General features: G+C 42.1%; 89 protein-coding genes. 1 reads left to right on the forward strand and 88 read right to left on the reverse strand.

The window, feature by feature from the left end; translation table 11 throughout:
• Positions 1-168 precede the first annotated feature (168 nt).
• From V7201_RS01185 to V7201_RS01560, 76 genes are all read right to left on the reverse strand, one after another.
• Positions 169-957 carry a phosphatidate cytidylyltransferase gene (locus tag V7201_RS01185; protein ID WP_335374951.1) on the reverse strand — a complete coding sequence of 263 codons (789 nt, stop codon included), beginning with the start codon at positions 955-957 and terminating at the stop codon, positions 169-171.
• Between the two features lie 19 nt (positions 958-976).
• Positions 977-1,753: an isoprenyl transferase gene (locus tag V7201_RS01190; protein ID WP_335374952.1), complete on the reverse strand. Its 777-nt coding sequence runs from the start codon at positions 1,751-1,753 to the stop codon at positions 977-979.
• A 454-nt stretch (positions 1,754-2,207) separates the two neighbouring features.
• A complete protein-coding gene (gene frr / locus V7201_RS01195) occupies positions 2,208-2,765 on the reverse strand; it encodes a ribosome recycling factor (RefSeq protein WP_335374953.1) in 558 nt (185 codons plus the stop codon).
• Complete coding sequence (gene pyrH, locus V7201_RS01200) at positions 2,765-3,490, reverse strand: UMP kinase (RefSeq protein WP_335374954.1); 726 nt, start codon at positions 3,488-3,490, stop codon at positions 2,765-2,767. The genes frr and pyrH overlap by 1 nt, the downstream gene beginning before the upstream one ends.
• A gap of 86 nt (positions 3,491-3,576) precedes the next feature.
• Positions 3,577-4,461, reverse strand: a complete 885-nt coding sequence (gene tsf, locus V7201_RS01205; protein ID WP_335374955.1) for a translation elongation factor Ts — start codon at positions 4,459-4,461, stop codon at positions 3,577-3,579.
• Between the two features lie 184 nt (positions 4,462-4,645).
• Complete coding sequence (gene rpsB / locus V7201_RS01210) at positions 4,646-5,356, reverse strand: 30S ribosomal protein S2 (RefSeq protein ID WP_251482945.1); 711 nt, start codon at positions 5,354-5,356, stop codon at positions 4,646-4,648.
• A 150-nt stretch (positions 5,357-5,506) separates the two neighbouring features.
• Positions 5,507-6,064, reverse strand: coding sequence for a hypothetical protein (locus tag V7201_RS01215; RefSeq protein WP_335374956.1), 558 nt, complete (start codon positions 6,062-6,064; stop codon positions 5,507-5,509).
• A 9-nt stretch (positions 6,065-6,073) separates the two neighbouring features.
• Positions 6,074-6,388, reverse strand: coding sequence for a hypothetical protein (locus V7201_RS01220; RefSeq protein WP_335374957.1), 315 nt, complete (start codon positions 6,386-6,388; stop codon positions 6,074-6,076).
• A 12-nt stretch (positions 6,389-6,400) separates the two neighbouring features.
• A complete protein-coding gene (locus V7201_RS01225; protein WP_335374958.1) occupies positions 6,401-7,777 on the reverse strand; it encodes a DUF342 domain-containing protein in 1,377 nt (458 codons plus the stop codon).
• Between the two features lie 17 nt (positions 7,778-7,794).
• Positions 7,795-8,553 (reverse strand): FliA/WhiG family RNA polymerase sigma factor, encoded by a 759-nt coding sequence (locus tag V7201_RS01230; protein WP_438825002.1) that lies wholly within the window; start codon positions 8,551-8,553, stop codon positions 7,795-7,797.
• 285 nt (positions 8,554-8,838) lie between these two features.
• A complete protein-coding gene (locus V7201_RS01235) occupies positions 8,839-9,336 on the reverse strand; it encodes a chemotaxis protein CheD (RefSeq protein WP_335374960.1) in 498 nt (165 codons plus the stop codon).
• Entirely contained in the window at positions 9,329-9,970 is a 642-nt protein-coding gene (locus V7201_RS01240; RefSeq protein ID WP_335374961.1) for a chemotaxis protein CheC, read from the reverse strand. The genes V7201_RS01235 and V7201_RS01240 overlap by 8 nt, the downstream gene beginning before the upstream one ends.
• A 19-nt stretch (positions 9,971-9,989) precedes the next feature.
• Positions 9,990-10,445 carry a chemotaxis protein CheW gene (locus V7201_RS01245; RefSeq protein ID WP_335374962.1) on the reverse strand — a complete coding sequence of 152 codons (456 nt, stop codon included), beginning with the start codon at positions 10,443-10,445 and terminating at the stop codon, positions 9,990-9,992.
• Between the two features lie 55 nt (positions 10,446-10,500).
• Positions 10,501-12,549 (reverse strand): chemotaxis protein CheA, encoded by a 2,049-nt coding sequence (locus V7201_RS01250; RefSeq protein ID WP_335374963.1) that lies wholly within the window; start codon positions 12,547-12,549, stop codon positions 10,501-10,503.
• A gap of 19 nt (positions 12,550-12,568) precedes the next feature.
• Positions 12,569-13,669, reverse strand: a complete 1,101-nt coding sequence (locus V7201_RS01255) for a protein-glutamate methylesterase/protein-glutamine glutaminase (protein ID WP_335374964.1) — start codon at positions 13,667-13,669, stop codon at positions 12,569-12,571.
• 8 nt (positions 13,670-13,677) lie between these two features.
• Complete coding sequence (locus V7201_RS01260; protein ID WP_335374965.1) at positions 13,678-14,544, reverse strand: MinD/ParA family protein; 867 nt, start codon at positions 14,542-14,544, stop codon at positions 13,678-13,680.
• Complete coding sequence (flhF, locus tag V7201_RS01265) at positions 14,537-15,718, reverse strand: flagellar biosynthesis protein FlhF (RefSeq protein WP_335374966.1); 1,182 nt, start codon at positions 15,716-15,718, stop codon at positions 14,537-14,539. The genes V7201_RS01260 and flhF overlap by 8 nt, the downstream gene beginning before the upstream one ends.
• Positions 15,715-17,751, reverse strand: coding sequence for a flagellar biosynthesis protein FlhA (gene flhA / locus V7201_RS01270; RefSeq protein ID WP_335374967.1), 2,037 nt, complete (start codon positions 17,749-17,751; stop codon positions 15,715-15,717). The genes flhF and flhA overlap by 4 nt, the downstream gene beginning before the upstream one ends.
• A 34-nt stretch (positions 17,752-17,785) precedes the next feature.
• A complete protein-coding gene (gene flhB / locus V7201_RS01275) occupies positions 17,786-18,871 on the reverse strand; it encodes a flagellar biosynthesis protein FlhB (RefSeq protein WP_335374968.1) in 1,086 nt (361 codons plus the stop codon).
• On the reverse strand, positions 18,872-19,648 hold the full coding sequence (gene fliR / locus V7201_RS01280; protein WP_335374969.1) for a flagellar biosynthetic protein FliR: 777 nt from the start codon (positions 19,646-19,648) through the stop codon (positions 18,872-18,874).
• Between the two features lie 4 nt (positions 19,649-19,652).
• Positions 19,653-19,922, reverse strand: a complete 270-nt coding sequence (fliQ, locus tag V7201_RS01285) for a flagellar biosynthesis protein FliQ (RefSeq protein ID WP_335374970.1) — start codon at positions 19,920-19,922, stop codon at positions 19,653-19,655.
• Between the two features lie 15 nt (positions 19,923-19,937).
• Positions 19,938-20,603 carry a flagellar type III secretion system pore protein FliP gene (fliP, locus tag V7201_RS01290; protein ID WP_335374971.1) on the reverse strand — a complete coding sequence of 222 codons (666 nt, stop codon included), beginning with the start codon at positions 20,601-20,603 and terminating at the stop codon, positions 19,938-19,940.
• Positions 20,596-21,252: a flagellar biosynthetic protein FliO gene (locus V7201_RS01295; RefSeq protein ID WP_335374972.1), complete on the reverse strand. Its 657-nt coding sequence runs from the start codon at positions 21,250-21,252 to the stop codon at positions 20,596-20,598. The genes fliP and V7201_RS01295 overlap by 8 nt, the downstream gene beginning before the upstream one ends.
• Before the next feature lie 74 nt (positions 21,253-21,326).
• On the reverse strand, positions 21,327-21,689 hold the full coding sequence (locus V7201_RS01300; protein ID WP_335374973.1) for a response regulator: 363 nt from the start codon (positions 21,687-21,689) through the stop codon (positions 21,327-21,329).
• Between the two features lie 18 nt (positions 21,690-21,707).
• On the reverse strand, positions 21,708-22,943 hold the full coding sequence (gene fliY / locus V7201_RS01305) for a flagellar motor switch phosphatase FliY (protein WP_335375099.1): 1,236 nt from the start codon (positions 22,941-22,943) through the stop codon (positions 21,708-21,710).
• On the reverse strand, positions 22,930-23,931 hold the full coding sequence (gene fliM / locus V7201_RS01310; RefSeq protein WP_335374974.1) for a flagellar motor switch protein FliM: 1,002 nt from the start codon (positions 23,929-23,931) through the stop codon (positions 22,930-22,932). Before fliM ends, fliY begins: the two co-directional genes overlap by 14 nt.
• 42 nt (positions 23,932-23,973) lie before the next feature.
• Positions 23,974-24,402: a flagellar basal body-associated protein FliL gene (gene fliL, locus V7201_RS01315; RefSeq protein ID WP_335374975.1), complete on the reverse strand. Its 429-nt coding sequence runs from the start codon at positions 24,400-24,402 to the stop codon at positions 23,974-23,976.
• Complete coding sequence (locus tag V7201_RS01320) at positions 24,392-24,613, reverse strand: flagellar FlbD family protein (protein ID WP_335374976.1); 222 nt, start codon at positions 24,611-24,613, stop codon at positions 24,392-24,394. The genes fliL and V7201_RS01320 overlap by 11 nt, the downstream gene beginning before the upstream one ends.
• Positions 24,614-24,667: 54 nt before the next feature.
• Positions 24,668-25,858 (reverse strand): flagellar hook protein FlgE, encoded by a 1,191-nt coding sequence (locus V7201_RS01325; protein WP_335374977.1) that lies wholly within the window; start codon positions 25,856-25,858, stop codon positions 24,668-24,670.
• Between the two features lie 75 nt (positions 25,859-25,933).
• Positions 25,934-26,323: a TIGR02530 family flagellar biosynthesis protein gene (locus tag V7201_RS01330; RefSeq protein ID WP_335374978.1), complete on the reverse strand. Its 390-nt coding sequence runs from the start codon at positions 26,321-26,323 to the stop codon at positions 25,934-25,936.
• A 17-nt stretch (positions 26,324-26,340) separates the two neighbouring features.
• Complete coding sequence (gene flgD, locus V7201_RS01335) at positions 26,341-26,973, reverse strand: flagellar hook assembly protein FlgD (RefSeq protein WP_335374979.1); 633 nt, start codon at positions 26,971-26,973, stop codon at positions 26,341-26,343.
• Between the two features lie 12 nt (positions 26,974-26,985).
• A complete protein-coding gene (locus tag V7201_RS01340) occupies positions 26,986-28,212 on the reverse strand; it encodes a flagellar hook-length control protein FliK (RefSeq protein WP_335374980.1) in 1,227 nt (408 codons plus the stop codon).
• Between the two features lie 30 nt (positions 28,213-28,242).
• Complete coding sequence (locus V7201_RS01345; protein WP_335374981.1) at positions 28,243-28,848, reverse strand: MotE family protein; 606 nt, start codon at positions 28,846-28,848, stop codon at positions 28,243-28,245.
• 4 nt (positions 28,849-28,852) lie between these two features.
• On the reverse strand, positions 28,853-29,299 hold the full coding sequence (gene fliJ / locus V7201_RS01350) for a flagellar export protein FliJ (RefSeq protein WP_335374982.1): 447 nt from the start codon (positions 29,297-29,299) through the stop codon (positions 28,853-28,855).
• 8 nt (positions 29,300-29,307) lie between these two features.
• The gene (fliI, locus tag V7201_RS01355) at positions 29,308-30,621 is read right to left on the reverse strand and encodes a flagellar protein export ATPase FliI (protein WP_335374983.1); all 1,314 of its coding nucleotides are present in this window, start codon (positions 30,619-30,621) and stop codon (positions 29,308-29,310) included.
• Positions 30,618-31,388 (reverse strand): flagellar assembly protein FliH, encoded by a 771-nt coding sequence (gene fliH, locus V7201_RS01360; protein ID WP_335374984.1) that lies wholly within the window; start codon positions 31,386-31,388, stop codon positions 30,618-30,620. Before fliH ends, fliI begins: the two co-directional genes overlap by 4 nt.
• Positions 31,381-32,397, reverse strand: a complete 1,017-nt coding sequence (gene fliG, locus V7201_RS01365) for a flagellar motor switch protein FliG (RefSeq protein ID WP_335374985.1) — start codon at positions 32,395-32,397, stop codon at positions 31,381-31,383. The genes fliH and fliG overlap by 8 nt, the downstream gene beginning before the upstream one ends.
• An 11-nt stretch (positions 32,398-32,408) precedes the next feature.
• On the reverse strand, positions 32,409-34,004 hold the full coding sequence (gene fliF / locus V7201_RS01370) for a flagellar basal-body MS-ring/collar protein FliF (RefSeq protein ID WP_335374986.1): 1,596 nt from the start codon (positions 34,002-34,004) through the stop codon (positions 32,409-32,411).
• A 77-nt stretch (positions 34,005-34,081) separates the two neighbouring features.
• The gene (gene fliE / locus V7201_RS01375; protein ID WP_335375100.1) at positions 34,082-34,360 is read right to left on the reverse strand and encodes a flagellar hook-basal body complex protein FliE; all 279 of its coding nucleotides are present in this window, start codon (positions 34,358-34,360) and stop codon (positions 34,082-34,084) included.
• 48 nt (positions 34,361-34,408) lie between these two features.
• The gene (flgC, locus tag V7201_RS01380; protein WP_335374987.1) at positions 34,409-34,861 is read right to left on the reverse strand and encodes a flagellar basal body rod protein FlgC; all 453 of its coding nucleotides are present in this window, start codon (positions 34,859-34,861) and stop codon (positions 34,409-34,411) included.
• A 2-nt stretch (positions 34,862-34,863) separates the two neighbouring features.
• On the reverse strand, positions 34,864-35,259 hold the full coding sequence (gene flgB, locus V7201_RS01385) for a flagellar basal body rod protein FlgB (RefSeq protein WP_335374988.1): 396 nt from the start codon (positions 35,257-35,259) through the stop codon (positions 34,864-34,866).
• 453 nt (positions 35,260-35,712) lie between these two features.
• Entirely contained in the window at positions 35,713-36,492 is a 780-nt protein-coding gene (gene codY, locus V7201_RS01390; protein WP_335374989.1) for a GTP-sensing pleiotropic transcriptional regulator CodY, read from the reverse strand.
• 175 nt (positions 36,493-36,667) lie between these two features.
• Positions 36,668-38,071 (reverse strand): HslU--HslV peptidase ATPase subunit, encoded by a 1,404-nt coding sequence (gene hslU / locus V7201_RS01395; protein WP_335374990.1) that lies wholly within the window; start codon positions 38,069-38,071, stop codon positions 36,668-36,670.
• A gap of 19 nt (positions 38,072-38,090) precedes the next feature.
• Positions 38,091-38,633, reverse strand: a complete 543-nt coding sequence (gene hslV / locus V7201_RS01400; protein WP_335374991.1) for an ATP-dependent protease subunit HslV — start codon at positions 38,631-38,633, stop codon at positions 38,091-38,093.
• Positions 38,634-38,653: 20 nt separating this feature from the next.
• Entirely contained in the window at positions 38,654-39,553 is a 900-nt protein-coding gene (gene xerC / locus V7201_RS01405; protein ID WP_335374992.1) for a tyrosine recombinase XerC, read from the reverse strand.
• 60 nt (positions 39,554-39,613) lie between these two features.
• Positions 39,614-40,921, reverse strand: coding sequence for an FADH(2)-oxidizing methylenetetrahydrofolate--tRNA-(uracil(54)-C(5))-methyltransferase TrmFO (gene trmFO / locus V7201_RS01410; RefSeq protein ID WP_335374993.1), 1,308 nt, complete (start codon positions 40,919-40,921; stop codon positions 39,614-39,616).
• 257 nt (positions 40,922-41,178) lie between these two features.
• Positions 41,179-43,254 (reverse strand): type I DNA topoisomerase, encoded by a 2,076-nt coding sequence (topA, locus tag V7201_RS01415; protein ID WP_335374994.1) that lies wholly within the window; start codon positions 43,252-43,254, stop codon positions 41,179-41,181.
• A 251-nt stretch (positions 43,255-43,505) separates the two neighbouring features.
• Complete coding sequence (gene dprA, locus V7201_RS01420) at positions 43,506-44,366, reverse strand: DNA-processing protein DprA (RefSeq protein ID WP_335374995.1); 861 nt, start codon at positions 44,364-44,366, stop codon at positions 43,506-43,508.
• Between the two features lie 71 nt (positions 44,367-44,437).
• On the reverse strand, positions 44,438-45,340 hold the full coding sequence (gene sucD, locus V7201_RS01425; protein WP_335374996.1) for a succinate--CoA ligase subunit alpha: 903 nt from the start codon (positions 45,338-45,340) through the stop codon (positions 44,438-44,440).
• A gap of 22 nt (positions 45,341-45,362) precedes the next feature.
• A complete protein-coding gene (gene sucC / locus V7201_RS01430; protein ID WP_335374997.1) occupies positions 45,363-46,523 on the reverse strand; it encodes an ADP-forming succinate--CoA ligase subunit beta in 1,161 nt (386 codons plus the stop codon).
• Between the two features lie 527 nt (positions 46,524-47,050).
• Positions 47,051-47,335, reverse strand: a complete 285-nt coding sequence (locus tag V7201_RS01435; RefSeq protein ID WP_335374998.1) for an EscU/YscU/HrcU family type III secretion system export apparatus switch protein — start codon at positions 47,333-47,335, stop codon at positions 47,051-47,053.
• Positions 47,332-49,233 (reverse strand): hypothetical protein, encoded by a 1,902-nt coding sequence (locus V7201_RS01440; protein WP_335374999.1) that lies wholly within the window; start codon positions 49,231-49,233, stop codon positions 47,332-47,334. Before V7201_RS01440 ends, V7201_RS01435 begins: the two co-directional genes overlap by 4 nt.
• Positions 49,234-49,245: 12 nt before the next feature.
• Positions 49,246-50,028: a ribonuclease HII gene (locus tag V7201_RS01445; protein WP_335375000.1), complete on the reverse strand. Its 783-nt coding sequence runs from the start codon at positions 50,026-50,028 to the stop codon at positions 49,246-49,248.
• Positions 50,029-50,104: 76 nt separating this feature from the next.
• Entirely contained in the window at positions 50,105-50,989 is an 885-nt protein-coding gene (ylqF, locus tag V7201_RS01450; protein ID WP_335375001.1) for a ribosome biogenesis GTPase YlqF, read from the reverse strand.
• Positions 50,990-51,053: 64 nt separating this feature from the next.
• The gene (gene lepB / locus V7201_RS01455) at positions 51,054-51,608 is read right to left on the reverse strand and encodes a signal peptidase I (RefSeq protein ID WP_335375002.1); all 555 of its coding nucleotides are present in this window, start codon (positions 51,606-51,608) and stop codon (positions 51,054-51,056) included.
• 237 nt (positions 51,609-51,845) lie between these two features.
• On the reverse strand, positions 51,846-52,190 hold the full coding sequence (gene rplS, locus V7201_RS01460; RefSeq protein WP_041964491.1) for a 50S ribosomal protein L19: 345 nt from the start codon (positions 52,188-52,190) through the stop codon (positions 51,846-51,848).
• Positions 52,191-52,321: 131 nt separating this feature from the next.
• Entirely contained in the window at positions 52,322-53,062 is a 741-nt protein-coding gene (gene trmD / locus V7201_RS01465; RefSeq protein ID WP_438825003.1) for a tRNA (guanosine(37)-N1)-methyltransferase TrmD, read from the reverse strand.
• Complete coding sequence (gene rimM / locus V7201_RS01470; protein ID WP_335375004.1) at positions 53,062-53,580, reverse strand: ribosome maturation factor RimM; 519 nt, start codon at positions 53,578-53,580, stop codon at positions 53,062-53,064. The genes trmD and rimM overlap by 1 nt, the downstream gene beginning before the upstream one ends.
• A gap of 6 nt (positions 53,581-53,586) precedes the next feature.
• Entirely contained in the window at positions 53,587-53,979 is a 393-nt protein-coding gene (locus V7201_RS01475; RefSeq protein ID WP_335375005.1) for a YlqD family protein, read from the reverse strand.
• 434 nt (positions 53,980-54,413) lie between these two features.
• Positions 54,414-54,644, reverse strand: coding sequence for a KH domain-containing protein (locus tag V7201_RS01480; protein WP_125479141.1), 231 nt, complete (start codon positions 54,642-54,644; stop codon positions 54,414-54,416).
• Positions 54,645-54,658: 14 nt separating this feature from the next.
• Positions 54,659-54,931: a 30S ribosomal protein S16 gene (gene rpsP / locus V7201_RS01485; protein ID WP_335375006.1), complete on the reverse strand. Its 273-nt coding sequence runs from the start codon at positions 54,929-54,931 to the stop codon at positions 54,659-54,661.
• Between the two features lie 109 nt (positions 54,932-55,040).
• Positions 55,041-56,393 (reverse strand): signal recognition particle protein, encoded by a 1,353-nt coding sequence (gene ffh, locus V7201_RS01490; RefSeq protein ID WP_335375007.1) that lies wholly within the window; start codon positions 56,391-56,393, stop codon positions 55,041-55,043.
• Positions 56,394-56,406: 13 nt separating this feature from the next.
• Entirely contained in the window at positions 56,407-56,736 is a 330-nt protein-coding gene (locus V7201_RS01495; protein WP_335375008.1) for a putative DNA-binding protein, read from the reverse strand.
• A 108-nt stretch (positions 56,737-56,844) separates the two neighbouring features.
• Positions 56,845-57,840 (reverse strand): signal recognition particle-docking protein FtsY, encoded by a 996-nt coding sequence (gene ftsY, locus V7201_RS01500; RefSeq protein WP_335375009.1) that lies wholly within the window; start codon positions 57,838-57,840, stop codon positions 56,845-56,847.
• Between the two features lie 19 nt (positions 57,841-57,859).
• A complete protein-coding gene (gene smc / locus V7201_RS01505) occupies positions 57,860-61,426 on the reverse strand; it encodes a chromosome segregation protein SMC (RefSeq protein ID WP_335375010.1) in 3,567 nt (1,188 codons plus the stop codon).
• 79 nt (positions 61,427-61,505) lie between these two features.
• On the reverse strand, positions 61,506-62,273 hold the full coding sequence (rnc, locus tag V7201_RS01510) for a ribonuclease III (protein WP_335375011.1): 768 nt from the start codon (positions 62,271-62,273) through the stop codon (positions 61,506-61,508).
• Positions 62,274-62,598: 325 nt separating this feature from the next.
• Positions 62,599-62,832 carry an acyl carrier protein gene (locus V7201_RS01515; RefSeq protein WP_335375012.1) on the reverse strand — a complete coding sequence of 78 codons (234 nt, stop codon included), beginning with the start codon at positions 62,830-62,832 and terminating at the stop codon, positions 62,599-62,601.
• A gap of 167 nt (positions 62,833-62,999) precedes the next feature.
• Complete coding sequence (fabG, locus tag V7201_RS01520) at positions 63,000-63,743, reverse strand: 3-oxoacyl-[acyl-carrier-protein] reductase (RefSeq protein WP_335375013.1); 744 nt, start codon at positions 63,741-63,743, stop codon at positions 63,000-63,002.
• Complete coding sequence (gene fabD / locus V7201_RS01525; RefSeq protein ID WP_335375014.1) at positions 63,740-64,687, reverse strand: ACP S-malonyltransferase; 948 nt, start codon at positions 64,685-64,687, stop codon at positions 63,740-63,742. The genes fabG and fabD overlap by 4 nt, the downstream gene beginning before the upstream one ends.
• Positions 64,688-64,706: 19 nt before the next feature.
• Positions 64,707-65,705, reverse strand: a complete 999-nt coding sequence (gene plsX, locus V7201_RS01530) for a phosphate acyltransferase PlsX (RefSeq protein WP_335375015.1) — start codon at positions 65,703-65,705, stop codon at positions 64,707-64,709.
• A gap of 12 nt (positions 65,706-65,717) precedes the next feature.
• A complete protein-coding gene (gene fapR / locus V7201_RS01535; protein WP_335375016.1) occupies positions 65,718-66,287 on the reverse strand; it encodes a transcription factor FapR in 570 nt (189 codons plus the stop codon).
• A gap of 356 nt (positions 66,288-66,643) precedes the next feature.
• A complete protein-coding gene (gene recG / locus V7201_RS01540) occupies positions 66,644-68,692 on the reverse strand; it encodes an ATP-dependent DNA helicase RecG (protein WP_335375101.1) in 2,049 nt (682 codons plus the stop codon).
• On the reverse strand, positions 68,685-69,572 hold the full coding sequence (gene sdaAA / locus V7201_RS01545) for an L-serine ammonia-lyase, iron-sulfur-dependent, subunit alpha (RefSeq protein WP_335375017.1): 888 nt from the start codon (positions 69,570-69,572) through the stop codon (positions 68,685-68,687). Before sdaAA ends, recG begins: the two co-directional genes overlap by 8 nt.
• A 27-nt stretch (positions 69,573-69,599) precedes the next feature.
• Positions 69,600-70,262 (reverse strand): L-serine ammonia-lyase, iron-sulfur-dependent subunit beta, encoded by a 663-nt coding sequence (gene sdaAB, locus V7201_RS01550; protein ID WP_335375018.1) that lies wholly within the window; start codon positions 70,260-70,262, stop codon positions 69,600-69,602.
• A 169-nt stretch (positions 70,263-70,431) separates the two neighbouring features.
• Positions 70,432-72,102 carry a DAK2 domain-containing protein gene (locus V7201_RS01555; RefSeq protein WP_335375019.1) on the reverse strand — a complete coding sequence of 557 codons (1,671 nt, stop codon included), beginning with the start codon at positions 72,100-72,102 and terminating at the stop codon, positions 70,432-70,434.
• A gap of 16 nt (positions 72,103-72,118) precedes the next feature.
• A complete protein-coding gene (locus V7201_RS01560; RefSeq protein WP_023614933.1) occupies positions 72,119-72,481 on the reverse strand; it encodes an Asp23/Gls24 family envelope stress response protein in 363 nt (120 codons plus the stop codon).
• Positions 72,482-72,775: 294 nt separating this feature from the next.
• Between V7201_RS01560 and rpmB the strand changes: the two genes are divergently transcribed.
• Positions 72,776-72,964: a 50S ribosomal protein L28 gene (gene rpmB, locus V7201_RS01565; RefSeq protein ID WP_023614934.1), complete on the forward strand. Its 189-nt coding sequence runs from the start codon at positions 72,776-72,778 to the stop codon at positions 72,962-72,964.
• A 417-nt stretch (positions 72,965-73,381) separates the two neighbouring features.
• On the opposite strand, the gene spoVM is transcribed toward rpmB, so the two are convergent.
• From spoVM to coaBC, 12 genes are all read right to left on the reverse strand, one after another.
• Positions 73,382-73,462: a stage V sporulation protein SpoVM gene (spoVM, locus tag V7201_RS01570; protein WP_023614935.1), complete on the reverse strand. Its 81-nt coding sequence runs from the start codon at positions 73,460-73,462 to the stop codon at positions 73,382-73,384.
• A gap of 230 nt (positions 73,463-73,692) precedes the next feature.
• Complete coding sequence (locus tag V7201_RS01575; protein WP_335375020.1) at positions 73,693-74,340, reverse strand: thiamine diphosphokinase; 648 nt, start codon at positions 74,338-74,340, stop codon at positions 73,693-73,695.
• Positions 74,341-74,759: 419 nt separating this feature from the next.
• The gene (gene rpe / locus V7201_RS01580; RefSeq protein WP_335375021.1) at positions 74,760-75,404 is read right to left on the reverse strand and encodes a ribulose-phosphate 3-epimerase; all 645 of its coding nucleotides are present in this window, start codon (positions 75,402-75,404) and stop codon (positions 74,760-74,762) included.
• A 2-nt stretch (positions 75,405-75,406) separates the two neighbouring features.
• A complete protein-coding gene (rsgA, locus tag V7201_RS01585) occupies positions 75,407-76,288 on the reverse strand; it encodes a ribosome small subunit-dependent GTPase A (RefSeq protein ID WP_335375022.1) in 882 nt (293 codons plus the stop codon).
• 18 nt (positions 76,289-76,306) lie between these two features.
• Positions 76,307-78,259: a Stk1 family PASTA domain-containing Ser/Thr kinase gene (pknB, locus tag V7201_RS01590; RefSeq protein ID WP_335375023.1), complete on the reverse strand. Its 1,953-nt coding sequence runs from the start codon at positions 78,257-78,259 to the stop codon at positions 76,307-76,309.
• Positions 78,260-78,264: 5 nt separating this feature from the next.
• Positions 78,265-79,014, reverse strand: coding sequence for a Stp1/IreP family PP2C-type Ser/Thr phosphatase (locus V7201_RS01595; protein ID WP_335375024.1), 750 nt, complete (start codon positions 79,012-79,014; stop codon positions 78,265-78,267).
• A 4-nt stretch (positions 79,015-79,018) separates the two neighbouring features.
• The gene (gene rlmN, locus V7201_RS01600) at positions 79,019-80,110 is read right to left on the reverse strand and encodes a 23S rRNA (adenine(2503)-C(2))-methyltransferase RlmN (RefSeq protein WP_335375025.1); all 1,092 of its coding nucleotides are present in this window, start codon (positions 80,108-80,110) and stop codon (positions 79,019-79,021) included.
• Between the two features lies 1 nt (position 80,111).
• Positions 80,112-81,461, reverse strand: coding sequence for a 16S rRNA (cytosine(967)-C(5))-methyltransferase RsmB (gene rsmB / locus V7201_RS01605; protein ID WP_335375026.1), 1,350 nt, complete (start codon positions 81,459-81,461; stop codon positions 80,112-80,114).
• On the reverse strand, positions 81,454-82,407 hold the full coding sequence (gene fmt, locus V7201_RS01610) for a methionyl-tRNA formyltransferase (RefSeq protein WP_335375027.1): 954 nt from the start codon (positions 82,405-82,407) through the stop codon (positions 81,454-81,456). The genes rsmB and fmt overlap by 8 nt, the downstream gene beginning before the upstream one ends.
• Positions 82,404-82,889, reverse strand: a complete 486-nt coding sequence (gene def, locus V7201_RS01615) for a peptide deformylase (RefSeq protein WP_335375028.1) — start codon at positions 82,887-82,889, stop codon at positions 82,404-82,406. Before def ends, fmt begins: the two co-directional genes overlap by 4 nt.
• Positions 82,890-83,163: 274 nt before the next feature.
• Positions 83,164-85,578: a primosomal protein N' gene (gene priA / locus V7201_RS01620; RefSeq protein ID WP_335375029.1), complete on the reverse strand. Its 2,415-nt coding sequence runs from the start codon at positions 85,576-85,578 to the stop codon at positions 83,164-83,166.
• On the reverse strand, positions 85,575-86,786 hold the full coding sequence (gene coaBC, locus V7201_RS01625; protein ID WP_335375030.1) for a bifunctional phosphopantothenoylcysteine decarboxylase/phosphopantothenate--cysteine ligase CoaBC: 1,212 nt from the start codon (positions 86,784-86,786) through the stop codon (positions 85,575-85,577). The genes priA and coaBC overlap by 4 nt, the downstream gene beginning before the upstream one ends.
• Positions 86,787-86,967 lie beyond the last annotated feature (181 nt).

Here is an 86,967-nt window from a genome sequence, read left to right on the forward strand (position 1 = left end):
CTGCGGGGTCTCACCTGACCAGCTAAGCCTGCAGGAGTCTACGCGCCTTCCACTACAATCAACAGGTTTTAATAAACAACATCGGGCATTAACACAGCCATTTTTAAAAAATTCTGCTCTGTAATTGTCTCTTTGCACTGGTTGCTATCCAAATCGTTTACGATCAGCTTATAGCAAATGGAAAAGATGGATTAATGGCCATACAAAAAGCAAGCTGTCAAAACGGTCAAGCATTCCGCCGTGTCCTGGCAAAATATTGCCTGAATCCTTCACATTATAATGCCTTTTCATAGCTGACTCCACCAGGTCTCCGATTTGTCCAAAAACGGATAGGAACGCTGTCGCAGCAATCAGCAGAATAGCGGATACTTCCATGTCAGCGAAAACGCTGAACAATACTGCTATGATCAACGCGGATAGTACGCCGCCAAAAAAGCCTTCTGTCGTTTTATTCGGGCTGATTTCTGGCCATAGCTTATGTTTGCCAAACGCTCGGCCGATAAAATATGCTCCAGAATCGGTAGCCCATATCATAAATAGTGAATAGAACACGTATGTTAAACTCGCTTCTCTAGTTTCAATGAAATAGAAAAAGCCTAGTCCAACATATAAAACAGACAAAATCGAAAATGCTGCATCCTCAAATGTAAAACGGTTCTTCGTAATGACTGTGTATGTCAAAAATATAAGCAAACCAAGCATGAATAGCTCGGTTTTTGAATAATTCAAGCTATCAAAGATGCCCTGGTACTGCTCTGGAATCATGAAAACCCATAGTAGTAGTAATGATATAATTCCAGAAACGGAAAACAGCTTTAACTTCCTCATCTTTAGCGCTTCATATAAAGCAATGGAAGCGATAAGATATACCATTACTATAAATGGCAAACCCCCAAATATAACGATTGGAAGGAAAACTGCTGCTGCTGCGACTGCTGTAATGATTCTCTGCTTCATCTATTCATTCACACCTTTATTATACTCCTCCAAAACGCCTCTGGCGGCTCTGGAATGCTTCGATTGCTTCGACAAAATGCTCCTCGTTAAAATCAGGCCATAGAACATCGGTGAACCAGAATTCGGAATACGCAAGCTGCCATAGCATAAAATTGCTTAAACGGATTTCTCCGCTTGTCCTGATTAATAAGTCTGGATCATTTAGCTCTTTTGTCATTAAATAGGAAGAGAAAACTTCCTCGTTTAGTTCATCTTCATCCATTATACCACTTTGAACGTCAGCCAAGACCCTCTTGACACCATCAAGAATTTCTGCACGACTCCCATAGTTAAGTGCAAAATTGAGGGTAAGGCCAGTATTCCCCTTGGTATCCTCCATCGCCTTACTAACTGCCTTCCTGGTGTGCTCCGGAAGCTTATCGATATAGCCAATCATTTCAACCCGCACATTTTCTTCAATCAGTTCGGGCAGGAAAGTTCCTAGAAATTCTTCTGGCAGTTTCATAAGAAAATCAACTTCCATTTTTGGTCGTTTCCAGTTTTCAGTTGAAAAAGCATATACTGTTAGAGCTTTAACACCAAGTTCGTTTGCAAGCTTTGTTATTTTCCGAACAACCTTCATACCTTCATGATGGCCAGCGACTCGAGGCAAAGCACGCTTTTTGGCCCATCGTCCATTCCCGTCCATAATAATGGCTACATGGGAAGGTACATCATGGTCTTTAATTTGATGGATACGATCTCGGAGACTGGAAGAATTATTCTGGTTCTTCCATAGATTCATTTTATTTAACATTAGGACAGCTCCCCCAAAAAGATAATCTTTAGCTCCGATCAGAAAAGCGTAAACGCCTGAATGGAACATTTAAGATCAGGCGCTAAAGCTGGACAACTCTCGAAGAAAAACATTTAATGAAATTTCTTATAAATCTCTGCTTATTCCGCATGCCACTATCATACCAAAAAAGAAAAAAGATATCTCTATAAATGGATGGGATCAAGCAATTGTTTTAATCCGGCTTATCCCATTCTTTTTATGCAGAAAGAGCCTTATATAAAGATTATGTACATGTTATGTGATAAAGAATAAGAACCAGCATTATTATAGTCTATCTTTTATGCCGGAAGCTTAGTCGTTTTCTAGTGAATATATGTATAGAGAAAAAACCCCCTGGAAAACAGAGGGTTTTCGTAAATGATGCATAGTGTGGAAGCAGACTTACTAGAAGCCGGCTATATTCAAGCCAAAATTATACTTCCAATAGTTCTTTTTCTTTTTCTTTCGTAATCTGATCGATTTTAGCGATGTGTTCATCAGTCATTTTTTGAATGTCATCAGAGTAGCCGCGCAGATCATCTTCGGTGATTTCACCGTTCTTCTCAAGCTTTTTCAAGTCTTCATTGCCATCTCGGCGAATATTGCGGACTGCAATTTTTGCATCTTCTGCTTCCTTTTTCACAAGCTTCGCAAGCTCTTTACGGCGTTCTTCTGTAAGCTGAGGAATAGCAAGTCTGATGATCGAACCGTCATTTGACGGATTCAATCCTAAATCAGATTTTAAAATCGCTTTTTCAATTTCACCAAGAATTGTCTTGTCATAAGGCTGAATTACAAGCAGACGAGCCTCAGGTACGGAAATACCTGCAAGCTGGTTTACTGGAGTAGGTGCTCCGTAATAATCAACCTGGATTCTGTCAAGAAGAGAGGCGCTGGCTCTGCCCGCACGAATGCTGGCCAGTTCGCGAGTATATGCTTGAATCGCTTTTGTCATTCTTTCTTTTGCATTAGCAATTGCTTGTTTTGGCATTAGTTTTTCCCCCTCACAATAGTTCCGATTGTTTCTCCCATAACTGCCCTTTTGATATTACCTTTCTCCATGATCGAGAAAACAATTAATGGGATATCATTGTCCATGCATAATGATGAAGCTGTGGAATCCATTACAGCTAAACCTTCCTTTAAGACATCCAAATAAGATAGTTCATCATATTTAGTCGCATTCTTATCAACCCGTGGGTCTGCAGAATATACGCCATCAACATTATTTTTCGCCATCAGGATTACATCTGCTTCAATTTCGGCAGCGCGTAACGCAGCTGTTGTATCTGTTGAGAAGTATGGATTTCCTGTTCCTGCTGCGAATATGACAACACGAGTTTTCTCTAGATGCCTGATTGCTCTTCTTCTGATGTAAGGCTCAGCCACCTGGCGCATTTCAATGGAAGTTTGAACCCTTGTTTCGATCCCTGCTTGTTCCAGGCTGTCCTGTAAAGATAGGGAATTCATGACCGTTGCGAGCATGCCCATATAGTCTGCCGTCGCTCTGTCCATTCCCATTTCTTCACCGATTTTGCCTCGCCAGATATTTCCACCGCCTACAACAACGGCGACTTCAACACCAAGTTCTGCAATCTCTTTTATCTGGTCTGCAACATTTTTTATTACCGACGGATTGATGCCAAATCCTTGTTCTCCGGCTAAAGCTTCTCCACTTAACTTTAAAACAACTCTTTTGTATTTTGGGCTGGTCATAGGGTACCTCCATATGTAATTTCTAAAGCTATGTCCAAAAACAGGGAACACAAAGTGTTCCCTGCAATTACATAGGCTAGTAATAATTATTTCTTGTTAACTTGGTTCATTACTTCTTCAGCAAAGTTATCTTCACGCTTTTCGATGCCTTCGCCTACTTCATAACGAGTGAACTCACGTACTGTTGCGCCTTTTGATTCAACAAACTGACGTACCTTTTGATCTGGGTTCTTAACAAAAGTCTGGTCAAGTACACAAACATCTTCGAAATATTTGCTTAGACGGCCTTCAACCATTTTAGCAACGATGTTTTCTGGCTTGCCTTCGTTAAGAGCTTGTTGAGTAAGGATTTGGCGCTCGTGTTCAACTTCTTCTTGAGAGACTTCGTCACGAGATACATATTTAGGTCTTAATGCAGCGATATGCATAGAAACATCTTTAGCAGCTGCTTCGTCAGTAGTACCCTCAAGAACAGTTAGAACGCCAATGCGTCCGCCCATGTGAAGGTATGCACCAAAAGCATCATTGTCAGTTTTAGTCTTGATTTCAAAGCGGCGAAGTGAAAGCTTTTCACCAATTTTAGCGATAGCAGCGTTGATGTGGCTTTCAACTGTTGCACCGTTTTCCATTGTTTGAGCGTTTGCTTCTTCTGCAGATGCTGGCTTGTTTTTAAGAAGGTGTTCAGCAAGTTCTTTAACAAGTACTTGGAAGCCTTCGTTCTTTGCAACGAAATCTGTTTCAGAGTTCACTTCAAGGATTACAGCTTCATTACCTTCTGTAAGGATGTAAGTTGTTCCTTCAGCAGCAATACGGTCAGCTTTCTTAGCAGCTTTCGCGATTCCTTTTTCACGAAGGTAATCAATCGCTTTGTCCATATCACCATCTGTTTCAGTAAGTGCGTTTTTGCAGTCCATCATACCTGCGCCAGTTTTTTCACGTAGTTCTTTTACCATTTGTGCAGTAATTGCCATAATGAAATTCCTCCTAGAATCATGATTATGTAACTATACTTAATTTTTACTTCATTTAGCCATTATAAACCTTAACAGGAGTTATAAAGGATTAAATGACTTATGCTCAAATAAAAAAGCTTTTATAGAGCCAAGTCTTAAAAAAAGGTGATAAAGGGTGCTTCCCTATATCACCTTTTTCAAATTAAGCTTCTACAGCTTCTGTAGTTTCTTCGCCTTGCTTAGCTTCGATAATAGCGTCAGCCATTTTAGCAGTAAGCAATTTAACAGCGCGGATCGCGTCATCATTCGCAGGGATAACTACGTCGATTTCATCCGGATCACAGTTTGTATCAACAATTCCAACGATAGGAATGTTTAATTTGCGAGCTTCAGCAACAGCAATGCGTTCTTTGCGTGGGTCAATGATGAAAAGAGCATCTGGAAGGCCCTTCATGTCCTTGATTCCGCCCAAGAATTTTTCTAAACGCTCTTGCTCTTTCTTCAATTGAACTACTTCTTTCTTAGGAAGTACTTCAAAAGTTCCGTCTTCAGACATTCTTTCGATGTTCTTAAGACGAGAGATACGCTTTTGGATTGTTTCGAAGTTTGTTAAAGTACCACCCAACCAGCGTTGGTTAACATAGTACATACCAGAACGAGCTGCTTCTTCTTTAACAGAATCTTGAGCTTGTTTCTTAGTTCCTACAAAAAGAACAGTTCCGCCGTTACCAGCAAGTTCTTTCACGTAGTTGTAAGCTTCTTCTACCTTCTTAACTGTTTTTTGAAGGTCGATGATGTAGATGCCGTTACGCTCAGTGAAGATATACTTCTTCATCTTTGGGTTCCAACGGCGAGTCTGGTGACCGAAGTGTACACCAGCTTCAAGCAGTTGCTTCATAGAAATTACTGACATGTTGTTTCCTCCTAATGGTTTTGATTTCCTCCGCCCATGTCATCTTCAGCCAGCAACTGTCGAAACAGCACCAGATGGCCAAATCAATGAACGTGTGTATTAACACCATGAGATAATATAGCATATATAAAACTGACTTTCAAGTTATTCTTACGTTTTTTGACGAAATTTAAGCAAAAGCTCTATTTCTGTTCTTCCTTTATTAAGGTCCCGTGCAATCTCATCTACGGAGAAACCTTTATTTTTCAGGGAAATCACACGGTCTACAAAGCTTAATTGCTGTAATTCTGAGGAATCATCGATGATGAGCAGATCTTCCAAGTCGCTTTCTGCCTCGTCTTCCTTCAAAGTCGATTTATCGCTATTTTGCTTATAGGCTTTCTTTGCTGCATGATAGGAAACCCCTTTGCCAATTCTCGGTGGGAGTTCCTCCTTTTGTTCTTTGTCAGGACTATCGTTGGATTGGCTATCAAATTCGATACCGGTTTTTCTGACGTTATTCGCAGTCATTATATTATCGATGAATTTATCGTTTTCTTCCTTCATCTCCAGCAGGTACGAGGAAAATACTTCTTCAATTTCCCCAATGATTCTTTCCTGCTTTTTCTCTGCATCAACAAGCCTGTTTTGCCTTAGATATAAAAGGATAATTGCGAATATGGCTGCTGCGTTTAGTATGAGGCTAAGGAGTAGTAGAAAAGTGGTCATAACATCCCTCTATCCGCTGTAATCAATTACCTTTCCCTTATAGGGATGGTTTTGCTGTATGTGCTGTGTTTCGCTATTTTTCTTTTTGTCAGGATTCCTTTGTTCCTGATGATGATTTGAAGATCCATCATCTTTATTAAGACGTGCTTCTTGCTTTTGGTTGTTTTTGATCACTGTTTTGCGTTTTAATTCCTCTTCCTTTGTTACACTTTGTGCGGCATGTTGCTGAAGATGCTGCCCACGCTGCTGGAGTTGTTCCTGAATCTTGCCGGCATCCTGTGTCCTCGGAAGCGCAATCTGCATTTCGATTGCCTTGAGGCTCATCCTGTCACTTCCTTAATGGTTGACTTTTTCTGCTTCTGCTAATGGATGGATGCTGATTTCACTATTGTAAAGATTAAACCTAACCTGCTTGTAAACCTGATTTGTCACTTGGGCATACTTCCCAAAATACACCTTTGTATTCGGAAATACTCTGTCAAAAACCATTAACGTAGAATGTAATCGATCTTGTTTTTCAGCTTGCAGGACGTGTAGTTCATCACTTAATTCTAATAAGCTGCTCTCAATGCTTTGTCTTGTGGCTCGCTGCTTACTGATCATTCTTTGCTGCTCATCTGTAAGTTTACCTGTGTGTTTAACCATTTCAGTAATCTTCACTTCTATTTCAGTAAGCTTTTTGATGTTTGCTTTAGCTTTTTCGATAGACTTGATCGTTTCCAACTCTGATTTTTCCAGAGTCGGATCCCAACCTACTGCAAGCTCTGATTTTGTAAATAGTTCATTCCCTAAATCCTTAACGAAAATATTCCTGCCTGCAGAAATAGTGCCGCCAATCAACGTCCCTGTTCTGCAGTCAACGTTACCGCCAGCGATTATCCTGCTGTGGAGGATTGATGTTTTAACGATCACATCTTGCCCCGCTTTTACATTCGCCTGATTAAGGTAATTAACGAGTACATTTCCGCCTGCTGTTATACTTCCTTTCATTCCTCCGGCCACTCCGCCATGAATGATGATATTTCCAGCAGCTTGAAGTGATGATGCCTCCACCAGGCCATGAACCCATATGTCTCCACCAGCCTTGAGCTCGTATCCACTAGGTACATTTCCTCTAATCGTAATATTTCCAACAAAATCAAGATTACCCGTTTTTAAATCCAAATCACCCTTTACCTCAAAAACCGGGTTCACGGAGATGGATGTATTCGTAATACTGACCTTGCCGTCTATCATAGAATAAAACTTGCCTGATTTATTTAAAACATTGTTGCCTGCCTTGATTCTCAGAGGACGGCCATTCCTGCCACGAATCTGCCGCCCTGTTACATCAAGTCCATCTATCCCCTCGCCAGCTGGAATCTCGGTTGCAAGGAGCTGGCCTTTTGTAACTGACGGTATATGAAGGACCACCCGAAAATTGAATGCTTCCTTATCTGCATGAGTCATCTCTTTTAGTTCATTGCGTAAATATGCATCTGCTCCATTTACCGCAGGCTTTCCAGCCGCTACAGTAATTGGATATTGGACGGAGGAAGGATTGAGAGCGACTGACTCCAATACATCCTGCATGACTCCAACTGAGATGTGATTTTCCATTAACAGCTCTGAAAGACTGTTGACTGAGACCGAGTCGATCTTTTCATCTTTCCTTACATTCAGCACTGCTGTCAAACGGTCCTTTGTCAGCTCTACCTCATATGCTTTTACCATCTTTATCCCCTGCCCTATTACACTTTCTCTAGCCATTTCCTTAATTTGAAGATTGCTTTAGAGTGTATTTGAGAAATCCTGGATGTAGATAAATCCATAACCTGACCTATTTCTGTAAGTGTCAATTCTTCTTTATAAAATAAACTTAGAACAAGCTGTTCTTTATCATTCAATTGAGAAACCATTGCCGTCATTTCTTCAATCATTTCTGCTTTTATTAGCTTCTCCTCTGGAATTTCCGATTTTTCATCTTTAATGGAAAAGGATTGATTGTCACGGTCATCATGGTCATTAGGCTGCTCATCGATTGATAGAACATTCGCGAAAAAGTGTTCATTGATGGTGGTGCAAATTTCACCTTGATCCATATTTAATTCCTGGGCAATTTCCTCAACTGTTACATTTCGCATAAAACGCTGTTCCAGCTTTTCAATTGCAGCATCGATCTTTTTCGCTTTCTCCCTCGTACTCCTAGGGAGCCAATCTTCTTTCCTTAACCCATCTAAAATGGCTCCGCGAATGCGAAATGAAGAATATGTATCAAATTTCAAATCCCGTTTCGGATCAAATTTTTCAAGAGCATCATACAAGCCAATCATCCCTAGGCTTTTTAGATCATCCCTTGAAACGCTTTTTGGAAGATTTACCGATATTCGCTGCACATGATAGGATACAAGCGGCATATATTTTTTTATCAGTAAATTACCTGCATCCGGATCACGGGATTGCACCCATTTGTCCCATGTTATCTGATCTTCCGAAGTCGATCCCCGCACCATTGTAATCCTCCTCACGCGCATACCGCATTATTCTTGGTTGTTGGCTTTCGCATTTGCTTGCTGCAAGTTTGCGAAGTAAGCCTTGATGATTTCTTCTTTCAAAAAGTGCTTTGATCCAGCTTCAAGAATCAAGCTTTCTTAATAATTGGCTGTTTAGTTCGAAATTGATTCTTGGACATTATTTATTGGAGTGGAAAATTGCTCTTCCCAAGGAAAGCGAAGCACCTGGAACAGAAAACATCAGTTGATTTTTTAGCAAAGTAGCTTAGTAATTTAATAAATTTATATCTCACTATTACCCTTATTAACTGTCCTGATTTGCATCAAACCCGTTTTTGGGTCGAATTCTATCGTTCGCCCGCTGTTTCCCCCGACATCCTGGGCAACTACCGGAATTCTTAATACCTTTAATTCATGAAGGACTGCATCTACATTCCTTGGGCCAATTCGCATCAAATCGCTGCTGCCGGAAAATTGGAACATTTGAGCTCCGCCTGCAAGCTTGGCTTTCACCCAGGATGGCCTTGCTCCCAACTTCAACATCCTGGCGTAAAGCGCTTTAATTGCTGTATCAGCATATTTTGCTACATTTACAGGACCTGATTTTGACAGTGATGAATCCGGAAGCATTACATGGGCTAGTCCTGCTAATTCCCTGCCCTGGTCATACAAAACAACTCCTACACATGACCCCAGACCTGTTGTCTTGATTAAATAAGGCGATTTCACCGTGTTAAGATCAGCAATACCAACTTTTATGATTTCTGCAGTACTATACATCAACCAGTACTCCCAAAGCTTTGAAAATAGTATTAAAGGATTCAGGATCTGGCAGGAGAAAGAAATGTCCTTTTACACTTTCATCAGCCTGACCATCATCTTCATTTAATGCTGTATCAATCACAATTGCATAATCGCTGGCCTGCGATAGTTCAAGAAGGCCAAAACTTATGACAGCCCCAGCCATATCAATACTCAGAGCTGGAACTGACGGCATAAGATTTAACTGCGTAAAATCAGATAATGAGCTCAGGTAAGAACCTGACAGGATGTTTCCCATTTCTTGCAATGCAGACAACGCCAATTCATTAACTTCCGAATCTAAAAAAGAAAATGTCTGATCACCAATCAACAGGCGAATGAATTTCTCCGCTTGCTGTAATGGCAGGACAAAAAACATGCTTCCAGGAGCGTCTCCTTCAATTCGCAAGAATACGCTCGCTATGACACTTTCTGCTCCACCAGCCATTTCCATCATTTCATCAAAACTGACAACTCTGACATTGGGAACCTTCATATCAATCTTTTTATTTAATAATGTAGAAAGTGCTGTAGCTGCATGACCTGCTCCGATATTGCCAACTTCCTTTAATATATCAATATGCATATCAGATATTTTTATATGAAACGACATATTATGACCCCTTCAGCCTTTACAGATCTATTTCCCCTATAACTCCAAGAATATTTTCTAAATCAATCAAAATTAGCAGGCGTTTGTCTAGTTTGATTACTCCATTGATAAATTCAGCTGCTTCAGCACCTACGATTTCGGGAGGCGGTTCGACAATGCTTGAAGGAATATCGATTACATCGTTTGCTCCATCGACAATGAGGCCAACTTCAGCTTCCCCGACCGAGACAATAATCACCCTAGAGCTATCTGTATAACCCTGTTCCTCAATGCCAAAACGGACCCGCAGATCGATCAATGGTGTGACGACTCCTCTAAGATTCATGACACCTTTTACAAAAGGTGAAGTGTGGGGCACTCTTGTGAAATGCATGATTTTTTCAATTGATTTCACCTGGCCAACGGGAACAGCATATTCTTTTTCATTTAATTGGAAGACAATTACCTTTAAGTCTGATACCAACATTTCAGCCATTTTGTTCACTCCTATATTTTCAGCATGCACATAAAATCATAAACACAGTTTAGAATTATTTAATTAATGCATTGCAGTCTACGATTAATGCTACCTGACCATCTCCGAGGATTGTTGCACCAGAAATTGCAAACACATTTGTTAAATAGTTCCCCAGTGACTTCAGCACTACTTCCTGCTGGCCGATAAATGAGTCCACAACCAATCCTGCCATCTTATCACCCTTCCGGACAATGATCACAGAATGGAATTGGTCATCTTTTGGTTCAGAAGGAACTTCAAAAATGTCCTTCAAAAACAGAAGTGGAACTACCTTGCCTCTAAAATCAATAACCTTTTGGTTATGGGCTTTTAGAATATCTGTATCTTTGATTATTGCTGTTTCAATAATCGATGAAAGAGGAATCGCAAATTTTTCCTTCTGAATCTCAACTAGCATGACAGAAATTATTGATAATGTAAGCGGAAGCTGTATAGAGAAAATCGTTCCAGCGTTTTCTTTTGAATCAATTGAAATAGAGCCGCCTAACGATTCGATTGTATTTTTGACAACATCTAAGCCTACTCCCCGGCCAGAAATATCAGAGATTTTCTCAGCTGTTGAAAAACCGGAGGAAAGGATTAATTCATACACTTGCTTATCAGTCATTGCTGGCGCTGCTTGCTCAGATACAATCCCTTTGCTGACTGCCTTTTTCAATACTTTCTCTCTGCTGATCCCAGCTCCATCGTCTTCGATTTCTATGAATACATGGTTGCCGCTATGGAAGGCTCTTAAGACTACCGTTCCTTCCTCGCTCTTACCTTTCGCACGGCGCTCTTCAGGTGATTCTACTCCATGGTCAACAGAATTTCTCAGAAGGTGGACAAGCGGGTCACCAATTTCATCAATAACCGTACGGTCTAATTCCGTTTCCGCACCAACAATTTCCAGATTGATCTTTTTGTTCAGATCACGCGCGAGCTGGCGGATCATGCGAGGGAATCTATTAAAAACTGTTTCTACTTGAACCATACGCATATTTAAAATGATATTTTGCAAGTCTCCGGAAATCCTTGACATGCGCTCGACAGTTTCGGTGAGTTCAGTATTTTCGAGTTCCTTTGATATTTGTTCCAGCCTGCCTCTGTCTATGACCAGTTCTTCAAACAAATTCATCAGAATATCCAAACGCTCAATATTCACTCGGATCGTCTTGCTGCTGTTATTCTTGCTATTATTCTTCTTTTCTACTGCAGGAAGCACTTCCGCCTCAACTGAATGCTCACTCATGACCATTTCAGCAGTGGTTTCATTCTGCTCGATCACATGTGGTTCAAGTTCATTTGTCAAAGCTTTAAAGTCATCCAATTCAAGTGATCTTACATTCGTTTTGACCACTTCGGATACCTTCATGATTTTCCCTTTAATGTCATCCTGGTTTTCTTTAGACACAATCGTCACAGAAAATTCAGAATCAAATTGTTCCTCTTCCAGCTGCTCTACAGAAGGGTTCGCTTTAATTACTTCGCCAATCTGTTCCAATACCTCAAAAACCATATATACTCTGGCTGCTTTTAAAAGACAATCTTCCCGCAAGCCGATGGATACTTCATAAACGCCAAAACCTTGTTCCTTTGATTGCTTCAGCACAGTAAGTTCAAATTCATCATAGTTTGAAAGCAATGGAGCTTCCACAGTAATTGTAGCTGCTGCCTCTGCATTAGCTTGTGTTAGTGGATGCTCGCCCATCTCAATCAATTTCAATTTAGCGACAGCTTCAGAGACATCCATTTTCCCGTCTCCGCCTGTTGCAATCGATTGGACCATCTCTTCAAGGTGGTCAACTGCAAGGAAAATGACATCAAGCAATTCAGGACTCGTTTTCAGACGGCTGTTACGGATTGCATCCAGCACATTCTCCATTTGGTGAGTCAGGCTTGCCAAGTCTTCGTAACCCATTGTTGCTGACATCCCTTTTAAGGTATGAGCAGATCTGAATATCTCATTGATGATCGTCAAATCTTCAGGGTTCTTTTCAAGTTCTAATAATTGTTCATTACAGGCCTGCAAATGTTCTTTACTTTCTTCAATAAAAACTTCAAGATATTGATTTAATTCCATGTGCTCCGCACCCCCGGCCTTAAATATAATTCATGATTGATTCTGCTATATTTTCTACATTCACCACTTCATCCACCAAATTAGTTGCAATAGCGGATTTTGGCATCCCAAAAACAATAGAAGTTTCCTGTGATTCAGCAATGGCTTTTACATTCCCGTTTTTCTTCATTTCGATAAGACCCTTGGCTCCGTCCGATCCCATTCCCGTCATGATGACTGTTATTTTTGAAACATGCTTCAAACTGCTAACCGACTCAAACAGAACATCCACTGAGGGGCGATGGCCATTGCGTGGCGCAGATTGTCCAAGACTGACAGCGAGGCTCGTCCCAATACTTTTCACCTCAAGATGCAAACCACCTGGAGCGATATAGGCTGTTCCCTTTTGCAGCAGCTCTCCGTCTTCAGCTTCCTTTACTTTAATTTCACTTAAGGAATCAAGTCTGTTGGCAAGGGACTTTGTAAAGCCCGCAGGCATATGCTGTACCACCAGAATTGGTGAGCCAAAATCCTTTGGCAATGATGTTAAAACTTGCTGCAGAGCTCTTGGGCCACCCGTCGAAGTACCGATACAGACGACTTTTTTTGCACTGGCATCATGTCTGTTCCCTTTAATAGACTGTTTTTCCGACGCTTTTTTTTCTGAGGTGATAAACCTTTTTTTATTCTTTGAAGCGAAAAGGATATGATCTTGATGAATATCCGTTATTTTGGGCAGATTAGCTTTACTTGCGGAAAGAATCTTTTCAATCAGCTCCGCCTTAATTTTATGTAGGTCGATTGAAATGGAGCCTGAAGGTTTTGCTACAAAGTCCACTGCTCCTGCCTGAATTGCCTGAAGGGTGGTATCCGCACCTTCCTTTGTTGTGCTAGACAGCATGACGACAGGCATCGGCTGTTCCTCCATGACTACCTTTAAAACATCCAGACCATTCATGATTGGCATCTCGACGTCCAGAGTAATGACATCCGGACACAAGGCCCTCCATTTCTTTATTGCATCTTCTCCATTTCGTGCAGTGCCAATTACCTCAATCCTGGAATGTTCAGATAAAAAGTCGCTTATCAGCTTTCTCATAAAAGCCGAATCATCTACGATGAGAACCTTAATTTTTGCCAATTCGACCACTACCTTTCGAAAAGGAATTGCTTTAATCTTGCTGTAAAACTTCTGTTATCTCTCTTTTCGGCATTGTAGCTTACTTTTTCCATATATTTTTCCAAAATGGCGGCCATTCCCTTTGAAACTTGTGACCGTTCATTGAACATTACAAACGGAATTTGCCTTTTTACCGCTTCATGAACACTTTTGTCATCCGGAAGCATTCCAAGCTTAATCGTTGATCGGCCGAGAAACTTCTTTAAAACATCTTCCAGCCGAGAAAGCGTTTCATTACCTTCCTTAACTGTTCCAGCCCTGTTGACAACCAGGTAAAATGGTAAAGTTGAATCAGCCATATGGATATATTTCATGGTCGCATATGCATCCATTAGGGAAGTAGGTTCTGTTGTAGTAATCACAAAGATTTCATTGACTGATAGAAGGATTGACAGCGTTTCTTCGTTCAATCCTGCTCCCATATCAAATATAAGATAATCATATTTTTTCAGGACTTCTCCAAGGCTTGATGTGAAATAATCGACGGTATTACGATCCATTTTAATTAACTGGCTTAAGCCTGTACCACCAGAAATATATTCGATTCCTTCTGGTCCCTGAAAAATAATCTCTTCCAATGTAGACTTACCGGAAAGAAAGTCGGCGATTGATAGATGAGTGCTTCTTCCCATCAATATCTCAATATTCCCCATCCCGATATCAAGGTCAAATAACAACACCTTAAGTCCTTTCCTTGCTAAGGATATTGAGAAATTCAGTGAAAAGTTGGACTTGCCAACCCCTCCCTTTCCGCTTACTACAGCTAGCGTTTTCGCTTCCTTATTCAAGGTTGTTTGTTTTAGCCGTTCTCTTAGTTTCTCCGCCTGGTCACTCATAGCTGCTGACTCCAAGAATAGTATTTACAATGATTTCCGGATTTGCTTCTATCAAATCATCGGGCACATCCTGGCCATTCGTCAAATAAGCGATGCCCGTCGAGAACTTCTGTGAAATATTCAGCATTGCTCCATAAACGGATGTTTCATCTAATTTGGTAAAGATGAATTTGTCGATGGTGATGAGCGAAAATTGGTTTCGGATTTCTTCCATATCCTTTTGTTTCGAAGTTAAAGCAAGCACAAGGAAGGTTTCCATGTCATTATTAAAATCAATCACATTTTTCAAATCGCTGACATATTTTTGATTTCTAAAGTTCCTTCCGGCTGTATCGATAAAAACGACATCATAGTCCTTGAACTTTTTTGTCGCTGTCTGAAAGTCTTCGATGTTATAACAGACTTCAATCGGTACATCGAGAATTTTCGCATATGTTTTTAATTGTTCAATTGCAGCAATCCGATATGTATCAGTCGTGATAAACGCTGCCTTTTTATGATGCTTCAATACACATTCCGCTGCAATCTTTGCGAGAGTCGTGGTTTTCCCCACACCGGTCGGACCGATCACATTGACGAATTTCTTTTGAAAAGAAATACCTCCAAACGGTTGGCCAGCCAGCTTTTGAGTGATGGCTTCCGCACTCCATTTTCTGATTTCTTCATTGTTGGCAGATGCTCCACTTAAATACCATCTTTCTAGAAGAGCTGGTGCCAGCTCATCGATTAATCCTGTATCCATCTCCTGGGTTTTAAAGTACTGCAGCTGCCTGCTGACTGGCTCAGGCAAAGACATCGGTATATCAGGCTGTGAACCATTACTTTTCAGCAGTTCCTTTAACTGTGCAATTTCCCTTATCAACTCACTATTGCCATTTGAAACCTGAATTGCTGGAGTTGCCTGATGCAGAACAGGCTGATGCTCATTTGCTGTTAGAGATTTTTTAATCAAAGGGTCTTTCTGAAACTTCTCCTGCATTGCAGGTTTCATGCTTATTTCTGTATCAGGATCTATGGCGGCGATGACTTCTATATTATTTTTACGAAAAAAACCCATGAAACCGCCTGTCTGGATGACGCGTGAGTTTAATATCACCGCATCGCTTCCAAGCTCCGCTCTCACTTGTTTCATTGCTTCGGGCATGGATGAAGCTGTATACTTTTTTACTTTCATTCTACATTCACCACTCCGACACTTTGGACTTCAACATTTGCTTCTAATTCGTTATAAGACAATACAGGGATTTGAGCAAAATATCTTTCGGTCAATTGACGCACATACATTCTGACAGCTGGAGAGCAGAGAACGATGGGAGTTTGTTCCATAATACTCAATTGTTCCACCTGACTTGCTACCGATTCCAGTATCCCCTGGGAGACAGCCGGATCTAGTGATAGATAGTTACCATGCTCTGTTTGCTGAACACCTTCGGCAATCAATTTCTCGACTCGTCCTGAAAGTGTAATGACCTTCAATGTATCTCCCATCCTTGAATACTGATTCGTTATCTGTCTAGCAAGTGCCTGGCGAACATATTCTGCCAAAATCTCAGTATCAGTTGTCACCTTTCCATAATCAGCAAGTGTTTCGAAAATGATCGGCAAGTTTCTGATTGAAACATTTTCCCTAAGCAGTTTTCCCAGTACCTTTTGAATTTCTCCGACAGACAATGGATTTGGTGTCGCCTCCTCCACGAGGATTGGATAACTTTCCCGTAAATGGTCAATCAGTTGCTTCGTTTCCTGTCGGCCAAGCAGTTCATGCGCATTTGCTTTTATGACCTCGGTAATATGCGTAGAAACGACCGATGGCGGATCAACCACTGTATAGCCAAATATTTCAGCCTGTTCCTTCATTTCTTCGGTAATCCACTTTGCTGGGAGTCCGAAGCTTGGCTCGATAGTATCGATACCTTCCACAGATTCATCATCTATTCCCGGACTCATTGCCAGATAATGGTCTAGAAGCAATTCGCCTCTGGCCATTTCGTTCCCTTTGATTTTTAGCCTGTATTCATTCGGCTGGAGCTGGATATTGTCGCGAATCCTGACAACAGGAATAACAAGACCTAACTCAATCGCGAGCTGTCTCCTGATCATAACAATCCTATCGAGCAAGTCTCCTCCTTGATTTGTATCTGCCAGCGGAATCAAACCATAACCAAATTCAAATTCGATTGGATCAACATTCAGCAAGTTGACAACACTTTCCGGACTCTTCATTTCATCCATCTGGATATCTTCTTCCATGTCCTCAAGCTGTTGTTTATCAGGTTCAGGAACACGCGAGAATGTATAGCCTCCAACTGCTAACAATGCCGCAAGTGGAATCGTGAGTATATCCGTAATTGGAGTGAACAAACCGAGCAGGAATATTGTTCCTCCTGCAACATAAAGCATTTTTGGATAAGCCGTAAGCTGAGAGGTAATATCAAATCCGAGATTTCCATCTGACGCAGCGCGTGTGACGACAATACCAGTAGCAGTGGAAATCAATAGCGCAGGAATTTGGCTGACGATTCCATCCCCTACGGTCAGCAATGAATATCTTTGTGCCGCATCACCAATTGCTAATCCTTGTTGAGTCATTCCGATGACTATTCCAAAAATTAAATTGATCAGAACGATAATGATACCGGCAATTGCGTCACCCTTTACGAATTTGCTGGCCCCGTCCATCGCCCCGTAAAAATCTGCTTCACGGCTAACCTTTTCGCGCCGTTCACGGGCTTGCTGCTCTGAAATCATTCCAGCATTCAAATCCGCATCAATACTCATCTGCTTACCTGGCATCGCATCGAGCGTAAATCTTGCAGCAACCTCTGATACACGTTCAGAACCCTTTGTGATAACGATAAATTGAATAATGATCAGGATGAGGAAAACAACCATCCCTACCACTACATTGCCGCCGACTACGAACGAGCCGAAAACTTCAACTACTCCACCAGCTTCTCCATGCGAAAGGATGGAACGTGTTGTTGAGACGTTAAGGCCTAATCGGAATAATGTTAAAATTAACAGCAATGAAGGAAAAACAGAAAATTGCAGAGGTTCCGTCATATTCATTGTGTTCAAAAGCACCAGAAGCGCAATTGATATATTTATCATGATCAATACACTTAATAGCCATGATGGAAAAGGAATGATTAACATCGCCACTATTAAAATGACACCAAAGATGACGGATAAATCTCTTGCTGACATATTTCTTCTCTCCTAACACTGCATAACCTAAGAACTACAGTACTTTATTTTTTGTCTGGTAAACAAAAGCGAGTATTTCTGCTACCGCTTTGAAAAATTCCTCCGGAATGGCATCTCCGATTTCTGTCTGGCTGTACAATGCTCTTGCCAGCGGCCGGTTTTCAACAGTGGCAACCTCATTTTCCTTGGCAATTAATTTTATTTTTTGGGCAACGAAGTCTACTCCTTTTGCTACCACGATCGGTGCATCCGATTTCTGATCATCATATTTCAGGGCAATGGCAAAATGGGTTGGATTTGTTATCACCACATCAGCCTTGGGAACCTCTTGCATCATCCGCCGCATTGCCATCTCTCTCTGTCTTTGTTTGATTTTTGATTTGATGAGCGGATCTCCTTCGATGTTCTTATACTCATCCTTTAAGTCCTGTTTAGACATGCGGATACTTTTTTCAAAATCATATTTTTGGTATAGATAATCCAATAAGGATAAAAATAGCAATGCTCCGGAGGCAAAAAGTCCCATTTGAAGAGTCAGGCTGGCAATTGTGCCGAGTGCCGCCGCCAAACTCTTGCTCGATAGCAGTAAAACCTCATCCATCCTCGACCAAAGAATTGAGAAAGCAATCAGGCCAATAAAGCTGATTTTAAGGATGGACTTTATTAATTCCACAATCGCCCTCATCGAAAAGATCCGTTTAAATCCGCTGATCGGGTTAATCTTTTCTAATTTCATTTGAATGGCTTCTGTTGAAAACATGAAGCCAACCTGGGCATAGTTTGCAGCCACCCCGGCTATCAGGGCAACAATCATCACAGGACCAAGAAAAATCGCGAGCTCAGCAAGGATTTCAAACAATATCGATTCAATATTTTTTTCAGTGAGATCCATAAGCATATAATTTTGCAAGGCTTGTCGGAGGACGCCAATCATCCTCTCTGTCATCGTTTTTCCAAAGAACATTAAAAATAAAAAGACTGCTAGAAGAACAACTGCAGTGTTGACATCCTGACTTTTGGCAACCTGGCCTTTTTTTCTTGCATCCTGTTTCTTTTTAGGAGTGGCTTTCTCTGTTTTCTCACCAGCAAAGAACTGCAGATCCAATGTTAAAAAATCCATTTAAGCTCCTCCAATTAACTCCATCAAACCTCTCATACTTGCCAGTGTGGTAGAAAAAAGATCGGAAATGACCATCAGCAGCACACCCATAACTGCGATAAGAACTACAAAACTGACTCCTATTTTTACAGGCAGTCCGACCACAAATATGTTCAGCTGAGGTACGGTCCTTGCTACTATTCCCAGAGCGACGTCTACCAGGAACAGGCTGCCGACAACGGGAAGAGACATTTGGAATGCAATAATGAACATTTTATTGAATGCAAGAATGATATACTCGGCGATGTTTTGACTACCGAAAGGAATCATCACCTGATCCATAGGGACAAAATTATAGCTATAAAAAATGCCATCAAGCAGCAAGTGATGTCCGTTCACAGTCAGCAAAAATAACAGAGCGATTGTATATAAATATTGTCCCATCAAGGGGCTCTGGGCACCCGTCTGCGGGTCGATGACGTTAGCGATTGCAAAGCCCATTTGGAAGTCGATCAACCCACCGGCAATTTGTATTCCCGACATCATCAATGCGGCTATAAAACCGATGAGCAAGCCAACTAGGGCCTCTTTAATAATCAATAAGAAATAAGTACCGTCTATTACGATATCAGGAGCACCTACAGACGAAAACATAATAATAGAAAGGAAGAAACCCAGCCCGATTTTATGTGAAGCTGGAATCGTTCTGTACGAAAACAATGGCATCATCAAGAAGAATGACGTGACCCTGACGAAAATAAGCAGGAATGCCGGAAACGAAGGAATGAAATCAATCATGGCTTCATCCGACAAACCTGGTCAAATTTGAAAAAATCTCGCTGGCATATGAGAGCATATAGCTGAGCATCCACGGACCAAAAAAAACGATGCCTATCAATACGGCAACAATCTTTGGAACAAAAGCCAATGTCTGTTCCTGGATTTGTGTTGTTGCCTGAAAAATGCTGACAATCAAGCCCACTACCAGGGCAAGTGCGAGCAACGGGCCGGAAATCATCAGCACCGTATAGATTCCCCGCTCAGCAATTGAGATGACTGCTTCTGAAGTCATTATTTAATCACCTGCTTAGAAACTTTGTAATAAGGATTTCACGACTAAATACCATCCGTCTACCATTACAAATAAAAGGATCTTAAATGGAAGTGAAATCATTACCGGCGGAAGCATCATCATACCCATCGACATCAGGACACTGGCTACTACCATATCAATGACCAAAAAAGGGATAAAAATCATGAATCCTATTTGGAAAGCTGTTTTGATTTCACTAATCGCGAACGCGGGAACAAGTGAAGTCAAAGGTATATCTTCGACTGATTTAGGAGGTTCTGCTTTTGAATATTCGAGAAATAAGGCAAGATCCTTCTGTCTTGTATGAGCGCTCATGAATTCTTTAAATGGAATGGATGCTTTTTCATAAGCTTGCTCCAGATTAATCTCTTCGTTAAACAATGGTGTCAGCGCCTGTTTATTCACTTCCTGGAAGGTAGGGGCCATGATGAAGAAGGACAAGAATAAGGCTAACCCAACCAACACTTGGTTTGGCGGCATCTGCTGTGTTGCAAGCGCCGTTCTGACAAAGGAAAGAACGATTATGATCCTTGTAAAACTCGTCATTAAAATCAAGATGCTTGGCGCAAGAGAAAGTACTGTCAGAAGGAGCATCAGCTTTACTGAAGTTGATACATTCTCAGGAGCGCTGCTGTTGAAAAACTCCATAAACTCATTCATCTTTTTCTGACCCTCTCTTTTGAATCTCTTCAAGCATTTTCTTTCTTCCGCTTGCCATGTCACTCAGCTGATGTTTTAATACGGCGGAAAAAGAGGAACTTTCCTTGCTGCCATACTTATTCGTTCTTTTAAGGAACTTTGTCACAATATCGCTTGGCTGTACAAGCTGTTCCACTTTGTTGTTATATTCCTGGATGACTTGACTGTACTCTTCGGGATCTTCAATTTCCTTTAACAGTTGTATATTTTCACCAACACCAACAATGAGCAGCCTTTTGCCTGCTTTGACAATCTGTATTGACCTGTTAGCACCAAGACTTGTCCCCCCAAGATTTTCCACCAGCTGGGAGCTCTTGTATGACATGCTTTTTTTATTGATGAATTTAAGCAGGAAATATAACAGCCCTGCTACAAATGCGGTGGCAAGAATCATCCTAAGAAAATCTAAAAATGTAACCCCAATTTTTGTATCATTATTTTCTGTTTGATTCTTTGTTTTGCCGGCCTGGCCATTATCACAGGAATCAGGTTTTTCCAGACAATTCTTTACACTTGTATTTAGCTGCTCCGCATTTGCCATGCCGAGCGGGCTCAACAGAGCAGCTAATAGGAAAAGGATTGTTGAGGCAGTTCGCATAATCTTTAACAATTGCCGCACCCTCTAAGTAGGCTCTTTTCATAACCTTAAGATTTTTTGACCCTATTTAGGAACTTAATAGATGATTAGCTTAATGCTTTTGAGATCGCTTCAATCACTCGGTCTGCCTGGAACGGTTTAACAATAAAATCCTTCGCTCCCGCCTGAATCGCATCAATAACCATTGCTTGCTGACCCATAGCTGAACACATGATAACCTTTGCGTTAGGATTCACTTTTTTGATTTCCTTTAAAGAAGTGATTCCATCCATTTCCGGCATCGTAATATCCATCGTTACGAGGTCCGGCTGTAATTCCTTATATTTTTCAAGTGCCTGCATCCCATCAGCTGCTTCCGCTACAACCTCAAAACCATTCTTGGTTAAGATGTCTTTAATCATCATTCTCATAAAAGCCGCATCGTCCACGACTAAAATTCTCTTTGCCATTGAAGTTCCTCCTGTGTCTTATCTCAATTTTTTGATTCTGTCACTCTGGCTGATTATATCTGTTACACGAACTCCGAAATTCTCATCAATGACCACAACTTCTCCCTGGGCAATCAGGCGATTGTTGACGAGGATATCGACTGGCTCTCCAGCGAGCTTGTCCAATTCGATGATCGACCCTGAAGTTAGTTCCAGTATATCCTTGACGGACCGTTTGGTTCTTCCCAATTCAACCGTTACCTGTAAAGGAATATCCAAAAGCATATCAAGGTTTTTTGTTTCAGCTTGCTGCGGCTGAAATGTCTCAAAGCTTGAGAAAACCGCTGGCTGAACAGTTGGCTGAGCACCGGTCATCACGCTGCCAAAATGCTGTGGTCCAGTTGTTTGAGCAGGCTGCTGGTGGCTCCATGCTTCAGCAGGCATAGCTTGCTGTGCAGGCGGCTGATAATAAACCTGTTCAGGTTGTTGATACTGTACTTGCTGTTGCTGCTGGTTCGGCAGCTCTGGCTGTGAGTACATATTCGGATGTGAATCAGGCATCGTTTGCTGCGTAATCGTTTCTTGTGAAGAACCTGGGTTCAATAATTCATCTACAAGGCTTTTTGCGAATTTGACAGGCAGAAGCTGCATAATATTTGAGTCTATTAAACTTCCAATCTTTAAAGAAAAAGAAACCTTGACCAAAATATCATCTTCAGGAATTGTTTCAGTTCCTTCTCCTTCAACCACATTCAGCAGGTTGATATTAGGTGGTGAGATATCAACCCTTTTATTGAACACGGTCGACATTGACGTTGCCGCAGATCCCATCATTTGGTTCATCGCTTCCTGGACTGCGCTCAACTGGATTTCATCCAACAGGTCCTTTGGATTCAGGCCATCTCCACCCAGCATTAAATCGGCAATAATGGCTGCATCCTGTCGCTCTATTACAAGCATGTTGCTGCCAATAAACCCTTCCGTATAATGCACCTGAACAGCCACATATGGATCCGGGAATGCTTCTTCAAGCTTTGTTTTATGCACGACCGACACAGTTGGTGTATTAATTTCTACCTTTTGATTCAATAAAGTCGATAATGCCGTAGCAGAACTTCCAAAGGAGATATTTCCTATCTCTCCGAGTGCATCTCTTTCCATGAATGAAAAGTAATCATCCACGTTTATTGGTTCCTCTTTTTCATATGCATCATCAGATGTACCTCTTAAAAGCGCATCGATTTCATCTTGAGATAACATGTCATCGCTCACCATCATCGTCTCCTCCCTTCAAAGTATCCAATACTTGAATGGCTAATTTTTTGTTGATTTTTCCTGGCTGCCCGACGAACTTGGGTATATCGCCTATTTTAATCATCAAAGGCTTCTCAATCGGCTGATTAAGTTCGATTACATCCCCAATATCAAGCATCAGGAAATCTTGTATCGAGATTTCGGAAGAACCGATTTCTGCTGAAACAGGGACATCTGCTTTATGAATCTCTTTTTGCAGCATTTCATACTCAATTGGCAAACCTTCCTTTTTATCAGTCTGCATCCAATACTTAACTGACAGCTTTGGAATGATTGGCTCAAGAACAACATGTGGGATACACATGTTGATCATCCCGCTGGCTTCTCCAATGGTAGTATTCAGGGAAATGACTACAACCGTTTCATTAGGTGAAACCATTTGCAGAAACTGCGGGTTTACTTCAAATTCCGTCAGCTGTGGGTCTATGTCGGATATAGAGCCCCATGCCTCACGGAAATTCTCGAAGGCCTTTTCGAACATATTGGACATGATCTTCGTTTCTATTTCTGTCAAATTCTCAATTTTATTATGGCTGGTGCCGCGGCCGCCAAGCATTCTGTCCATCATTGCATAAGCGATATTGGGGTTCACCTCCATCAGCACTCTTCCTTCTAAAGGAGGAACATCAAACACATTCAGGATGGTCATTTTCGGAATGGATCTGATGAATTCTTCATAAGGAATCTGGTCTGCTGATGCAACGCTTATATGTACATATGTCCTTAGCTGCGCTGAAAAAAAAGTAGTAAGCAGCCTGGCAAAATTTTCATGTATTCTTGTGAGGCTGCGGATCTGGTCTTTTGAAAAACGCAACGCCCTTCTGAAATCGTAAACTTTGACTCTCTTTTCAACTTGCTCTTTCTTTAATTCATCTGCATCCATCTCCCCTGTTGACAATGCAGATAGAAGAGCATCAATTTCGCTTTGTGATAATACCTCTCCCGACATATCCTCACCTCCATTTTCATTATGTTATGTTAGTTATTGTTCTTATTGGAGGAGAGATCCAGTTATATATACATGCTTAATTTTGCCTTCTTGCATCAAGCTGTTTAATTTGGCTTTAAGGGTTTCTTCCAGATTCATCTTGCCTTCCTTCCCTTGAAGCTCCTCAGATTTCTTTTCAGACAGCTCATAAATAATGAGATTCCTTACTTGGAAGTCTCGCTTTTGCAATTCCTCTTTAGCTTTTTCACTATCTGTCTCAATTTTAAAAGATATTTTAATAAAATCATTTGAAGCCAGGTTTGTCGTCACTTCCGGAATATCAACTGATGCTTCTAACACCTCATCGATCGTTGGTTCTTTTTTTCCGTCATCGCCAGTCAGTTTCATTACAGCGACAACAGCAACCGTACCAACCAGCATGATCGCTACAAGCATGATCAGCATAATCATAACAAGCTTATTATTCTTCATCTTCATGTTCCTCCAAAGTACGCCTTCCAAGAAGGCCGACAATCTGAAAAAATTCCTTTATTAAAGCGCTGACCTGCGATTCGCTTTCCTTAACCACATATTTCCTGCCGTTTGTCAGCATGATCGTCGTATCAGGAAAGGATTCAACAGTCTCAATCAATAGAGGATTAATTCTAAACGTTTTCCCATTTAACTTCGTTACCTTTATCACTATAAATCACAGGGGCTAAAAGCATGATGCTCTCAGCCCTGCTCCTCTCTTAATCTATCGTTTAAGGTTCACTAACTCCTGCAGGATTTCATCAGAAGTAGTGATGATTCTTGTATTTGCCTGGAATCCACGCTGTGCAGTAATCATCTCGGTAAACTCCTCAGAAAGGTCAACGTTTGACATTTCAAGGGCACCTGCAGCGATTGTCCCGCGGCCCTCACCAGGAACATTAATATTCCTCTGTCCTGAGTTAACTGATTCCTGGAAAGTATTATTCCCTGCCTTGATAAGACCTGAAGGGTTGCTGAACTTAGCAAGCGCTAATTGGCCAATCGTCATGATTAACCCGTTTGAGTATACCCCGTTGATTTCCCCGCTTGACCCAATATTGAAGCTTTCCAGCAATCCTTGTGTATTTCCGTCCGGATATGCGTTTGCATCCATGCTGCCGCCGTCAATAGTCAAGTCTTCGAGTGAGATTTTTACAGGTACATTCTGACCCACTCCATTTCCGTTGTTTACTACCAGGTTGAATCCTAGAATTGGTGTATTGGTCGGTACAGTAATATTCTGGGTTTGGGTAGTTGCTGGCTCAATCGACTTATCCACAAAAGAAAGCTTCCACTGGCCTGTTCCAGGCGTTATTGGAGAAATCGTCATATCTATGACATGCTCGACTCCATCATTATCAACTACTTTAATTTGCTGCAAAGTTTCTGATTCACCTTTTGCATCCTTAGGCAGGTTTCCTTTCATTACCAGTTCAGTAGTCGTTTTAGCAGGCAAAAGCGCATTAACGTTTACTGTGACGTCTTCAAGAGCGCCTTTTTTATTTAACGATTGAACCTTCAATCCATCGCCTGTTACAAGCGTTCCATAGTCATCAAGATAGAAATTGCCAGCTCGTGTGTAAAATTCCTGTTGTCCTTGTTTGACAATGAAATAGCCATCGCCCGTGATCGCAAGGTCAAGAGCGCGTCCTGTCGTTTGCAAGCTAGCTTGTGTATCGACTGTATCAATGCTTGCCATTGTGGAACCTAGTCCTACTTGCATCGCATTTCTTCCGCCACGATTGTTTTGCACTGCACTAGCACCGGATACCATCTGGTTCATCGTATCTTTAAAAGTCACACGGCCTTTTTTAAAGCCGAAGGTATTTACATTTGCAATGTTATTTCCAATTACGTCAAGTTTTGTTTGAAAGTTTTTCATTCCGCTGATTCCTGAATACATTGAACGAAGCATTTTGTTGACTCCCTCCTAATTTGCGGGCTGTTTCTGTCGGTCCACAGCCCAGGCCTCCGTAAAGGTCCAGCCTATTTAATTTTCCAAAACTATTGTCCCGTTAATATTAGTGAAAATCTGTTCAGCAGCCTCCTGGCGCCCCATGGCTGTAATGACAGTATTGTTCTTTGCACTGACAATTAAAGCAGCGTCCTTCAAGAGCACAAGTGAATCATTTACACCCTTCGCCTTTGCCTGTCTCACTTTATCTTCAATCTTTGTCCAACGCTCCTGGTTGATTTCAATTCCTCGTTGTGCCAGCCGTTCCTTTGCATGCTTGCTTAAAGTGAGCCTGCTGTTACTTTGGATTGCAGACTGAAGCTGTACAGAAAATGGCGTCTGGGCAGACTGGTTGGTTTTAATTGGCTTTTGGTGGTTCCTGCTTACAGGCAGTGACTGGATTGGGAGAAACTGCGCCTTTTCCATAACATCACTTCCCAACATTATTGAATTTTTGTTATTTGTGAAGATACAATGCTTGTACCATTTTCATCATTCATTACATATGATGTTTTGCCGTTTTTAAATGAAACAGATTGCACCACGGCTGTTTGCTCTTGTTTATTGGTATCAAGGTACGTAACGGTTTTTCCGATCAGCATGCTTGCCTGCAGCAAATGATTCTCTTGGGAAAGCTCATTGATTTGCGAAATATTGCCTGGTTCCAATGTCGTTCCATCCTCTAGGATAAATAGTACATCGTTCTCTTTAAATTGTACGGAAGCTACCTTCCCTGTACCTTCTTTTACTATCTCCTGGCCATTCTGCTCTTCAATCTTATGCCAGGTAATTTCTTTGCCAGCAAACTGGCTGTATGAAATCATTCTATTTTGCTCTTCGGCCTGCACAAACCGATCGATTGATTTGCCCATATTCGTTATTTGCTCCAGAGTTGAGAAGGTAGCCATCTGTGCGACAAAATCTTTATCCTGCATCGGATTTAACGGATCCTGGTTTTGGAGCTGTGTCATGAGTATTTTTAAAAAATCGTCTTTCCCTAAAACATCAGAACCTGAACTCTTGCGTTCCTTCTGAAGATTAGAAAGTAAATAAGAAGAATTGATTCCATTTACCATATATAGAACCTCCTATGCTTCTGTATTAAGAAGCGCTTCCTCAAAAGAGAGGTTAAAATCTCCTTGATCTTCTTTGCTGTCCTGCTCCTGTCTGTCCGGTTGTCTATGCTGCTGATGTGAATCCCTGTTCAAAAATCTTTCCTGCTGTGAGCTCTGCTGTGATATTTCAATTCTTTCCACTGCAATGTTTTGTGCTGCGAAAGCCTGTTTAAGCCCATTCACTTGAGATTCCAGTGCCTCTTTGGCCGTTCCAGTCGTGGTGATGATCCGAGCAATCATGGTCTGGTCTTTTTGGAACAGTTCAACCCTCACACTGCCAAGATGCTCAGGAAATAACTTAATGAACAGCTTTTGTGTACCACCGGAGTTCAAAAACTGAGACTTTGAAAGAATTGACTCAAACTGCTTCATTAAAATTTCCCCAGAAACCATCTTTTCAGGGCTCTTGCGCATGAGGCTCAATTGCTCTAATCTGCCAATTTGCGGTAGGAATCCTAATTGATTACTAGCGCTTTCCGCTTTTTGTACGGCTGGGCTTTCAGCTTCAAAATCCTTGACCTTTTTAGATGCTTCCATGTTTAACTCTGCAGCTAAACGGGTAAACCTTATTTGGATAATATCTGTTTTCACCTTTACCGGTTCGGTCTGGCCCCCTAATTTGTCACCTATTACCCGAAGAAATTCGTCTAAATCAACCGTTTCATTTTCACCTGCAGAAGGAGAGTTTTTTACACTAAGGGCTTGAATTTTCAAGGCCTTTAGAATTTGCAGATCATTTTTATCTAGCTTATTTGCCAATTCCTTCTGAGGCAAATCTGCTATTTCAGAAAGTAATTTTACAATCTGTTGAATTACATCCTTCTGAAATGGTGCCTCTTCGCCACTATGATTGTTCCACTTTTGAATAAAAATATCTAACTGGCTGCTGCTTATTCCTAATTGTTCGAGAATTTTTTCAAGCATTGCTTCCGCATCTTCAGAATCTATGTCTTCAGGAATTTCCATTCCAGCTTCCAGTTCTGTGATATTCTCCTGCTGAAGTAACATAGCTGTTTCCTTCGTTCCATTGGACAATTCACTTTTTTCATCTATTTCCGCTGACTCTTTTGTAACATTTTCTGAATGAGCGTCTCTTGATTGAACATCAGACAACGCCTCAGAAAACTTTCCCTTTCCGGATTTGGACTCCATAGGGCGGACAGGTGAATTTTGCTTAACTGCTATTGCTCCAACTTCCACTTTTTCACCTCCTTTCAATTCGAGATTGCTTTAAGGCATCTGTTTGCTAGATTCATTGGTCAACAGTTCTGTATATTTTGCCGCTACATCTGTAGGGAGCTTTTCCATGATTGCTGCAAGGGATTCGGCTTTTATATTTGTTAAAATTTTAAGTGCTTCATCATTTTCCATTTCAGCAATGATAGGAGCAGCTTTTTTCGCTGACATCGTTTCGTAGGTTTTTACGATATCCTTGAAGGCTCGCTTATTTTCTTCCTGTATGGCCGTCAGCTCTTCAATCTGTGCTTCAAGCTGTGTCTTCTCAAGCTCCATTCGCTCTACTTCCATGTCTTTGCTTTCAATTTTTGCTTCGAGCTGTTCCATTTTGGCTTCATTGTCCTTTATTTCGGCTTCCAGGCTTATAATATTTTTCTCATATTCCTCCACTGATGCTTGCTTGTCTTCCTTCAACATTTTTGAAACAAGCGGAATTTTTCCGCCCAGTTCATTTGCTGTCTGAAAGACATTAATACCCGCAAACGACAGTACTACCAAAGCGACGACAATTGCGAATACTGCCGGAATGGCAATCACAAACAAAAACCATTGGAACCGATTGACACGCTGACCCTCTTTTTCCTCAAAACTCTTTTCCATTAAATCACCTAATTTCCCGGTTCATATATTGCTGAATCGAGATCTCGTCCATCATCCTGCTCTCAGCACCTTTTTCCTCGGCGAGGAATCGATGATGGTCCTTTTCTTTGATCTTTTCGTACTTTTTCACTTCTACATTCTTTTCCATTAGCTGCATTTGTTGAAAGTTCATAATATTTCTCGCATTCATGACGACCTTTTGGTAGTGTTCAATCGATTTTTCGAGGTTTCCGATGAACTGTTGATGATGGCGAATTTCCTGTACTGGGAGCCCGCTTACAAGTCTTCCTGATTGATAGCTTTCGAGATCCTCTTTTTTCTTTAGGAGATGGTATAGCCGGTCAGCAGCTTCCTCAAATTTCTTGACTGAATCCTGGTAAACTACCTGGGCTTCATCTTTTTCCCTGGACTTAAGTGACAGGATTTTATCAAATTTATAATGATATTGCATAGAACCCATCAACCTTTCCTTACTAATTGCAACAGTTCCTGAACACTTTCATCGATGGACACTTTTTCACTTGTACCTTGCTTTAAAAAGTTGAGTATCTGAGGGTAACGCATGATTGCTTCATCAATTTCAGCTGAAGAACCTTTTTTATAGGCCCCGATATTGATCAAGTCCTCTGAGTTTATATAGGTACTCAATAAGTCCCTTAATCTTTCGGCCGCTTTGACATGATCCTCATTTACAATATTGTTCATGATCCTGCTGATGCTCTTCAGAACGTTTACTGCTGGATACTGCCCCTTGTTCGCTAAATTCCGGTCAAGAACGAAATGACCATCTAAAATGCCTCGTACCGTATCTGCGATTGGTTCATTCATATCGTCACCATCTACAAGAACCGTGTAGAAACCAGTGATTGATCCGTATTCATTGGTTCCTGTTCTTTCAAGCAGCCTGGAAAGAATAGCGAAGACAGAAGGTGTATATCCTTTCGTTGTGGGAGGCTCACCGACAGCTAAGCCTACTTCACGCTGAGCCATTGCCACCCTTGTCACTGAATCCATCATCAGCATGACATTTAGTCCTTTATCACGAAAATATTCGGCAATCGCTGTTGCGGTATAGGCACCTTTTATTCTCATAAGTGCTGGCTGATCTGAGGTTGCTACGACAACAATTGACCTTTTCAAACCTTCTGGGCCTAAGTCTCTTTCAATAAATTCTCTTACCTCACGACCACGTTCACCAATTAGCCCTATTACATTCAGGTCTGCAGTTGTGTTCCGGGCAATCATTCCAAGTAATGTACTTTTTCCGACACCACTACCGGCAAAAATCCCGACACGCTGCCCGTTCCCTACAGTCAGCAAGCTGTCTATCATTCTTACCCCAACTTCAATTGGTTCCGAAATCGGCGGTCTGCTCAGTGGATTTGGAGGATCCTGTTCAGTAGGAACAGATGCCAGCCCTTTTGGAAGGCTGGATTGATCCAGAGGTACACCAAGAGAGTCGACAACCTTCCCTATCAGTCCAGGACCTGCTTTTATTTCTAATGGCTTCATCGTCGTCTCGACGAGACTTCCTGGGGATATATCATGAAGCGAAGTATAGGGCATCAAAATTACATTTTCATCTTTGAACCCAACAACTTCTGCCTGGATCTTGCGTCTTTTTTTTGTACCTACATGGATAAAGCAAACATCGCCTATCGAGCTCTCAGGACCCTGGGATTCAATCATCAGCCCTACAACTCTTTTAACTCTTCCAAATCTTTTGAAGCTATCTATAAAGTCGATATGCTCAAGTAAATCAGAAGCCTTCACGATTGCTCACTCTCCAACATTTCAAACAGCTTTTGTTTGATTTCTTCAAGCTGACTGTCCACGCAAGCATCAATCCTGCCATTTTCAGATTCGATAATACAGGAGTCTTCAGCCAAATCATCATCCGGAAAAATGTAAAAAACTACTTCCTTTGGGAAAAGGGCTATAAGTTCTTCCTTTTGCCCCAGCAAATATTGATAATGATTGGGATGAATATGAAGCTGGATATCCTTGTAATCTCTGGCATTCTTCAAAGCTCTTTTCACAAGATAGATAAACTCTTCTTCATTTTCTGAAATCTTTTTGCCGAGTATTTTACCGGCCACCTTCATTCCTAAATCAAGAATGACCTTTTCTGCTGACTCGATATGGCTGTAATAATCCTGTCTCGATGCCTCTACAACTTCCTGTGCCGACTGAATTAATTGGCTGCACTCATCATACCCCCGAGCATTTCCTTCTTCTCGTCCGCGCTCGTACCCTATTGCCCGTGCATCCTCCGCTAAAGATTCCTTCTCCTGCTCCCAGATTTGCTGCTCATGTAAGACCTGCTCTTTGATAACCCGTGCCTCTTCCAGGGCCTGGGATAAAATCTTCTCTGCTTCCTGCTCTGCTTCTTTGAGGATCTGAGCTCGTTCTGCTTCTGTATGTGTAAATACTGGTTTAGTCTCCTCGTCGGGAGCATTGGTTTCCATCAACTTGATAGAAATCACTTTTTTCTCAGCATCTGCAGGTACGGTGAAGTGTGATTTTATAAGCCTAGACAATGATATCATCTCCTCCACCGCGGGCTACGACGATTTCACCAGCTTCTTCCAGACGGCGGATGATCGCAACAATTCTTGATTGAGCTTCCTCAACATCCCGCAAACGGACAGGGCCCATGTATTCCATTTCATCTCTGAATGTTTCTACCATGCGCTTGGACATATTCTTAAAGACAATTTCTTTCACTTCATCACTAGAAACTTTAAGTGCAAGCATGAGGTCTTCGTTTTCACAGTCACGAATCACTCGCTGGATCGCACGATTATCAAGAGTAACGATATCTTCGAAGACGAACATCCTTTTCTTGATTTCTTCTGCTAGTTCTGGATCCTGGATCTCAAGGGCATCAAGGATTGTTCTTTCTGTTGCCCTGTCAACCCCATTCAAAACATCAACGACCGCTTCTATCCCGCCGGTTTGTGTATAATCCTGAGTAACTGTCGCAGATAGCTTTCTTTCAAGTATTTGTTCTACTTCATTTATGATTTCTGGTGAGGTGCTATCCATAACGGCAATTCTTCGCGCAATATCAGCCTGTACTTCCTGAGGAAGTTCTGACAGTATTTGTCCAGCCTGAGCAGAATCCAAATAAGATAGAATAAGTGCAATTGTTTGAGGATGCTCATTTTGGATAAAATTCAGAATTTGACCCGCGTCGGCTTTCCTGGCAAAGTCAAATGGACGCACCTGCAAGGAAGAAGTCAGTCTATTAATTATAACTGCTGCCTGATCAGCTCCCAGCGCCTTTTCAAGGACCGTCTTGGCATATCCAATACCCCCTTGGGTTATATAATCCTGTGCCAGTGCAATGTTATGAAATTCTTCCAATATCTCTTCTTTCGCAGATGAATCTACTTTTTTCACACCTGAAATTTCAAGTGTAAGCTTTTCAATTTCCTCTTCACTTAAATGCTTGTATACTGAAGCAGAAACATCCGGTCCAAGCGAAATCAGGAGGATTGCTGCTTTCTGTTTTCCAGTAAGTTCTTTCTGGTCCTTCCTTGCCATATGTCCTCCTCCTAATCTTCCGCAATCCATGTACGCAATAATTTTGCAAAGTCTTCCGGCTTTTCTTTCGCCATTTTTTCAAGCTGCTTTTTCTTCATTGTGCCTTCAGTTTCAAACTCTTTATTTACATCCGGTACATAGACTGATTCTGCCCGCTCTTCAAAGAAGATTTCCTTCTCTTCTTCCTTCGCTTTCCGTGAGCGCAAGAACAGAATGAGCAGCAATGCGATAATTGCCAGCAGGATTCCGCCAACAAGGTAAATCCACCAAGGCAGTTTCTGGACCACTTCATTTTCAAAGGTTACTTTGCCATTGAACGGCTGAACAGATACTACCACCTTATCCTCAATCGCGGCATCCGTAAGTTCTGTCCCTGAAGCATTTTTATCAATAGTTGTCCTCACAATCGTTCCAAGGATTTTCGTGATATCGTCCACCCGTTCCTGAGGAAGAGAATTTGGATCATCTGGTGTTGGAGGTTCGACCATTACCTGAATTCCTAAATCTCTTACTTTATAAGGACTCTCGGTAATTTCCTTGCGTATTCTGCTAACCTCATTGTTGATCGTTTCTTCGACCTTTTCATAGTCTCCATTGCCATTTGCACCTTCAAGATACTGCGAGCCCGTCGTATCAGCAGGATTTCCGCCTTCAGGAATTCCGCCAGCCTGTTCAGCATTTCCTGAAAATGTTTCAGTAATCCGCTGTGCGCTTATTGCGATTCCTTCCATGTTTTCCTTGTCTACTGGCTCAACGAGATTTTCTTCCCTGTTTTCCTGGGTAAAATCAACATCTGCAGTAACAGATACAACGACCTTGTCACGTCCCATCAAGGTTCCAAGCATGTTCTGAACTTGTCTTTGGACATCTCGTTCAATTTGCTGTTTAATTTCATGCTGTGAAGCAAATGTTGCTCCATTAGAATTTTCATCATTTTTTAAATCAAAATACTCAAAGAATTGATTCATGATGACGATATTATCTGTGGGAAGATTTGGAACGCTCTTTGCCACGAGGTGATAAAGCGTTCTAATTTGTTCTTCTTTGAATTGATAGCCCGGACTGGTATTCAAGACAATCGAGGCTGAAGCTTGCTCAGCGCTGTCATTTACGAAAATCCCTTTTTCAGGAAGGTTAATCATAACCTTTGCATCGTTAACTCCTTCAATGCCCTTCATCAGGTCAGCGAGTTCTGTTTGCATAGCTTCCAGCTTAAGAACGTTAAATTCATTGTCTGTCATTCCTAAACCGGCATTCTGGCTGAAAAATGAATAATCAATGCTGCCTGATTTAGGAATTCCTTCTGCAGCAAGTTCAACTTTCAAACTATTTACCGACTCTTCCGGAACTAGTATTGTTTTCCCGCCATCAGCTATTTCAGATTTAATACCTCTTGCATCAAGGCTTTCTTTTATTGTACCTGTCTCAGCTGGTGATAGATTGCTATATAGAGGCACTAGACTCGTCCGTGTCGTTAAGAAGGCTGTTAGTGCAGCAACTGCCACTATCAGGAAAAGAGACGCACCCAGACTGATTTTTTGCTTTCTGGTGCGCCCTTGCCAGAAATCCTTCATTGTATTTAAATACTTTTGAACGGTTTCTTTCATTTCAATCCCCCGGTTATTAAGTCTCTTCTTTTTATACAGCTAATAACCGCTATAACTTTAGTTTTTAGCCAATATTATTAGACTTGCATTCTCATCATTTCCTGATAAGCTTCTATAACTTTATTTCTCACTTCTAATGTAGCTTGCATCGTAATGCTCGCTTTTTGGCTCGCAATCATTACTTGATGCAGATCTACATTTTCGCCGCGAGCTAATTTTTCTGTCATGATGTCTGATTGAACCTGAGATTGATTTAGATTTTCGATTGATTGCTTAAGTACGGACGTAAAACTTTGCTGTGCTTCGTATGCTGTAGATGTGGGAGTAGGCTTATTTGTCTCAAATGGCCTGACCATTTGGCTAACAGAATTGATTCCTAATGTATTCATCTAACATTTCTCTCCTTACTTCCCGATTTCGAGTGCCTTCATCATCATTCCCTTAGAAGCGTTGAAGACGGTTACGTTTGCTTCATAGGACCGTGTAGCGCTGATTAAGTCAACCATTTCCCTTAGAGGATCGACATTTGGATACTCTACATAGCCAGTTTCAGGATCTGCATCAGGATGCTCAGGATCATATACCATTTTCATTGGTGTCCTGGTATCTTCTTTTATTTGTGATACCTTTACTCCATTCCCCGCTGCATTCTCACTTCGGCTTCCCATTGCCCTGTTTAAAAAAGATGAAAAACTGCCTTCCTTAGGTTCCAAAACAACCATTTTTCGACGGTATGCTTTTCCGTCAACCCCCCTGGTTGAATCGACATTAGCCATATTGGAAGATATAACATCCATCCTCAGCCGTTGAGCTGTTAAGGCTGAGGCAGTTGTATTCATGCTATGGAACATCGTCATAATTATTTCCCACCTCGTATAACAGTCTGAAGAGAATTAAACTTTCCGTTAATCCTTTCGGTTAATGCATTAAAATAAATTTGGTTCGTTGCTAGATCGGACATTTCTTTATCCAGGTCAACACTATTGCCATTCTCATTGTAGTTAACATTATTTTTAATAACTGTGCCCGGAAAAGCTCTATTACTGCTCTTGAATTCAAAATGGCGTCCATCAGTCCTTTTAGCCTCAAACGACTGCCCCAGTGTCTCCTGAAACACTGCTTTGAAACTGACATCTTTAGCTTTATAATTTGGTGTGTCGACATTCGCGATATTTTGAGAAACAATTTTTTGTTTCAAGGATGAATAGTTCAATGCATTTTCCAGGGTTGATACGGTATTCGAAAACAACTTCAATATATTTTCACCCCTCAGTTGTTAAGCAAGCTTTTGCTGAATTTTGTAATTCTTTGGAGAATCCCGTCATATACACCTTATTGTAAAGAATCTGAAATAAACTGTCTATGTACTTTCGGTTAATTTTTATCCTGCAATTGACTTATTTTAATAATCAGGATAAAAGAACTATTTTTTAACTTAAAATGGAATTTAATATAACAATTATCCAAAATTTTATTTTAAAAATTCCATCAACTAGGAAATATGTTTTGAAATACCCGTCATTTTTTTTGATAATTTAAGTCTTTTGACCCATTAAACCCACAGGGGTATAAGGTAATTTCAGGCATTAATTTGGAAGTATTTACTAGAATTGAGGTTGTGCGTGTAAAAGAAAAGAAATATTTTTGAAATAATTAACTAACTAACTACACAAAAAAAACCGCTGGTTTACCAGCGGTTTTTTTGTATTTAGTTGCTCTTAAGTTTTTCTAGCTCAAATAAGAACTTATCATTCAGGACCTTAATATAAGTCCCTTTCATCCCAAGTGAGCGAGATTCAATGACACCAGCACTTTCAAGTTTACGAAGTGCGTTTACAATTACGGAACGTGTAATTCCGACTCTGTCTGCGATCTTTGAAGCAACCAGCAGACCTTCTTTGCCATTCAATTCTTCAAAAATGTGCTCAATAGCCTCAAGTTCACTATATGATAAAGAACTGATCGCCATTTGGACAACCGCTTTGCTTCGTGCTTCCCCTTCGATTTCCTCAGCTTTTTCACGAAGGATTTCCATACCTACAACCGTTGCGCCATACTCTCCAAGGATAAGGTCATCATCGTGGAACTGCTCTTCTAATCGAGCTAGAATCAATGTTCCAAGACGCTCACCGCCGCCGATGATTGGCACAATTGTAGTTAAACCGTTTTTGAAAAGCTCTTTGTTTTCAACTGGAAATGCAGTATATTCACTGTTCACATCAAGGTTCGGTGATGTTTCCTGGATGTTAAAAAGGTTCTTCGTGTATTCTTCAGGGAATTGGCGGTCCTCAAGCATTTGTACCATACGCTCATTCTCAATTTGTTGGTTAATCGCAAAGCCTAATAGTTTGCCTCGGCGGCTAACAACAAAGATGTTCGCCTCGATTACTTCACTAAGTGTTTCTGACATTTCTTTGAAATTTACCGGTTTGCCGGCAGCTTTTTGGAGCAGTGCGTTAATTTTTCTAGTTTTTGTTAGTAAGTCCATTGTTTCTTCCTCCTATTTGCTTCAACAAAAAATACTGTTATTTTTTCATGGCTAGTTTCAATACATAAGCACAATAGGCAGCCTTTATTTGTCTACCCTGTTGCGTTTGCAATAAAACGGTAAACCATAGAAAAGGCTGTTTACGCCTATATTGGTGGTTTTAGGGAAATGAACCTTATAAAATGAACTGGCTCAAATCTTTATCCCGAGATATGGCACCTAGCTTCTCCTCAACATATTGAGGAGTGATCGCCACTTTCTCCAGATTAATATCGGGTGCTTCGAAGCTAAGATCCTCAAGAAGTTTTTCAAGAATAGTCTGAAGCCTTCTAGCTCCAATATTGTCTGTGTTCTGGTTAACTTCAAATGCCACTTCAGCAATCTTACGAATAGCATCGTCAGAAAATTCAATTTGTATACCTTCAGTTTCCAATAATGCTTGATATTGCTTCGTCAAGGCATTGTCAGGCTCTACTAAAATCCTGTAGAAATCATCGACTGTAAGCTTCGTCAACTCTACCCTGATAGGGAAACGCCCTTGAAGCTCAGGGATTAAATCCGATGGTTTAGCCATATGGAATGCACCAGCAGCAATGAATAAGACATGATCTGTTTTAACAGGGCCATATTTAGTATTCACCGTTGACCCCTCTACTACAGGCAGGATGTCACGCTGTACACCTTCACGTGAAACATCTGCACTGGAGCCGCCAGAATTCTTGCTCGCAATCTTATCGATCTCATCAATGAAGATAATACCCGCCTGTTCTGCACGGAATGTTGCTTCCTGCGTCACTTCATCCATATCAATAAGCTTTTGTGCTTCTTCGTTGATCAATACCTTCCTTGCTTCACGTACTGGCAGCTTGCGTTTTTTTCGTTTTTTGGGCATCAGGCCTCCCAAAGCATCCTGCATGTTCATGCCCATCTGTTCCATGCCGGATCCCTGGAGCATGTCGAACATCGACGGTGCTTGCTCTTCAACCTCAACCGTGATCATTTCATCCTCAAGTTCGCCTAGTTCAAGCTTCTGCTTGATTATTTTGCGCTTCTCATACAATCCTAAGTCTTCTGTCTGGTTTGTTTCCTGGTCAGTCTGGTTTCCGCCGCCAAACAGCATTTCCAATGGGTTCTTATAGTTCGCCGATTTTTTTGCAGATGGAACGAGGAGCTCGACTAAACGGCGGTTTGCATTTTCCTCTGCAGGCTCTTTAACACGCTGCATTTTTTCCTCTTTTACAAGTCTGATCGATGTTTCTACAAGATCCCTGACCATTGACTCTACATCGCGGCCAACATATCCCACTTCGGTGAATTTGGTCGCTTCAACCTTTACAAAAGGCGCACCTACCAGTTTCGCCATTCTTCTGGCAATTTCAGTTTTGCCCACCCCTGTAGGTCCTATCATCAAGATATTTTTAGGAATTACTTCATCTCTAATATTCTCAGCAAGTAAGCCCCTGCGGTATCTATTCCTTAGAGCTACTGCAACAGCTTTTTTAGCATCCTTTTGGCCGACAATATATTGATCCAGCCTTTCTACGATTTGCCTTGGAGTTAAATTGGTTGTCTGTTTCAATCTAAACACTCCTTTTCCGTTACAGTTCTTCTACGATTATATTGTGGTTAGTGTACACACAAATGTCAGCAGCAATTTCCAATGAGGATTTTGCTATTTCCTTCGCTGTCAAATGGTCACCAGCGAATTGCTTCAGAGCTCTGCCTGCAGACAATGCATAATTACCGCCTGAGCCGATGGCAAGGATACCGTCATCAGGCTGAATTACTTCACCAGTGCCTGAGATCAGGAGCATGTCTGTTTCGTTCATAACGATCAGCATTGCTTCAAGTGTTCTAAGCACTTTATCGCTCCTCCATTGCTTTGCAAGCTCTACAGCTGCCCTTTGGAGATTGCCATTGAATTCCTCAAGCTTACCTTCATACATCTCAAACAATGTAAAAGCATCAGCAACAGAACCAGCAAATCCGGCAATTACTTTACCATTAAACAACTTTCTTACTTTCTTTGCTGTATGTTTCATCACAACTGCATTTCCAAAGGTTACTTGACCGTCGCCTGACATCGCGCATTGGCCTTTATGCTGTACTGCAAATATCGTTGTAGAGTGGAAATCTGACATCCTTTTGTCCTCCTTCTGGCTTATGCCCTCGGGTGATGTGACATATAGATATTTCGTAAATGCTCTTTCGTAACATGCGTATAGACTTGCGTTGATGAGAGGAACGCATGGCCTAGCAATTCTTGAACCGTCCTCATATCCGCACCATTGCTCATCATATGGGTTGCAAACGAATGGCGGAGTTTATGCGGATGGATTTTACCGGTCAGAGCAGACTTTTCAATCAATTTATTTAATATTTCCCTTATGCCCCGGTCCGTCAAAGGTCCGCCGCGAAAATTAACAAATAAATAATCGTGATCTTCGTTCTTTCGAAGATCAGGTCTTCCATTCAATATGTACTCCTCAAGTGCGTCATGAGCAAAGCTGCCGAAAGGAACATACCTTTCTTTTTTTCTTTTCCCGTGAACCAATACAGTTGAAAGCGATAAATCTACATCTTTCATCTGGATCTTACAGCACTCACCTACCCGGATTCCCGTGGCATAAAGCAATTCGAGAATGGCCTTATTCCTTTTACCTAAAGCTGTTTTGGTTTCACATGCCTTAAATAACTCTGAGAGCTCCTCCTCATAAAAAAAGTCTGGAAGACGTTTTTCTAATTTAGGGATTGAAACAAGCGAAAACGGATTATCATCGACAATTCTTTCCCGCAGCAAAAACTTGAAAAAACTTCGCATACAGGAAATCTTGCGCGCTACTGACTTTCTCGACAGCTGCTCGTCAAATAATTTGGTTAGGTAAATCCTCGTATCAGAGTACTCGATATCATCCAGACTATTCAGTCCTTGTTCAGACATGAACATGAAAAATTCCCTAATATCATGTTGATAATGTTCAATAGTATATTGTGAGTAATTTTTTTCGATTTGTAAATATTCTATAAACAACTTTAAAGAATTGTTCACATTTGATTCCATTTCGTCACCTCACAAGGGCTACTAAATAGTAACATATTTATATAGCCCTCGCAATAAAAATTACAAATTTTTCACAAATTTCTGAATTGTTTCTAATGCCCGTGAAGCATGTTTTTCATTGCGTTCTTGTTTACCTCTGATTTTCTCTGGCAAATCAGGGAATAGTCCGAAATTCGCATTCATCGGCTGGAAGTTTTTCGCATTGGTCGTTGTGATATAACGAGCCATGCTTCCCATAGCTGTTTCATGAGGGAATTCCAATGGTTCTTCTCCAGAAACAAGTCTTGCTGCATTAATTCCAGCAATCAAACCACTGGCAGCAGACTCAACGTATCCTTCTACACCAGTCATCTGTCCTGCGAAGAAAAGATCTTGTCTATTTTGGAACTGATACGTAGCTTTTAAAACCTTTGGCGAATTGATGAATGTGTTCCTGTGCATAACACCATAGCGAACAATTTCAGCTTTCTCCAGTCCAGGAATCAGCTGAAGCACTTCCTTTTGAGGTCCCCATTTCAAATGCGTTTGGAAACCTACAATATTGTAAAGTGTTCCCGCAGCATCATCCTGGCGCAGCTGGACAACTGCAAATGGACGTTTCCCTGTTTTTGGATCTTCAAGACCAACAGGTTTTAAAGGACCAAAAAGCATCGTCTTTCTTCCTCTTTGAGCCATCACCTCGATTGGCATGCAGCCCTCAAAGAAAACTTCTTTCTCAAATTCTTTAAGCGGCACCGTTTCAGCTGTGATCAAAGCTTCGTAAAAACGATCGAATTCCTCTTCGGTCATTGGACAGTTAAGATAAGCAGCTTCCCCTTTATCATATCTTGACTTCAGGTAAACCTTGTCCATATCAATGCTGTCTTTTTCAAGGATTGGCGCAGCTGCATCATAGAAGTAAAGATATTCTTCACCAGTCAGCGCTTTTAACTGCTCAGATAGCGCCGGGCTTGTCAATGGTCCGGTAGCAATGACAGTAGGTCCTTCTGGAATTTGAGTAATTTCTTCATTAATAACAGTGACATTTGGATGCTGTTTTACTCGATCCGTTACGTACGCAGCGAACTCATGACGATCTACAGCCAATGCTCCCCCGGCAGGAACTGCACATGCATCTGCAGCACCGATAATCACTGAATCAAGCATCCTCATTTCTTCTTTCAAAACCCCCACTGCATTCGTTAATGTATTAGCACGCAATGAGTTACTGCAGACTAATTCAGCAAATTTATCTGTATGGTGAGCCGGTGTCTGTTTAACAGGCCGCATTTCATATAAGTTAACTTTAATGCCTCTTTGAGCCAACTGCCATGCTGCTTCACTGCCTGCAAGGCCGGCACCGACGACATTTACTGTTGCTTCAGTCATATCTTTTTCCTCCAGTAGCTATTAAAAAATTGTTCAAAGGTTCATCAAAAGATTTATTATATCATCTGCCTGCACATAAATCTTCTATTATATACTTCAATCTTCATTACTTTTCCCTGATACTTGTATCATTTTGCACTTTACTTTACGAAAAAGAAAGAAAAAAGTTTCAAATCATCCTAAAATCAGCTTATCAGATTCGTTTTTCTTAGCTTACACCCTTAAAACAAACACAAAGAGTGAGCCTAAGGCTCACTCTAGCTTTGCGGTTCTTCTTTATAATCACACTCGGTACATTGCACCTGCACGCCTTTTTTAAGTTTCTTTTCGACCAGCAGTTTGTCACATTTAGGGCAGCTGCGTGCCAGCGGCTTATCCCATGATAGGAAGTCACATTCTGGGAAGCGATCGCAGCCGAAAAAGATCCGGCGCTTCTTGCTTTTCCGCTCGATGATGTTTCCTTCCTCGCATTTTGGGCATTTTACTCCAATATCTTTTACAATTGCCTTCGTATTGCGGCAATCAGGAAAATTGCTGCAGGCCATAAATTTTCCGTATCTTCCCATTTTGAATACCATTGGGCTGCCGCATTGGTCGCAATCTTCACCAGCAGGTTCATCCTTGATTTCAACTTCTTGCATTTCCTTTTCAGCTTTAGCGAGATGCTTTTCAAAATCTTGATAGAACTCATCAATAACATTCACCCAATTGACTTTTCCATCTTCGACATGATCCAGGTCCTGCTCCATTTTGGCTGTGAATTCGAGGTCAAGTATATCCGGGAAAAATTCTCTTATCAAGCCATCAACAATTTCCCCTAGCTCTGTAGGAACAAAGCGCTTATTATCTAGCGATACATATCCTCTTTTCTGAATCGTATCTAGCGTTGGAGCATATGTTGACGGACGGCCTATTCCCTGTTCCTCTAACGTCCTTACCAGCCTAGCTTCTGTATACCTTGGCGGCGGCTGAGTAAAATGCTGCTTCGGTTCGATGTCTTTCTTAACTACCTCGTCGCCTTCCTTTAAATCTGGCAGGAGTTTATCCTTTTCTTCTACTTGGTCATCGGAACCTTCAACGTATACTTTCATGAATCCTGGAAATTTAACTTTTGATCCAGTAGCCCTGAAAGTAACATCGCCATTCTTTAAATCTACGCTCATCGTGTCCATGACCGCTGGTGCCATCTGGCTTGCGATGAATCGTTCCCATATTAGCTTGTAAAGTCTGTACTGGTCACGTGACAGGAATTCCTTAACTTTATCTGGTACTTTCATGGTACTCGTAGGCCGGATGGCTTCGTGAGCATCCTGGGCATTTGACTGCTTCTTTTCTTTCCGGGTTTCTGTCTGTAAAAAATTTTGCCCATACTCGCCTATGATGTACTGGCTTGCTTCAGCCTGCGCAACCTCAGAAATCCTTGTAGAATCGGTTCTCATATAAGTGATCAAACCGACTGTACCTTCTTTGCCAAGATCAATTCCTTCATACAGCTGCTGTGCGAGCATCATCGTTTTCTTTGCCCGGAAGTTTAGCTTGCGTGCCGCTTCCTGCTGCAATGAAGACGTGATGAATGGAGGTGCTGGATTACGTTTTCGCTCTTTCTTCGTCACCGAAGCAACCTTGAATTTATTTCCCTTCAGCTGACTTAAGATATTGTTGACATCCTGTTCAGATTTCAATTCAGCTTTTTCAGTACCAATCCCGTAAAACGAAGCTTCAAAGGCATCTTTTCCTTTTAGGAAGTCAGCACCGATCGTCCAATACTCTTCGGGTTCGAAATCAAGTATTTCTTTTTCCCTGTCAATGATCATTCGCATCGCGACAGATTGGACACGTCCCGCGCTTAAGCCTTTCTTGACTTTTTTCCACAGCAGAGGACTGATGTTATACCCTACAAGCCTGTCTAATACTCGTCGTGCCTGCTGTGCGTCAACCAGATCCATATTGATTGAGCGAGGGTGTTTAAAGGATTCCTTAATGGCATCCTTCGTAATCTCATTGAATACGACCCTGCAATCTGAATGTATATCTACATTGAGAGTGTGGGCGAGGTGCCAGGCAATCGCTTCCCCTTCTCTGTCGGGGTCAGCCGCGAGGTATATTTTTTTTGCTTTTTTCGCGGCAGATTTTAATTCTTTCAAAACAGGGCCTTTGCCTCTGATCGTAATATATTTAGGATCATAATTATTTTCTACATCGATACCCATCTGACTCTTCGGCAAATCACGCAAGTGACCCATTGAAGCTTTAACCTTATATTTTTTTCCAAGATAACGCTCAATCGTCTTTGCCTTTGCAGGGGATTCAACAATTACTAAAAACTCAGACATCCATTTGTCCTCCTTAGAGGTATAAAATTATCATTATTATTGTCTACAAAGCTTCACATTGTCAAATTGTACCACTAAGTAAACGGTTTCATCTTATTTGGGGATTTTAAAATACCTGATGCAAAATGTATAACAGAATGAAAATTATTTCAACCTTTTTGTAGTAAATTTTATTTTAATAAGAAGAAAACTTGATAAAAAGGCAACATTATTGATGAATTATATAATGTTTTTTAATATATAATTCCATATTAAATCATCAGTTCCTCTAGAATCTCTTTGGAATTTTTGATCAGCTTAGCTCCTTGCTGGATCAATTCATGCACTCCGTCAGAGTTTGGTGTCAATATGCTTCCCGGAACAGCAAAAACTTCGCGTCCTTCATTCAATGCAAATTCAGCTGTGATCAATGAACCACTCTTTTTTCTTGCTTCAACCACGAGGGTACCTTTAGCTAACCCGCTTATTATTCTATTTCTCATAGGAAAATGCCATTTTTCCGGAACCGTAGCAGGTGGATATTCAGAAATGACTAATTGATTCTGCAACATATACTCTGCCAACTTCATATTTTCCTTTGGATAGATATGATTAAACCCTCCTGCAATGACACCAATTGTTTTCCCTCCAAGCTTGATTGCCGTTTTATGTGCATAGGCATCAATTCCCTTTGCCAGGCCGCTGACAATGACTGTTTTGTTCTCGATTAGTTCTGGAAATAAATATTCGATGGTATTCAGTCCATAATCGGATGCATCACGGGAACCTACTACTGCCAGAATATTTTTTGAGTTTAACAGGGAGAGGTCGCCTTTTGCGAAGAGCACCCAGGGCGGCTGGTATATTGTCTTGAGGCATTCAGGATAGGTATTGTCGAAAAGAGTTATAAGATGGATATTTTTCGAAGCATATTCGGCGAGAAGTCTGTCGACTGGCAGGTCATGTGGGTTGGTTTGAGGACTGTTGGAGTGGTGTGACGCAGATGAAAAATAATTTTTTTCTTCATATATATTATCATGCAAAGATTCCGATTTAAGCATGGAATATATAGCTTTCCAGCTCGAATGCTTGCCATGGATCAGTGTGATCAATTTGTTTTTAAGTTGATCCATATTTACCCCCATTATTGTTTTTCTGATTAATAAACAGTCCCTCTATATAGAGGGACTGTCCATCAGATAACTTAGTGTGTTTTACACTTGTCGTATAAGCCTTGTTCCTTCAATACGCCAATTAGTGTTTCACCCATTACAGAAGGAGTGTCAGCAACCTTGATGCCGCACTCGTTCATTACGCGGATCTTCTCATCAGCTGTTCCCTTACCACCAGAAATGATCGCACCAGCATGGCCCATGCGCTTTCCTGGAGGTGCAGTTCTTCCACCAATGAAGCCGACTACTGGTTTAGTCATGTTTGCCTTGACCCACTCAGCTGCTTCTTCCTCTGCAGTACCACCGATTTCACCAATCATGATGACAGCATATGTTTCTGGATCTTCATTGAATGCCTCCAGGACATCGATGAAGTTTGTTCCGTTAACAGGGTCTCCGCCGATACCTACTGCAGTAGACTGGCCGATTCCAGCTTGTGTCAACTGATGTACTGCTTCGTAAGTCAATGTTCCAGAACGGGAAACTACGCCTACATGGCCTTTAGTGTGGATATATCCTGGCATGATGCCGATTTTGCACTCTTCAGGAGTGATAACCCCTGGGCAGTTAGGGCCTACAAGGCGAGTTTTCTTGCCTTCCATGTAGCGCTTCACTTTTACCATATCCAGAACAGGAATATGTTCAGTGATACAGATGGCTAAATCTAAGTCTGCATCTACCGCTTCGATGATTGCATCGGCAGCGAATGGAGCAGGTACATAGATGACAGAAGCATTAGCACCTGTAGCATCAACAGCTTCTTTTACTGTGTTGAATACAGGAACGCCTTCTACTTCAGTACCGCCTTTGCCTGGAGATGTTCCTCCAACAATTTTTGTACCATATTCAAGCATTTGTTTAGTATGGAAAAGGGCTGTAGAACCCGTAATACCTTGAACAATGACCTTTGTATCTTTATTAATGAATACGCTCACGTCAAATTCTCTCCTTTCGATCCTACTTAACTAATGAAACGATTTTTTCAGCGCCGTCTGCCATTGATTCAGCAGCAATGATATTTAATCCAGATTCATTCAGAATCTGTTTTCCAAGATCTACGTTAGTACCTTCAAGGCGAACTACAAGAGGAACTTCCAGTCCGACTTGCTTAGCTGCTTCAACTACACCAGTAGCGATAACGTCGCACTTCATGATGCCGCCGAAGATATTAACAAAGATACCCTTAACATTCGGATCTGAAAGGATAATTTTAAATGCTTCCGTTACTTTCTCAGCAGTTGCACCGCCCCCAACATCAAGGAAGTTGGCCGGGTCTCCGCCGTAATGCTTGACGATGTCCATTGTTGCCATCGCAAGACCTGCACCGTTAACCATGCAGCCGATGTTTCCATCAAGGGAAATATAGCTTAGGTCATACTTTGAAGCCTCGATTTCCTTTGCATCTTCTTCCTCAAGGTCACGGTATTCAAGAATATCCTTTTGGCGGTATAGAGCATTCGCGTCAAAATTCAATTTAGCATCAAGCGCCATAACCTGTCCGTCCCCTGTAACAACAAGCGGGTTGATCTCTGCGATTGAGCAATCTTTTTCAATATAAGCGTTGTATAGACCCATCATGAACTTAACAGCTTGGTTTACAAGCTCTTTAGGGATGTTGATATTGAATGCAATACGGCGAGCCTGGTATGGCATTAGGCCTACAACAGGATCGATCTCTTCTTTGAAGATTTTCTCTGGAGTTGCTTCTGCAACCTCTTCGATTTCCGTTCCGCCTTCTTCTGAAGCCATTAGTACAACACGGGAAGTAGCACGGTCAAGAACAAGTCCTACGTAGTACTCTTTCTTGATGTCACAGCCTTCTTCGATCAGCAGGCGCTTAACTTCCTTGCCTTCTGGACCAGTCTGGTGAGTAACCAATGTTTTTCCTAAGATTTCAGTTGCATATGTACGCACTTCATCAAGGTTCTTCGCTACCTTGACCCCGCCAGCTTTACCCCTTCCGCCAGCATGGATTTGAGCTTTCACGACGACAACTGATGAACCTAGCTCTTGCGCTGCTTCAACAGCTTCCTCAACTGTAAAAGCTACCTTTCCATTCGGTACTTTTACCCCATATTTTCTGAGGATTTCTTTTCCTTGATACTCATGGACATTCATTTCCCATCCTCCTATCTATTAGAAAAGAGTGCACATCTAAGAGGATCTACAAGCCGTCCTCACCCGCATCTAGCTTTTCTAAGTAGAAAATATAATTCATTTAAATTTTTAAAAAATAGACTGCGCTTTCATTTTATATAATGAAATATTGATTGTCTACCTTTATGATTTAAATATTTTGCCATTTTAAATATTGCAAAAAAGTATCATAATGTTAAAAATGAAGCATAAAAAGCCGAGATTTAGGCTTTTCTCGACTTTTAAGGAGATAAAAAAGCTGAAAAAAATTATTTTCTTTCTCTTTATTTTTAAAATGAAAATATTAATTTAGTTTTTACAATAAATTTTGCCATTTACAAAAATGACCTTAAAATGTATAGATCTGTTAAACTCCTTTATTGATTTCCGCCTTCAATAACAGGGGCTAGAAATCAACTAGGACCTTTTAAAGAGTATGTAACAAAAATCAATTCCAAAGTCTAATAACGGATGAATTTAACTAATATGATATTGATCATAACAGTCTATTACTTTGTTTTTCCCGCCTGCTGGTCAAGCCTGTAGATAAAAGAAAACACTTCGGCAACTGCCTGGTATAGCTCCTCAGGTATCCGCTCATTCAACTCAAGCTCACTTAGGACTTCTACAAGGGATGGGTCCTGTTGGATCGGTATGTCATGAATTTTCGCTTTTTCAATGATCTGGTCCGCTACAAGACCCTTCCCCTTTGCCATTACTTTGGGAGAATCATGGGTGGCAGGATTATAACCAAGTGCTACTGCCGTTTTTCGTATTGATTTCTGAGGTTTCATATTTTGATATCCACCCTGCTGTAATCTTTTTTGCTATACAGTTCTGCCAGTTTCTTTTGGTTCCCTTGTTGCTTAGACACCTCTGGTACGAGGAAGTTTACTGATGACAAATGATAATTCACTTCTGCGAGTTTGTTTTTTAACAATGGCAAGAGCTGATCTGCCACTGTTTTTAATGAAGGATGCTGATTGATGACCTGCATGCTTAAGACCCGGTTCTGGACTTGCATATCAACAATTGTTTCATCCAAATGCTCGAGTTTCAGATAAAAGAGAACACGGCAATAATCTGCGTTAATTTTACCGTCTTCCGTTTTTTGGCCGCTCCATTGAAAGGTAACCTCAGACATTTCCCCCCCTATGATAAACGGCATTTGCACGATTAGCTGCTGGATAGGACCAGTCTCTTGTGAAAGAAGCTGGAAACCAGTAATCTTGTTTAATAGCTGCTCCGCAGCCTCCTTAACAGCATGGGGAGGGTTTTCATTCAGCAGACGTATCAGGTGCGGTTTTAAACTCTCGGCAGGCTGAGCCTTGTCTTCAAGATTGCCTTTAAAAGCTTCAGCAAGGTCCCGCTCATACGATAGGCCAAGAGATGACAAGAAGGACTTTATTTTTTCAGTTGTGAAGATTGCGGACTCTTCATCGGAAAGTGCCATTCCCTGTTCAGCATTGTGGATTGCTTTTTTCAGAAGTTCGCTTTGCTGAATAGGTAAACCTGACATCTCAGCCTTTCCTGCTGCTTTCAGCAATTCTGCTCCAGTACTTAAAAATTTTTCTTTTTCTGGGAGTAAAATCGATAACCACTTTAGCGCTGTCTCAGAATCATCACTTCCTCCTAATACCATCCCCATTAATTGTTTAAATGCTTGCAAGCCTTCCTGTCGATCAGCCTCGTTTACCTGAGAACCTGCGAATAACTGCAGCAATGGATCGACTAGCCCGGTTAACTGCCCATTTTTCAAGATTGTACCTTTTGGATCTTCTTTGATAAAGCTGTCTATCAATTGTTTCGCTAGATTAATTTCACCTTTTTCTAATTGGGCAATCAATCTCTTAGCAAAATGCAGCTCTGCTGGGATTTCGTCTTTCATTATCTCTTCACTTTTCATGTTTGAAAGCATTTGCTGCAAGACTAAACTCTCGCTTTTCTGAGCTGGGAACCCAGCAGTTTGCTGAAGCAGTCCGAAGGCAGCTTGCCCTTCTGAATTGTGGCCTTTAAGCCAAGCGGCAGCAATCTGTCCCAGCACGTGCCTGGCGGCATTTGTTTCATTCGAAGGTACCAGCTCGCTCAGCAAGTGTTTAATTTTACTCATTGTATCCGTATTAGATTCCTGTTCAAATGCTTTCATGAGATTTTCCATTAACAGTGTTATCGATGGCTCTTTATTAGCCGTATATAAAGCAGAAAATGTTGCTTCTGATAGCGGAAGCCCTCGGGTTAAAATCATTTGGATTGCTTCAAGTCCTGAACTTCGCGGAGACGCGCTTTTCAGCCATTCGGAAGCCTGTTGCAGGATTTCCCGGCTGATAGGCAGCTGCTCTTTTAAAAAGAACCGTACCAGTTCTAGGTTTTCCTTATTCGAAGGCAATGAAAATTCTCCGAGAATCCTGGATAAGCTCTCTTGCTGCTTTCCCTCTTCACTTCCAGTTGCGATCACCTTCAGGCGAACTTTCCCTTCACCTGGCTGGACCTGAAACCAGTATCGTTCATTTGCTGAAAGAGGGGTTTCTAATTGGGCAATCATTTTTTGGCTACCGATTTGAATTTCGGCAATTTGTTCTGGAAACAGCTTAATGATTTTCCCATTGATAATTTGCCCCGATCGAAGCGACGCAGTTTTTACCTGCTGTGATGGATTATGATTGAATAGACTATGCAGTACTCCTGTTTCCATGATTCACCTGCTTTATACAAGATGATTCTCGATACATTCTCTTACTGGAGCAAACGTTTTTCTGTGAAACGGAGTGACGCCGTGCTCCCTGAGTGCTATCATATGCTCAGCTGTTCCGTATCCCATATTCGCATCGAACCCATACTGAGGGTATTCCTGACTTAATTCCTTCATCACCCTGTCTCTCGTAACCTTGGCTATAATGGAGGCCGCTGCTATTGAAATGCTCCTTGCATCTCCTTTAATTAACGCTTCAAAAGGGAAAGGCGTCTCCAATTTCACTGCATCAACCAAAAGAAAATCCGGTGTGATTCCTAACTGGCTAACCGCTGAAAGCATTGCTTTTTTTGATGCCTGCAGGATGTTTATTTCATCGATTTCAGATGCACTAATGATTCCGATGCCTACTGCCAGCGCTTTGTTATTGATTACTTCAAAATACTCATCTCTTTTCGCTTCAGAGATTTTTTTAGAGTCATTTAGTCCAGGAAGGTAAAAATCTTCAGGCAGAATGACTGCCCCAGCAACTACTGGCCCAGCTAGAGGGCCCCTTCCTGCCTCATCAATACCGGTTATATACTTATAGCCTTCTGCTCTATATTTCTGCTCAAATGATGTCATTGCAACAAATTGTTCATGCAGTTCCGTCTTTCGCTGCATTTGTTTCTCCCACCTGGCAAGCATTCGCTGCACACCTTTTCGCTCATCTTGTTTCAAGGCCACAAGGAAGTCTTCCTCCACATGATTTGTACCAAATAATTGTTGCTCAATCTCAATAATTGTCCATTTTCCCATAAAATTCTCCTAAATTTGCTTCTCTTGTATGTATCGGCGACTAAAACGAAAAATAAAGGCCCTGGATCCAGGACCTTTATTTTTCGTTTTCATCAATCTCATCAAGTTTTATCAAGTCTTGAGGACGTTCAAAGGATAACGGCCCTAATTTTTCAGTACGGATTTCCCTGATCACAAGTTCCGCGACTTTATCATAGTCAACATACCCGCCTGACATCCTGCAGCCCCGAAAATCACCAATAAGGTCAAAAAGCTCAACAACATCTTCTGGCAGCTGTTCTAGCTTGTACCTCTCCTGCAGGCGTTCAGGGTAATGTTTTTCTAAGTACCTAAGAGCATAGACAGTTAAGTCCTGAAGATTCAAGAGCGTATCCTTAATCGCCCCGGTAATTGCAAGCTTGACACCTACTTCTTGATCCTCAAACTTTGGCCATAATATCCCTGGAGTATCCAGCAATTCTAACTCTTTGCCCATCTTGATCCACTGCTGTGACTTGGTGACACCTGGTCTATTACCTGTCTGTGCTATATTTTTGCCTGCAAGCCTGTTAATCAATGTGGATTTCCCCGCATTTGGAATGCCTACAATCATTGCGCGAATGGCACGAGGTTTGACACCCTTGGAAATTAACCGGTCAAGTTTATCCTTCAACAGAACCTTTGACTCCTGCACGATCTGCTTTAAGCCTGTTCCAGCCTGTGAGTTAATCGCCAGTGCAGTTATCCCTTTTTGGCGGTAAAAGCGGAGCCACTCATCAGTAACAGCCTTATCGGCCATGTCAGCTTTATTCAATAATACTATTCTTGGCTTATGCTGGATGATTTCATCTATCATTGGATTTCTTGATGAATACGGAATTCTTGCGTCCACCAATTCAAAAATAACATCAACTAGCTTTAATTTCTCTGTGACCTCTCTGCGAGCCTTGGCCATATGGCCAGGAAACCACTGGATCGTCAAAGCAGCCACCTCCTATCTCTTTTGCCAGCCATCCACTTGCCTATATATAGGATGAAGGCTATTTCTAGTCTATTGTGCGCAGATCGTCAATAGGCCAGTAGATGACATTTGTCTTTCCTAGCACCTTTTCGAACGGAACCGTACCAATATGACGGCTATCTTTACTGAAGCGGCGGTTATCCCCCATTACAAAGAGTTGGCCTTCAGGAACTGTTTCCCTGCCGATCTTCTCTTCAAGGGTAAAAGGATCTGTCAGCGGCCCATCTATCACTTGTTTTTTATATTCTTCCAAGTAAGGTTCTGGATATGCCTCTCCATTGACATAAAGTGTGTCATTTTTATATTCGATTCTATCTCCTGGAAGGCCGATCACTCTTTTTATGTAATCTTTGTTTTCCGGCGCATGAAAGACGATGATATCAAATCTCTCTGGTTCGCCTACTTTATAGCTCATCTTGTTTACAATCATACGGTCCTGGTCATGCAATGTCGGCATCATCGACAATCCATCAACAACAATCGGTGCAAATAAAAAATATCGAATAACAGCTGCGAGCACTACAGCAATCAATAGGGCTTTCGTCCATTCCCATAATTCGTTTTTCTTCTTCTCAGCCATTCTTTCCCCACCATTCTAAAATATAGGTTGTTTGAATACATAACTTTATTTTACATAAGTCTGGCAAGATAAACACGAAGGGCAATGATTTTTAAAATAAACTTAATATTGTTTACCCATTTTTCTTAAAGCTTGAAATAGTCAAAGAGTTGTCTTGCAACATCTTTGAACATTCTAACCCTTACTTGAGTATGAAAAAGGAGCTTGGCTAGGCAAGCTCCTTTTTTACATTCAATCTTATCGGATTTCTTTGATACGAGCTTTTTTACCACGTAGGTTACGTAGGTAGTAAAGTTTCGCACGGCGTACTTTACCGCGACGGATTACTTCTAGCTTCGCAATTTTTGGTGTGTTAACAGGGAAAGTACGCTCAACGCCTACTCCGTAAGAAATTTTACGGACTGTAAAAGTTTCGCTGATTCCACCACCACGACGCTTAATCACTACACCTTCAAACAACTGGATACGTTCGCGAGTTCCTTCGACAACCTTAACGTGTACACGTACTGTGTCACCAGGACGGAAAGATGGAAGATCAGTGCGAAGTTGTGCTTTTGTGATTTCTTCGATTAGTTGTTGCATCGTTTTCATCTCCTCCCACAAATGCTCTTGCAAAACGTTTCATTGCAGCGGAACATCGTTATAAGCGGCATAAGCACTTTCGCTTTTAGCCACAAGAAGTATCTTACCATAAACTAACGGTCACTGCAATATCAATCGTGAAGTTTTGAAAGCTCATCCAGCCATTTTTTTTGCTGCTCGGTCAGTTCTGCTTCTTCGAGCAAATCTGGCCGGCGTACAAGGGTACGCTTCAGGCTTTCCTTCATGCGCCATTCTTCTATTAAACGATGATTTCCCGAAATCAGTACATCAGGCACCTTCATGCCACGGAAATCAGATGGCCTGGTATAGTGAGGGTGTTCAAGAAGACCCGTGCTGAAAGAGTCCTGGATATGAGATTCTTCACTTCCTAGCACTCCTGGCAGCAGGCGCACGACACTGTCAATGACAACCATGGCACCAAGTTCTCCACCTGTCAGAACATAATCACCAATCGAAATCTCATCGGTAATCACATGCTCCCGAATCCGCTCATCATAGCCTTCATAGTGCCCGCAAATGAAAATCAAATGCTCTTCCTTTGCCAGCTCTTCTGCTTTCTTTTGCGTGTACCGCTCTCCCTGGGGGCACATAAGAATGACACGGGGAGCAGAGCTTTTCGCACGTTCCTTAAGGTCAGCAACAGCGTCAAAAATCGGCTGTGGCTTAAGGACCATCCCCGCCCCGCCCCCATATGGATAATCGTCGACAGTTTGATGTTTATTGTCCGCAAAGTCTCGAAAGTTGACGACATTATATTGAACGGCTTCTTTTTCAGCAGCTTTTTTCAATATCGAGTGCCCGAAAACACCTTCAAACATTTCTGGAAAGATGGACAGGACATCGATGTGCATCATGACAGAAGCCCTTCCATAGGTTCAATCAGGATGATTTTTTCTTTAACATCGACTTTTTTTACGATGTCTCCGATATAAGGAATTAGAATCTCCTTGCCTTTTCCATCCTTAACCACCCAGACATCATTGGCACCAGGAGTTAAAATTTCAACCACCTTGCCGATTTCTTCCCCTTTTGTTGTAAACATCAGGCAGCCGAGAATGTCCTGGAAATAAAATTCGCCTTCCTCCAGTTTACCACGCTGGGTCTCAGGAACCTTAAGGATTCCGTCCCTTAACTTTTCAACCTGGTTGACATTGTCATAGCCTTCAAATGTCAGCAAATTAAAGTTTTTATGTGTCCTGTGGCTTTTAACAGTAAGCTCGATAGGTTCCTTTGAACCAGGCAAGAATAAAAGCAAAGTATTGCCTACTTTATAGCGTTCTTCAGGAAAGTCCGTTCTAGATATAACTCTTACTTCTCCACGGATTCCATGTGTATTAACAATTTTTCCGACATTAAAATATTTTTCCATGCTTGATCACCTCTCGCGTATTTCGGTCACGATTCCGTCTTTCACTATTATAGTCTTTCCCGAAAGGAACTCATCCCATTGATCCCCTTCATTTATTTCGACTAGACCCTGTAATTCTGTTTCTTTAATTTCGCTTCCAAGCGGAAGAATATGTAGTTGCTCTATCTGAAAATCCAACAGTTTGATTTTCTCTTTATGTACCTTGATTTCTTGTTCAAAATGTTTTTTCAAGGTCTCAGGAGGAAATTTTTTAGATTTCTCAAGCTTTTTCAATTCGAATCTTAGCTGGTCGCATTCTTTTTGCAGCTGGAGTTTCCTGGAGTGATATTTTTGGTGGATCCGATCCTTGCTTTCTTCTGTCAGTACTTGTTTCACCACGATTGTTTGCAGTACCTTCAAAGCATTTCCCCCTCACGCCACTATAGCCATAAATCAGAAACGATGAAATTGTAACCTTGTTACTAATTATATCGTACTTATTAGGCTGTGTTAAACTTGTCTGTTGATTTCCGCTCCAGGCACTCGTTTTCCTTGTGGCGTCAGGTGAGCCTCTTCGTCGCTTTGCTCCTGCAGGATCTCACCTTGGCGGCTAATCCCGCAGGAGTCGAGTGCCCTCCGCTACAATCAACAGGTGCTAAAAATCAACATTGTCCTTTAACACAGCCTAATTTTAAAAAGAAAAAAAGGAGGGTTATCCCCTCCAATCAGAATGCCATTGTACAAACAAGAGCCTGTACCTGCATCAGCATTGCATAAGCAAGCTTAATCATTTTGCTAAAACTAGTTTTAGCGGTTTGAGGAAGTTCGCTTCTTCATTACTGAGCTTTTGGCGGTTATTCGACGATTTCTAAGAAAATCTTCTTTTGCTGTGATGAACCTGCTGCATAGACTACTGTTCGTATCGCCTTTGCAACGCGTCCCTGCTTTCCAATTACTTTGCCCATATCACTTTTGTTGACGGAAAGCTTATAGGTAACGCGCTGATCCTCTTCGTGTACATTTACATGAACATCTTCCGGGAAATCAACAAGGGGTTTCACGATCGTCTCAATTAATTCTTTCATGGGCGCGTCCAACATTACTTGCTAAGCTTAGCGTTGTGGAATTTTTCCATGATACCATGCTTAGAGAACAAGTTGCGCACTGTATCAGATGGTTTAGCTCCGTCTTTAAGCCACTTAAGAACTAACTCTTCGTTAAGTTCAACCTTAGCTGGTTCAGCAACTGGGTTGTAAGTTCCTACAGATTCGATGAAACGGCCATCACGTGGTGAACGTGAATCAGCTACTACAATACGATAGAAAGGAGATTTTTTTGCTCCCATGCGTTTTAAGCGAATTTTTACTGCCATTTTAAATAAGCACCTCCGAATAGTTTCACACAAGATAGAATAATACCAAATTGAAAACAGCTTGTAAAGGTTTTTTTCTTTACAGCATGATTTTTCCTGTAATTACATGTTAAAAAGGATTGAAAGGCAATTTAAATCCGCCTTTTTTCTTGCCTTTTTGCTGCATGCTCGTCATCTGTTTCATCATCTTTTTCATGTCTTCGAACTGCTTGAGCAGTCGGTTTACTTCCTGGATGGATGTACCGCTGCCCTTGGCGATCCGCTTACGCCTGTTGGCATTGATGACTTCTGGATGCGTTTTTTCATTCTTCGTCATCGACTGGATGATCGCCTCCACATGAGAGATCTGTTTTTCATCGATTTGAAGATTGTTCATGCCTTTGATTTTATTTGCGCCTGGCATCATCTTAAGGATTTCATCCAATGGCCCCATTTTTCTTACCTGGCCAAGCTGGTCCAGGAAATCGTCAAGGGTGAATGAGGCAGTACGCATTTTTTTCTCAAGCTCTTTTGCTTTTTCTTCATCGACGTTCGCCTGAGCTTTTTCGATAAGGGTAAGCACATCGCCCATACCAAGGATACGGGATGCCATCCTCTCAGGATGGAAAGGTTCAAGAGCGTCCAGCTTTTCACCTAAACCGACAAATTTTATTGGCGTATTTGTCACGGCACGGATTGAAAGAGCAGCACCGCCTCGTGTATCGCCATCAAGTTTTGTCAGGACAACGCCTGTCAGCCCGAGCTGTTCATTGAAGCTTTGCGCCACATTAACAGCATCCTGACCTGTCATCGCATCGACTACAAGGAAGATTTCATCTGGCTTTGAGAGCTCTTTAATCTGCTTAAGCTCATCCATCAGATTTTCATCGACATGCAAACGGCCTGCTGTATCGATCAACACATAGTCATTATGGTCTTCCTTTGCCTTAGCGATTGCCTGTTTGGCAATTTCGACAGGGCTGACCTGATCGCCAAGCGAAAATACTGGCATGCTTAACTGCTTGCCCAGCGTTTCCAGCTGTTTGATCGCAGCTGGACGATAAATATCCGCTGCAACAAGCAAAGGCTTGCGGTTATATTTTTTGCGCAAAAGGTTGGCAAGCTTCCCGGTTGTGGTCGTTTTACCTGCCCCTTGAAGTCCGACCATCATAATGACTGTCGGCGGTCGGTTGGAGGCTGCAATCTTGCTTTGCTCTCCGCCCATCAACTCGGTTAATTCTTCTTTAACAACCTTTATAACCTGCTGGCCGGGTGTAAGGCTTTTTACTACTTCCTGACCGATTGCCCGTTCAGTGACTTTTTTTACGAAGTCTTTTACTACCTTAAAGTTAACGTCGGCCTCAAGCAGCGCCAGACGGACCTCTCGCATCATTTCTTTTACATCCGCTTCCGTTACCTTGCCTTTTCCGCGGATTTTTTGCATTGTATTTTGCAGTCGGTCGGCCAATCCTTCAAATGCCATTTCATGCGCCTCCCTAGTCTAATTTCTCAAGCTCGGCTACCATTTCACTTAAAGCCTGGTTGTCCGCACCATCACCCATGAGATCTTTCATTTTTGAAATGAGCTCAATGCGCTTCTGGAATTTCTCGAACAACAACAGCTTCTTTTCGTACTCCTCAAGCATCGCTTCCGTCCGTTTGATGTTGTCGTATACAGCCTGGCGGCTAACATCATACTCTTCGGCGATTTCGCCCAGGGAATAGTCATCAAGATAGTAAAGGGCCATGTAACTGCTTTGTTTTGGAGTTAATAATGCCTGATAAAAATCGTACAAATAATTCATGCGGTTCGTTTTCTCAAGCATTCCGATTCCCCCATGTTAAGTTAAATACCTTTACATAAAGACAGTTTACACAGGTTCAACTTTTCTGTCAAGAAAAGTTCTTTACAGCAAGATGTTGATAAATCAGTATTATTCGGCAGTTTTCTCTTCCTCTGCCAGGTCCGCGAACAGCCCGTATACGTATCTTTCAGCATCGAATTCCTGGAGGTCATCCATCTTTTCTCCAAGACCTACAAATTTAACGGGTATGTCGAGTTCATTGCGAATCGCAATGACGATACCGCCTTTTGCTGTGCCATCAAGCTTAGTAAGGACAATCCCGCTAACTTCTGTTGTTTCTTTGAACGTTTTTGCCTGGATCAATGCATTTTGTCCTGTCGTCGCATCTAGAACTAGCAGAACCTCATGCGGTGCACCTGGAACTTCACGTTCAATAACGCGTTTAACCTTTTCTAGTTCCTTCATCAAATTGACCTTATTTTGGAGGCGGCCAGCTGTATCACAAAGCAAAATATCAGCATTACGCGACTTAGCAGACTGCACCGCATCATACATTACAGCAGCAGGATCAGAGCCTTCTGCTTGCTTGATGACATCCACCCCTACACGTTCGCCCCATACCTCAAGTTGTTCAATTGCTCCAGCACGGAAAGTATCGCCCGCCGCAAGAAGTACATTTTTGCCTTCACTTTTGAATTTATGTGCCAGCTTTCCGATAGTCGTTGTTTTACCAACACCATTTACCCCTACAAATAAAATGACTGTCAGGGAGTTCTCTTGGATATTCAGGGCAAAAGACTCATCGCTGCCACCCTGGTATATGTCGACTAGCTTTTCAGAGATTACTGCCTGGACCTCTTTTGTATCCTGGATATTCCGGCGCTTTACCTCTTTCTTTAGCTCCTCGACCAATTCCATGACCGTGTCAAAACCCACATCGGCCTGAATTAAAATTTCCTCGAGTTCTTCGAAGAATTCCTCATCCACTTTTCGGTAGCGGGAAACCAAGTCATTGACCTTTCCTGAAAAACTATCTCTCGTTTTCGTCAAGCCCTCTTTAAATTTCTCGGTAACACTCTCTGTCTGCGTAGTTAATTTTTCTTTTAATTTTTTAAAAAAACTCACGGTTCCAACGCCTTTCTAATTACGATTTTACTAGTTCCTTTGAATCCTCAAGCCGGACTGACACTACCTTGGAAACGCCTGATTCCTGCATTGTGACACCATATAGGACATCTGCTTCTTCCATAGTACCCTTGCGGTGAGTAATCACGATGAATTGCGTTTCAGCGCTGTACTTCTTCAAATATTGGCTGAACCTGTAAACATTAGCCTCATCCAATGCCGCTTCTACCTCATCGAGGATACAGAATGGAACAGGACGGACCTTCAGGATTGAAAATAAGAGTGCGATAGCTGTCAATGCACGCTCTCCGCCAGAGAGGAGTCCAAGGTTTTGCAGCTTCTTGCCCGGAGGCTGCGCGACTATTTCTACGCCGGTATTAAGCAAATCGTCCGGCTGTGTAAGCTTCAAGTCAGCTCTGCCGCCGCCAAATAACGCCTGGAATACAGATTCAAAGTGTGAGCGGATCGCAGTGAATGTTTGCTCAAACCTCTTCTTCATCTCAATATCCATTTCTTCAATTACTAGGAATAGTGTATCCTTTGCTTCTTGAAGGTCATTCTTCTGCTCTAGCAAAAATTCATACCGTTCTGAAACTCGCTCGTATTCTTCTATGGCGCCAATATTCACGGTGCCAAGTTCTTCGATGGCCAATTTGATAAGCTTGACCTTTCTTCTCGCTTCATCCGCAGGTATCGTTAATGGATATTGCTCTTTAGCTGCCTCATAAGAAAGCAGATACTCTTCTCGAAGATGAGCAAGCTTATTGTCCAATTCAACGTCAAGCCTGTTAAGTTTGACTTCTTCATCCTTCAGCACTTCGCTTACACCTTTTAGAAGTCTTCTTAATTCCTTGGATTCCAGCTCCTGATCTTCAAGCTTGTTCTGCAGCTCAAGGCGTTCGTTCCTTCTAGAAGCTATAAGCTTGAGAGTTTCATTTTTATCGTGAAGTTTTCTTTTTGCTGCATCTTCAAGCTGCATTTCACCAGATGAACTATCAGTCATTTCAGATGATAACAAAGACAAATCGTCTTTAAAGAGTTCCATTTTCTTCGTTTGGTCCTCAGCTTGCAATATAGCTGAATCAAGCTTTTCCCTCACATGGAAAAGCTGCTCCTTCTTGGCTGCAAGACTTATCTTTAAATCGCCGATTTCTGAGACAAGACTTTCCCTTGAAGTAGAATTCGAGGTTTTCAGCTCAGTCAGGCGGGCTATTTCCTTATCAAATGCTTCAAGGTCATCCTGATATTTACTTAGCATCTTCGAAAGGTCAAGCAATCTTGCTTCAAGCTTTTCCTTATCCGAATCGAGCTGGGTTTTCTCAGAGTCATAGACAGATAAGCGTTCATTTATGTTTTTCTGTTCCAGCTCTACTTCGCGCAAATCACCTTTAAGCGTTTGCTCCTTTAGACGGAGGTCTTCACCTTTTTTGCGCAGCTCCTCCAGCCGTGTTTCGCTAGATTGCACCTCAGATTTCAATGACTTCACACGCGATTCGAGTAAGCTTGTCTTTTCTTCCATTTCAACAAGCTTTTTGGTCAGATCCTCAAGCTCCCCTTTACGGCTAAGCAGTGAAGAAGATTTTTGTTTTACGGCACCGCCGGTCATCGAACCTCCAGGATTGACAACATCACCTTCAAGAGTGACGATCCTGCTACGATATTGCAGGATTCTGGCAATCTCGTTGGCGCCCTTCAAATCCTTGGCAACGACTACATTGCCTAATAGGCTCTTAATGACCTCCGCATATTTTTCATTGAACTGAACCAAATCAGCCGCAGTACCGATATATGATTCATGACCGGAAAGCATGGTTAGCTGTGACACAGCTAATGATTTCCCTTTAATGATACTTAGCGGCAGGAATGTTGCCCTGCCGAACGATTTTTGCTTAAGATATTGGATTGCTGCTCTCGCATTCTCTTCATTTTGCACAACAATATGCTGCATCGCGCCGCCTAGAGCCGTTTCGATTGCTGTTTCATATTGTTTAGGCACTTGAACCAGCTCAGCAATTGCTCCTTCAATACCCTTAAGGCGTCCGTCTCGCGCCTTTAATACCTCTTTTACTCCCTGGAAAAAGCCCGAGTAATCTTCTTCCATTTCCTCTAGCATTTCTTTTTTTGATTTTGCCTGCTGTAAAAACTGATACGCCTGATAGAGCGTTTTTTCCTGTTTTTGATAATTATTTTTTAACGATTCTAGCTTCCTTTGTTCGTCAAAATAAAGTTTTGCCTGCTCCTCAAGCTCCTGTTGTGACGCTGCAACTTTTATCTCAGTCTCAGCTTTCTTTTTGTTTATTTCATCGCGAACGGAGACATACCGGTCATTTTCACTGTCAAGTCTTGACCCTTTTGAGGACTGCTGTTGGAGCTGCTGCTCGATATAGATCTTTTCATTTTTAGCGCTTGCCTGCTGATTTAAAACCTCAATGTAATCGCTCTTCATCGAATCAATTTTCAGCTCAACATCTTCGCTATAGAGTTTCAGCTGCTCCTGCTTTTCTCCAAGCTTCTTTTGCAGATCTGCAGCCTCTTGAGTAAGCTCGGCAGCATTCCTCTCATATTCTTGCTTCTGCTTATCCAGCTGGTCGATGGAGGCAGTCAGCTCTTCAATATTCTTCTCGAGCTGCCCTTTATTCTGCGAAGCGTTCTTCTTTCGCTCCTTCAGGACTTCTCTTCTTCCCTCCAGCTTTTCAAGCTCCTCGCTTGCATGCAGAAGAACATTTTGCAGATCACTTACTGATTCATCCAATGCCGCTAAATGGTCGCGCATTTTTTCAATTTCCGCTTCTTTTTTCTGCAGCTCTGAAGACTGTTTAATTTCATCTTCCTTATGCTGCTCGAGCTGTTTGGACAGCTTTTCCCAGCGGCCATGCAATTCCTCAACTTCATATGCCGTCAATGCAACTTCAATTTTTTCTAATTCTTCTTTTTGCTGAAGAAAATCCTTCGCAATCGAAGCCTGCATCTTTAAAGGTTCAACCTGGCCTTCAAGTTCATGGATGATATCCGATACCCTGTTCAAATTCTCTTGTGTTTCAAACAGCTTGCTTTCGGCTTTCTTTTTCCGAGATTTATATTTAAGCACCCCAGCTGCCTCTTCAAATATCGTCCTGCGATCCTCCGGCTTGCTGTTGAGTATTTCTTCAACTCTTCCCTGGCTGATGATAGAAAAGGCTTCCCGGCCAAGACCCGAGTCCATAAACAAATCGACTATATCCTTCAGCCGGCAATTTTGTTTATTAATCAAATATTCGCTGTCACCTGAACGGTAGACACGCCTTGTTACACTCACTTCATTGTAGTCTAGCGGCAATGATTGGTCTTCATTATCAAGAGTTAGCGTTACTTCGGCAAAATTCAGCGACTTCCGTGAATCGCTTCCGGCAAAAATGATATCCTCCATTTTTGACCCGCGGAGCGATTTGGCTGATTGCTCACCCAAAACCCAGCGGATTGAATCCGTAATATTGCTTTTCCCGCTCCCATTAGGCCCGACTACAGCGGTCACACCAGGGACAAACTCAACCGAAATCCTTTCAGCAAAGGACTTAAAGCCGACCACATCTAATCGTTTTAAAAACAATATTGCTCTCCCTTTCCAGTAAAAACTTATTCTAGGCTGTCAGATTGTCAAATATGTTAAATGTATTAAATTGCAGTACTTATTTATCTTTTTGTTCAGTGACTGCTTCTATATGCGCTTTAAGCTTTTCGAGTGCCATTTGGGCAGCATGCTGTTCTGCTTCCTTCTTGGACCGGCCCATCCCTGTTCCTAGCTCTTCGCCGTTTAAAAACACGCGGGATTCGAATTCCCGGCTATGTGCTGGCCCAATTTCCTTAAGGATCCGGTATTCAAGCGCACCCGCTCCGTCCCGCTGGACCAGTTCCTGAAGCTGGCTTTTAAAATCCATCACATGAGAAAAAGCACCGTCATTAATCTTTGGAAACACGATTTTTTCAAGGAATGTCGTAACTGTTTCAATCCCTTTATCTAAATACAAGGCACCGATAAACGCTTCGAAGACATCAGCTAAAAGAGCTGGCCTTGTACGGCCGCCTGTCATTTCTTCGCCCTTGCCCAAAAGGACAAGCTCCCCGAAGACAAGTTCATTGGCAAATGCCACAAGCGACGGCTCACAAACCACTGCAGCACGCAGCTTCGTCAGTTCCCCTTCGCTCATCATTGGATATTTTTTAAATAAAAATTGGGATACAGTCAATTCCAAAACGGCGTCTCCTAGAAATTCAAGCCTCTCGTTATCTTCATGAGGCTTTCTGCGATGCTCATTCACATAGGATGAATGCGTAAAGGCCTGTTTTAAAAGTTTTTCACTTTCAAATTGAATTCCAAGTTTGTCCTGAAACCCTTTAAATTTATTTTCCTTTGCGCGGATATTCCTTTTATCTCTTTCTCTTCCGTTGTTGCGCATGTTTTACTCCACCTTGCTCATAATGTAAAGATGATTTCGCATATAATTGTTGTCTTACTTAAAGAGCTCATATACAGACTACTAACAGTTTACAAAAAAAAACGCCTATAAAGCAAAAAAACTTCGCTTTATTCCAGCAGCTTCCTTGAAAGTATATCTTTTATTAAGTCTCTGTTAAACTAGGCTGTTGATTTTCGCTCCAGGCCCTTCGCTTTCCGCGGGGCTACAGGTGCTATAAATCAGCATTTACCTTTCAAACAGCCATTTACATAATACATAAGAAAGCCCCGTTTAATTAAACGGAGCTTCTTAACAAATCCAACAGTTACACTTGGCTATTTATGTAATTCACAGCGTCACCAACTGAAGCGATTTTTTCAGCGTCATCATCAGAAATCTCCATGTTGAACTCGTCTTCCAATTCCATTACTAATTCAACAACATCAAGGGAATCAGCACCTAGGTCATCTTTAAAAGATGCTTCCAAAGTTACTTGAGATTCTTCAACTCCCAAACGGTCAACAATAATTTTTGTTACACGTTCTAAAACATCTGCCATGCTCGTTCACCTCCCCTCAAGCAATTATAGATGATTTCATTTAAATAATAAATGGCTGCCAGCTTATTTAGAAAAATTTATCGCTGTACCATTAAAATTCCAAATACTTTCGCTTTAAAATAGCTTTGAACATCTAGGAAAAAGAACTATTTCAATGCAGTTCCAATCTACATGACCATTCCGCCATCAATATGCAGTGTCTGGCCAGTCATATAATTGCTGTCTTCAGACGCAAGGAATACGACCGCGCGGGCAATATCTTTCGGCTCACCAAAACGCGCAAGCGGAATCTGCTTTAGCATTTCAGCCTTTACTTCCTCATTCAGCTTATCTGTCATATCAGTTGTAATAAAGCCTGGCGCGATAGCATTAACGGTAATCCCTCTAGATGAAAGTTCCTTTGCAGCCGTCTTCGTCAAACCGATTACCCCGGACTTTGCTGCTACATAATTGGCTTGTCCTGCATTTCCGCTTACCCCGACAATGGAAGAAATATTGATGATTCTGCCGCTGCGCTGCTTCATCATCTGTCTGGTCACCGCTTTTGTACAAAGGAAAACGCCTTTTAGGTTAATGTTGATAACATCATCCCATTCGGACTCTTTCATTCTCATTAATAGATTATCCTTTGTTATACCCGCATTATTAACAAGTATGTCAAGCTTTCCAAAACGTTCTACAGTTTCTTTCACCATTTCATTGACTGAATCAGAGTTTGATACATCCGATTGGATCGCGAATGCTTCTCGTCCCATCGCTTTTATTTCGTCAACCAATGCCAGCGCCTTTGCTTCACTTCCAGCATAATTGACTGCAACTGATGCGCCTTCCCTCGCTAGTTCATAGGCGATTTCACGCCCAATGCCCCTGGAGGCCCCTGTTACAAGTGCAACTTTTCCTTCTAGTCTCATTTTGTTTCCTCCTTCAAAGCAGCGACTGCTGCGGCACAAGTTTCCTCGTCATATATTGCGAATGTCCGTGCTGAGCGGTCCACTTTTTTAACTAATCCTGAAAGGACTTTCCCTGGACCGATTTCAATGAAAGTATCAACGCCAAGCTCAAGCATCTTTGCTATTGAGTCTTCCCATAGAACTGGGGAATAAAGCTGTTCGATCAATCTCTTCTTGATTTCGGCTGCATCCAGCATCGGCAGTGCAGTTACATTGCCAATAACCGGGACATCTGCATGTTGGAGAGAAATGCTGTCAAGCACAGCTTCGAATCTTTCAGCAGCTGGCTTCATAAGTGAAGAATGGAACGGTCCGCTTACATCAAGTGGAATCACACGCTTCGCTCCGCCTTCCTTTGCCTTAGCAGAGGCTTCCTCTACACCTTTTTTGGATCCTGAAATCACGATTTGTCCTGGGCAGTTCAAGTTAGCAAGCTGTACAGGATATCCGTCCGCAGTAACAGTTTCAGTAACATCCATTAGCTTCTCGCGGTCCATCCCGAGAACAGCTGCCATTGTTCCCTCACCGTTTGGGACCGCCTCTTCCATAAACTCGCCGCGTTTGCGGACGGCGTATACCGCATCTTCAAATGATAAGGCACCTGAAGCGACTAAAGCGGAATATTCTCCAAGGCTGTGTCCAGCGGTATAATCAGGTTTTATTCCGTACACGCTAAAATGATTCAGAATCGCAATACTTGTCGTAAGCAATGCCGGCTGAGCATTCGTAGTCAGTGTCAGCTTTTCCTGAGGACCTTCGAAAATTAAGCTGCTTAAACTTTCGCCAAGAACCGAGTCGGCTTTTTTGAATGTTTCAGAGACTGACTCGTCTTTCGCCGCTAGAGCTTGTCCCATCCCTACAATTTGCGAGCCCTGTCCTGGAAACAAAAACGCGATTTTTCCCATGAAAGATTCCCCTTTACTCTTATAGTTTTATCCCATCGCTCTTTTCGATTGCTGCTTTGATGGTTCCGGAAACATCATTTTCAACCATTTCCCTTGCCTGGCGAATGGAATTGAATACTGCGTTCGCATCAGATGATCCATGCGCTTTAATAACAGGAGCTTTAAGGCCGAACAAGCCAGCACCGCCATACTCCGTATAATCCATCTTATTCTTTAGAACTGCTAAATCCGGCTTTAGGACAGCAGCAGCCATTTTGCTTTTAAAACTTGAAGTAAGAGCAGTTTTCAACATCTTAAACACTGACATTGCCGTTCCTTCGATTGTCTTTAAAACCATATTTCCAGTAAAGCCATCTGCTACAACAACATCAGCTGCACCATCTAATAGGTCCCTTGATTCTACATTGCCGATGAAGTTAATGTCTGCATCCTTTAGCAATTCGAATGTGTTCCTGACAAGTTCATTGCCTTTTTTCTCTTCTGTTCCGATATTCAGCAGTCCTACACGAGGGCTGGAGATTCCTCTGGCCTTTTCACTGTAAATTGAGCCCATGATCGCATATTGGACAAGGTGTTCAGGCTTAGCATCAGCATTCGCGCCAACATCAAGAAGCAGGAAGCCTTCTCCGTTTACTGTCGGAAGTGTTGGTGCAAGAGCAGGACGTTCAATACCTTCAATCCGTCCGACAATAAATAGACCTGCCGCCATCAATGCTCCCGTATTTCCAGCAGAAATGCAGGCATCGGCATGGCCATCAGCAACCTGCTGTGCTGCAAGAACCATGGATGCTGTCTTCTTTCTCCGCACCGCCCTAACTGGCTCATCTGTTCCAAGGATCACTTCTTCTGTATGGAGAATTTCGATCCTCTCTTCATTCGTCAAGTGTTCCCTGATTTTCTTCTCGTCTCCTACAAGGACGATATGTACATCTTTATAATTCTCGATTGCTTTCATTGCTCCGAGGACGATTTCTTTTGGTGCGTGATCTCCGCCCATAGCGTCTACTGCAAGCCTCATTGCTTTCATCCCTTACTTTTCATTTTTAGATCGATACATTTCAAAGTCACCCTTAAACACGAGCTCATTGTTCACATAGCTCAGTACTTCTACTATGGTCCTGCCGTTGTCGCTGTCAATATTGGTGACTCTTGCTTTGGCAATTACTCGCTCACCCTCTTTTACCGACCTGGTGAACTGGATATTCGCCTTCGCCGTAAGCGCCAATTCATCATTGATGACTGCAACAGCCAGCGAATTTGCCTGAGCAAATAAATGATGACCCCTTGCGATCTTATTGCGCTTAAACACATGTTCTCTTTTTATGTCAAGAATCGAAATTGCACTTTTATCTAGTTCTATATCAATAATCTCACCAATTACTTCTTCAAGAGGCAGGGAACGGACTTCATCTTCGAAACGTTTTTCAGCAACGTTCTTTATTCTTTCCCTTAATTCTGGGATTGATAATTCAAGTCGGTCCAGCCTGATTGTCTGTATGCTGACTGTGAATTTTTCAGCCAGCTCTTCATCAGTGATAAATGGATTATCTTTTATCGTTTCAGTCAACATAGACTGTCGATCTTTTTTGTTACGCTTCATTACTTCTCACACCGCCCGAGCTATTAAGACTAGGTACTAATAGTAGTATATATACTATGAAATAGGATTGCAAGAAAAAATATACTGATGCTTTAATCCATGAAAGCTAATACCAAGAAAAATAGCAGATCCAAGCAGGATCTGCTCAGGCTATAGCCAAACTCTGAAAATCAAGGTTGGCTATAGCTTTATTTAGGTGATCTATAATACTAGTCTGTTGATTCTCATTCTATGCACTTTGCTTTCCGCGGGGCTTCCGGTGATTGCGAGGGAGTCTTTGCGTCTTCAACTTCAATCAACCAACAGGGTTCCATCTTTGATCTGATCCTATTATTCTTAAATGATAGTATTATCGTTTAATCAAGCTTTTCACTTGCAAGCGCACCAGTCTCCTTCAGATATTCCCTGAGAGATTGGTACTTGTCAACTTGCCAAAAAGCAGATGATTGCACTAGCAATGTTGCGTCATTTCTTGCCGTTTCAAGGGCACGGTAGTCATGGACCATATCCGCTACCTTAAACTCCGGAAGTCCGCTTTGTTTTTTCCCAAAGAAATCCCCTGGTCCGCGAAGCTCAAGGTCCTTTTCACTTAGAACGAATCCATCATTTGTTTCGGACATGATTTTCATTCGTTCTTTCCCAACTTCGCTTTTTGGGTCCGCAAGCAAAATACAATAGGATTGATCGCTCCCCCTGCCAACTCGGCCTCTCAGCTGGTGGAGCTGCGCAAGGCCAAACCTCTCAGCATCATAAATCATCATGACAGTCGCATTTGGCACATTGACACCAACCTCGACAACTGTAGTCGAAACAAGGACTTGGACTTCATTTTCACTGAAAGCTTTCATCACTTGATCTTTTTCATCAGAATGCAGGCGGCCGTGCATTAGGCCGACTTTGTAGCGATTTTGAAAATAAAAGCTTAAAGTGCTGTGGACATCGATGGCATTCTGGACATCCAGTTTATCGGATTCCTCTATCAATGGAGTAATAACATAGGCTTGCCTGCCTTTAGCCAGCTCTTTCTCCATAAAAGCGAGCACCCTTTCAAGCATTTCGTGTTTTGCCCAATAAGTTTCAATCGTCTTTCTTCCTGCCGGCATCTCGTCGATGACCGAAACATCCATCTCCCCGAACACGGTGATGGCAAGAGTCCTCGGGATCGGTGTGGCCGTCATGAACAGGACATCGGGATTTTCACCTTTTTCCCGTAACACACGCCTTTGTTCGACCCCAAAGCGATGCTGCTCATCAGTGATGACTAAGCCAAGGTTATTAAAATTGACCTCATCCTGTATCAATGCATGCGTACCAATTAAGACATGTATTTCTCCCTGCTTCAGAAGCTCAAGAATTTCCTTTCTTCGCTTTCCTTTTACAGAGCTTGTCAACAAGGCTGTTTTTACGCCATATGGCTCTAGCAGCTGATTCAATGATTGGGAGTGCTGCTCAGCCAGGATTTCCGTGGGCACCATTAATGCGCCCTGGTAGCCTGAAGTCTTCGCTGCATAGAGCGCGATAGCTGCGACGACTGTCTTACCTGAACCCACATCCCCTTGGAGCAGGCGATTCATGCGGTAAGGAGACTTCATGTCGCCAAGTATTTCATTAACTACACGTTTTTGCGCTCCTGTCAACGGGAAAGGCAATCCGTTGATGAACGACATTAGCTCGTCCAATTTATATGAAACTGCTATACCCGGAGACTGTTCACGCTCTATTTTTCTTAGCGACTGCATCTTCAGCTGGAACAATAGGAATTCCTCATATACGAATCTTCTTCTTGCCTGCTTCATCTCATCTGCCCCAGCAGGAAAATGCATGATTCTCAATGCTTCTCTTCGATTTAACAATTTATACTTCTGCAGCAGTTCAGCAGGAAGAATTTCAGTTATTTCATGACCAAATTGGGAAAAGGCCAGCTTGATCAGTCTTCTGATCGTTTTTACGGTCATTTTCCCTTTTACAGCATAAACTGGTTCAAAATCCTGGCTTTTCGCACTCTCTCCTACTGACATTTCACTTGCCGTAATCGTTTGTCGGTGCTGATCCCATTTCCCGGTAACAGTCACTGTTTCGTTTATTTTTATTTTTTGTTTTAAATACGGCTGATTGAAAAAGGTTGCGATGATAAGATACCGTCCCACAAGAAGCCTGACGGTAAGGCGGTTTTTCTTGCGTCCATAATAGACAAGAGAAGGTTCACTGTGAACCTTCCCCTCAACCGTTACTTTTTCGTCATGCTTGACCTCTGCCAAGTCCTTTAGGCGGTAATCTTCATAACGGTATGGGAAATACTCAAGCAAGTCACTGACAGACCTGATATTCATGTCTGAGAGTGTCTCTGCCATTTCATCGCCGATCCCTTTAACTGCCGTAACTGGCTGTTTCAGAATATCATTCACGTTTATCAAGCGGTATGCCGAAAATTTTGGCCTCAAGCTCCCGGCCTGTCGGTGTTGCCGCTAACCCTCCCTGCGCTGTTTCTCTAAGTGCGGATGGCATGGACTGGCCGATTTTATACATGGCATCGATGACCTCGTCACAAGGTATCCTGCTCGTAATCCCTGCGAGCGCCATATCAGCCGCAACCATTGCATTCGCGGCTCCCATCGCGTTCCTTTTCACACACGGAACTTCAACAAGGCCTGCAACTGGATCACAGACTAATCCCAGCATATTTTTGAGAGTAATCGCCATCGCCTCTGCACATTGTTCTGGTGTGCCACCCGCCATTTCAACTATTGCAGCAGCAGCCATCCCTGAAGCTGAACCAACCTCAGCCTGACATCCGCCTTCTGCGCCTGAAATCGAGGCATTGTTTGCAACTACATAGCCAAAAGCACCTGCTGTAAAAAGGAAAGAAACCATCTGTTCCCTTGTAGGATTCAATTTGCTTTTTACGGCAAATAAAGTTCCCGGTACGACACCGGCAGAGCCAGCTGTGGGCGTTGCACAAATTGTTCCCATCGCTGCATTCACTTCATTTGTAGCCACAGCTTTGCTGACAGCATCCAAAATCGTTTCACCAGAAAGGAAATTTCCTTTTTCAATATATTGTTGAAGGAGGACAGCATCCCCGCCTGTAAGACCAGAATGTGATTTAACACCTTTAATGCCTCTCTCGACAGCCTGCTCCATGACAGTCAGGTTCCGGTCCATCATCGCAAGGACCTCTTCCCGGCTCCGTCCAGTCACTTCTACCTCTTGTTCAATCATCAATTCGGATATCTTTTTATTCTTACTGGTAGCTAGCTCCACTATTTCTGCTACATTTCTAAACATATTAGCCTTCCCTCCTAATCCTGCAAATTAGTCGACAATCTTTGTGACCTGCAAAACATTCGGCAGCTGTTCTAATTGTTTAATGACGTGATCGTCGATATTATGATCTACCTCAATAGTCATCAACGCCATTTTCCCTTTTTCCTTGCGCGAAACTTCCATATGGCCAATGTTGATTTCTTCCTTGGCAAGAATGTTTGAAACCGCGGCAATCGCTCCGTGCCGGTCATTATGAACAACGAGGATGGCCGGATGGTGACCTGACAGCTTTAATTCAAAGCCATTCAGCTCAATGATTTCAATTTTTCCGCCACCAATCGATATACCTACTAGCTCTTGTTCTCCCTGATCATCGCCAATAAGTACCCGGGCCGTATTGGGATGGTCGGTAATGGCTTCTTCTTCAATAAACTTTATTTTCATTCCAGAGTTTTCAGCAATCTCAATCGCCTTGATGATTCGCTCATCATAGGTATCGAAATCAAGCAGGCCTCCGATCATCGCCACATCAGTTCCATGGCCTTTATAAGTCTTGGCGAAAGATCCATAGAATGAAATCGTGGCCCATTTTGGCTCCCTGCCAAATAAGCTTCTTGCCACACGTCCAATTCTGGCTGCTCCAGCAGTATGGGAGCTTGATGGACCGATCATTACTGGCCCGATTATGTCGAATACACTTTTGTATTTCATCCCGCACACTCCCTTACCCATATTGTTAAAGGAAATCTGTTAAAAAGGAAAAAACATTTATACATAACGAAATAGAAGGGTATTCCCCTTCTATTCCTTAGTAACATATTATAATTTTATTTGTCCAGCTGGAGTTCATTACAGCTTGATAAAATTAAAACAGACATTTTTATTCAATCGCAAAGATAAAGGCATATAATGGCTGTTCTCCATTATGAACCTCGATTTCAACATCTTCAAATTCATTTTCAACAAACTTGATAATAGAGTCGACATCTTCGTCTGAAGCGTCTTCCCCTTTAAGGATTGTCAGGATTTCTGAATCTTCATCAAGCATTTGGCTTAAGAGGTCTTTCGCCGCCTTAACTTTATCCTGGTCCTTCAGAACAATTTTACCATCAGCAATACCCATGAAATCACCTGTTGAGATTTCAAGGCCATCGATGCTTGTGTCGCGAACTGCGTAAGTCAGCTGGCCTGTTTTTACATGTTGCATCGCTTCAGTCATGGTGTCTTTGTTTGCAGAGCTGTCTGCAGAAGGGTTAAATGACAACAATGCAGTCATTCCCTGAGGCACCGTCTTGGAAGGGATAACAACTACTTCTTCTTCTGCAACCTCAGCAGCCTGTTCAGCAGCCATGATGATATTTTTATTGTTAGGCAGGATGATCACTTTTCTGGCGTTGACTTCCTTGATCGCCTTGACGATATCTTCTGTACTTGGGTTCATCGTCTGGCCGCCTTCAATTACAGCGTTCGCACCAATACTGCGGAAGAGCTCGGCAATTCCTGAGCCCATTGATACAGCTACGACTCCGTATTCCTGCTTTTCTTTCTTTGGCTGGTTACCCTCTGTACGAAGTGGTGTTGTTGATTCACCAACGATATTTGAATGCTGCTGGCGCATGTTTTCAATTTTCATGTTGATGAGACTTCCATATTTTTGGCCATAAGTAAGTACTTCACCAGGCTGCTCAGAGTGGATATGAACTTTTACGACCTCGTCATCCGAAATGACTAATAAAGAATCACCATATTTGCTCAAGTCCTGACGGAAATTTTCTTCAGAAAAAGAATTTTCCCCTTCAAGCCTTACCATGAATTCAGTACAATAGCCGAATTCAATATCCGCTGTATTCATATGGCTCTGTACACTTTTGTGGTGTTCAGCGCTGACAAGATCATTCATATTAGGCATTGTTGCCGGAGAATCCGGAAGCTTTTCTCCTTTTAGTTCGGCAAGGAATCCTTCATAGACAAACACAAGTCCCTGACCGCCACTATCTACTACTCCAACTTCCTTCAGCACAGGCAGCAAATCTGGAGTACGATTGAGTGATGCTTTCGCTTCTTTAAGAACCTCTTCCATCAGCCCGATCAAGTCTTCGTGAGTTTTGGATACGGCAACAGCATGCTTGGCAGCATCCTTCGCCACTGTTAAAATCGTGCCTTCAACAGGCTTCATAACAGCCTTATACGCTGTTTCCACACCTGCATTCAATGCAGCAGCAAATTCAAGAGATGTAATGGTTGGCTTGGCTTCAATAGCCTTCGCAAAACCGCGGAACAATTGGGACAGGATTACTCCAGAGTTTCCTCTCGCTCCCATAAGCAAGCCTTTTGCCAGGGCAGACCCTACCTTGCCAATATGCTCTTGTACATTACTTTTTACTTCCTTAGCTCCGGAAGTCATCGATAAATTCATATTTGTTCCTGTATCACCATCAGGAACAGGGAAGACGTTCAACGCGTCGACATACTGGGCATTAGCAGCCAAATGATTGGCTCCCTGTATCACCATCTCCGCAAAACGTTTTCCGTCTAGAACTTTAATAGACACAAATCTTTCCTCCTCACTACGGGTTCGTTACACGAACTCCCTGAACGTAAATATTGACCGAGTCAGCTGCCAGCCCGACTGTTTTATCAAGGGTATATTTCACCTTAGACTGGACATTGTGGGCAACCTCGGAAATTTTCGTTCCATAGCTCACAATAATATACATATCAATATGTACTTCTTCGTTTTCCTGGCGAACGATGACACCGCGAGTGAAATTTTCCCTGCGCAGAATATCTGTTAATCCGTCTTTGATCTGATTCTTTGAAGCCATCCCGACAATACCATAACAATCAACTGCTGCACCGCCTGCAATCGTTGCAATGACATCATTTGATATATCAATTTGCCCGTACTTCGTTTTAAGCTCGATGGACATGAATCGTTCCCCCTTTGGAAAAATAGCTATATGCTACAGTTATTTTACTATAAGCCAATCAATTTTTAAAGTTATTCTGCCCTGCCACTTATTATTCAGCAAGAATCTTAAGTATATGTCAAGGTTTTTTTCTTTATAGCTTTCGCCAGAACTATTGCAAATGCCAAATTTCTATGATAAATTATTAAAGTATGTCAGAAATAAGGTTATCCTGTTAAATTCGCAGTTCTGACGATATGCAAATAATTGCAGCAAAAAATAGTTACAGCTTTTGTTAGTTAGGAGGGAAATCATATGCCACGTAAATGTGTAGTAACTGGTAAATCAACTCGTTCTGGTAACGCACGCTCCCACGCAATGAACGCTAACAAGCGTACATGGGGTGCTAACCTTCAAAAAGTACGTATTCTTGTAGACGGTAAGCCTAAGCGTGTTTGGGTATCTGCAAGAGCTCTAAGATCAGGTAAAGTTGAACGCGTATAATTAAAAACCGCAAATGTTCAGGATACCTCAGGGCACCTTGGACAGATGCACGGCATCCTTATGGGTGCCTTTTTTTGTTTCTTACAGTTCTTTTCGTAAGCTTTGTGTTAAAAAAGAGTAAAAACCGGTACTTGGTTTTTTTCGTGTATTCATCTAATACTAATTCAGAACTATTTGCAAAAAGAGCACCGAACCCTTTAAGAAAACGGGTGAAAGTAGATGTACGAAAAGCAGCAATCAATACGAAAAATTTTTAATAGCCATCACTACCTTTTTTATTACCCACATAAAGCCCGGGAGGTTCTCCTGCTCATTCTTCCCAAAATTGCGCAAAATAATAGCACCCTGTCCCCAGGGCGCCAAATCCATACACATATTAATGTTTCAAGTTTAGCTGTTTTTCCTGCTAATGATTCATTAATCCTTTTTAAAAGCACCTAACATCGCCCGTACGAGGCCACCTAAAAATTTAGGCAGTTTGATTGTATAGAATCTCATACCGTCCCTCCTCACCATCTCTCGCAAACAAGTCTTCTCTTTGTATCCCTACTAGTATATTCGGGAGTGTACAAAATTTGCTTAATCTGTTCTCGCATCGATTGTTGTTTTAAGTATGATGACCTCTTCCCGCATTCTAATTGATTTCATGCTCTTTTCGAGTTCCTCAAAGAAGAATACAATAAGGTGCTAAAGCAGCAAATTACGAAATGTGCTTTGCAGCAGACTTTTCAATCCCTGCTCCTTACAACTAATAATATGCCTTCAGAAAATGAAAAAGTACCATGACCTCTAATAAGTTCATTACTAATACATAGTGTCGATCCCATAGGAATATGACAGTCATTTAAAGGATATTTGAAATTTTCAAGCGTCATCCCCAAGATTTCAGGCGTTACTGGAAGGAATGAAATATATTTAAAATCAGTTATCATTTCAACGTTATAGGTACCGGGTTTTTTTATAAATAAAATATTATTTTTATCAATAATCTCTGTTTGGATGTCAATCTCCTTGTTCAGCGGCTTTGTCAAAAGCTGGACATTTGCCATCAGGTGGTCCAGCCTGCCGCCTGTCGCACCAAAGATCATGATAGAATCCGGATTTTGCGCTATTGCCCAATTTAAGGCGAGTTCCATATCGGTTTCATCTTTTTCCGGCTTAAACTTCTTAAGATGCTCAACTTCCATTTCTATTTTCGCCATCTCTTCCTCTGACACGGAATCAAAATCTCCAAAGGCCATAGAAGGCTTGATTCCCGCATTCAGCAAATAGAACACACCCCTGTCAATCCCAACCCATTCCACATCTCTGCCATCAAAAGCCAGCAGATCTGGAATCAAGTTTAATGGTCCTCCGGCTACAAGATTAATTTTCATTGTTTTTTCTCCTTATACAAAGCTAGACACGTATGATTCAATAATTATGGCTCTGTTAAACAAGGCTGTTGATTTTCGTTCCAGGCGCTTCGCTTTCCGCGGGGCTGGCGCTGAGCCCGCAGGACATTGATTTGCTTCCTCGAACCTGCCCACGCACGATGGAAATGCGTTAGCATTTTCGGAGGAGTCTTCGTGCCTTCCACTACAATCAACAGGCTTATAAAAACAATATTCAGCTATAACAGAGCCATAATGATAACTATATACCTGGTCTTTCCTGACGATAACACGGTTTCTAAATTGGCCGCTGCTAAAATTTGCGCTCTGTCGCTTCTATTTGTTCTCATTACGGTTACCGTTCAATAAATCCAAAAGTTTCTCTAAAGAAAAGCCAGCCGGTCAACCGGCTGGCTTTTAAATTATTGCTTTAACCTGGCAATTGCAGCTGCCCGGTCTTCCTTATTGAAGACTGCCGAACCGGCTACAAGTACTGTTGCGCCGGCTTCTACACAAAGCTTGGCAGTTTCTTCATTTACTCCGCCATCAACTTCAATTTCAAGATTTGGGTTCACCTCATCTGCCATTTCCTTTACCTGCCTAATTTTCGGAAGAACAGAAGAGATGAATTTTTGGCCGCCAAACCCTGGGTTCACTGACATAAGCAGAACCATGTCCAGATCCTCAATGATATGTTTCAAGCTTTCCACTGGTGTTGCCGGATTGATGACGACACCGGCCTTGACACCTGTCGATTTAATCAATTGGATGGTTCTGTGCAAATGTCTGGATGCTTCCACATGAACCGTAATGTAATCTGCACCCGCCTTGGCAAAAGCTTCAATATACTGATCAGGATTTTCAATCATTAAATGTACATCAAGCGGCAACTTAGTAACAGGACGGATTGCTTCCACAATAAGCGGGCCGATCGTAATATTTGGCACAAAATGGCCATCCATTACATCAACATGGATATAATCTGCTCCGCCCGCCTCGACATCCTTTATTTCATTGCCAAGCCTGGCAAAGTCTGCTGACAAAATTGAAGGTGCTATTTTCACCATGATTAGTACCTCGGCTTTCTATCCTTTATTTCTAATAAAAAGTCCTTATAATGCTCATACCTGTATTCAGGCAGAGTTCCGGCTTCAACCGCTGCTTTTACAGCACATTTAGGCTCTGCCATATGAAGACAGCCTCGAAACTTGCATGATTCACTGATTTCGTAAATGTCCGGAAAACAGGAGTTCAGTTCTTCAGCGTCAATTTCGATAAACTCTAATGAACTAAAACCAGGGGTATCCGCAACAAGTCCATTATTTATTGTGATTAACTCTACGTGTCTTGTTGTATGCTTTCCCCGTCCCAGATGGGATGAGATATCATCTGTTTTTAATTCCAGGTCTGGGCGGATCGCGTTAAGTAGGGAGGACTTCCCAACACCCGACTGACCTGCAAAAACTGAGATTTTCCCTTCAAGATGGGGACTTAACTCCTCCAGACCTGAAGATGTTTCAGATGAGGTAAAGATAACCTCATATCCCGCTTTGCGGTAATCAGCAGCAAATGATTCAAGCCGCTTTTTTTGCTCTTTTGAAGTTAAATCCATTTTCGTAATACAGATGAGTGGCTGGATATGGTTGTACTCAACTAACACCAGGAACCGGTCAAGCAGGGCAGTGCTGAAATCAGGTTCAACCGCTGAAAAAACAAGGATTGCCTGGTCTACGTTGGCAATTGGAGGGCGGACCAGTTCATTCTTCCGCCCTTTCACCTCAAGAATATAACCCTCGGTATTATTGTCTGCCTGGAAAACGACCTCATCCCCTACCAGCGGATTCACTTTATTCTTTCGGAACACACCACGTCCACGGCATTGAACGATTCCATCCTTGTTTGCAACATAATAAAACCCGCTCAGCGCCTTAATGATTTTGCCTTCAGGCATAGCAACACTCCCTGTCTGTTAGTCTTTTGGATAATCAACCGCATTCTCCTCGATGACTGATCCGTTACTCATTACTTTATAATAGGCTTCTCCACCAGGTTCGATATTAAATTTCAAAATACGGGTTGTATCTTCCAGTATTTTCAAAGTTTCTGCTGGAACATTTTCATCATGATCTAAATCACTAATGAAAATTTGGACCTCTTGCGGCTGTCCAGCTAAAGTCGTATCGTAAGGAATGTTAATAGTATGCTCCACACTTTTTGGAAGCTCTTCAATTCCCAGTGAAATGACAACTTTTACCGTGCTGCCCTTCTTCAATTGAGTTCCCGGTGCCGGATCCTGAGAAATGACCTCTCCCTTTGGGAATTTGTCATTGTACTCTTCTGTTGACTCAATCTCGAGTCCGTAAGTATCCTCGTACACTTGAAGCCCCTTTTGGTTGGACCCAATGAGATCTTCAAGAGTAATTAGCTCAGGTCCGAGGCTGACGGTGAATTTAATAATAGTTTCCTCAGGAATCACCGATTCGCCATCAGGAGGGTATTGGTCCAGAATGGTTCCTGGCTCACTATCATCATGCTCTCCGGTCTTTTCGATATCCTTAAAGTTTTTATTTTCGAGAAGCGGTACTACATCATCGTATAATCGCCCGCGGTAATCCGAAAGCTCCAGTTCCTCTTTACCGGAACTGATATAAAGATCAATTTCATTGCCTTCCTTGATCATCTTACCAGCTTTTGGATTCGTCTTTATGATTAGACCTTCCTCTACTTCTTCATCGCTGATTTCTTTCTGCTCCCCAATTGTAAAGCCGGCAGCCATCAATTGTGCGACTGCCTCTTCAAGTTCCATTCCGCTTACTTCGGGAACTTCAACCTCTTTTGGCCCGAACAAATCAGGCCCCATTGTCACTGCGATAATTCCTGCAGCTGCAATCAGTAAAAATAATAAAGTTAAGATAATCGGCCATTTCTTGCTTTTCTTTTTAACTGGCTTTGACTGGTTGGTTTTGTCAGTAGTAACAGGCTGTTCTTTCCTGACAATCGTTTCATCCATGTTATGGAACGGTCGATCGTTCGTTATGATAGGTATTGCCTTTGTTGCTTCATCATCAACAGGAATGGAAAATCGCCCTTCATTTTGGCGGTTGGCATCAAGCGCAGTCCGCAAATCATCTTCCATTTCATCTACATTGTCATATCTATGGAAGGGATCCTTAGCCGTAGCCTTTAAAACAATATTTTCCACACTTTGAGGAATTTGCGGGTTCCATCGCTTTAAAGAAGGCGTTTCAGATTGCAAATGTTTCAGTGCAATTGAGACAGCTGACTCTCCAGAGAATGGCAGCCTGCCTGTAAGCAGCTCAAACATAACGATCCCGATCGAATAAATATCCGACTTTTTATTTGCCATCCCACCTCTTGCCTGTTCAGGGGAAAGATAATGAACAGATCCAAGCACCGAATTTGTCTGGGTAATGCTAGTGGCACTCAAGGCCATAGCAATACCAAAGTCCGTGATCTTCACTGTTCCACTACTATCAATCAATATATTGTGCGGCTTTATGTCCCGATGGACGATATGGTTATGATGGGCATGCGAAATCGCTGAAGTCAGCTGCTTCATAATATCCAGTGCTTCCTGTACCGGGACCGGAGCATGCTGCTGTATGTATTGTTTAAGCGTCTGCCCGTCAACATATTCCATTACTATATAGTATAGCCCATCCTCTTCTCCCACATCATAAATACTGACAATGTTTGGGTGAGCAAGACTCGTAGCCGATTGAGCTTCCCTGTGGAATCTGCGGATAAATTCTTCATCATTGGCAAAATCCAGACGCAGCATTTTGACAGCGACATCTCTATCAAGAATCATGTCGTGGGCTAGATAGACATTCGCCATACCGCCGCCGCCAATCATATCCAATATTTTATAGCGTCCGCTGATTCTTTTACCGATAATCATTTTCTTCACCTGCCCTCGTTGAATTCCTGATATTCGACGATAGCAAGAGTGATATTATCTTCGCCGCCGTATTGGTTGGCCCTTTTGATAAATTCTGCTGCCTTCTCTTCCAAAGGCAGTTCATTCTTAATGACACTCTCCATTTCCTCAAGGCCAACCTTATTAGATAGACCGTCTGAACATAGGAGTAATGCATCGCCTTCTTCAAAGATAATCGTTTTTAAATCCATTTCTACGGATTCCTCAGTACCTAGTGCTCTTAACAGCACATTTTTCCGCGGATGATGCTCGGCGTCTTCCTTTGTGATTTGGCCTGAACGAACAAGCTCGTTGACAAGTGAATGATCCTCAGTCAATTGCTTGAAACCCGACTCGTTCAATAAATAGCAGCGGCTGTCACCGATATTCACGACTGTTGCAAAAATATTTGTGCAGATGGCACCAACTACAGTCGTCCCCATGCCTTCGCACTCTGTATTAAATAAAGAATGCTGGAATAATTGCTTATTAACTTCTAATACCGCTTCTTTGAGCCATTTTTCTGCTTCTTCTGCTGTATGTATCTTAGATGATTGTTCCCAGAGGCTTTTTAAATGTTTGATTGTCATATCACTGGCAACATCTCCTGCACGGTGGCCGCCCATGCCATCTGCTACGATGGCAAGGCGCTGCCCGTCAGAATTGATAAAGATGCCGCCGTTGTCCTCATTATGCAGACGAACTTTTCCCCTGTCCGTCATGAAAACAGCCTTCATCTTTTCACCTCGTCTCTTCTTTTCTTTCCTTAGCTCGAAGTTGTCCGCATGCCGCTTCAATGTCATGCCCTTGTTCTCTTCTAATTGTAACATTCACACCCCTGTCACGGAGCGTGCGTTCGAATTGAAAGATCTGGCTTTTCGGCGTCCTTACGTAATCTCGCTCCGGAACATAATTTACAGGAATCAAATTGATATGGCACTTAAGACCCTTTACCAGGTTTGCAAGCTCTTCAGCATGCTCTACCTGATCATTGACACCGCCAAATAATCCATACTCAAAGCTGATCCTTCTGCCCGTTTTATTTACGTAATAACGGACCGCATCCATAAGATCAGGAAGTTTGTACGCACGGTTGATTGGCATTAGCCTGCTTCTAAGCTCCGAATTCGGTGCATGCAGGGAGATTGCGAAATTGATCTGCATATTCTCATCCGCAAATTGATAAATCTTTGGGATGATTCCGCTTGTAGATACGGTGATATGGCGTGCACCAATATTCAGGCCTTTTTCATGGTTGACGATCTTCAAGAATGAAAGCATATGGTCATAGTTGTCAAACGGCTCGCCGATTCCCATGATGACAATAGAACTTACTCTTTCATCAGTTTCGTCTAATGCCTGTTGTACTTTTACGACCTGGGCAACGATTTCTCCTGCTTCAAGATTTCTTTTTAATCCGCCAAGCGTTGAAGCACAGAATGTACAGCCAATCCGGCACCCGACCTGAGTCGTAACACAGACTGAGTTTCCATACTCATGCCTCATCAGTACGGTTTCAATTGAAACGCCATCATGCAGCTCAAACAAAAATTTAATTGTTCCGTCAGAAGATGTCTGCTGAATGATTGTACTTAATGTTGTCAGCACAAAATGCTGATCAAGCTTGTCTCTTAATTCCTTAGAAAGATTGGACATGTCCTCGAATGAAACAGCTCTCTTTTTATAGAGCCAGTCAAAGATCTGTTCAGCTCTAAATGGTTTTTCGTCTTGCTCCTTCAGCCAATTTTTCAGTTCTTCTAGCTGAAGTGAATAAATGGACTGTTTACCTGTATTTTCTGTTTTGACATTTCTCGTTGAATTTTCCTGTTCCATGTTATTCTACCTTCTTTCTTAAACAAGCAATATAGAATCCATCAGAGCCAAAATCCTGCGGAAGAATCTGAACATCAAATCCATTGATCAATGGTTTGATTGCTTCCGGCATTCTTTTCGCAAATTCAAGATCTCCTTCAAATTCATGATGCTCAAGCAAAAATTTATTCACGACTTCTTGATTCTCTTCTTCATCAACAGTACAAGTGCTATATACTAGTGCGCCTCCCGCTTTTAGCAGTGGTGCTACTGATTGTAGCAATGAAAGCTGAATGGACTGAAGCTGGGTTAAATCATTCTCTTTTTTAGTATACTTCATATCGGGTTTACGTCTCATTACACCTAGACCAGAACATGGAGCATCGAGCAGAATCCGGTCGACAGATTCCTTTTCAAAATGCTCTGCAGCTTGCCTGCTGTCCATTTTCTTAGCTTCAATGTTTTCTAATCCAAGACGTTCGGCATTTTTAACAATGAGCTTAACTTTGTGCTCATGAAGATCTAGAGAGATTACTTTCCCGCTGTTGCCAAGCTTTTCAGCTATGTGTGAAGATTTCCCCCCTGGAGCTGCACAAGCATCGAGGATAACTTCTTCTTCTTTGATATCAAGTGCATGCGCAACCAGCATGGAACTTTCATCCTGGATCGTCAACAATCCATATTTGAAGGCCTTTGAAGATGCGAGGTTCCCGCGCAGACATTTGATTGCTTCTGGTAAGATCGGACTTGGTTCAACTTCAAAGCCTTCGTCCACAAGCAAATCAAGGCACTCTTCACGAGATATTCTTGTCAAATTGACTCTTGCCGTTTGCAGAGGGGCTGTCAGGTTCACCTCACACATTTCACGTGTTTTTTCAATTCCGAATTGGCTGACCCATCTCTTGACGAGCCATAATGGATGGCTTGTCACAATTGATATTTTTTCTGCAGGGTCTGTTATGCTATCCAAGCTCGGCAGCCCTTTTCTCTGGATACTTCGAAGAACTCCATTCACAAGGCTCGCTATGCCTTTATGACCGCGGCGCTTAGCGATTTCTACGGCTTCGAATATGGCAGCTCTGTCAGGAATTTTATCTAGGTACACCATCTGATAAACCGTCATGCGAAGCAGATTGATGACCCAGCTTTGCAGCTTCTTATTATCCTCAATAAAAGGTTTAAGGTAAAAATCGAGAGTCATCTTCCGCTGGAGTGTGCCATAGACCAATTCAGTCAGCAGCCCAATATCAATAGGGTTGATTTCATTTTTTTCAATTGCGCTGTTCAGCAGCAAATTGCTGTATGCCTGATTCTTTTCAACCGTCTCCAACAATTGGACTGCTGCGTCCCTTACATTTTTCTTTTTACTCATCTTGATCTCCTAACTTAAGTCCAGGCTCGATGCTCGAACCTGCACCAAGCAAAAACTGCCTTGCATCCATTTTCTTCTTGCCCGCAGGCTGCAGCTCAGTTATTTTTATTCCAGTTTCATTCCCAGCAGCGACAATGAAACCATCCTCTTCTAGTTTAACAATCGTTCCTGGCTCCTGGTTTCCTGAATGGGGTGACTTTTCGGATCCCCATATTTTCAGTACCGCACCATTCATGGTCGTATATGCAACTGGCCATGGATTCATGCCGCGGATATGGTTATAAATTTGTTCTCCCGGCTTCTTCCAGTCAATTTTCTCCTGTTCACGTTTAATGTTCCATGCAAATGTTGCCTCTTCATCTTTTTGAGGGACAGGTGCAAGCTCACCTTTTAACAGCTTTGGAATAGTTTCTGATAATAAGTCAGCACCTGCAGCACTCATTTTATCATGAAGCGTTCCAACCGTATCTGTATCAGTTACCGGCACCGAAATTTGTGTAAGAATATCACCAGCATCCAGTTTTTCAACCATATACATAATCGAAATACCTGTCTTTTCTTTCCCCTGAATGATTGCGTAATGAATCGGCGCACCGCCGCGAAGCTCTGGGAGCAACGAAGCATGGACATTAATACATCCATATTTTGGAGCCTCAAGTAATTGTTTTGGCAAAATCTGTCCAAAGGCTGCCGTCACAATTAAATCCGGCTCCAATGCAAGAATTTTATCCAGTTCTTCCTGCTGGCGAATTTTTTCCGGCTGATAAACAGGGATGTCATGCTTCAGTGCCTCTGACTTAACAGGAGGGGGTGTCAGCACTCGTTTCCTGCCAACCGGACGGTCAGGCTGGGTAACTACGGCGATCACATTATATCCGTCATCAATCAGCCTTCTTAAAACAGGAACAGAAAAATCCGGTGTTCCCATGAAAACTATTTTTGTCATTCCTGGTTCAGCTCCTCTAATTCAGCTTCTTCCAAATACCTAGTTACCTTTGAGGTAAATAACACTCCATGCAAATGGTCGATTTCATGCAGGATTGCCCTGGCCAGAAATTCTTCAGCTTCTATTTCAAAGCTTTTGCCTTTACGGTTTTTCGCTTTGACTTTTACATAATTTGGACGTGTGACTTGGCCATATAAACCAGGAAAGCTTAAACAGCCTTCAGGTCCTGTCTGTTGGCCGCTTGTTTCAATGATTTCCGGATTGATCAGTTCAATCGTTCCATGCTCATCTTCAATATCAACAATCGCAATTTGCTTATTTATATCTATTTGCGGAGCAGCCAGGCCAACTCCATCAAATTCAATCATTGTATCATACATATCATCCAGCAGTTTTGCGAGCTTTTTATCAAAAACTGTAACCATTTCGCATTCCTGCTCCAAAATATCTGCCGGGTAGTTAACTATTTTACGTACTGCCAAAATAAATCCTCCAATAAATCCATTAAATATTTTAATCGTTTGGCTATTAAATTAGCGCTGTAAAACAAGGCTGTTGATTTTCGTTCCAGGCGCTTCGCTTTCCGCGGGGCTGGCTCTGAGCCTCCTCGACGCTTCGCTACTATCAACAGGTGCTGAGATATGCATCTTTTAGATAGCCAATCGTTTAAATCTTAGTTTGTTCAAGAGCCTTTTACCGTAAACTTCATGTTTTTCAGCAAATATAAAACCTGATTAATCGGGGCATCCAGGTCTTTTACATCAAGATATAGGGGTTGAGATCGACGGAAATTTGCAGTCCTTCTTTCCCCATCTCCTGCTGGTAATGATCGAGAATTGCCTTTAGCGCCTTATTCAGGTCTGGTTCCTTTTTGTATTTTATCAAACATTGATACCGATATCTATCGTTGATACGTGGAATCGGGGATGCGACTGGCCCCAGGACGACCGCTTCCCTCGAAAGCCTGGAAGAAATGAATTTAGCTATCTTTTCAGTGACAGACACCACCTTCATTAACTCCTGGTGGCTGACTGTGACCAGTGAAAGATAATAAAATGGCGGATACTGATGGACTTTCCTAACCATCATTTCCTGCTGGTAGAACCGATCATAATCTTGAGTTCCGGCAAGCTCGACACTATAATGCTCCGGTGAATATGTCTGGATGACAACTTCACCGGGAAGCTGATGTCTGCCTGCCCTGCCGCTCACCTGGGTAAGCAGCTGAAATGTTTTTTCTGATGAACGAAAGTCTGGCAAATGCAGCATGGTATCAGCAGAAAGAACACCTACAAGCGTAATATTGGGAAAATCAAGCCCTTTTGCGATCATTTGAGTGCCAAGCAAAATGTCCGCCTGACCTTCCTGAAAGGCAGTCAAAAGCTTCTCATGAGAGCCCTTCCTTCCTGTTGTATCCACATCCATGCGGATGACCCTCGCTTCTGGCAGCAGCTTATTGAGTTCTTCCTCCACCTTTTGCGTTCCAGTGCCAAAATAGCGGATATGCTCGCTATTGCATTCAGGGCATATAGTTGGAACCCTGTCTTCATGACCGCAATAGTGGCATTTCATCTGTTCATTATACCGATGGTAGGTCAGGGTGATATCACAATGCGGACAGTTCATCACATAGCCGCAATCCCTGCACATGACAAATGATGAGTGGCCGCGTTTATTTAAAAACAGTACAGTCTGTTCTTTTTTCTCGATCCGGTCCTTTAATTTTTCAAATAGTTTCACTGAAAACATTGACCGGTTGCCTGTGCGTAGTTCCTCTCTCATGTCGACGATTTCTACAGACGGAAGATCCTGATTGTTCATCCTCTTTGGAAGGGATAGCAATGTGTACCTTCCCTTTTGCGCGCGCGCGAATGATTCAAGTGATGGAGTTGCGCTGCCAAGGACCACAGGACAGTTATACGTTCTTGCTCTTTGGATTGCAACATCCCTTGCATGATAGCGAGGGTTTTCTTCCTGTTTATAGCTAGTTTCGTGCTCTTCATCAATGATGATGATTCCTAAGTTTTCAAACGGAGCAAAGATTGCTGACCTGGCTCCTACTACAACCTTTACTTCTTTGCGCTGAATCTTCCGCCACTCATCATATTTTTCTCCGGCAGATAGGCCGCTGTGCATGACTGCAACATAATCCCCAAACCGCTCTTTGAAGCGAGTGACCATCTGGGGTGTAAGCGCAATTTCAGGTACAAGAACAATCGCTTCTTTTCCGTTGTTCAATACCTCCTGAATAGATTGAAGATAAATCTCCGTTTTACCGCTCCCAGTCACTCCGTATAGGAGGAAAACTTCATGCTGTTCATTTTCGATTGAAGCAAGAACAGGACTGATTGCCCTTTCCTGTTCCACCGTAAGCGTCAATGCGGTTTTCTTAGCAAAATCCCGTTCTGCGTAAGGATCTCTGTAAACCTCTAATTCTTCAGTCTTTAAAATCCCTTTTTTCACAAGCGAATTGATGGATGCTTGTGAAATACCAAGTGTAGTAAGGATTTGTCTTTGTTCAGCCGGTTCAGGATGCTCAAGAAAAAAATCAATGATTGCCTGCTGTCCCGATGCCTGTGCGGGGAGATTGTCCCTGATTTCTGTCAGCTGCCCTGGATTTACAGCCGGTAAGACGTGCTTAAGCAGCTTTTTACGCACCCTGTCCTTTACTCGATAGATGACTTCAATCCTGCCTTCTGAAGCTTCCTTATGAAGCTGCTGGACTAGCCCCAGTGAGACAGCGTCTTCCCATTTTATTTCACGGCTTTCCTTGAAAAGATCCTTTAGCTTTTCGTGGACATTTTCTAAATCAGCTGATTTGGAAAGCACTATTTTCTTCTCATACTTTGCCTTCAATGCAGCAGGGAGCATTGCCTGATAGGAGGAAATCTTATAGCTTAAAGTATGCTCCGTTAACCATTCTCCAAGTTCTAGCAATTCTTCATTTAAAACAGGATTCAAATCAAGGGGCTCAACGATTTCACGCAACTTAGAAAAGCTCGATTCATTTTTAAGCTCTGTGACAAAGCCCTGGATTTTCCGGGGGCCAAAAGGGACAATCACCCTAATTCCAGGCTTAATGATATCTTTGAATTTATCCGGAATTTTATAGTCAAAGGTTTTGTCTGTCTGCTTTGCGGGCACATCGACAGTCACACTGGCTATATTCATAGGCGATCATCCTTTGATAACAGTTGAGTAACCTGTAAAAGGAGGTTTTTGGCAACCTCGGTTTTCGCCATTAACGGTAAATTGACATTGGTTCCATCTTTTTTATAGATGGTTACGATATTCGTGTCAGTGCCGAATCCCGCTCCTGCTTTTTTCACATCGTTCGCAACGATCATCTCGGCATTCTTCTTCACCAGCTTGCCTTTTGCATGTTCTTCTACGTTGGTGGTTTCAGCGGCAAATCCAACGATCACTTGCGTAGTCTTCCTTTTGCCTAACTCGAAAAGGATGTCCTTTGTACGTTCAAGCTCAAGGTACTCCTCGCCTTCCTTCTTCTTCATTTTTTCTTCGTATACATATTTAGGACGGTAATCTGCTACCGCAGCTGTTCCAATGATGACATCTGCCTGCTCGAAATGATCCATTGCTGCAAGGTACATTTCCTCAGCACTTTCTACTGGAACAAGCTCTACTCCTTTTGGTGCTTCCAAGTGGACTGGGCCGGAAACAAGAATGACCCGCGCACCCATCTTTTCTGCTTCCGATGCGATCGCATAGCCCATTTTACCGGTTGAATGGTTGGTGAGAAAGCGCACAGGGTCAATTTTCTCCCGGGTAGGACCTGCTGTAATCAGAACCGTCTTGCCCGTGAGCTCCGCGTTTTCCCTATTGAAAAACTTGATAGCAAAATCAACAATCGTTTCAGGTTCCTCAAGCCTCCCCTTGCCTGTGTACCCACATGCCAAATATCCTTCAGCAGGTTCGATAAAATCAAAGCCAAAGCTTCTTAATGTCTCCATATTTTTTCTCACAGCTGGATGATTGTACATATGTACGTTCATTGCTGGCGCTATCCAGATCGGAGCTGTAGCAGCCAGCAGAGTAGTCGAAATCATATCGTCAGCAATCCCATTTGCAAGCTTTCCAATGATATTCGCTGTTGCGGGTGCCACAATGATCAGGTCTGCCCAGTCTGCCAGGTGGATATGGGCGATTTTTTCTGGATGTTTTTCATCGAATGTATCTGTATATACCTCACTTCTGGACAGCGCCTGGAAAGTGAGTGGAGTAACAAATTTGGCGGCCGATTCACTCAGGATGACCTTCACTTCGGCACCGGCCTGAGTCAATTTGCTTGTCAGCGCAGCCCCTTTATATACGGCGATTCCGCCCGTAACACAAAGTAAGATTTTTTTACCGTTCATCATGTCAGAGAACCCCCATTTTACACAAACTTTCATTATGATTGAACTATAACATTTTTTCACAGATTAAGCATGAAATGCGCAAGCAGATCCTAGGATTGAAGGAATTTCAAAGTAGTTTTTTAAAAACAATGCTCTGTTAAAGCTAAATGTTGTTTTTAATACCAGTTGATTGTAGTGGAAG

This window comes from Bacillus sp. JJ1122 (assembly GCF_036964885.1).
In the GTDB taxonomy this organism is placed as follows: domain Bacteria; phylum Bacillota; class Bacilli; order Bacillales; family Cytobacillaceae; genus Mesobacillus.

Excerpts from the sequence above, each read along its gene's own strand:
- V7201_RS01185 (WP_335374951.1), bottom strand. The coding sequence starts at position 957 with ATGAAGCAGAGAATCATTACAGCAGTCGCAGCAGCAGCAGTTTTCCTT.
- V7201_RS01190 (WP_335374952.1), bottom strand. The coding sequence starts at position 1,753 with ATGTTAAATAAAATGAATCTATGGAAGAACCAGAATAATTCTTCCAGT.
- frr (WP_335374953.1), bottom strand. The coding sequence starts at position 2,765 with ATGCCAAAACAAGCAATTGCTAATGCAAAAGAAAGAATGACAAAAGCG.
- pyrH (WP_335374954.1), bottom strand. The coding sequence starts at position 3,490 with ATGACCAGCCCAAAATACAAAAGAGTTGTTTTAAAGTTAAGTGGAGAA.
- tsf (WP_335374955.1), bottom strand. The coding sequence starts at position 4,461 with ATGGCAATTACTGCACAAATGGTAAAAGAACTACGTGAAAAAACTGGC.
- rpsB (WP_251482945.1), bottom strand. The coding sequence starts at position 5,356 with ATGTCAGTAATTTCTATGAAGCAACTGCTTGAAGCTGGTGTACACTTC.
- V7201_RS01215 (WP_335374956.1), bottom strand. The coding sequence starts at position 6,064 with ATGACCACTTTTCTACTACTCCTTAGCCTCATACTAAACGCAGCAGCC.
- V7201_RS01220 (WP_335374957.1), bottom strand. The coding sequence starts at position 6,388 with ATGAGCCTCAAGGCAATCGAAATGCAGATTGCGCTTCCGAGGACACAG.
- V7201_RS01225 (WP_335374958.1), bottom strand. The coding sequence starts at position 7,777 with ATGGTAAAAGCATATGAGGTAGAGCTGACAAAGGACCGTTTGACAGCA.
- V7201_RS01235 (WP_335374960.1), bottom strand. The coding sequence starts at position 9,336 with ATGTATAGTACTGCAGAAATCATAAAAGTTGGTATTGCTGATCTTAAC.
- V7201_RS01240 (WP_335374961.1), bottom strand. The coding sequence starts at position 9,970 with ATGTCGTTTCATATAAAAATATCTGATATGCATATTGATATATTAAAG.
- V7201_RS01245 (WP_335374962.1), bottom strand. The coding sequence starts at position 10,445 with ATGGCTGAAATGTTGGTATCAGACTTAAAGGTAATTGTCTTCCAATTA.
- V7201_RS01250 (WP_335374963.1), bottom strand. The coding sequence starts at position 12,549 with ATGGAATTAAATCAATATCTTGAAGTTTTTATTGAAGAAAGTAAAGAA.
- V7201_RS01260 (WP_335374965.1), bottom strand. The coding sequence starts at position 14,544 with ATGAGTGACCAGGCGGAGAAACTAAGAGAACGGCTAAAACAAACAACC.
- flhF (WP_335374966.1), bottom strand. The coding sequence starts at position 15,718 with ATGAAAGTAAAAAAGTATACAGCTTCATCCATGCCCGAAGCAATGAAA.
- flhA (WP_335374967.1), bottom strand. The coding sequence starts at position 17,751 with ATGTCAGCAAGAGATTTATCCGTCATCTTTGGTGTCATTTTAATAGTG.
- flhB (WP_335374968.1), bottom strand. The coding sequence starts at position 18,871 with ATGGATTTTTTAACATTGGATCTGCAGTTCTTTGCTGGTGAGAAAACA.
- fliR (WP_335374969.1), bottom strand. The coding sequence starts at position 19,648 with ATGATTGATTTCATTCCTTCGTTTCCGGCATTCCTGCTTATTTTCGTC.
- fliQ (WP_335374970.1), bottom strand. The coding sequence starts at position 19,922 with ATGACTTCAGAAGCAGTCATCTCAATTGCTGAGCGGGGAATCTATACG.
- fliP (WP_335374971.1), bottom strand. The coding sequence starts at position 20,603 with ATGAATGAGTTTATGGAGTTTTTCAACAGCAGCGCTCCTGAGAATGTA.
- V7201_RS01300 (WP_335374973.1), bottom strand. The coding sequence starts at position 21,689 with ATGGCAAAGAGAATTTTAGTCGTGGACGATGCGGCTTTTATGAGAATG.
- fliY (WP_335375099.1), bottom strand. The coding sequence starts at position 22,943 with ATGGTGAGCGATGACATGTTATCTCAAGATGAAATCGATGCGCTTTTA.
- fliM (WP_335374974.1), bottom strand. The coding sequence starts at position 23,931 with ATGTCGGGAGAGGTATTATCACAAAGCGAAATTGATGCTCTTCTATCT.
- fliL (WP_335374975.1), bottom strand. The coding sequence starts at position 24,402 with ATGAAGAATAATAAGCTTGTTATGATTATGCTGATCATGCTTGTAGCG.
- V7201_RS01325 (WP_335374977.1), bottom strand. The coding sequence starts at position 25,858 with ATGCTTCGTTCAATGTATTCAGGAATCAGCGGAATGAAAAACTTTCAA.
- V7201_RS01330 (WP_335374978.1), bottom strand. The coding sequence starts at position 26,323 with ATGGAAAAGGCGCAGTTTCTCCCAATCCAGTCACTGCCTGTAAGCAGG.
- flgD (WP_335374979.1), bottom strand. The coding sequence starts at position 26,973 with ATGGTAAATGGAATCAATTCTTCTTATTTACTTTCTAATCTTCAGAAG.
- V7201_RS01345 (WP_335374981.1), bottom strand. The coding sequence starts at position 28,848 with ATGGAAAAGAGTTTTGAGGAAAAAGAGGGTCAGCGTGTCAATCGGTTC.
- fliJ (WP_335374982.1), bottom strand. The coding sequence starts at position 29,299 with ATGCAATATCATTATAAATTTGATAAAATCCTGTCACTTAAGTCCAGG.
- fliG (WP_335374985.1), bottom strand. The coding sequence starts at position 32,397 with ATGGCAAGGAAGGACCAGAAAGAACTTACTGGAAAACAGAAAGCAGCA.
- fliF (WP_335374986.1), bottom strand. The coding sequence starts at position 34,004 with ATGAAAGAAACCGTTCAAAAGTATTTAAATACAATGAAGGATTTCTGG.
- fliE (WP_335375100.1), bottom strand. The coding sequence starts at position 34,360 with ATGGTCAGGCCATTTGAGACAAATAAGCCTACTCCCACATCTACAGCA.
- flgC (WP_335374987.1), bottom strand. The coding sequence starts at position 34,861 with ATGACGATGTTCCATAGCATGAATACAACTGCCTCAGCCTTAACAGCT.
- codY (WP_335374989.1), bottom strand. The coding sequence starts at position 36,492 with ATGGACTTACTAACAAAAACTAGAAAAATTAACGCACTGCTCCAAAAA.
- hslV (WP_335374991.1), bottom strand. The coding sequence starts at position 38,633 with ATGTCAGATTTCCACTCTACAACGATATTTGCAGTACAGCATAAAGGC.
- xerC (WP_335374992.1), bottom strand. The coding sequence starts at position 39,553 with ATGGAATCAAATGTGAACAATTCTTTAAAGTTGTTTATAGAATATTTA.
- trmFO (WP_335374993.1), bottom strand. The coding sequence starts at position 40,921 with ATGACTGAAGCAACAGTAAATGTCGTCGGTGCCGGCCTTGCAGGCAGT.
- topA (WP_335374994.1), bottom strand. The coding sequence starts at position 43,254 with ATGTCTGAGTTTTTAGTAATTGTTGAATCCCCTGCAAAGGCAAAGACG.
- dprA (WP_335374995.1), bottom strand. The coding sequence starts at position 44,366 with ATGGATCAACTTAAAAACAAATTGATCACACTGATCCATGGCAAGCAT.
- sucC (WP_335374997.1), bottom strand. The coding sequence starts at position 46,523 with ATGAATGTCCATGAGTATCAAGGAAAAGAAATCCTCAGAAAATATGGG.
- V7201_RS01435 (WP_335374998.1), bottom strand. The coding sequence starts at position 47,335 with ATGAAACCTCAGAAATCAATACGAAAAACGGCAGTAGCACTTGGTTAT.
- V7201_RS01440 (WP_335374999.1), bottom strand. The coding sequence starts at position 49,233 with ATGGAAACAGGAGTACTGCATAGTCTATTCAATCATAATCCATCACAG.
- V7201_RS01445 (WP_335375000.1), bottom strand. The coding sequence starts at position 50,028 with ATGGGAAAATGGACAATTATTGAGATTGAGCAACAATTATTTGGTACA.
- lepB (WP_335375002.1), bottom strand. The coding sequence starts at position 51,608 with ATGGCTGAGAAGAAGAAAAACGAATTATGGGAATGGACGAAAGCCCTA.
- rplS (WP_041964491.1), bottom strand. The coding sequence starts at position 52,190 with ATGCAACAACTAATCGAAGAAATCACAAAAGCACAACTTCGCACTGAT.
- trmD (WP_438825003.1), bottom strand. The coding sequence starts at position 53,062 with ATGCACATCGATGTCCTGTCCATCTTTCCAGAAATGTTTGAAGGTGTT.
- rimM (WP_335375004.1), bottom strand. The coding sequence starts at position 53,580 with ATGGAAAAATATTTTAATGTCGGAAAAATTGTTAATACACATGGAATC.
- V7201_RS01480 (WP_125479141.1), bottom strand. The coding sequence starts at position 54,644 with ATGAAAGAATTAATTGAGACGATCGTGAAACCCCTTGTTGATTTCCCG.
- rpsP (WP_335375006.1), bottom strand. The coding sequence starts at position 54,931 with ATGGCAGTAAAAATTCGCTTAAAACGCATGGGAGCAAAAAAATCTCCT.
- ffh (WP_335375007.1), bottom strand. The coding sequence starts at position 56,393 with ATGGCATTTGAAGGATTGGCCGACCGACTGCAAAATACAATGCAAAAA.
- V7201_RS01495 (WP_335375008.1), bottom strand. The coding sequence starts at position 56,736 with ATGCTTGAGAAAACGAACCGCATGAATTATTTGTACGATTTTTATCAG.
- rnc (WP_335375011.1), bottom strand. The coding sequence starts at position 62,273 with ATGCGCAACAACGGAAGAGAAAGAGATAAAAGGAATATCCGCGCAAAG.
- V7201_RS01515 (WP_335375012.1), bottom strand. The coding sequence starts at position 62,832 with ATGGCAGATGTTTTAGAACGTGTAACAAAAATTATTGTTGACCGTTTG.
- fabG (WP_335375013.1), bottom strand. The coding sequence starts at position 63,743 with ATGAGACTAGAAGGAAAAGTTGCACTTGTAACAGGGGCCTCCAGGGGC.
- fabD (WP_335375014.1), bottom strand. The coding sequence starts at position 64,687 with ATGGGAAAAATCGCGTTTTTGTTTCCAGGACAGGGCTCGCAAATTGTA.
- plsX (WP_335375015.1), bottom strand. The coding sequence starts at position 65,705 with ATGAGGCTTGCAGTAGACGCTATGGGCGGAGATCACGCACCAAAAGAA.
- fapR (WP_335375016.1), bottom strand. The coding sequence starts at position 66,287 with ATGAAGCGTAACAAAAAAGATCGACAGTCTATGTTGACTGAAACGATA.
- sdaAA (WP_335375017.1), bottom strand. The coding sequence starts at position 69,572 with ATGTTTAGAAATGTAGCAGAAATAGTGGAGCTAGCTACCAGTAAGAAT.
- sdaAB (WP_335375018.1), bottom strand. The coding sequence starts at position 70,262 with ATGAAATACAAAAGTGTATTCGACATAATCGGGCCAGTAATGATCGGT.
- V7201_RS01560 (WP_023614933.1), bottom strand. The coding sequence starts at position 72,481 with ATGTCCATCGAGCTTAAAACGAAGTACGGGCAAATTGATATATCAAAT.
- rpmB (WP_023614934.1), top strand. The coding sequence starts at position 72,776 with ATGCCACGTAAATGTGTAGTAACTGGTAAATCAACTCGTTCTGGTAAC.
- spoVM (WP_023614935.1), bottom strand. The coding sequence starts at position 73,462 with ATGAGATTCTATACAATCAAACTGCCTAAATTTTTAGGTGGCCTCGTA.
- V7201_RS01575 (WP_335375020.1), bottom strand. The coding sequence starts at position 74,340 with ATGAAAATTAATCTTGTAGCCGGAGGACCATTAAACTTGATTCCAGAT.
- rpe (WP_335375021.1), bottom strand. The coding sequence starts at position 75,404 with ATGGTGAAAATAGCACCTTCAATTTTGTCAGCAGACTTTGCCAGGCTT.
- rsgA (WP_335375022.1), bottom strand. The coding sequence starts at position 76,288 with ATGCCTGAAGGCAAAATCATTAAGGCGCTGAGCGGGTTTTATTATGTT.
- pknB (WP_335375023.1), bottom strand. The coding sequence starts at position 78,259 with ATGATTATCGGTAAAAGAATCAGCGGACGCTATAAAATATTGGATATG.
- V7201_RS01595 (WP_335375024.1), bottom strand. The coding sequence starts at position 79,014 with ATGAAGGCTGTTTTCATGACGGACAGGGGAAAAGTTCGTCTGCATAAT.
- rlmN (WP_335375025.1), bottom strand. The coding sequence starts at position 80,110 with ATGGAACAGGAAAATTCAACGAGAAATGTCAAAACAGAAAATACAGGT.
- rsmB (WP_335375026.1), bottom strand. The coding sequence starts at position 81,461 with ATGAGTAAAAAGAAAAATGTAAGGGACGCAGCAGTCCAATTGTTGGAG.
- fmt (WP_335375027.1), bottom strand. The coding sequence starts at position 82,407 with ATGACAAAAATAGTTTTCATGGGAACACCGGATTTTTCTGTTCCTGTT.
- priA (WP_335375029.1), bottom strand. The coding sequence starts at position 85,578 with ATGAATATAGCCAGTGTGACTGTCGATGTGCCCGCAAAGCAGACAGAC.
- coaBC (WP_335375030.1), bottom strand. The coding sequence starts at position 86,786 with ATGATGAACGGTAAAAAAATCTTACTTTGTGTTACGGGCGGAATCGCC.